Annotated in this window: 113 protein-coding genes (1 of these 113 running past the window's edge); 50 read left to right on the forward strand and 63 right to left on the reverse strand. The window is 39.6% G+C overall.

Annotated features, from left to right (window positions below):
- Positions 1-370: 370 nt before the first annotated feature.
- The 4 genes from MKI85_RS09290 to ftsY form a co-directional block, all read right to left on the reverse strand.
- A complete protein-coding gene (locus MKI85_RS09290; RefSeq protein WP_241627120.1) occupies positions 371-1,027 on the reverse strand; it encodes a YccT family protein in 657 nt (218 codons plus the stop codon).
- A 246-nt stretch (positions 1,028-1,273) separates the two neighbouring features.
- On the reverse strand, positions 1,274-1,867 hold the full coding sequence (locus MKI85_RS09295) for a nitroreductase family protein (protein WP_241627122.1): 594 nt from the start codon (positions 1,865-1,867) through the stop codon (positions 1,274-1,276).
- A 181-nt stretch (positions 1,868-2,048) separates the two neighbouring features.
- Positions 2,049-2,735: a nitroreductase family protein gene (locus tag MKI85_RS09300; protein WP_241627124.1), complete on the reverse strand. Its 687-nt coding sequence runs from the start codon at positions 2,733-2,735 to the stop codon at positions 2,049-2,051.
- 174 nt (positions 2,736-2,909) lie between these two features.
- Complete coding sequence (gene ftsY, locus MKI85_RS09305) at positions 2,910-4,013, reverse strand: signal recognition particle-docking protein FtsY (RefSeq protein WP_241627126.1); 1,104 nt, start codon at positions 4,011-4,013, stop codon at positions 2,910-2,912.
- 219 nt (positions 4,014-4,232) lie between these two features.
- Between ftsY and MKI85_RS09310 the strand changes: the two genes are divergently transcribed.
- Together MKI85_RS09310 and MKI85_RS09315 are read left to right on the forward strand one after the other, a co-directional pair.
- Positions 4,233-5,573 (forward strand): M16 family metallopeptidase, encoded by a 1,341-nt coding sequence (locus MKI85_RS09310; RefSeq protein ID WP_413351787.1) that lies wholly within the window; start codon positions 4,233-4,235, stop codon positions 5,571-5,573.
- Positions 5,574-5,586: 13 nt separating this feature from the next.
- Positions 5,587-7,179, forward strand: a complete 1,593-nt coding sequence (locus tag MKI85_RS09315) for a M16 family metallopeptidase (protein WP_241627128.1) — start codon at positions 5,587-5,589, stop codon at positions 7,177-7,179.
- A 333-nt stretch (positions 7,180-7,512) separates the two neighbouring features.
- Here MKI85_RS09315 and MKI85_RS09320 read toward each other — a convergent pair whose 3' ends face one another.
- Entirely contained in the window at positions 7,513-7,875 is a 363-nt protein-coding gene (locus MKI85_RS09320) for a hypothetical protein (protein ID WP_142768666.1), read from the reverse strand.
- Positions 7,876-8,094: 219 nt separating this feature from the next.
- On the opposite strand from MKI85_RS09320, the gene MKI85_RS09325 reads away from it, so the two are divergent.
- From MKI85_RS09325 to MKI85_RS09335, 3 genes are all read left to right on the forward strand, one after another.
- Positions 8,095-8,328: an SEL1-like repeat protein gene (locus MKI85_RS09325; RefSeq protein ID WP_241627130.1), complete on the forward strand. Its 234-nt coding sequence runs from the start codon at positions 8,095-8,097 to the stop codon at positions 8,326-8,328.
- Positions 8,329-8,464: 136 nt separating this feature from the next.
- Positions 8,465-8,839: a DUF2750 domain-containing protein gene (locus MKI85_RS09330; protein ID WP_241627132.1), complete on the forward strand. Its 375-nt coding sequence runs from the start codon at positions 8,465-8,467 to the stop codon at positions 8,837-8,839.
- A 139-nt stretch (positions 8,840-8,978) separates the two neighbouring features.
- On the forward strand, positions 8,979-9,410 hold the full coding sequence (locus MKI85_RS09335; protein ID WP_241627134.1) for a CBS domain-containing protein: 432 nt from the start codon (positions 8,979-8,981) through the stop codon (positions 9,408-9,410).
- Positions 9,411-9,466: 56 nt separating this feature from the next.
- Here MKI85_RS09335 and trpB read toward each other — a convergent pair whose 3' ends face one another.
- The 9 genes from trpB to MKI85_RS09380 all read right to left on the reverse strand — a co-directional run bounded on the left by trpB (position 9,467) and on the right by MKI85_RS09380 (position 17,256).
- Positions 9,467-10,675, reverse strand: coding sequence for a tryptophan synthase subunit beta (gene trpB / locus MKI85_RS09340; protein ID WP_241627136.1), 1,209 nt, complete (start codon positions 10,673-10,675; stop codon positions 9,467-9,469).
- A 75-nt stretch (positions 10,676-10,750) separates the two neighbouring features.
- Entirely contained in the window at positions 10,751-11,938 is a 1,188-nt protein-coding gene (locus tag MKI85_RS09345) for a vWA domain-containing protein (RefSeq protein WP_241627138.1), read from the reverse strand.
- Between the two features lie 13 nt (positions 11,939-11,951).
- A complete protein-coding gene (locus MKI85_RS09350; protein ID WP_142768664.1) occupies positions 11,952-12,803 on the reverse strand; it encodes an AAA family ATPase in 852 nt (283 codons plus the stop codon).
- Positions 12,804-12,823: 20 nt separating this feature from the next.
- Entirely contained in the window at positions 12,824-13,207 is a 384-nt protein-coding gene (locus tag MKI85_RS09355; protein ID WP_241627140.1) for a hypothetical protein, read from the reverse strand.
- A gap of 20 nt (positions 13,208-13,227) precedes the next feature.
- Positions 13,228-13,530 carry a YcgL domain-containing protein gene (locus tag MKI85_RS09360; protein WP_241627141.1) on the reverse strand — a complete coding sequence of 101 codons (303 nt, stop codon included), beginning with the start codon at positions 13,528-13,530 and terminating at the stop codon, positions 13,228-13,230.
- Positions 13,531-13,662: 132 nt separating this feature from the next.
- Positions 13,663-14,805, reverse strand: coding sequence for a ribonuclease D (locus MKI85_RS09365; protein ID WP_241627143.1), 1,143 nt, complete (start codon positions 14,803-14,805; stop codon positions 13,663-13,665).
- A gap of 241 nt (positions 14,806-15,046) precedes the next feature.
- Positions 15,047-15,643 carry a recombination mediator RecR gene (gene recR / locus MKI85_RS09370; RefSeq protein ID WP_241627146.1) on the reverse strand — a complete coding sequence of 199 codons (597 nt, stop codon included), beginning with the start codon at positions 15,641-15,643 and terminating at the stop codon, positions 15,047-15,049.
- A gap of 56 nt (positions 15,644-15,699) precedes the next feature.
- Entirely contained in the window at positions 15,700-16,029 is a 330-nt protein-coding gene (locus tag MKI85_RS09375) for a YbaB/EbfC family nucleoid-associated protein (protein WP_241627148.1), read from the reverse strand.
- Positions 16,030-16,068: 39 nt separating this feature from the next.
- Positions 16,069-17,256, reverse strand: coding sequence for an O-succinylhomoserine sulfhydrylase (locus tag MKI85_RS09380; RefSeq protein WP_241627150.1), 1,188 nt, complete (start codon positions 17,254-17,256; stop codon positions 16,069-16,071).
- Between the two features lie 145 nt (positions 17,257-17,401).
- On the opposite strand from MKI85_RS09380, the gene MKI85_RS09385 reads away from it, so the two are divergent.
- From MKI85_RS09385 to MKI85_RS09405, 5 genes are all read left to right on the forward strand, one after another.
- On the forward strand, positions 17,402-18,490 hold the full coding sequence (locus tag MKI85_RS09385) for an alpha/beta fold hydrolase (protein ID WP_413351784.1): 1,089 nt from the start codon (positions 17,402-17,404) through the stop codon (positions 18,488-18,490).
- 10 nt (positions 18,491-18,500) lie between these two features.
- Positions 18,501-19,373, forward strand: a complete 873-nt coding sequence (locus tag MKI85_RS09390) for an NAD(P)-dependent oxidoreductase (protein WP_241627154.1) — start codon at positions 18,501-18,503, stop codon at positions 19,371-19,373.
- Positions 19,374-19,459: 86 nt separating this feature from the next.
- A complete protein-coding gene (locus MKI85_RS09395) occupies positions 19,460-19,729 on the forward strand; it encodes a YARHG domain-containing protein (RefSeq protein ID WP_241627156.1) in 270 nt (89 codons plus the stop codon).
- Between the two features lie 45 nt (positions 19,730-19,774).
- Entirely contained in the window at positions 19,775-20,194 is a 420-nt protein-coding gene (locus tag MKI85_RS09400) for an HIT family protein (protein WP_100241664.1), read from the forward strand.
- A 255-nt stretch (positions 20,195-20,449) separates the two neighbouring features.
- Positions 20,450-21,532, forward strand: coding sequence for a porin (locus tag MKI85_RS09405; protein WP_241627158.1), 1,083 nt, complete (start codon positions 20,450-20,452; stop codon positions 21,530-21,532).
- A gap of 38 nt (positions 21,533-21,570) precedes the next feature.
- Here the strand turns inward: MKI85_RS09405 and MKI85_RS09410 are convergent, their stop codons facing one another.
- Together MKI85_RS09410 and MKI85_RS09415 are read right to left on the reverse strand one after the other, a co-directional pair.
- Positions 21,571-22,971: a methylenetetrahydrofolate reductase C-terminal domain-containing protein gene (locus MKI85_RS09410; RefSeq protein WP_241627159.1), complete on the reverse strand. Its 1,401-nt coding sequence runs from the start codon at positions 22,969-22,971 to the stop codon at positions 21,571-21,573.
- 143 nt (positions 22,972-23,114) lie between these two features.
- Positions 23,115-23,585 carry a DUF6231 family protein gene (locus MKI85_RS09415; protein ID WP_241627161.1) on the reverse strand — a complete coding sequence of 157 codons (471 nt, stop codon included), beginning with the start codon at positions 23,583-23,585 and terminating at the stop codon, positions 23,115-23,117.
- Positions 23,586-23,617: 32 nt separating this feature from the next.
- Here MKI85_RS09415 and MKI85_RS09420 point away from each other — a divergent pair, with 32 nt between their 5' ends.
- On the forward strand, positions 23,618-24,490 hold the full coding sequence (locus MKI85_RS09420; protein WP_241627163.1) for a DUF2797 domain-containing protein: 873 nt from the start codon (positions 23,618-23,620) through the stop codon (positions 24,488-24,490).
- Between the two features lie 58 nt (positions 24,491-24,548).
- Here MKI85_RS09420 and MKI85_RS09425 read toward each other — a convergent pair whose 3' ends face one another.
- The 3 genes from MKI85_RS09425 to MKI85_RS09435 form a co-directional block, all read right to left on the reverse strand.
- A complete protein-coding gene (locus MKI85_RS09425) occupies positions 24,549-26,417 on the reverse strand; it encodes a SurA N-terminal domain-containing protein (protein WP_241627165.1) in 1,869 nt (622 codons plus the stop codon).
- 131 nt (positions 26,418-26,548) lie between these two features.
- Positions 26,549-26,821, reverse strand: coding sequence for an HU family DNA-binding protein (locus tag MKI85_RS09430; RefSeq protein ID WP_004697018.1), 273 nt, complete (start codon positions 26,819-26,821; stop codon positions 26,549-26,551).
- Positions 26,822-26,989: 168 nt separating this feature from the next.
- A complete protein-coding gene (locus MKI85_RS09435) occupies positions 26,990-27,409 on the reverse strand; it encodes a phasin family protein (protein WP_241627370.1) in 420 nt (139 codons plus the stop codon).
- A gap of 238 nt (positions 27,410-27,647) precedes the next feature.
- Here MKI85_RS09435 and MKI85_RS09440 point away from each other — a divergent pair, with 238 nt between their 5' ends.
- The 8 genes from MKI85_RS09440 (at position 27,648) to fdx (ending at position 33,804) form a co-directional block, all read left to right on the forward strand.
- Positions 27,648-28,298 carry a hypothetical protein gene (locus MKI85_RS09440; protein ID WP_241627167.1) on the forward strand — a complete coding sequence of 217 codons (651 nt, stop codon included), beginning with the start codon at positions 27,648-27,650 and terminating at the stop codon, positions 28,296-28,298.
- A gap of 112 nt (positions 28,299-28,410) precedes the next feature.
- Positions 28,411-28,887, forward strand: a complete 477-nt coding sequence (locus MKI85_RS09445) for an Rrf2 family transcriptional regulator (RefSeq protein ID WP_241627169.1) — start codon at positions 28,411-28,413, stop codon at positions 28,885-28,887.
- 1 nt (position 28,888) lies between these two features.
- Positions 28,889-30,106, forward strand: a complete 1,218-nt coding sequence (locus MKI85_RS09450) for an IscS subfamily cysteine desulfurase (RefSeq protein WP_241627171.1) — start codon at positions 28,889-28,891, stop codon at positions 30,104-30,106.
- A 101-nt stretch (positions 30,107-30,207) separates the two neighbouring features.
- The gene (iscU, locus tag MKI85_RS09455) at positions 30,208-30,594 is read left to right on the forward strand and encodes a Fe-S cluster assembly scaffold IscU (protein ID WP_016166297.1); all 387 of its coding nucleotides are present in this window, start codon (positions 30,208-30,210) and stop codon (positions 30,592-30,594) included.
- Positions 30,595-30,630: 36 nt separating this feature from the next.
- Positions 30,631-30,951, forward strand: coding sequence for an iron-sulfur cluster assembly protein IscA (gene iscA / locus MKI85_RS09460; RefSeq protein ID WP_241627172.1), 321 nt, complete (start codon positions 30,631-30,633; stop codon positions 30,949-30,951).
- Between the two features lie 90 nt (positions 30,952-31,041).
- Entirely contained in the window at positions 31,042-31,557 is a 516-nt protein-coding gene (hscB, locus tag MKI85_RS09465; RefSeq protein WP_241627174.1) for a Fe-S protein assembly co-chaperone HscB, read from the forward strand.
- A 34-nt stretch (positions 31,558-31,591) separates the two neighbouring features.
- A complete protein-coding gene (hscA, locus tag MKI85_RS09470; RefSeq protein WP_241627177.1) occupies positions 31,592-33,451 on the forward strand; it encodes a Fe-S protein assembly chaperone HscA in 1,860 nt (619 codons plus the stop codon).
- Positions 33,452-33,465: 14 nt separating this feature from the next.
- Positions 33,466-33,804, forward strand: a complete 339-nt coding sequence (fdx, locus tag MKI85_RS09475; RefSeq protein ID WP_241627179.1) for an ISC system 2Fe-2S type ferredoxin — start codon at positions 33,466-33,468, stop codon at positions 33,802-33,804.
- A gap of 90 nt (positions 33,805-33,894) precedes the next feature.
- Here fdx and MKI85_RS09480 read toward each other — a convergent pair whose 3' ends face one another.
- The 4 genes from MKI85_RS09480 to MKI85_RS09495 all read right to left on the reverse strand — a co-directional run bounded on the left by MKI85_RS09480 (position 33,895) and on the right by MKI85_RS09495 (position 40,062).
- Positions 33,895-35,301 carry an adenylate/guanylate cyclase domain-containing protein gene (locus MKI85_RS09480; RefSeq protein WP_241627180.1) on the reverse strand — a complete coding sequence of 469 codons (1,407 nt, stop codon included), beginning with the start codon at positions 35,299-35,301 and terminating at the stop codon, positions 33,895-33,897.
- 120 nt (positions 35,302-35,421) lie between these two features.
- Complete coding sequence (locus tag MKI85_RS09485; RefSeq protein ID WP_142768650.1) at positions 35,422-35,856, reverse strand: HIT domain-containing protein; 435 nt, start codon at positions 35,854-35,856, stop codon at positions 35,422-35,424.
- Between the two features lie 223 nt (positions 35,857-36,079).
- A complete protein-coding gene (gene mfd / locus MKI85_RS09490) occupies positions 36,080-39,538 on the reverse strand; it encodes a transcription-repair coupling factor (protein ID WP_241627182.1) in 3,459 nt (1,152 codons plus the stop codon).
- A 167-nt stretch (positions 39,539-39,705) separates the two neighbouring features.
- Complete coding sequence (locus MKI85_RS09495; RefSeq protein ID WP_241627184.1) at positions 39,706-40,062, reverse strand: hypothetical protein; 357 nt, start codon at positions 40,060-40,062, stop codon at positions 39,706-39,708.
- A gap of 762 nt (positions 40,063-40,824) precedes the next feature.
- Between MKI85_RS09495 and putP the strand changes: the two genes are divergently transcribed.
- Positions 40,825-42,336 carry a sodium/proline symporter PutP gene (putP, locus tag MKI85_RS09500; RefSeq protein WP_241627186.1) on the forward strand — a complete coding sequence of 504 codons (1,512 nt, stop codon included), beginning with the start codon at positions 40,825-40,827 and terminating at the stop codon, positions 42,334-42,336.
- Between the two features lie 49 nt (positions 42,337-42,385).
- On the opposite strand, the gene MKI85_RS09505 is transcribed toward putP, so the two are convergent.
- Complete coding sequence (locus tag MKI85_RS09505; protein ID WP_241627188.1) at positions 42,386-42,877, reverse strand: Lrp/AsnC ligand binding domain-containing protein; 492 nt, start codon at positions 42,875-42,877, stop codon at positions 42,386-42,388.
- 118 nt (positions 42,878-42,995) lie between these two features.
- Between MKI85_RS09505 and putA the strand changes: the two genes are divergently transcribed.
- The 3 genes from putA (at position 42,996) to MKI85_RS09520 (ending at position 48,517) form a co-directional block, all read left to right on the forward strand.
- Complete coding sequence (gene putA / locus MKI85_RS09510) at positions 42,996-46,745, forward strand: trifunctional transcriptional regulator/proline dehydrogenase/L-glutamate gamma-semialdehyde dehydrogenase (RefSeq protein ID WP_241627191.1); 3,750 nt, start codon at positions 42,996-42,998, stop codon at positions 46,743-46,745.
- A 222-nt stretch (positions 46,746-46,967) separates the two neighbouring features.
- Entirely contained in the window at positions 46,968-48,050 is a 1,083-nt protein-coding gene (trmA, locus tag MKI85_RS09515; protein WP_241627193.1) for a tRNA (uridine(54)-C5)-methyltransferase TrmA, read from the forward strand.
- 239 nt (positions 48,051-48,289) lie between these two features.
- Positions 48,290-48,517, forward strand: a complete 228-nt coding sequence (locus MKI85_RS09520) for a hypothetical protein (protein ID WP_026441170.1) — start codon at positions 48,290-48,292, stop codon at positions 48,515-48,517.
- Positions 48,518-48,583: 66 nt separating this feature from the next.
- Here MKI85_RS09520 and MKI85_RS09525 read toward each other — a convergent pair whose 3' ends face one another.
- Positions 48,584-49,285, reverse strand: a complete 702-nt coding sequence (locus MKI85_RS09525) for a phosphodiester glycosidase family protein (RefSeq protein WP_241627195.1) — start codon at positions 49,283-49,285, stop codon at positions 48,584-48,586.
- A gap of 197 nt (positions 49,286-49,482) precedes the next feature.
- Here MKI85_RS09525 and MKI85_RS09530 point away from each other — a divergent pair, with 197 nt between their 5' ends.
- On the forward strand, positions 49,483-50,019 hold the full coding sequence (locus MKI85_RS09530; protein ID WP_241627198.1) for a lecithin retinol acyltransferase family protein: 537 nt from the start codon (positions 49,483-49,485) through the stop codon (positions 50,017-50,019).
- 148 nt (positions 50,020-50,167) lie between these two features.
- On the opposite strand, the gene MKI85_RS09535 is transcribed toward MKI85_RS09530, so the two are convergent.
- The gene (locus MKI85_RS09535; RefSeq protein ID WP_241627200.1) at positions 50,168-51,892 is read right to left on the reverse strand and encodes a glutamine--tRNA ligase/YqeY domain fusion protein; all 1,725 of its coding nucleotides are present in this window, start codon (positions 51,890-51,892) and stop codon (positions 50,168-50,170) included.
- Between the two features lie 167 nt (positions 51,893-52,059).
- Here MKI85_RS09535 and MKI85_RS09540 point away from each other — a divergent pair, with 167 nt between their 5' ends.
- Both MKI85_RS09540 and MKI85_RS09545 read left to right on the forward strand, forming a co-directional pair.
- Positions 52,060-52,569 carry a peptidylprolyl isomerase gene (locus MKI85_RS09540; RefSeq protein ID WP_241627202.1) on the forward strand — a complete coding sequence of 170 codons (510 nt, stop codon included), beginning with the start codon at positions 52,060-52,062 and terminating at the stop codon, positions 52,567-52,569.
- 85 nt (positions 52,570-52,654) lie between these two features.
- Positions 52,655-53,374 carry a UDP-2,3-diacylglucosamine diphosphatase gene (locus MKI85_RS09545; RefSeq protein ID WP_241627204.1) on the forward strand — a complete coding sequence of 240 codons (720 nt, stop codon included), beginning with the start codon at positions 52,655-52,657 and terminating at the stop codon, positions 53,372-53,374.
- A gap of 61 nt (positions 53,375-53,435) precedes the next feature.
- Here MKI85_RS09545 and hpaI read toward each other — a convergent pair whose 3' ends face one another.
- Positions 53,436-54,233, reverse strand: coding sequence for a 4-hydroxy-2-oxoheptanedioate aldolase (hpaI, locus tag MKI85_RS09550; protein WP_241627207.1), 798 nt, complete (start codon positions 54,231-54,233; stop codon positions 53,436-53,438).
- A 242-nt stretch (positions 54,234-54,475) separates the two neighbouring features.
- Here hpaI and nfsB point away from each other — a divergent pair, with 242 nt between their 5' ends.
- Positions 54,476-55,129 carry an oxygen-insensitive NAD(P)H nitroreductase gene (gene nfsB, locus MKI85_RS09555; RefSeq protein WP_241627209.1) on the forward strand — a complete coding sequence of 218 codons (654 nt, stop codon included), beginning with the start codon at positions 54,476-54,478 and terminating at the stop codon, positions 55,127-55,129.
- Positions 55,130-55,420: 291 nt separating this feature from the next.
- On the opposite strand, the gene MKI85_RS09560 is transcribed toward nfsB, so the two are convergent.
- The 4 genes from MKI85_RS09560 to MKI85_RS09575 form a co-directional block, all read right to left on the reverse strand.
- Positions 55,421-56,287 carry a DMT family transporter gene (locus MKI85_RS09560; protein ID WP_241627211.1) on the reverse strand — a complete coding sequence of 289 codons (867 nt, stop codon included), beginning with the start codon at positions 56,285-56,287 and terminating at the stop codon, positions 55,421-55,423.
- An 88-nt stretch (positions 56,288-56,375) separates the two neighbouring features.
- The gene (gene fba / locus MKI85_RS09565; RefSeq protein WP_241627213.1) at positions 56,376-57,413 is read right to left on the reverse strand and encodes a class II fructose-bisphosphate aldolase; all 1,038 of its coding nucleotides are present in this window, start codon (positions 57,411-57,413) and stop codon (positions 56,376-56,378) included.
- Positions 57,414-57,534: 121 nt separating this feature from the next.
- Complete coding sequence (locus MKI85_RS09570) at positions 57,535-57,795, reverse strand: hypothetical protein (protein WP_241627215.1); 261 nt, start codon at positions 57,793-57,795, stop codon at positions 57,535-57,537.
- Between the two features lie 146 nt (positions 57,796-57,941).
- The gene (locus tag MKI85_RS09575) at positions 57,942-59,129 is read right to left on the reverse strand and encodes a phosphoglycerate kinase (protein ID WP_241627217.1); all 1,188 of its coding nucleotides are present in this window, start codon (positions 59,127-59,129) and stop codon (positions 57,942-57,944) included.
- 137 nt (positions 59,130-59,266) lie between these two features.
- On the opposite strand from MKI85_RS09575, the gene MKI85_RS09580 reads away from it, so the two are divergent.
- Genes MKI85_RS09580 through MKI85_RS09590 form a run of 3 tightly spaced genes read left to right on the forward strand, consistent with a single transcriptional unit; the run spans position 59,267 to position 61,425 of the window.
- Positions 59,267-59,650, forward strand: coding sequence for a DUF2237 family protein (locus MKI85_RS09580; RefSeq protein ID WP_241627219.1), 384 nt, complete (start codon positions 59,267-59,269; stop codon positions 59,648-59,650).
- On the forward strand, positions 59,650-60,240 hold the full coding sequence (locus MKI85_RS09585) for a Maf family protein (protein WP_241627221.1): 591 nt from the start codon (positions 59,650-59,652) through the stop codon (positions 60,238-60,240). Before MKI85_RS09580 ends, MKI85_RS09585 begins: the two co-directional genes overlap by 1 nt.
- A gap of 15 nt (positions 60,241-60,255) precedes the next feature.
- Positions 60,256-61,425 carry a ribosomal protein uL16 3-hydroxylase gene (locus MKI85_RS09590; protein ID WP_241627223.1) on the forward strand — a complete coding sequence of 390 codons (1,170 nt, stop codon included), beginning with the start codon at positions 60,256-60,258 and terminating at the stop codon, positions 61,423-61,425.
- Positions 61,426-61,479: 54 nt separating this feature from the next.
- Here the strand turns inward: MKI85_RS09590 and MKI85_RS09595 are convergent, their stop codons facing one another.
- Positions 61,480-63,357, reverse strand: coding sequence for a sensor histidine kinase (locus tag MKI85_RS09595; RefSeq protein ID WP_241627224.1), 1,878 nt, complete (start codon positions 63,355-63,357; stop codon positions 61,480-61,482).
- Positions 63,354-64,040: a response regulator transcription factor gene (locus MKI85_RS09600; protein WP_241627226.1), complete on the reverse strand. Its 687-nt coding sequence runs from the start codon at positions 64,038-64,040 to the stop codon at positions 63,354-63,356. Before MKI85_RS09600 ends, MKI85_RS09595 begins: the two co-directional genes overlap by 4 nt.
- A gap of 316 nt (positions 64,041-64,356) precedes the next feature.
- Between MKI85_RS09600 and MKI85_RS09605 the strand changes: the two genes are divergently transcribed.
- On the forward strand, positions 64,357-66,027 hold the full coding sequence (locus MKI85_RS09605; RefSeq protein WP_241627228.1) for an FMN-binding glutamate synthase family protein: 1,671 nt from the start codon (positions 64,357-64,359) through the stop codon (positions 66,025-66,027).
- Positions 66,028-66,093: 66 nt separating this feature from the next.
- Here MKI85_RS09605 and MKI85_RS09610 read toward each other — a convergent pair whose 3' ends face one another.
- Genes MKI85_RS09610 through MKI85_RS09625 form a run of 4 tightly spaced genes read right to left on the reverse strand, consistent with a single transcriptional unit; the run spans position 66,094 to position 69,819 of the window.
- Positions 66,094-67,137, reverse strand: a complete 1,044-nt coding sequence (locus MKI85_RS09610; protein WP_241627231.1) for an alpha/beta hydrolase — start codon at positions 67,135-67,137, stop codon at positions 66,094-66,096.
- On the reverse strand, positions 67,137-68,258 hold the full coding sequence (locus MKI85_RS09615; protein WP_241627233.1) for a YdcF family protein: 1,122 nt from the start codon (positions 68,256-68,258) through the stop codon (positions 67,137-67,139). The genes MKI85_RS09610 and MKI85_RS09615 overlap by 1 nt, the downstream gene beginning before the upstream one ends.
- Positions 68,259-68,261: 3 nt before the next feature.
- Positions 68,262-69,296: a UDP-N-acetylmuramate dehydrogenase gene (gene murB / locus MKI85_RS09620; protein ID WP_241627235.1), complete on the reverse strand. Its 1,035-nt coding sequence runs from the start codon at positions 69,294-69,296 to the stop codon at positions 68,262-68,264.
- A 13-nt stretch (positions 69,297-69,309) separates the two neighbouring features.
- Positions 69,310-69,819 (reverse strand): low molecular weight protein-tyrosine-phosphatase, encoded by a 510-nt coding sequence (locus tag MKI85_RS09625; protein WP_241627237.1) that lies wholly within the window; start codon positions 69,817-69,819, stop codon positions 69,310-69,312.
- Positions 69,820-69,939: 120 nt separating this feature from the next.
- Here MKI85_RS09625 and MKI85_RS09630 point away from each other — a divergent pair, with 120 nt between their 5' ends.
- Together MKI85_RS09630 and MKI85_RS09635 are read left to right on the forward strand one after the other, a co-directional pair.
- Positions 69,940-71,100: an iron-containing alcohol dehydrogenase gene (locus tag MKI85_RS09630; protein ID WP_241627240.1), complete on the forward strand. Its 1,161-nt coding sequence runs from the start codon at positions 69,940-69,942 to the stop codon at positions 71,098-71,100.
- 30 nt (positions 71,101-71,130) lie between these two features.
- Positions 71,131-71,586 carry an acyl-CoA thioesterase gene (locus tag MKI85_RS09635; protein ID WP_241627372.1) on the forward strand — a complete coding sequence of 152 codons (456 nt, stop codon included), beginning with the start codon at positions 71,131-71,133 and terminating at the stop codon, positions 71,584-71,586.
- A gap of 3 nt (positions 71,587-71,589) precedes the next feature.
- Here the strand turns inward: MKI85_RS09635 and dnaX are convergent, their stop codons facing one another.
- From dnaX to MKI85_RS09660, 5 genes are all read right to left on the reverse strand, one after another.
- Positions 71,590-73,692, reverse strand: a complete 2,103-nt coding sequence (dnaX, locus tag MKI85_RS09640) for a DNA polymerase III subunit gamma/tau (protein ID WP_241627243.1) — start codon at positions 73,690-73,692, stop codon at positions 71,590-71,592.
- A gap of 106 nt (positions 73,693-73,798) precedes the next feature.
- Positions 73,799-74,260 carry a copper resistance protein NlpE N-terminal domain-containing protein gene (locus MKI85_RS09645; protein WP_241627245.1) on the reverse strand — a complete coding sequence of 154 codons (462 nt, stop codon included), beginning with the start codon at positions 74,258-74,260 and terminating at the stop codon, positions 73,799-73,801.
- 72 nt (positions 74,261-74,332) lie between these two features.
- Positions 74,333-75,586 carry a serine hydrolase domain-containing protein gene (locus MKI85_RS09650; protein WP_241627247.1) on the reverse strand — a complete coding sequence of 418 codons (1,254 nt, stop codon included), beginning with the start codon at positions 75,584-75,586 and terminating at the stop codon, positions 74,333-74,335.
- A gap of 82 nt (positions 75,587-75,668) precedes the next feature.
- Positions 75,669-76,523, reverse strand: coding sequence for a MaoC family dehydratase (locus MKI85_RS09655; RefSeq protein ID WP_241627249.1), 855 nt, complete (start codon positions 76,521-76,523; stop codon positions 75,669-75,671).
- 119 nt (positions 76,524-76,642) lie between these two features.
- Positions 76,643-78,034 carry a 3-oxoacyl-ACP reductase gene (locus MKI85_RS09660; protein ID WP_241627251.1) on the reverse strand — a complete coding sequence of 464 codons (1,392 nt, stop codon included), beginning with the start codon at positions 78,032-78,034 and terminating at the stop codon, positions 76,643-76,645.
- 243 nt (positions 78,035-78,277) lie between these two features.
- Between MKI85_RS09660 and MKI85_RS09665 the strand changes: the two genes are divergently transcribed.
- Entirely contained in the window at positions 78,278-79,804 is a 1,527-nt protein-coding gene (locus tag MKI85_RS09665; protein WP_241627253.1) for an acetyl-CoA C-acetyltransferase, read from the forward strand.
- Positions 79,805-79,904: 100 nt separating this feature from the next.
- Here the strand turns inward: MKI85_RS09665 and MKI85_RS09670 are convergent, their stop codons facing one another.
- Together MKI85_RS09670 and aceI are read right to left on the reverse strand one after the other, a co-directional pair.
- A complete protein-coding gene (locus tag MKI85_RS09670; RefSeq protein ID WP_241627255.1) occupies positions 79,905-80,480 on the reverse strand; it encodes a DedA family protein in 576 nt (191 codons plus the stop codon).
- Positions 80,481-80,780: 300 nt separating this feature from the next.
- Positions 80,781-81,209, reverse strand: coding sequence for a chlorhexidine efflux PACE transporter AceI (aceI, locus tag MKI85_RS09675; protein ID WP_241627257.1), 429 nt, complete (start codon positions 81,207-81,209; stop codon positions 80,781-80,783).
- 132 nt (positions 81,210-81,341) lie between these two features.
- On the opposite strand from aceI, the gene aceR reads away from it, so the two are divergent.
- The 4 genes from aceR to MKI85_RS09695 all read left to right on the forward strand — a co-directional run bounded on the left by aceR (position 81,342) and on the right by MKI85_RS09695 (position 85,352).
- The gene (gene aceR, locus MKI85_RS09680) at positions 81,342-82,232 is read left to right on the forward strand and encodes an HTH-type transcriptional regulator AceR (protein WP_241627260.1); all 891 of its coding nucleotides are present in this window, start codon (positions 81,342-81,344) and stop codon (positions 82,230-82,232) included.
- 88 nt (positions 82,233-82,320) lie between these two features.
- A complete protein-coding gene (gene tal / locus MKI85_RS09685; RefSeq protein WP_241627262.1) occupies positions 82,321-83,307 on the forward strand; it encodes a transaldolase in 987 nt (328 codons plus the stop codon).
- 79 nt (positions 83,308-83,386) lie between these two features.
- A complete protein-coding gene (leuE, locus tag MKI85_RS09690) occupies positions 83,387-84,040 on the forward strand; it encodes a leucine efflux protein LeuE (RefSeq protein WP_241627264.1) in 654 nt (217 codons plus the stop codon).
- Positions 84,041-84,179: 139 nt separating this feature from the next.
- Positions 84,180-85,352: a benzoate/H(+) symporter BenE family transporter gene (locus MKI85_RS09695; protein WP_241627266.1), complete on the forward strand. Its 1,173-nt coding sequence runs from the start codon at positions 84,180-84,182 to the stop codon at positions 85,350-85,352.
- A gap of 59 nt (positions 85,353-85,411) precedes the next feature.
- Here the strand turns inward: MKI85_RS09695 and MKI85_RS09700 are convergent, their stop codons facing one another.
- Together MKI85_RS09700 and MKI85_RS09705 are read right to left on the reverse strand one after the other, a co-directional pair.
- Positions 85,412-85,756: a DMT family transporter gene (locus MKI85_RS09700; RefSeq protein WP_241627268.1), complete on the reverse strand. Its 345-nt coding sequence runs from the start codon at positions 85,754-85,756 to the stop codon at positions 85,412-85,414.
- Positions 85,757-85,828: 72 nt separating this feature from the next.
- Positions 85,829-86,830: an alpha/beta hydrolase gene (locus tag MKI85_RS09705; RefSeq protein ID WP_413351781.1), complete on the reverse strand. Its 1,002-nt coding sequence runs from the start codon at positions 86,828-86,830 to the stop codon at positions 85,829-85,831.
- Between the two features lie 328 nt (positions 86,831-87,158).
- On the opposite strand from MKI85_RS09705, the gene MKI85_RS09710 reads away from it, so the two are divergent.
- The gene (locus tag MKI85_RS09710) at positions 87,159-87,602 is read left to right on the forward strand and encodes a universal stress protein (RefSeq protein ID WP_241627272.1); all 444 of its coding nucleotides are present in this window, start codon (positions 87,159-87,161) and stop codon (positions 87,600-87,602) included.
- Between the two features lie 112 nt (positions 87,603-87,714).
- A complete protein-coding gene (locus MKI85_RS09715) occupies positions 87,715-88,158 on the forward strand; it encodes a universal stress protein (protein ID WP_241627274.1) in 444 nt (147 codons plus the stop codon).
- 80 nt (positions 88,159-88,238) lie between these two features.
- Here the strand turns inward: MKI85_RS09715 and MKI85_RS09720 are convergent, their stop codons facing one another.
- Both MKI85_RS09720 and pepN read right to left on the reverse strand, forming a co-directional pair.
- Positions 88,239-88,742, reverse strand: a complete 504-nt coding sequence (locus MKI85_RS09720) for a hypothetical protein (RefSeq protein WP_241627276.1) — start codon at positions 88,740-88,742, stop codon at positions 88,239-88,241.
- Between the two features lie 278 nt (positions 88,743-89,020).
- On the reverse strand, positions 89,021-91,627 hold the full coding sequence (gene pepN, locus MKI85_RS09725) for an aminopeptidase N (RefSeq protein ID WP_241627277.1): 2,607 nt from the start codon (positions 91,625-91,627) through the stop codon (positions 89,021-89,023).
- A 422-nt stretch (positions 91,628-92,049) separates the two neighbouring features.
- Between pepN and MKI85_RS09730 the strand changes: the two genes are divergently transcribed.
- The 4 genes from MKI85_RS09730 to thiM all read left to right on the forward strand — a co-directional run bounded on the left by MKI85_RS09730 (position 92,050) and on the right by thiM (position 94,913).
- On the forward strand, positions 92,050-92,274 hold the full coding sequence (locus MKI85_RS09730) for a hypothetical protein (RefSeq protein WP_241627280.1): 225 nt from the start codon (positions 92,050-92,052) through the stop codon (positions 92,272-92,274).
- 163 nt (positions 92,275-92,437) lie between these two features.
- Complete coding sequence (locus MKI85_RS09735) at positions 92,438-92,701, forward strand: hypothetical protein (RefSeq protein ID WP_241627282.1); 264 nt, start codon at positions 92,438-92,440, stop codon at positions 92,699-92,701.
- A 172-nt stretch (positions 92,702-92,873) separates the two neighbouring features.
- The gene (locus MKI85_RS09740) at positions 92,874-94,031 is read left to right on the forward strand and encodes a hypothetical protein (protein WP_241627283.1); all 1,158 of its coding nucleotides are present in this window, start codon (positions 92,874-92,876) and stop codon (positions 94,029-94,031) included.
- A 12-nt stretch (positions 94,032-94,043) separates the two neighbouring features.
- Entirely contained in the window at positions 94,044-94,913 is an 870-nt protein-coding gene (gene thiM, locus MKI85_RS09745; RefSeq protein WP_241627286.1) for a hydroxyethylthiazole kinase, read from the forward strand.
- Between the two features lie 39 nt (positions 94,914-94,952).
- Here thiM and MKI85_RS09750 read toward each other — a convergent pair whose 3' ends face one another.
- The gene (locus MKI85_RS09750) at positions 94,953-95,732 is read right to left on the reverse strand and encodes a hypothetical protein (protein WP_241627287.1); all 780 of its coding nucleotides are present in this window, start codon (positions 95,730-95,732) and stop codon (positions 94,953-94,955) included.
- A gap of 476 nt (positions 95,733-96,208) precedes the next feature.
- On the opposite strand from MKI85_RS09750, the gene MKI85_RS09755 reads away from it, so the two are divergent.
- Positions 96,209-96,694: an Lrp/AsnC family transcriptional regulator gene (locus MKI85_RS09755; protein ID WP_241627289.1), complete on the forward strand. Its 486-nt coding sequence runs from the start codon at positions 96,209-96,211 to the stop codon at positions 96,692-96,694.
- 311 nt (positions 96,695-97,005) lie between these two features.
- Positions 97,006-98,463, forward strand: coding sequence for a DASS family sodium-coupled anion symporter (locus MKI85_RS09760; protein ID WP_241627291.1), 1,458 nt, complete (start codon positions 97,006-97,008; stop codon positions 98,461-98,463).
- 106 nt (positions 98,464-98,569) lie between these two features.
- Here the strand turns inward: MKI85_RS09760 and MKI85_RS09765 are convergent, their stop codons facing one another.
- From MKI85_RS09765 to MKI85_RS09790, 6 genes are all read right to left on the reverse strand, one after another.
- Positions 98,570-98,791, reverse strand: coding sequence for a hypothetical protein (locus MKI85_RS09765; protein WP_241627293.1), 222 nt, complete (start codon positions 98,789-98,791; stop codon positions 98,570-98,572).
- Positions 98,792-98,889: 98 nt separating this feature from the next.
- On the reverse strand, positions 98,890-101,004 hold the full coding sequence (locus tag MKI85_RS09770) for a hypothetical protein (RefSeq protein ID WP_241627295.1): 2,115 nt from the start codon (positions 101,002-101,004) through the stop codon (positions 98,890-98,892).
- A 64-nt stretch (positions 101,005-101,068) separates the two neighbouring features.
- Positions 101,069-103,708, reverse strand: coding sequence for a bifunctional aconitate hydratase 2/2-methylisocitrate dehydratase (locus MKI85_RS09775; protein WP_241627297.1), 2,640 nt, complete (start codon positions 103,706-103,708; stop codon positions 101,069-101,071).
- An 819-nt stretch (positions 103,709-104,527) separates the two neighbouring features.
- A complete protein-coding gene (locus MKI85_RS09780; RefSeq protein ID WP_241627299.1) occupies positions 104,528-104,887 on the reverse strand; it encodes a hypothetical protein in 360 nt (119 codons plus the stop codon).
- Positions 104,888-105,218: 331 nt separating this feature from the next.
- Positions 105,219-105,422 carry a hypothetical protein gene (locus MKI85_RS09785; protein ID WP_142768601.1) on the reverse strand — a complete coding sequence of 68 codons (204 nt, stop codon included), beginning with the start codon at positions 105,420-105,422 and terminating at the stop codon, positions 105,219-105,221.
- 667 nt (positions 105,423-106,089) lie between these two features.
- Positions 106,090-106,371 (reverse strand): hypothetical protein, encoded by a 282-nt coding sequence (locus MKI85_RS09790; protein WP_241627300.1) that lies wholly within the window; start codon positions 106,369-106,371, stop codon positions 106,090-106,092.
- Between the two features lie 224 nt (positions 106,372-106,595).
- Here MKI85_RS09790 and MKI85_RS09795 point away from each other — a divergent pair, with 224 nt between their 5' ends.
- From MKI85_RS09795 to MKI85_RS09810, 4 genes are all read left to right on the forward strand, one after another.
- Positions 106,596-107,237, forward strand: a complete 642-nt coding sequence (locus tag MKI85_RS09795; RefSeq protein WP_241627302.1) for an SOS response-associated peptidase — start codon at positions 106,596-106,598, stop codon at positions 107,235-107,237.
- 111 nt (positions 107,238-107,348) lie between these two features.
- Positions 107,349-107,975, forward strand: a complete 627-nt coding sequence (locus MKI85_RS09800) for a LexA family protein (protein WP_241627304.1) — start codon at positions 107,349-107,351, stop codon at positions 107,973-107,975.
- A 14-nt stretch (positions 107,976-107,989) separates the two neighbouring features.
- Complete coding sequence (locus MKI85_RS09805; RefSeq protein ID WP_241627306.1) at positions 107,990-109,285, forward strand: Y-family DNA polymerase; 1,296 nt, start codon at positions 107,990-107,992, stop codon at positions 109,283-109,285.
- Between the two features lie 3 nt (positions 109,286-109,288).
- Complete coding sequence (locus MKI85_RS09810; RefSeq protein WP_100243282.1) at positions 109,289-109,507, forward strand: hypothetical protein; 219 nt, start codon at positions 109,289-109,291, stop codon at positions 109,505-109,507.
- Positions 109,508-109,794: 287 nt separating this feature from the next.
- Here the strand turns inward: MKI85_RS09810 and MKI85_RS09815 are convergent, their stop codons facing one another.
- The 8 genes from MKI85_RS09815 to MKI85_RS09850 form a co-directional block, all read right to left on the reverse strand.
- Positions 109,795-110,640: a hypothetical protein gene (locus MKI85_RS09815; RefSeq protein WP_241627308.1), complete on the reverse strand. Its 846-nt coding sequence runs from the start codon at positions 110,638-110,640 to the stop codon at positions 109,795-109,797.
- A gap of 138 nt (positions 110,641-110,778) precedes the next feature.
- Positions 110,779-111,324, reverse strand: a complete 546-nt coding sequence (locus tag MKI85_RS09820; protein ID WP_241627310.1) for a glycoside hydrolase family 108 protein — start codon at positions 111,322-111,324, stop codon at positions 110,779-110,781.
- A 57-nt stretch (positions 111,325-111,381) separates the two neighbouring features.
- Complete coding sequence (locus MKI85_RS09825) at positions 111,382-111,768, reverse strand: hypothetical protein (RefSeq protein ID WP_241627374.1); 387 nt, start codon at positions 111,766-111,768, stop codon at positions 111,382-111,384.
- A gap of 61 nt (positions 111,769-111,829) precedes the next feature.
- Positions 111,830-112,060: a hypothetical protein gene (locus MKI85_RS09830; protein ID WP_241627312.1), complete on the reverse strand. Its 231-nt coding sequence runs from the start codon at positions 112,058-112,060 to the stop codon at positions 111,830-111,832.
- Positions 112,053-114,005 (reverse strand): hypothetical protein, encoded by a 1,953-nt coding sequence (locus MKI85_RS09835; RefSeq protein WP_241627314.1) that lies wholly within the window; start codon positions 114,003-114,005, stop codon positions 112,053-112,055. Before MKI85_RS09835 ends, MKI85_RS09830 begins: the two co-directional genes overlap by 8 nt.
- Before the next feature lie 12 nt (positions 114,006-114,017).
- Positions 114,018-114,413, reverse strand: coding sequence for a hypothetical protein (locus tag MKI85_RS09840; protein ID WP_241627316.1), 396 nt, complete (start codon positions 114,411-114,413; stop codon positions 114,018-114,020).
- Positions 114,410-114,706 (reverse strand): hypothetical protein, encoded by a 297-nt coding sequence (locus MKI85_RS09845; RefSeq protein ID WP_241627318.1) that lies wholly within the window; start codon positions 114,704-114,706, stop codon positions 114,410-114,412. The genes MKI85_RS09840 and MKI85_RS09845 overlap by 4 nt, the downstream gene beginning before the upstream one ends.
- On the reverse strand, positions 114,703-115,343 hold the final stretch of the coding sequence (locus MKI85_RS09850; RefSeq protein ID WP_241627320.1) for a hypothetical protein. Its footprint extends 679 nt past the window's final position; only the last 641 of its 1,320 coding nucleotides appear in the window; its start codon lies off the right edge, out of view; its stop codon occupies positions 114,703-114,705. Before MKI85_RS09850 ends, MKI85_RS09845 begins: the two co-directional genes overlap by 4 nt.

Below are 115,343 nucleotides of genomic sequence, written 5' to 3' on the forward strand. Positions count from 1 at the left end.
CAATCAATGAAATATTTTCGATCGATCAATCAGTAAAAATCCACACAAGTTGTTCTTCATAATCTCTTAATGATCTTTCTAATACTTCGTCAGTATTAGATGCTGGACTTAATAAACTCAACAACTCAGCACTTCGCGCTTCGTTCGTTTCCGTCTATCTCGTCGGTATGCTGCGTATTCTATACTGATTTATTTCGAGCGCAAGCATATTTTATAAATAATTATATAATATGTCATCAAGCGATCAATATTTGATCCAATTGAATATTTATAGCACCAAATTTCATTTTGAGGAGTATTTTTTACACATTACCACATAGAAAAAGCTCAGCAGATTCTCATTTGCTGAGCTTTTCATTATAGGAACCTTTTAATTAGCTTGCTCTGCAACCCAACTCATAAATTTTTGACGTTCAGCTTTATCTGCTTTTTTCCACAACTCAATTAATTGTTTATCAAGTGCACTTGCTTGAGTGCTAACTTCAGCAAGTTGAACAGTAGTTTGTGCCTTGGCATAGACTGCTGGTGGTTGATTTACTGGTGCTTTAACATTTTTTTGGGTTAGGTCGACTGCACCACCGAACATACTGCGACTCAACCAAGGCTTCTGCTCTGTATTTGCACCCGTCTGCTGTACAAGTACTTGCTGTTTCTGATCATAAAGAGCTACTGTTGGTTGTTCCGCGTATTTTTTAGCTTCTTCAAATGTTTTTGGAGCATTGACCAAAGCTAATTTATAAGTTTGATTGTCTTGTAGATTTGGTGTTTTCAGCGTAAGTACACCTGATTTAACAATGTCATGTTCACCAGACATATGTTCGAAATATTGAATGTAGCGAAGGCTTATACTTGAACTCCCTGCATCCAACTTATAGGCATTGTTTTCTGAACGAAATAAACCCGTATTCACCTCTTGATCATTTACAGCTAGAATTTTGATTTCTTCTGGTGCTGTAACTGTTACCGCTGAAAATACTGAACCACTTACCATCAATGCCGCTGCAGCAAAGGTTAAACGTAAAGCCATTTTGCTTTCTCATCATTCATTGTTAAATTTTAGTTGCACTATGCAAGTTATAAATGACAGTTTTATGACAATGCCATTTTTGAAAGACAACACCTTTTCAGATTTATTTTTATAAGCTTTTTATACCAACTGGAATAGTCATTTGGTCGATACACAAGGTTCAACGATATGCCATATAAACACCAATGGCTTTCTTCTTAACATTAGTCCACAGCCATCACTTGATTGACAACAGTGGACAGATTCTTAGTTAAATGTTTTAAAACGCACATTATCATCCATATAGGTTTTTTCTCCTGCCGGTGCTTCTATTGAACCTATTACTAATTGTGCACGTAGCTTCCAATGATCTGGAATTGAATAAGTAACTGCAACTTCAGCATCAATGACTGGATTATAATGCTGTAAAGATGCGCCAATACTCTTTTCTGCTAAAGCTGTCCACACTGCAAATTGCGCAATAGCTGATGAATGTTCAGACCATACAGGGAAATTATCTGCATAAAGAGCAAATTGCTCTTGCAATGATTTCACGGCATCTTGATCTTCATAGAATAGTACTGTCGCATAACCCGCTGCAAAACTGTCTAATTTCTTACTGGTATTTTCAAATGCTTCCGCTGGAACCATTTTACGTAATGTTTCACGCACGATTTCCCAGAAGTTATGGTGCGCTTCACCAAATAATGAAACTACTCTCGATGTTTGTGAATTAAAAGCTGATGGGCTTTCTCGTACAGCATCTTTAATTATCTTTTCAACTTCAGCTTGATCAAGATTAACATTTTTACCAATTGCATATATTGTACGGCGTTTTTTCATATGATCTAAGAATGCCATTTTCCTTTCCTCATCATTTTGTTCGTTTAAATAGAGAGTTATATCTCAATTATCATTGTTATATCTTAAGCAGTTTGTAAACTATAGAAAGCCCTATCATTGTGACAGTCTGTTTTAATTTTAGAACGTTCGCTATTAATCAATCTTGCAAGCAATACTCTAAGACAAGCCAGTTCCAAATTTATTTTAAGACCATGAACTCTACTTGATTTTTATTAGCTGATCGCTTTTCTATATGCTGCTCAACAGAACCAAATACAAGCTGGGTTTGAAGTTTCCATTCAGTGCTTACTTTAAGAAACTGAGCAGTCTTATAATCAATAACGGGATTATAATAATTAAAGTTCGCACCTAAGTCGACTTCGGCTAAAGCCGCCCAAACTGCATATTGAGCCATCCCCGAACTCTGTTGCGACCAAAATGGCATTTCTGCCGAGTCTAATGGTACATTCTTTTGTAAGTTTTTGATCTGTTCTTGATCTTCAAAAAATAAAACAGTTCCATACGCTCCTAGGGATTGCTTAATTTTCATTGCCGTGACTGGAAAAAACTGTTCTGGAATTTGCTTTTCAAGAATCTCATATACCAGATTCCAAAAGTCGGTATGTGCTTGTGCAAACAAAACAACAATACGAGTACTCTGTAAACTCAATGCAGATGGACAACTCAACACAGCAGCGTGAATTAACTCAGTTAAATACGATGGATCATGGCTCGTACGTTTTCCTAATTTTTGAATGGATTGGCGTTGTTTTAATTGCTCAAGATAACTTACTTCATTAAGGGCAACTTCATTTTTTCTATTAAAAATTAGATCAGGTGTAATTTCAGTTGTTAGCACTTGGCTAAGTTTATCTAATAGCGCCATTATTCCCCCAAGAAAACAAAATATACATATTTTTTTTAAGTATTTTATTCTATCGCTTTAAATAACAGAAATAACGATATATTTGAGCTCCACTGTTCTCTTTTAAATCAAATAATTAAACCAAAAAAGATAAACTCCGCAATTTGCGGAGTTTATGTGAAATATATTACTTTTTTACTTTTCAGTTTCAAACAAGGCTGCTACAAATGATTTGGCAGAGAATGGACGTAAATCGTCAATTTTCTCACCAACTCCAATGAAGCGAATTGGAACATGGGTACGACTTGCAATATTAAACAGAACGCCGCCTTTAGCAGTTCCATCTAATTTCGTAATCGTAATCCCTGTAAGACCAACAGCCTCATCAAACAATTCGACTTGGTTGATCGCATTTTGCCCTGTGCCTGCATCTACTACCAACATAATTTCATGTGGTGCTGTAGCATCAATTTTTTGCATGACACGCTTCACTTTAGTTAACTCATGCATTAAGTTACTTTTGTTATGTAAACGTCCAGCTGTGTCGGCAATCAGCACATCCACACCTTTTGCACGAGCACTTTCAAAAGCATCAAAGATTACAGAAGCACTATCCGCACCATGCCCTTGAGCAACAACAGCGATATTATTGCGTTCACCCCAAATTTGTAATTGTTCTGTTGCCGCAGCACGGAATGTATCACCTGCAGCAAGCATTACTTTTTTGCCTTCACCCTGTAAGCGCTTTGCAAGTTTACCAATGGTTGTCGTTTTACCAACACCGTTAACACCAACCACCAAAATTACAAATGGACTTTTATTGGGGTCAATATGCAATGGCTTAACACGCGGAGCCAAGATGTCCACCAACTCTTCTTGTAAAGCTTTATACAAAGAATGTGAATAAATCAAATCACCACGCGCAGTACGCTCAGTTAAATTCGCGATAATCGCTTTAGTCGCATCAACTCCAATGTCAGCCACCAAAAGTTGTTCTTCAACTTCTTCAAGTAATTCGTCATCGATTTCTTTGCCACCGATCAGGATATTCACCATCCCATCAGCAAAGTTTTTACGGGTTTTGGTTAAACCTTCCTTCATACGGCTAAAGAAGCCGCCTTTAGACTTTTCAGCAGTCTGCTCATCGGAGGTTTCTGAAACTGAAGCAACGATTTCTTCAGCCTTCGGCGTCTCGATAATCGGAACATTTACCGCAGGTAAGCTTGGTAAAGTAACGTCATCATCCCCGATATCAGCATCAATCAAAAATTTATTTTGCCCAGTAGATTGTTGTTGCATGCCGAATCCTTTGAAAAGCAGCGTGTTAAAAGACAATGATTTTAACATAAAAGATAAGGATTTTCTTTATCTTGCCTGATTACGACTATCGACTACAAAAAACAACAGCCTTACCTTGCATTTATGGGTGATTTTTTTGAAAATGATTTTTAAGACCAAGAGTTGTGAGTGGCTCAAGTGTTTGGACAAAATAAGAATAAATGCCAAGGATTATTAAATATACATCTCAGTATATTCAGCTTCACATGCCTAATATTTTGCACGTCTGCATACGCCAACCCACAACCAAAGCTCACACATACGACCTTAGAAGCAAAACTAGACAACGGACTAAAAGTCATCATTCGTGAAGATCGTCGTTCTCCGATGGTGATGACTCAAATCTGGTATACCGTGGGTAGTCGTGATGAATCAGGCAATCTATCTGGCATTTCTCACGTCCTGGAACATATGATGTTCAAGGGCACATCAAAAGTTCCTAATGATGAGTTTACACGTTTAAGTCGTCTCTATGGTGGCAGTGTAAACGCAGCCACATTCACCAACTACACCAACTATTATCAACTTTACCAAAAGGATTTTTTAGCACTTGCTTTAGAACTCGAAGCAGATCGCATGAGCAATTTAGTATTGCGGCAACAAGATTTTGATACTGAAGTAAAAGTAGTCATGGAAGAACGTCTTCAAAGAATTGATGATAATCCGCGTGCGCTTGCATTTGAACGTTTTAAATGGGTCGCTTACCCAACCAGCCATTATCGACAACCTGTCATCGGTTACATGAAAAATTTAAAAGCTCTTGATCTAGAACATTTGAAAAAATGGTATCAAGACTGGTACACCCCCAATAATGCAATTTTAGTGATTGTGGGTGATGTAGAAACAAAAACTACGCTTGAACTCGTAAAACGATATTTCGCTAAGATTCCAGCAAAACAGACACCAGAAAGAAATGATGTACTTGAATTTTCTCACGTAGGTTATCGGCAACTGGAAGTTAGATTACCCGTTCAAGTGCCTCATCTATATTTGGCATGGAATGTTCACTCTCTCGCGACTGCACCAAATCTCCAAGATGCCTATACATTGGTGATCATGAAAAATATTTTGGATAGCGGTATCACTTCTCGTCTACACAACAATTTAGTACGAAAGCAAAAAATTGCCACTTCAGTGAGTGTTTCCTATGATTCCTATAGCCGAGGAGACAATCTTTTTAGCATTTCAGCTTTACCCGTGAATGGTGTGCCACTGCAAGATATTGAAAAAGCATTACTCAGCGAAATAGAGCAATTAAAAAATACTCCTGTCACTTCAGATGAAATCAATCGAGTTATCACTCGCCATGTTGCAGATTTAATTTATAGTCAGGACGATATTGCTGGACAGGCTAGGAGTATTGGAACCTTGGAAGTGAATGGTTTAAGCCATCGTATACTTGATCAGCTCCCGCAACATTATGCAGCAGTTACACCAGAAGATATTCAACGCGTAGCGAATACATATTTTAACCGTGACAATAGTAGCAGCATGTACATACTGCCTGAACAAGAAAAATAAAATGGATAAGGTTATGAAAAAATTTCAATTATGCCTCATCACAACACTTGTATTTATTCCAACGAGCCATGCCGAACTTATAGAAAAAACAACAACTGCTTCAACTGAACATTTTAGCTCTATCATTCATTTAGAAAGCCTTCAGCATATTCAGGAACATCCCAAACTCACTGTCCCACATGTATACGAATTAAATAATAGGTTTCATGTACGATCACTCTTTGTCGAATCTCCTACACTCCCAATGGTGGATATTCAACTCACCTTTAATGCAGGTTCTGCACGTGATCAGAGCATCGGAACCAATCTTTATGGTCTGTCTAACATGGCTGCTCAACTCCTAGATGAAGGCACTGATAACTACTCAGCACAGGAGATTGTTTCAACATTTGAGAGTGTAGGTGCAAAGTTCAGTGCCTCAGCACATCGAGATATGTTTATTGTCAAATTAAGAGCTTTATCTGATCCAGCAAAACTCGAACCTGCATTAGATATGCTACTTGAAGTACTCAATCATTCTGCTTTTCAAAATTCGAGTATCGATCTTGTATTAAGTAATACCGCTGTCGGACAAAAACAATTAAAAGAAAATCCCAGCAGAATGAAAAACATCGTGTTTTATCGCACTTTATATGGAAAACATCCGTATGCAGAACCCATTACTGGAACGCAAACCAGCATAAAACGAATTAGTGCTGAAAACTTAGTTGAATTTCGTAAGACATACCTCATCCGTCAAAATTTAAATATTGCGATTACAGGTCAATTAAAAGAAAAAGAAGCACTTAAATTAGCTGAAAGAATAGCAGAACATCTACCAGAAGGTGAAAAAGTGCCCCCTTTGCCTACTCCTGTATTACGTTCAAATTTCAATGTTCGCCACATTCCTTATAAATCGAATCAAGCACATATCATTATGGGAGAAATAGCAACAACGCGCGATGATCCTGACTATTTGGCATTACAAGTTGCCAACCGTATTTTTGGCACAGGGGGATTTAATTCAATTTTAAGTCAAGAGCTCCGTGTGAAACGCGGATTAACTTATGGGGCTTATAGTAGTTTTAGTTTTATGCAGACAGCTGGTCCATTTAGCTTAGGCTATTCTACAGAGCAAAAAAATCTACTGGAAAGCATTCAAATCGCACACCAAGCTTTGGTCAATTTTATCCGTTCCCCGATTGATGAAAAGCTACTGCAACAAACCAAGCTCGGCATGTTAAGGGCTTTTCCAAATAATTACAGGAGTAATGCGGCAATCAATGCTCAACTGGGTTCTATAGGATTTTATGATTTACCTAAAGATTATTTAAATCGTTATAGTGAAGAACTTAACAAATTAACTGTGCCACAGGTACAAAATGCTATTCGCAAACATTTACATCCAGATCGACTGACCATCATTATTTTTAGTGAAGAGCTAGATAAAGCAGCGTTGAATCAGATTTTACAAGACAATCTACGCATAAATCAGAATTCAGATGGAATTAAAACTCCAATAGCTTCCAAAACTAGCGAATCATATCATCCGCCAAAGGAGGAAGCTCCTTTGCCTGATTCTTTTCAATATGATACGCCCGCATTAATTTCAGATAATGACCTCTAGTCATCTTTTGTTTCTGCATTAATTGTGCCGCCATATCCTGCGTGGAAGGATAATAGGCTTGCTGTGCGAGTTGACTAACTTGTAGGTATTGATCAGGCGTCACAGGACGGAAAAGTGCGAAAGTTGCTAAAAAAAGAATTGCAGCAATGATAAGCAAAACCAGGAAATAATAAAAATTCTCTAATTTGATATGACTATAAAATTGAATAACTTTTTGTTTTGCGCTTTGCATACACTACCTCTAATGAACCGGTAGTGTAGGTTGACTCAAGTATAATCTCAAGGTCATTTACCCATTCTCAACCTCAGATGGTCAAAAATGGGTATAACGTGTTATCCACTGGTGATATTACGAACAACTGCAAAATATAGAATAAATGCAATTAAAGCCAATGCCAAAACAATCGCGAACACCCCCACCCCGTGTTCAGCATCTGCGGGATGCAAATCTTCATCATCTGCAATACGGCGCAATTCCCCATCATACATTTTATAAAACTCAATGCGCTGTTGTGGCTCAAGTGTACGTGTAAAGTCGTAAACACGCTTACGTTGTGCCAAACAATAGTCCCCTAAATGAATTTCATTGTGAAAAACAGCTTCATCAAGTTGTTGTCTATGGTAGTGTGCCAATTCAATGATTTTCTCAGCATTGAGCGGTAATTCAAAAGTGAAGCCATCTATTGTATTTGTCATATTATTCTCCTTTTAATTACAGTATCCTGTAGATCCATATTAATAAAAAAACTTTTTGACTATTGTTTAATCATGTAACTTGAATTAATACCTATACACCCCATATCTTGTTTGACTTTTCATCCAATCTGTAATATTAGTTTAATAATACTTAGTTAAATTAGTATCAAGACTATAAAAGTCGAGCTGTGCAATCATAATTACAATAAGGAGTTATCTATGATTCAACAAATTTCTCATCATGAGTTAGAACATGTGTATGCAAATGCAGTAAACACAATTCAATCGCAAAAAAACTTTGTAGAAGCTGTTCAACAATTGGAAGAAGTGGCACGTGCAGGCCATGGTAAAGCTGCAATGTTCTTGGCTGAACTTTATTTTCAAGGATTCCGTGTAGAACGTGATTCGCTAAAAGCACAATACTGGCAGAAAATGGCCACGATGCAAGCATAATAAAACGTCACCTAGGTGGCGTTTTTTTTGGCTTAAATTTTATCAACATATTTATTTACGATTTTTCGCAAAGCTTACACTGAAATTTAACCTGATGCTTTTACAATAACTCATGACTTCACAATGTCTGCCCAATATGAAACAAATTAGTCAATTACAACCGATAGCAAAAGACTTGTTTTTTAAAATTACCATACTGAAATCCATGATGTACTGCGGTGTGTTATGGGGTCTTTACGATCAAGGCTGGGCTATTATGTCCGATCAAGATGATTTTGTTTTTCCTTTCTGGATGAACAGTATACAAGCACATAAATATGCAAAACTACATTGGCCAAGTTACACCCCTCGAAAAATCACCCCTGCCGATTTTCAAAAGTCTCTTTTGCCAACCCTGACACGATTGAAAGTTATTCCAGCACTTTGCAATTCATCTAGTCAAAAATTCAAGTTAACCACACAGCAAATGCGTCACTTTTTCTTTGCTGATGTACAGTTGCAACCTGCTTAAAGAAAATCCAATTAGGTGTTTACTCTGAACACCTAATTTTTTCAATTTTATTCAATTTATGACTGATCAGGTATTTGCATTTTTCAGATTTCAAGTTAAGTTAAAAGTCAAACAATAAACAACAATAGAGATGTACAATATGACCAAAGTAGCACAAGTCCTTCAAGATAAATCAGCGCAGACCATTTTCACAATTCGTCCAGATTCGACCGTATTTGAAGCAATTACGCTTATGGCAGATAAAGGCATTGGTGCATTAGTGGTCACAGAAGATGATCGTGTGGTGGGGATTGTTTCCGAGCGAGATTACACACGTAAAGTCGCTTTAATGGAACGCAAATCATTTACCACCAATGTCAGTGAAATTATGACGGCTACCGTACTTACCGTCACGACTAGCACCAGTGTTGAAGATTGTTTAGAGTTGATGACTGTTCGCCATCTACGCCATTTGCCTGTGGTCGAGAATGAACGTTTAATTGGCTTAATTTCTATTGGCGACTTAGTAAAAGCAGCCATGGCAGATCAAAAAACCTTAATTGATCAGTTACAGCAGTATATTTCAGGGTAAGTAGAAATTAATGCATAAAAAAGGTCAGCAATATGCTGACCTTTTTCTTTTGTAGCTTAGTTCAGACCTAACTTGTCTGCGACATAGTCTGAGTCTTTGTCACCACGACCAGACAAATTCACCACAATTTTCACATCTTTTGCAAGTTTTGGTGCTTCACGTAATGCCCATGCCACAGCATGTGAGCTTTCTAATGCAGGAACAATCCCTTCTACACGAGATAAGGTCATGAATGCATCTAAACACTCTTGATCAGTTGCCGTTGTATATTCAACACGACCTAAATCCTTCAGGAAACTGTGTTGTGGCCCAACGCCTGGATAATCCAGACCTGATGCAATCGAATGAACAGGCAATGGTTCACCTTGCTCATCTTCCAATACATAGCACGCCATACCGTGAATCTGACTTGGCTTACCCAAGGTCAAGGTTGCCGAATGCATTGTCGTATCTAGACCATGACCAGCAGGCTCGACACCCACCAATTTCACACCTGCATCATTCAAGAATGCAGTAAATGCGCCGATTGCATTAGAACCACCACCTACACAAGCGACGATATAATCAGGATTTTGACCAAAACGGTCATGAGTTTGTACTTTAATTTCATTGCCAATAATACTTTGGAAGTCTCGTACCATTTTCGGGAATGGATGTGGACCTACTACAGAACCAATGGCATAAATATAGTTCTTCGGATCTTTTAAATATTCTTCAAAAGCACTATCCACCGCGTCTTTTAATGTTGCAGTACCGCGCGTGACAGAAATCAGTTTGGCACCCAAAATTTTCATTTTGACGACATTTGGATGTTCTTTTTCGATATCCACCTGCCCCATATGAATTTCACATGGAATACCAACCAATGCACATGCAGTTGCCAACGCTACACCATGTTGACCTGCGCCAGTTTCAGCGATGACTTTGCTTTTACCCATATACTTGGCAAGTAGAGCCTCACCCAAACAGTGGTTAATTTTATGCGCACCAGTATGATTTAGGTCTTCACGCTTTAAATAGATTTGCGCACCACCCAATTGTTCAGACAGACGCTTGGCATGAAATAAAGGACTTGGGCGTCCGACATAGCTTGCAAACAAATCAGCCAGTTCATTTTGAAATTCAGGCGTATGACGAATTTCTTCATACGCCAGATTAATTTCATCCATAGCTTCTTTTAAGTGAGGAGGAATATATTGACCACCATAGGGTCCAAAAAAGCCTTCTGTGTTTGGTAAATCAATCCCGTTAATTTGGTGATTCATCTCTTACTCCCCCTTCTCTACATTTATTATGACTTACTCTTAAAAGCACAAATTCACTGAGTTAAACCCATAAACTTAACGTGCCAAATATTTTGTTAAATCTTCTACACCTTTTAAAGTCATTGGATACATATGCTGATCAAAGATCTGCTGAATTGAACCAATGGTTTGCGTGTAATGCCAGTAATTTTCTTCTTCAGGATTGAGCCAAGCCGTTTTATCAAAATGCTGACGTAGGCGATTTAGCCAAACCTGACCAGACTCATCATTCATATATTCCACTGAGCCACCGACAGAATTCAGCTCATAAGGTGCCATACTGGCATCCCCTACGACAATGACACGATAGTCACGTCCATAAGTATGAAATAAATCCCAGGTATTCATACGCGTGTTTGAGCGACGCACATTGTCCTTCCAGACATAATCATACAAACAGTTATGAAAATAGAAATATTCCAGCGTTTTAAATTCTGTTTTTGCGGCACTGAATAATTTTTCACATTGCGCAATATGAGAGTCCATTGAACCTCCCACATCAAACAACATTAATACTTTAACGCGGTTACGACGTTCAGGCACCAACTGCACATCCAAGATACCTTGTTTTGCAGTTTCTTTAATGGTGCCATCAATGTCTAGTTCTTCGGCTGCACCTTGGCGAGCAAACTTGCGTAAACGGCGTAATGCCATTTGCATTTGACGCGTGCCCAGAATCTGCTCATCATCCAGATTGCGGTATTTACGCTGTTCCCAGACTTTGACTGCGGAACGTTTTCGTCCAGGACCACCAATACGCACACCTTCAGGATGATCACCATAGGCACCGAAGGGCGAAGTCCCGCCTGTGCCAATCATACGATTGCCACCCTGATGCTTTTTATGTTGTTCGCGTAAACGCTCTTCCAACATTTTCATCAGCTCTTCAAGTGAACCTGCTTTTTTCAGTTCTTCTCGTTGTTCTGGAGTAAGATGCTTCTCTAAAAGCTCCAAATCAAACCAGTCTTTCGGTAATTGCTGAACTTGGTTTAACAGCTCATCTAAATCGAAGGTTGAAATGCCATCAAAATAGTCTTTCATGCCACGGTCAAATTTATCAAAGAAGCGTTCATCTTTGACCATAATGGTTTTGGCAAGCTGATAGAACTCTTCCTGATCAGCAAAGACCAAGCCTGACGCAATCGCCTCATTCAGATCGATCAATTCTCGCGTAGAGACAGGCACACCATATTTGCGTAAGGTATAAAACAAGCGCACGAACATGCGTGTTTCTCCTTTAGCGACGTGACATAAAAGCTAAACGTTCAAGTAACTGGACATCTTGCTCGTTTTTGATTAAGGCTCCATAAAGTGGTGGAATGGCCTTAGATTTATCATGATTACGCAACACATCATCAGGCATATCATCCGCCATCAATAAACTGAGCCAATCAATCAATTCAGAAGTAGAAGGTGGTTTTTTAAGACCCGGCACCTGACGCAATTTAAAGAACACTTGAAGTGCTTCATTGACTAGCGCGGTTGAAACTTGCGGGAAATGCACATCAATAATTTCACGCATAGTCGCTTCATCTGGGAACTCAATATAATGGAAGAAACAGCGACGCAAGAAGGCATCTGGCAGCTCTTTTTCATTATTTGAGGTAATGATCACGATTGGGCGTTGTGTTGCCGTAATCGTTTCACCCGTTTCATAAACAAAGAACGACATTTTATCGAGTTCGTGCAATAAATCGTTAGGAAACTCAATATCTGCCTTGTCAATTTCATCAATCAACAATACACAGCGCTCTTCACTGGTAAATGCTTCCCACAACTTACCTGGTTTAATATAGTTCTTAATGTCGTAGACACGGTCATCACCTAACTGGCTATCACGTAGGCGTGAAACAGCATCATACTCATACAAACCTTGCTGGGCTTTGGTGGTCGATTTGATGTGCCATGTGATCAGTTTTAAACCTAAGCTTTGCGCAACTTGCTCTGCTAATAAAGTTTTACCTGTTCCAGGTTCACCTTTAACCAAAAGCGGTTTTTGTAAAGCACGTGCAGCTTTTACTGCGAGTTTTAAACTGTCAGTTGCGATGTACTGACTTGTACCAGTAAATTGTTGAGTATCAACAGACATAAGATGACCTTATTTTTTATTTAAAGTGGTGAACTTTTCTTGTTAATTACAGAAATTTCGCGTTTATCACTGTATTTAGACCAGCAATATCCAACGATCAACCCCAAACCAAGAACACATAAAATTGCAGATAAATTAAACCAGATGAGTGAATGCTCTTTGGTCAAAATACCAAACATTAATCCAAAGAAGGCAGGTGCAATTGAAGCATTTGTTCCCTCAGAAACCGTTGGAGTCAACATGACAGCAAAAACAAACACCCAACTAATACCACCGAATGGTTTAGGTAAACGCTTCGCGATTGTATACCAGCACCATAAAATAATGATGCTGCCAAGCAAATACACACTGACTGCAATCGTATCTTCAGGAATTGTGTCTAAAATTGAAAAAAGATTATCCATAGTACAACTCCTGAAAATGATTAAGCACCACGTAAGCCTTCTGGGGCTACTGCATTCGGGTTAATCAACCCTTCTGGTGGCATTTGAATAAAGAAACCTTTGGTTTCAATCGAATCCATTACATGCAATACATTGGCACGCGCTAACTTACGCATTTCAGTTAATTCAATGTGCATTACAAAAGTCGCGCGACCAAAAGCATTACGTAATACTTCAGGAACAACCTCTAATGGATTTGATGCTTCTGCATCATTTTCAGCAAGACGAGCAACATAGAGATACATCTCATCTTTTTTGCTCGATTTATAGATAGAACAATGCATGCTTAGAACATTACTTCACTTAGAAAATACAGCGTCAAGCATACAACAAAAAATAATCTGATTCAGTAGTGATTATTAACGCAGCAGTCGTCAATTTGTCTAAGTGTCAATTCTTTAAACAAATATGTCCAACTATTGCGTAACTTGCATTTGTGTCGATAAGTATTGCTGATCTTCATGCAGAACTTGAATAAGCGGCTTAGTCAAAAGCTCGTAGCGCCAGCCAAGTAGGTAATTCGGCAAATCCTGCTCATCGCTCCCTGAGATGATATGCTGATACAGCGCATTCAGCCATTTTTTACGCAGCAAGACTTCTTTTGGCACTGTCGTTTCATTGACTACACTTTGAATAACAGCATCAACTTTATAACCAATCTCTTTGGATGAATGACGGATAGGACGAGCTAAACGCAATGGCCATTCGTCCTGAGCAGGTAAAAACTTCAACAAATCCAAAATGGTTTTACCGTGTTCACGGAGTACATTCTGACGAATATCCTTAATACTGCTCAACTGAAAATGGTTTTTTGGATTTTTCTCAACCAAATCAATCATGCTTGAGTTTTTCAGTATAAAGCTACGTGGCTGATTCTGCGCTTTCACCATTTGCTCACGCCAAACTGCCAATTGCTGAATTTGCATTAATTGACGGCGTGAATGTCGATAATTACCAATATCTTGATAAAGCATCGCTAATGGTGTTTCTTGACCAATTTCATAGGTCAAATTGCGGCAGTCTTCCTGCGCAAAATCTAATAATTGTTTTTGATTCAGCTCAGATCTAATTTTTTCCGCCAAAGCCATAATATACAACACATCATTGGCTGCATAATTCAATTGTTCAGGCGAAAGGGGGCGCGCCAACCAGTCTGAACGCGTTTGATCTTTATCAATATCCACGTTCAACATGTTTTTAAGTGCATTTTGATAACTGACCTGCAAGCCATGTCCTAAAAATGACATGCCAACTTGAGTATCAAATACATTATTCAGCGACTTATCTTGAGCATAATGATAAATCAGATCGATGTCTTCACCGCAAGCATGAAAGACATTCAGTTGAGCAGCAAAAATCTTTTTCCAGAACTGCGTTAAATCTAAGGTGGTTCCATCGAGTAAATATACTTGGTCAGCAACATTTATCTGGAATACCCCTAATTTAGGCCATAGGGTATCCACTTTAATAAACTCTGTATCAAGCCCATAAATGGAGTTTTGGTCCATGATGGACAAAAAGTTGTCTAAATCTGTCTGATGCTGAATAAACTGAAACATACTGCCGAGTCTAGGAATAGATTCTCTAAAAAGCTATCTTACCTGATATATAACAATTATCTATAAAAATTTTCAATCTAGACTTAAGAATTACTTATTTTTTAGTATATAAGCTCTATTTACCTGTTTATTTATACTTTTTTTATATCATTAATTTTTAAAAAATATACCGTTTGTTAAAATATTACTTAAAATAAAATCAACCATATCGTGCTCAAACCAACATGAAACAAGCCTAAACTTATTTCATGCGCATACGGTTGTGTACTGCTTGACTAAGGGTATGGCTATCGACATATTCCAACTCACCACCTTGTGGTACACCTTGAGCAATTCTGGTCATATGTACGGGTAAGTGCTTACAGGCTTCGACTAAATAATGTGCCGTGGCTTGCCCTTCTACAGTCGCATTGGTTGCAAGTATGACTTCAGTAATCTTTCCATCCGTTAAACGTTGCACCAAATGTGGAATCCCGATTTCATCAGGTCCAATACCATCAAGCGGTGACAAATGCCCACCGAGTACATGATATTTACCACGGAAACTTCCACTCTGTTCAATCGCCATCACATCAGCTGGTGACTCAACTACACATAAGAGCTGCTCATCTCGCTCGGTAGAAAGACAGATATCACAAACTTCATCTTCAGTTAAAGAATGACAGACACAACATTCATGAATGTGATTGGTGGCTTCAGTTAAGGCATGTGCCAAACCTACTGCCCCTTCCCGATTCTTCATAATTAGATGCAGCGCCATACGTTGTGCTGACTTAGGACCCACACTCGGTAAAATTCTTAAAGCTTGAACCAACTGTTCAAATCGATCACTAAACACTGAAATTCCTAAATAAAAATACCTCCCTAGTAAGGGAGGTAAGACACCACGTGTGATTAGAACATGCCTGCAAGACCTGGTGGTAAGCCCATACCTGAACTTGCACCCTTCAAGCGCTCTTCAGAAATGACTTCAGCTTGACGTGCAGCATCATTCATTGCAGCAGCGATTAAGTCTTCAATCATGTCCGGATCGTCTTGCAACAATTCAGGATTGATCTCGATACGCTTTACTACGTTACGGCAAGTCATGGTGACTTTAACCAAACCGCCGCCCGCTTCTGCATGAACTTCAGTGAGTGCAAGCTCTTCTTTGGCTTTTTTAAGATTGCTTTCCATGTCTTTTTGCATGCGTTGTGCTTGTTGCATCAGCATATTAATGTTCATAAAACTCTCCGAACAATATTTTAAAATTAACGCTAAAACTTAAATCAGCTCTAACCCGCGGTTTAAATCGCGAATAATATCATCAATGTCTTCTAATCCAACTGAAACGCGGATTAAGCCTTCACGAATACCCGCGGCTTCTTTTGCTTCAGGCGAAAGCTTACCATGAGTTGTAGTTGCTGGATGGGTAATTGTTGACTTCACATCACCCAAGTTACCTGTAATTGAAATAAATTGGGTATTGTCGATGACTTTCCAAGCCCCTTCACGCCCACCTTTCACCTCAAAAGAAACAATACCACCAAAACCTGTTTGCTGTTTAGCAGCAAGCTCATGTCCTACGTGTTCAGGTAAGCCTGCATAATAGACTTTTTCAACTTTATCATGCTGTTTTAGATATTCAGCTAACTTTTGTGCCCCTTCAGAATGCGCCTTCATGCGTAAACGTAAGGTTTCCAATCCTTTTAAGAATACCCACGCATTAAATGGGCTCATAGATGGACCAGTAGTACGCACATAACCAAAAACTTCTTCAAGCAATTTATGGCTACCCACTACCGCACCACCTAAGGCACGACCTTGCCCATCCAAATATTTAGTTGCCGAATAAACAATTAGATCAGCACCAAACTGAATTGGTCGCTGTAACACAGGTGTACAGAAACTGTTATCTATCGCCAATAAAGCACCATTCGCATGTGCGATATCTGCGAGAGCCTGAATATCAGCAACTTCTGCTAAAGGATTAGATGGTGACTCTACAAATAATAATTTCGTCTCAGGTTTCACTGCATTTTTCCAAGCAGCCAAATCAGTGAGATCGACAAAATCCACTGCAACGCCAAATTTAGCTACATATTTTTCAAACAATGAAACCGTTGAGCCAAATACCGCACGAGAACAAATGACATGATCGCCAGCTTTTAAAAACGACATTGCCACAGCCATGATTGCTGCCATACCAGAACTGGTCGCAACTGCACGCTCTGCTCCTTCTAGGGCTGCTAAACGCTTCTCAAACATGGATACTGTAGGATTGGTAAAACGCGAGTAAATATTCCCTGGTTCTTGTCCAGAAAATTTTGCCGCTGCTTCAGCCGCATTTTCATAAACAAATGAGGAAGTTAAAAAGATAGGTTCGCCATGCTCACCTTCAAAACTACGCGTATGACCAGTTCGAATCGCTAATGTATCGGGTTGATATTCAATGTCGTCTTGTTGGCTCATTTCTACGATTCAGTTCAAAGAACTGCCTTTGTGAATAATTGCAAACATTTTGAGCGCCTACGGTATTTCAGGTCAAGGTAAAATATAAAATTATCGTTTAGACTTCGAGCAAATCTTTAGGTAGGTCAATAAAATGTCCATAACCATAAAACTAAAACAAAAGATCAGTCGTCATAAAGTGCAGCTAAAAAACTTATCTACCCGTTTCTTTAAGCAACATTCGCTGATTCTCTCTGAAAGCACTCCCTATGAAATTGTGGCGTATAACGATTATGCCAAAGTCCGTTACTATCCAGCACCAGCGAAGCACTTTGTTGAACCTCTCGTTCTAGTCGCACCATTTGCGATTAATATGGCGATCTATGACTTGTTCCCTTATCGTTCTTTGGTCAAACATTTTCAAAATCAGGGTTTTGAGGTGTATTTAGTGGAATGGAAGCATTTTCGCTTTCGCGATCATCATATTCATTTTTTAACCATTATTGACTATGCCTTGCCTGACTGCATTCAAAAGATTCGTCAACATGCGGGTTCTGAACAAATATCACTGCATGGTTGGAGCATGGCGGGTATCTTTGTCTTACTTTATAGCGCCCTAAAACAACCCAACTTTATAAAAAACTTAATTGTTTTAGGTAGCCCGATTGACAGCTATGCTTCTGGAGTAATTGGTAAGTTGAATCAAAGCACATATCAACTCATTCAACGTAATCAAACTTTAGATCGACTCTTATTTTCAAACAAAATTCTTAAAAAATACACCCATACACCAGGACGCTTAAATTCAATCGGTTTCAAAATTCTTGACCCGAAAGGATGGTATGCAAGCGTCAAAACTTTGCTGGGTAACTTAGATGACCTAGAAACTGTCCGTGAAAATGCAACTATCAGCCACTTTCTCAATAATATGATTGATTATCCCGGTGGCATAAACCAAGACATGATTTTTAAAGTTTGGCTTAAAAATGAACTAAAACATGGCATTATTCAACTCGAAGATAAGCAAATCAAATTAAATTCAATCACGTCTTCTCTATTGATTGGCGCGGGTCTAAGCGATCAACTTGTTACAGCCGATGCAATAAAACCATTAACTAAATTGACAAACAGCCAGGATGTCACGTTTACTCTTATCCCTGGAGGACATTTGGGTTTAATGTCAAGCAAAGCCAGTGCTGAACAATTTTGGCCCGAATTAACCTCATGGCTAGAACAACGATCAACAAAGATATAAAGGAAAAACCATGATTCATTCAGTTGCATTTATTGGTTTAGGCGCGATGGGCTATCGAATGGCAGCTCATCTTCCTAAGCATTTTGAAACCGTATTTGTTTGGAACCGAAATTTCGCTAAAGCTGAACAACATGCAACTGAATACGGCACACTTGCAGTATCTTTACAGGATGCTGTTCAAGCTGATGTAATTTTCTCATGCCTACCAACCAGTCAAGACGTTGAAGCATTAATTTCAGGTCTAGAACTAAAGGCTGGCAGTATTTGGATTGACTGTACCAGTGGCGTACCTGAATCTGCAAAGAATTTGACAGCAGCCTTAAGCGTACAACAAGTGTCATTTTTAGATGCACCTGTGAGCGGGCAAACCATTGGGGCAGAGAATGCAACATTAACCGTGATGGTTGGCGGTAATACAGAAGCATTTGAAAAAGCTCTTCCAGCCTTACAGGCTGTTGGCAAGCTGATCAAGCATGTGGGCGATTCAGGAGCAGGATTTGCCGTTAAAGCGGTAAACAATATGCTGCTGGCGGTGAACTTATGTTCTGTAGCAGAGGGTTTTACCACCTTAAAAGCGCATGGGGTCCATCTTGATGAAGCACTGGATTGTATCAATGCATCAAGTGGTAAAAGTGGAGTAACAGAAACGGTTTTACCTCAACGCGTATTAAATCGTAGCTTTCCACTGACCTTTGCGTTACCTTTATTGGCGAAAGATACAGGTATTGCATTAGATTTAGTGCGGGATGCTAAACTTTCCGCACCAGTCATTGCACTTACCCAAAGTCTCATTCAAGCCGCAAGTGATCTTTCGCCATCCGATAGTGACTTTTCTAGCGCCGTTAAATTATATGAGTCTTGGAGTAAAATTACCCTAGAGTAATAAATTGCCATTGAAGATGACGAATTAAACCCAATATTGTAATAAGGTGTTTAAAACAAACTGTTACAAACCATGAGGAAACTCTTATGAGTAAGTTGCTTATTGCTTGTCTTACAGGTCTATCAACTTTTATTGGTGCCCAAACGTTCGCTGCTACACCAGAACAAGAGTGTCAAAAACTGAAAAACGACCATGATGTCATTTATGCATCAAAAGGTTTCTGTTTCAAAGACCCTGAAGCAAAAGCAAAGTTTGGTAATGACAACTGTTATACAACCAAGCCAAAGTTTTCAGACAAAGAACAACAACGACTTGATGAAATTAAAGCTCGTCAGAAAGAGTTGAACTGTAAATAATCACTCAGTCTCCTTATCTTAAGGAGACCATTTAAAGGAATAATGATGGCTTACGACGATCAAAATATTTTTGCAAGAATTTTGCGCGGAGAACTTCCAGCAATTAAGGTCTATGAAGATGATCAGGTTCTTGCATTTATGGATATCATGCCGCAAGCAGATGGTCACACCTTAGTCATTCCAAAAACACCCGCAATCAGCCTACTTGACCTTCCTGCTGAGGCAGCCGCTTATACTATTCAAGTGACACAAAAAGTGGCTCGTGCAATGGAAAAAGCCTTAGGTGTGGATGGCATTATTTTAATGCAGTTAAGTGGTGCTCCTGCTGGACAGACTGTTCCACATGTCCACTTCCATCTTATTCCAACCAATGTGCATCAGCTTGGAAAACATGCTGCGCAAATGGGTGATCAAGAAAAAATTAAAGCGCAAGCCGAAAAGATTAAAGCTGCTTTAGAAGCATAATTGATTGATCCAAATATTAAATGGAGCCGTAAGGCTCCATTTTTTCACAACATAATAAAGTAAAACATCATAAATCCAATAGTTATCTAATCATGTATCGTCATCAAACTGTCATTTATTTTTCACCTTGCTGTCACAAAGTTTACAGATACTGCATAGCAAGTTGGTGAGCTATGTAACGAATTGTACAGAAGCGAGCTAAAAATAAGAGTTTGTAGGCACTTGCCATAAAAATCGTGTTTTGGAGAAATCTCAATGAAAAAATTGCTTCTTGCTGCAGCAGTAACCACTTTAAGCTTAAACGCAGCACAAGCAGCGCCAACTTTGTACGGTAAATTAAACGTATCTATCGACAATGTTGACAACTATGATTTCAAAGGTAATGACGTTTCTGAAGTAAGCTCTCATGCTTCACGCTTAGGGGTTAAAGGCGAGGAAAAACTTACAGAAAAACTTTCTGCAATTTACCAAGCTGAATGGGCTGTTTCTACTGATGGTTCAGGTTCTGATACTGACTGGAGTGCACGTAACCGTTTTCTTGGCTTAAAAACTGAAGGTGTGGGTGCATTAAAAGTTGGTAACTATGACTCATATTTCAAAACAGCTGCTGGTAAATACCAAGATATTTTCAATGACCACACTCGTCTAGACATGGGTAAAATCATGTATGGTGAAGAACGTCTTAAGAACGTGATTGGCTTTGAAACTGATAAGAAATTAATGGGTGGCTTGCAGTTCAGTGCAATGGCTCAACAAGGTGAAAACAGCGCTTCAGATTACACAACTGAAAAACGTGATGGGTTTGGCGATTCAGTTTCTACTGCGCTTAGCTATGAAAACAAAAACATGGGCTTAGCTTTAGCTGTTGCGGGTAACTTTGGTGTGCAAGGTGACTATGCGGCTTACAGCTTGAAAGACGTAGAATCTGATGCTATTCGTGTAACTGGTTCTTATAATTTTAAAGCATTAGGACTTTCTGGTTTAACACTTGGTGGCTTATGGCAACAAGCTGAATTATCAGACTCACCTTCAGCTGCAACATTAGAAGCTGAATCTTTAGTAAAAGAAGCTGCATCTCTTGAAGAACAAGCTTGGGGTATTACAGCAACTTACAATTTCAACAACACTCCTTGGACGTTAAAAGGCGAATACCACACTGCAGTATCTACAGCAGATAGTAAAGATGACCGCACTATTGATTTATACGGTCTTGGTCTAGACTACCAAATGAATAAGCAAGCACGTATGTACACGTTCGTGGCTCAACAGAAACGCGACTGGGTTAAAGAAGATGATACAATGACTGCATTTGGTTTAGGTATGGAATACAACTTCTAATCCTAACCTTGTTCAAAAAACACGCTTCGGCGTGTTTTTTATTTAGGCTGAAACCAATTCACCCAAGAGCTAGTACCACGCGATTCTATAGGTACGGTATCAATCAAGCGATCTTTTAAAATATCAATTTGATGAGTTTGCTCCGCTAAACGCGCTTTGACTGAATGAATACATTCTCTATCACCAAACTCACACCGATCTAAAGTTGTTCCACCACAAGGACCATTGGCCAAACCTTTTGGACAAGTTTCTGGGCAAATATATAGGGTATCTGCAAGGCGACACTGACCACAGCTCTCACAACCGACTACCCCATGTTTAGAGAAGTATTCTGACTTTAGAAGCAATTTATTGGCGAAACGACCCGACCAAAGCTTGGCATTAAAAACTTTACTTCCAACATTCCGCGCAATTTTAGAATCAAACATTGAATCATGCATCAACTGCATCGTTTTAAACTTCAATACTTGTTCTGATGGCACTGCTTTTTTAAATATATTGACCGTAGGCTTAAACTCATCCCCGGACTCCAAGCGATTTAATAACGCCCATTCTTGTAAACACTGTTCAAGACTGTAATTTTTATAATGTGCTAAAGCCTCTTCTAGTTTTCTTTGCTCATCAACATTATGGCAGGCTGACAAATGCACACCAGCAAAACCCCAATGACGGCAAATTAAAATCTGTAAGGCACAGCGCGCATAAACATTTTGCTCAGCAACAAGAATATCAAACTCTTGTTCTTGCTTAAGCAGCTCAAGTAAATGTGGTGTTAAAACAATGCCAGCCACTTGATGTTTATACATAAATTCTGCACGTGCTAATGTTAAGGGCATCACACAGGCATACAGATCAACACCAGCATGATGATCACCCAAATACTGTTTGGCATGCCTTAAAGCATCTAAATCAAATCCAAGCTGAATGATCACATAATCCGCGCCTGCATGAACTTTTTTATCTAATTTATAGTATTGAGCAGTATGTTCAGCATGAGCATATTTAAACGGGTTAAGTGCTACACCCACTTTTATTTCTGGTGCCAGCTTCTTCGACTGCATTACAGCATTCACAGATTCTAAATAGCGTGTCCGTGGTGTGTTTATACCTTGACCATTTTGATGCTGCTTTAACTTATCTCCTGTCAGCAACAAAACATTCGAATATCCTTGCTTCTGAGCCGCTTGAATAAAACAATTGAAATCTGTGATATCCCGACCTTTACCCGAAAAATGTAAAATTTTAGGAATTTCAGCAACATAATTCTGAGCTATCGCTAACGGCTCCGGATCATCATCAGTACGTACACGATCAGCTATAGTCATCATGACAGGATAACCTGCTATATGAGATGGCACAGGCTGTACGTGTTTGGTCGGCAAGAATTCTAGAAAAATAGAAAATGGCTGATATGGGGCGGAATCAGTATGTAAAGGCATAATATCAGGAAGATAAGTGACAAATGTCAAAAATGAGCGCGTTATTATAAAAGATGAAAATGCTCATATGCAAAATAAATAAGTGCCTTATAAAAATTAGATCTTACAAGACACTCAAAATTAACCATCTTAGAATGAAATCATTACCAGCGAAATTTGTTCCAGTTTTCTGGGTTTGCCCAATATTTGGAGTTAAACCAATCTGGCACATGCTTATAGTTTAGAATATTGAATTGCCAGATCGCCAATCCACCACACTGCTCTGTTTTCTCAATTAGCTGTGTAAAACCCAGTGCACGCATGAGCTTTTCATCCTGCTCACCTGTCACCACCACCAGTTTTTTGGCCATTAAATCTCGCAGTTTGACCAAGAACTGTGACTTCATCACCTCTGACAACTGTTTCATTTCCGGATTATCCAATAATACAAAACCCAAATCATAACGTTGCGTAAAAGGCAGACTTAAAAACTCAGTTACGTTAAAATGAGTCCAACGAATTGATTGATTCTGGTCATATTGTTCTAAATTTTGACCAATACACAATGCAGTTTGAATAGGCTGTTCCTGAGATAAATCGTCTAGCATAGAAGTGATGACATTCTGTTCAGCCATAACTGCATCCTTATTATTTGAGTGAGCTTTTCATGGAACTACAAGGCATTTGTCATAAAATGCATGCAGGTCTCAAGGACCTTAGTGTAACTGATCAACAGACTCGCAAGGCAAATGTTGAATATAAATTTATCTTAGATCGCGCAGAAATTGAGCTCCCATTCAGTTTAGGTCAAGAAATAGAGCTTGAATGGACAGGTAACATTTCCTGTGTATCTTGCGGCAGTAAAACACCGAAGTCTTATTCACAAGGACATTGTTTTAAATGCTTTAAGACCAAAGCTTCTTGTGACATGTGCATCATGAAACCTGAGACTTGCCATTATCATCTTGGAACTTGTCGTGAGGATAGTTTCGCGCATGAGGTTTGCTTTCAACCACATATTGTTTATTTAGCCAATTCAAGCGCTTTAAAAGTCGGTATTACTCGACTAGGTCAAATGCCTACCCGCTGGTTAGACCAAGGTGCAACCCAAGCGCTGCCAATTATGAAGGTCGGCTCTAGACGACTTTCAGGACAATTAGAAATCATGTTTGGTACTCAAGTCGCCGATAAAACTGATTGGCGTAAACTACTCAAAGGCGAAGCAGAGCCTTTAGACTTACTAGAAGTACGCGAACAACTCATTCAAGAATTTGCACCAAAAATTCAAACTATTCGCGATGAATTTAGCCAAAACCTTGAATTCAATGAAACCGTTGAGTTACTGGAAGATGAACGGCCACGTGAGTTTATTTATCCTGTAGAACACTACCCTGAAAAGATAAAGTCACATAATCTAGATAAAACACCTATCATACGCGGTAAGTTACAAGGCATTAAAGGTCAATACTTACTCTTAGATACAGGCGTCATTAACATCCGCAAATACACTGGCTATGAAATTATTCTACGTGCCGAATGATTCCGTAATGTTATAAGCAATAAAAAACCAGCCTAGGCTGGTTTTTTATTGCTGTTAATTATTTAATCTTCGCTTGACTCTTCAAGTATTGAGTATAGTCATCAAGCTCTTGCTGACCACGAAGTTGTTGATAAAGTTTAGACAACTCTGCCAACTGTTCAGGAGTCAACGCATTTGCAGCAGTTTTATTTACATTAGAAATTGCAACCACAACAAATTCATTCGGTAAAGTCGCAGTTGTAACAGACCACATACCAGCTTTAGGTGCTGGAACACTGAATGCCGCACGCTCAACCTGACGTTTTAAACCTTGCGAGCGTGTAAATATACCCGCATCTTCAAAACTTAATTGATTTTTAGCCATGACTGTTGCAGCTGGTTGCGTCTTAAACTCATCCAATGTTTTTTGGATTTTGGCTTTAGCCGCCGCCGCAGCTTTTACTTCAATAATTTTTGCTTTAACACGTGTATTGGCTTCTGCTAAAGATTGCTCGCCTGCAGCATGGTAATCACGTACTTTTACCCACACCACATCACCATTTGCCAATTGGATGTTGCTTGAAGCATTACGATCACCATTTTTCACATCCTCATTAAACAGTTTAGCTTTAACATTTGCCTCACTTAAAACAGGGTGCTGCATGCCTAAAGTTAGACCTTTAATTGATTGAACCTGAACACCTTTCACTTCTTGTGCCACAGTATCCAATGCATCACTACCAACAACCATTTCATTCAAGTTGTTCACAGCATCAGAGAATGCATTCGCAGATTTTGCTTTTTGTACCTCAGCAATGAGACGCGGCTTTTCAACTTCAAAAGCAGGCAATTTAACTGCTGGCGCTTCTGCTGAAATGATGTGATAACCATATTGCGTTTTTACTGGTGCAGAAATCTGACCCGATTTTAACGCCGCTACAGCTGAGTCGAATGCATTACCAAAGAAACCTTTATCATAGGCTGCAATAACACCACCATTACCTTTAGAAGCAGTATCATCTGAATATTTCTGTGCCGCTTCAGCAAAGCTCATACCTGCTTTAATTTTTGCCGACACATCATCAGCCAATTTCTTAGCTTCAGCATCTGTACGTGAATCCACAGCAATTAAAATATGTTTAACCTGAGGTTGAACTTTTGCTTTTTCAGCTTCTACAAACTTAGCATAAGCCTGTTGTAATTCAGCATCTGAAATCTGCACATTCGCAGCAGGAAGATTCGATGGGCTAAGTACCACAAAATCAACATCTACACTGGCAACTTGTCTAAATTCATTTTTGTGCTTGTTATAGTAGTCCGTAATTTCTTGCTGGCTTACCTGAATACCTTTCTTATAATCATCAAGCTTGATACTTGCTAAATGAATTGTACGTTGTTCCGTCTGTAGGTTCGCAATTTGTTGAATATCAACCTTACTTACCAATGCATAATCCATCAATGTTGATGTCATCATTTTTAGTGCATGATCTTGACGCAAGTTTTCAATTAAAGCCTGGCTGGTTAAACCTACTGATTTTAAATAATTCGCATAAAGCGCTTCAGAAAATTTACCATTTTCTTGCAAGCTCGGTTGTTGTGCAATCATTTGCTCAATTTGAGCATCGCTCAATGAAACACCCAACTTTTCTGCTTGTTGTAATAGTAAGTTACGTGCAATCAGCGACTCTAAAGCCTTGTCCTTAATGAACGATTGATTCAATAACGTTTCATCACCATTCACATAAGATAAATATTGCTGGCTATAAGATTTGGTCGCATTATCCAGTTCTTTATTGCTGATTTCTTGCCCGTTTACTGTCTTGGCAGCATCTTTTGATTTACCACTACTAAAATATCCTTCAATACCTACAAGTGCTAAAGGGATCAAAAACAAAATGAGCAAAACTTTGCCCAACCAGCCCTTAATAACTTTACGAAAAGATTCCATAAGTATTCCAATATTTTATTTGTGCCGCATTTTACCCGAAAAGCTGATATGAATGAATGCGTATAGACATCAAATCAGCATTATTAATAAAAAACGCGCCGAAAAGGCGCGTTTGGTAAATCATTAAAAGATTAAGCTACAGAATCTTTTAAACCTTTACCTGCTTTAAAGCTAGGAACTTTGCTTGCTTTAATTTCAAGAGTCGCACCAGTTTGTGGGTTACGACCAGTACGAGCAGCACGCTCTTTCACATTGAAAGTACCGAAGCCAACAAGTGTAACCGTATCACCAGATTTAAGCGCTTCAGTGATTGAAGCAATTGTCGCGTCTAAGGCTTTACCTGCGTCAGTCTTAGACAATCCCCCTTTTTCTGCAATTGCATCAATTAATTCTGATTTATTCATGAAGATGAAGTCCTCTAATATCGTTTATTTAAGGTTCAAGGATATAGTTTAAATTACCATAACGCCTTTATAGCAATGCTTTAGGGGAGAACGCAATACTCCTCTTGAGCTTTTCTACAAATTTAATCGCAAATTAACTCGGAAAAAATAGCAAAGTTCCGAAAACTGTCATTTTTTATCAATTTTTGCTTTCAGTTGTTCATTTTCTATAATCAAAGCATCCACCTTACTATGTAATTGTAAAATCAAGCTTTCCAAATGTTGAATATCTTTTGCTGTAACCAGACCAATACGATTTAAAGAATGATGCACACTGTGGTCTATCAGCTTCTCCACCTTGTCTTTGGTATCGACTACAGACTCTTTGGCTTTTTCTGAAACTTTTTCGACCGTTTGGTCAGCAATTTCTGATGTTTTCGATTCTAACTCTTCACCGACTTTAACCAAAGAGTCAAAAAGTTTATTACCCTCTTCTTCAGCACGCGAAAAGGCACCCAAACCAGCCAGCCAAATTTGCTTGGTGTATTTCCTAAAATCTAGCCCCGATTTTGATCTATGACGGATACGCTCCCTTTGAGCCTCATCCATTACTGAAACTTCATCATCATTATTCTCTGTTTTTGCCGTTTTATTCATTTGAGCTACTCCAGCTTATTTTCTGTCCCATTCACACAACAACCGTATAAATAAACTCATAATAGCAAACTTAATACTTGATCGATTTGCAAAACTGTTCTACAAAGCAGGTTTAATACGCAATTTATTTCAGTCCTCAAACACATACAATGAGATAGGACAGTTTGTTTACCCGAAAGGATTAGGTTTTATGAGCGATTCGCAACAAAGACAAAATCAACCACATTTGTTGCTGACAACATCCATGATTGTTTTAGAAACGATTTTTACTTTCATTGTTAAACGCGATCCAGTTGTTGCATTACAAGCCAAAAAATTTATTGAACAAAAAATTGCGATTAAAATTAATAGCTATGTACCTTATTTCGACTTTTATGTGCAGTTCAATGAGCATGGTATTCTATTTGATACCAAAGCTCCTGAAAAACCCGTAGATCTTGACGTTAGAACCACACTCATGGATTTAGTCAAAATTTTCATCTTTGCAAATCGACGTAGTATTAAAACCATGCGCATAGACGGAGATATTGTACTAAAAGATGAATTCCGTGATTTGGTATTACTATTTAGCGCACCGAAAGTGCTTGCTGACTGGAAGCAATGGTTCTTACAACCTGTTGATGATGAGCAGAATGTCACCTCCTCAAATAAACGTGTAGCACCACTTTTAGAGAAAATTGACCAACAACGTTCTAAAATTAATTCTCTTCAAGTTGAAGTAAAACAATATAAAAATCGCATCCGCCGCCTAGAACAAAAGCAAAAACGCATGAATACTGCCTTTTTTGTAACCACGCTACTCCTTGTTGCTTTATTCGTGTATAATATTTGGCTTTCATAAACCCCTATTTTTATTATTAATTAAAACAAAATAAATGGTCTCAAAAAAACTTGACTATTTTAGTCAGGATTCATAGAATCAACACATCTAGTCTAAACATGTGTATCGAATCATGCGCTTAACAACTCGCGGTCGCTACGCGGTGACTGCTCTACTTGATCTAGCTTTGCAGCCTACTGAACAAACGATCACACTAGCCGAAATTGCAGCTCGCCAAACTATTTCCGTTGCGTATCTTGAGCAGCTTTTTGCCAAGCTAAAACGTCATGGTCTAGTTTCTAGTGTTCGCGGGGCGAATGGTGGTTATCACCTTGCGCGCAATGCTGAAGACATCACTGTGTTAGAAATTATTGAAGCTGTAAATGAAACTGTAGATGCAACGCGTTGTGACCATAAAGGCAACTGTCAAAATGGTGCAATGTGTCTCACACATGATTTATGGCAAGAACTCTCTCACCACATCTCCGATTATCTCGCTAAAATCACACTTGCTGACCTTGTAGCTCGAGACAACGTACAAACCGTTGCCATTCGTCAAAACACAGCATCATTTGATTCAGCCCTTTTATCGGTTACAGGTAGTATTTGAAATGAAACGTCCGATTTATCTTGATTATGCAGCAACCACTCCTGTAGACCCTCAAGTTGCAGAGCGCATGATGGAATGTTTAACTTTCGACGGTACTTTTGGTAACCCAGCTTCACGCTCACATGCATATGGTTGGCAAGCTGAAGAGAAAGTTGAATACGCACGCGAACAAGTAGCGAATTTAATTAAAGCTGACCCGCGTGAAATCGTGTGGACTTCTGGTGCAACTGAGTCTGACAACCTAGCATTAAAAGGTGTAGCTCAATTTTATGCTTCTAAAGGCAAGCATATCATCACCAGTAAAATCGAACACAAAGCAATTTTAGATACTTGCCGCGAATTAGAGTCTGAAGGTTTTGAAATTACTTACCTTGAACCATTACCTCAAACAGGTTTAATTACTCCTGAAATGGTTCAAGCTGCAATTCGTCCAGACACCATCCTTGTTTCCCTTATGATGGTAAACAATGAAATTGGCACAGTAACTGATGTTGCTGCGATTGGCGAAATTACTCGTGCAAACAAAATTTTCTTCCATGTAGATGCTGCGCAAGCTGCTGGTAAAGTTGAAATTGACCTTTCCACTTTAAAAGTAGACTTAATGAGCTTCTCTGCTCACAAAATCTATGGTCCTAAAGGGATCGGCGCATTGTTTGTACGTCGTAGCCCACGTGTTCGCTTAAAAGCACAAATGCACGGTGGTGGTCATGAGCGTGGTATGCGTTCTGGCACTTTACCAACGCATCAAATTGTGGGTATGGGCGAGGCATTCGAACTTGCAGGCAAAAACTTGACTGCTGAACAAACTCGCTTACGTGGACTACGTGACAAACTTTGGAACGGTTTACAAGATCTTGAGCAGGTATTCCTTAACGGTCACCCTACTCAAAACGTTGCAAACTACCTGAATGTTAGCTTCAACTTTGTTGAAGGTGAATCATTAATGATGTCACTTAAAGATGCAGCTGTTTCTTCAGGTTCTGCATGTACATCTGCAACTTTAGAACCATCTTATGTACTTCGTGCATTAGGTCTTTCTGACGAATTGGCACACAGTTCAATCCGTTTCAGCTTTGGTAAATACACCACTGAAGAAGATATTGATCATGTGTTAAGCGTGACCCGAGCTGCTGTTGATAAGTTACGTGAACTTTCTCCGCTTTGGGATATGTATAAAGAAGGTATCGACCTTTCTACAGTCGAATGGGCTGAACACTAATTCTTTTCTTTCAATGAGATCATGACCAGTGATCTCATTGATAAAACCGAATTTAACCCCATATTAATATTAACGCTGACCCCGAGGTTTGGAGAAGCATCATGGCATATAGTGAAAAAGTAATCGATCATTACGAAAACCCTCGTAATGTAGGTGTTTTAGATAAAAACGCTGAAAATGTTGGTACTGGTATGGTTGGCGCGCCAGCTTGTGGCGATGTAATGCGCCTGCAAATCCAAGTCAACGACGAAGGTGTAATTGAAGAAGCTCGCTTCAAGACTTATGGTTGCGGTTCTGCAATTGCATCAAGTTCTTTAGTGACTGAATGGTTAAAGGGTAAAACTCTAGATCAAGCTCAAGCCATTAAAAATATTGATATTGCAACTGAACTTGCACTTCCACCTGTAAAAGTTCACTGCTCTGTACTTGCAGAAGATGCAATTAAAGCTGCTGTTGAAGACTATCGCAACAAGCAAACTAAAGCTTAATTGTTTCAATAATAGTGAAAGAATAACGGAGTTTTCATGATCAATTTAACTGAAAATGCTGCAACTCATATCAGCAATTACTTAATGAATCGCGGTAAGGGTGAAGGTATTCGCGTTGGCGTGAAAACTTCTGGCTGTTCAGGTTTGGCATACGTTCTCGAATTCGTTGATGAAGTTGATACACATGACCAAATGTTTGAACAGTTCGGTGTTAAAGTCTTTGTTGACCCGAAAAGCTTAGTCTATCTCGATGGTATGGAAATGGACTATGTTAAAAATGGTTTAAACGAAGGCTTCGAGTTTAACAACCCGAACAAAAAAGGCGAATGTGGTTGTGGTGAATCTTTCACCGTCTAATCTCTCTATTGCCTGCATCTATTAAAACAGTGTCTTTACACTGTTTTAATTCTATATATTTACATGAAATAATTGCGGATCCCATCTTCCATGAATCATTTTGAGTTGTTTAACCTTCCAGTAGCGCTCGATATTGATTTAGCAAGTTTAAAAAGTGAATTTTTAAAATTGCAGCAACAATATCACCCTGATAAAGCCGAAGATAAAGATCAAGCTCTGATTAAATCCAGTGAAATTAATCAAGCATTTAAGGTTTTATCACATGTGGATAGTCGTGCTGGATACTTATTGGCACTCAAAAAGCAAGATCACCATTTAGACCAATCAATTAGTGATTTTGAGTTTCTACAATCTGCACTCGAAATACGCGAACAACTCGATGATGCCACTTCAACAGATGATCTAGTTTCACTCAAAAAAGAAGTGTCGCAATGGATTGATGGATTAGTTCGTGAGTTCAAGATAGATTATGCCGATGAAGATTGGTCAGAAGCCCGCGACACCGTAAGAAAGCTACGTTTCTTCCAAAAAGTCATGCTCGATATTGATAAGGCTGAAGATCGTTTCTTGGATGATGATAGCTTCGATCTTGATGATGATTTCTAATTTTTTAAATTTTGCTGCTCAAAGGATGTAACGCATGGCACTTTTGCAAATTGCAGAACCGGGGCAATCAAGTGCACCTCATGAACACCGTATTGCGATTGGGATTGACTTAGGCACAACCCACTCTTTAGTCGCAACTGTGCTTTCAGGGAAAGCCAAAGTTCTTAACGATGAACAAGGTCAAGTGTTACTTCCTTCTATCGTTCATTACACCAGCAATCAGACCCATTATGGTGATGATGCAAAACCATTTATTACAGCTGATCCTAAAAATACGATTGTTTCTGTAAAACGATTCATGGGACGCTCTAAAGCTGACATTAAATTCCAACACCCCTACACACTTGTGGGTGAAGATCATCAAATGCCTGCATTTGAAACAGCTCAAGGTCGCAAAACTCCTGTAGAAATCTCTGCAGAAATTTTAAAACAACTCAAAGATCGCGCTGAAGAAAGTCTAAAAAATCCAGTGAATGGCGCAGTCATTACGGTACCAGCATATTTTGATGAAGCTCAACGCCAGGCGACACGTGATGCTGCACAACTGGCTGGTTTAAATGTGCTTCGCTTACTGAATGAACCAACAGCAGCAGCCGTGGCTTATGGTTTAGACCAAGAGACTAATTTAGAGACAGACCGTAACTATGTGATTTACGATCTAGGTGGCGGTACTTTTGACGTTTCTATTCTTCGTTTCTCACAAGGTGTATTCGAAGTTTTAGCCACAGGTGGTCATACTGCTCTTGGTGGTGATGACCTTGATCGACTCATCGTGAAGTGGGCAAAAAAACAACTCAACATCGAACATCTAGATGATGCCGAATACGCACACTTTATTGTGGCTGCACGTAAGGCAAAAGAAGCTTTATCAGACCAGACTGAAGTAGAACTTAAGCTACTAGATCAATCAATTCAGTTGGATCGCCCTACTTTTGAATCCATCATTCAAGTAGCACTCGATAAAACCATCAGCGTTTGTAAACGTGTGATGCGAGATGCAAAATTAGAACTCGATGATATTCAAAATGTGGTGTTGGTTGGCGGTTCAACGCGCTCTTATGCTGTGAAAAATGCAGTTCAATCTGTATTTAACCAAGAGCCTTTGTGCACAATCAACCCTGATGAAGTTGTTGCAATTGGTGCATCAATTACCGCAAACCAACTGATTGGCAACTCCAAAGATGGTTCATTACTACTGGATGTGACTCCACTTTCTCTTGGTCTTGAAACCATGGGCGGGTTGGTTGAACGCCTGATTTCTCGTAATACCGCTATCCCTGTTGCACGCCGCCAAGAATTCACCACCTATCAAGATGGTCAGACAGCCATGTTGATTCATGTGGTTCAAGGTGAACGTGATTTGGTTGAACATTGTCGTAGCTTGGGTCGTTTCGTCCTACATGGCATTCCACCAATGACGGCTGGTCAGGCACGCATTGAAGTCACATTCCAAGTTGATGCTGATGGCTTATTGACTGTATCTGCCAAAGAAACGACTTCTGGTGTGCATGCTCAAATTGATATCAAACCATCTTATGGTTTATCTGAGTCAGATACCGAACGACTTTTACTTGATGGTTTTAAATTTGCCGAAGAAGATAAAAATCTTCGACATCTACAAGAAACCAAAGTAGAAGCACAACGTGAACTAGAAGCTTTGGTTCAAGCCTTGAAAGTTGATACTCGCCTTCTTAGCACTGATCAGCTGGATCAACTTAATACAGCTAAAGCTCATCTTGAAGCTCAGTTGCAAGGTGATGATCTCAAAGCCATAGAACAAGCTATAGAACAGCTTAAAATTCACAGTGATAATTTTGCTGCATTACGTATGAACCAACATATTGATGCCGCATTAAAAGGCACCAAACTCGAAGATTGGTCAAACTCAAACTAATTAAGGTAAAGATTATGCCACGTATTAAAGTACTTCCACATGCGCAATTCTGCCCAGAAGGTGCTGAGTTTGAAGTTGAGAAAAATGCAAACTTATGTGAAAGCTTGTTGAAAAACCATATCAAAATCGAACATGCATGCGATATGTCATGTGCATGTACGACTTGTCACGTGATTGTACGTAAAGGTTTTGATAGCCTTGAAGAAATGAATGATGTTGAAGCAGATTTATTAGATCGTGCTTGGGGTCTAGAACCTGACTCACGCCTTTCATGCCAAGTTGAAATTGTAGATGAAGATCTTGAAATCGAGATTCCGAAATACACCATCAACCATGCTTCAGAAAACCACTAAGCTGAAATAATAAAAAACCACGCAATGCGTGGTTTTTTTACAACTGAAATCTACTGAACTGTAAACAACAGCTTATAAGTATTTTCAACTTTAATGCGTATGTGTATTTTCAACTGGCTGAATAACTTCATCTTCTAGTTTAAGTTTTACAATACCTTGCGAGTTGGTTAATTTCTGTTGAGTTTGGATTCGCTTAATCATCTTGTCTAATACTGTAATCAGTTCTGGGTATTCAAAGTTCTGCACTTCATCCAGATTCAACAATAGATGAAAACCTTTATATTCATAGTCGAACCAGCGTTGATAATCCGTTTTCTGAGAAGTGTATTTTTCCATCACCTGCCAAGTTCTTACAGGTCCCTGAATCCCTTTAAGGTAAATTGGAGATTTTGGAGCGCATAGATAATCACTTTTAATTAAATTATACGTATCATCAGAAATTAAAATTTCATCTACCGCTGCGGCACTTTGCAAGCGTGCAGCCAAATTAGCATCACGACCTACAATGGTATATGCCATTCGATGCGCCGCACCATAATTTCCAACGTGGCAATAACCTGTACTAATTCCCATACGAATATGCAATGGCGGATAACCCATTTTAATCCAACGTTCACGTAACAATTTCATTTGTTGACGCATCACCATTGCCATTTCCACACAGGTTTTTGCATCCTGCTCGACACCCTGCGTGTTTGGATCACCAAAGAAAATCAGTATGGCATCGCCCATAAACTTATCAACCGTGCCTTCATATTGCTTGGCAATTTCGGTCATATGACTTAAATAGTCATTCAGTAAATAAGCGAGATCGTCTGGAATTAGTGTTTCAGAAAGCTCAGTAAAACCTTGAATATCGGAAAAAAAAACCGTCATTTTTTTACGTTTATATTCAATTTTGGCTTCCGACTCACCCTTCATGATTGACTGCCAAAGCTGCAAAGGCGCATAACGACTCAGTTGGTTGGCAAACTCCATATAGCGGTTCATCTGGTTATAGTAATATTCGCGCTTGGAGTGGATATAACGGATTCGACGGCTTTGATAAATAATACCTACACCAAAATAGGTAATTAAGCACAAAAATGAAAGTACCGTCAGCTCTGTTGAGGTATGTTCAAAATATTCACCAAAACCAAAAATGAAAATATTGCTGAAATAAAAAACTGCAACCCCAAACACGCAAGTTAGCATGGCTGAGAAAAAAGAGACTTTGGTATTAATAGAAGAAAAAATCACTGCAAATATTGCAGTAAAAGTTAGTACCAGACTTAAATGAACGGCAGATAGCATTACCGCAATGACAATCACATCAATTGCAAATAATGTATTCCGCTTCGCGTGATAGCCAAACTTAAACTCCAACCAACTCGAGAGCTTTGGCAAAATTAATGCCACACATCCGAATAAAATTGGGACATAAATCTGATATTTGGTTTCTGGTGATGTGTAGTGATAAACAACTAAAAGTAGAGATAGCATTGCATAACCCATCATCCGATGAAGATATTCAAAATGCTTAGGGTCCCTATCTATCCAATTGCTTAATGATAGCACTACCTACTCCAGAACCAGAATCTAATCACAATTCATCCATAAACAAATGATTTGCTAGGATTAATCCATGCGCCAGTCAAAAGGCATATCCCCTTGACCACGTAGAGCAAGCATTAATGTCTGACGCATATGCGCAAGAACTTCATTGGTATATGGAACTGCTGGTGTGCCCCAAACTGGTTTAGGCCATGCCACATCGTTTTGGTAACGCACTACGTGATGAAAATGTAACTGAGGTACCATATTACCTAGAGCAGCAACATTCATTTTATCGGCACGGAATACACGCGCCAGCTGGCTAGACAACCAACTTGATTCACGCAAAAACTGTTCCTGATCCGCCTGACTTAATTCATATAATTCAGTCACACCTGGAACACGCGGAATAAGAATGAGCCAAGGAAACTGCATATCATTCATTAAACGACATGTAGAAAGCGGAAAATCGCCTACAAAAAACGTATCTTGAGCAAGTTGTGGATGCAAACTAAACATATCTTTATAAATGATGCAAAATTAGAATGATGGTTAATACTATCACATCAAACTAGAGCTGAGTATTCTCTAAAAGGTGTTTCATTACAAATAAAATACTATTTGATTTGAACTCGATCACATTTAGCACTTTAATAATTTTTCTAAATAAATCAATTGCTTCTTTGGCTCTCATTCCAATCTAACTTTTAGAAAGTCAAGCCAAAGAAGTAACTTTACCGACCTAATTCAACTCTTTAATCAAACTTTCCAGTAAATCATTGATAAATTGTATTCTTTTTTGAAAATCATCCAGCATTACCATGACTTTCAACCGCTGCCCTCCTTCCATACGGAAAAAGGTTGGATGCTTTTGCATCATATTGATGATGCTCATGGCTTGGACAGGTGTATCTTGTGAGAATTCGATATGACCACCATTAGTATTAATATCAATTTTAGTAATACCTAACAGCTCTGCTTTAAGTCGCAACTGATGTACCGCAAATAGCTGCTTCACTGGCTGTGGAGGAATACCAAATCGATCAATCAATTCCATGCGGATATTGTCCAATTTTTCTTGGGTATCTGTATTACTAATACGTTTATAGAACATAAGACGCTGATGTACATCTCCCAAATATTCATCGGGAATTAATGCTGGCATATGCAAGTTGATTTCAGCCGTTAATGACAATGGCGCATCAAAATTAGGTGTTTTACCTTTTTGAATGGCCTTGGTCGCCTTTTCTAGCATTTCCATATATAAGCTATAACCAATCGCTTGCATGGAGCCACTTTGCTGTTCACCCAACAATTCACCAGCTCCCCGAATTTCTAAATCTTCGGTCGCCAACATGAAACCCGCACCTAAAGTTGCAGCCCGCTGAATTGCATCTAGACGTTTTTCTGCATCACCTTTCAAACCTTTCAGTGAAGGCACTAATAAATACGCATACGCTTGATGATGAGAGCGTCCGACACGCCCACGCAATTGATGAAGCTGCGCTAAACCAAGTTTATCGGCACGTTCAATTAGAATGGTATTGGCATTCGGGACATCAATCCCCGTTTCAATAATGGTCGAGCAAACTAAAACATTATATTCTTTATGATAGAACTGCTGCATGACTTGCTCTAGTTCACGCTCACGCATTTGTCCATGTGCAACAGCAACACGCGCCTCAGGAACCAGCTCACGCAAACTCTCAGCGGCGCGTTCAATAGATTCCACTTCATTATGCAGGAAGTAAACTTGCCCACCACGTAATAACTCACGCAGTATCGCCTCTTTGATCGACTCTGAAGTATGTTCTTGAACAAAGGTTTTCACAGCCAAACGACGCGCTGGTGGCGTAGCGATAATAGAAAGATCACGCATCCCACTAAACGCCATATTCAGGGTTCGCGGAATTGGTGTTGCAGTCAGTGTCAGCATATCGACATCTGCGCGCATCGCTTTAATACGTTCTTTATCTCGCACCCCAAAACGATGCTCCTCATCCACAATCATCAAACCTAGGTTTTTAAATTGCACGTTTTCTTGCAGAATCTTATGCGTCCCGACCACTATATCGACTTTACCATCAGCCAAATCTTCTAGGGTTTTAAGATGAGTTTTACTTGAACCAAAGCGAGACAATACTTCGATTCGGACTGGCCAATCAGCAAAACGGTCTTTGAATGATTCATAGTGTTGTTGAGCCAATAATGTGGTTGGAACCAAGACTGCGACTTGCTTGTTATTTTGTACTGCAACAAAGGCTGCACGCATTGCCACTTCGGTTTTACCAAAGCCCACATCACCACAAACTAGGCGATCCATTGGTTTCGCCAATTGCATATCATGCAAAGTGGCTTCAATCGCATTGGCTTGATCAAGCGTTTCTTCATAAGCAAAACCACTTACGAACTGCATATACAAGCTGTGGTCTAATTCAAAACTAATACCCGGTTTAGATTGGCGTCGTGCTTGTATGTGCAATAATTCTGCAGCGACATCATGTATTTGCTCTAAAACCTTACGTTTGGCTTTATTCCAAGCATCCGTACCAAGTTTATGTAATGGCGCGAGATCAGGATCACCACCACTGTATCTGCTAATCAAATGCAGATTTGTCACGGGTACATAAACTTTGGCGGCATCTGCATAATCCAGTTGCAAGAACTCATGCTCTTGGTCATCAATACTAAGGGTAATTAAGCCGGCATATCGCCCTACACCGTAATCAATATGTACTACTGGCGCACCAATACTCAGTTCAGTCAAACTCTTAATCAGAAATTCTTCTGAAACTTCTTGCTGACGCTTACGACGTCGCTGTACTACACGATGTTCATACAGCTGATTTTCAGAAATGACACTCAGTTGACCACGTATGACTAAGCCACGATCCAGTGGTGCATTGGTAATGGCAATTGCCTGTAAAGACTGCTGAAAATCCGCAAAGCTTTCTACATTTGGAATATCCCCTAAAAATGGGCGTAAAGCATCTTTTAAGGTTTCACGTCGACCTGCACTTTCAGCAACCAACAATACTGGATGATTGACTGCATCCAAATACTGCTTAACCGCATGAAATGGTTTTTCCTGTTTTGGGTCAACTGCCAAACGCGGTGGTATTTCGGTATCTAAATTAATTGCGCCTGCACGATCTTCGACTGTTTCTGAAGAGGCAATGATGCGCGCAAATTTATTAAGCTGTTCCAATACGAGGTTTGGCGCCAGAAATAACTCGTCTGGTGGTAAAATGGGATGATCTACATTATGTCGACGATCTTCGTAACGACGAATTACTTCCTTCCAGAAGTGTGCCAATCCTTCATCTAGACCATTATCTGTAATGACAATGCCATTCTGTGGTAAGTACGCCATTAAGGTACTTTGATTCTGCATCAGTGCTTTATCAAAAAATAACGGCAGATAGAATTCAATTCCTGGCGAAGCAATCCCTTCTAATACATCTTGATAAATTGGATTCTTTTTCGGATTTGCAGTTGGAAAGCTTTCTGCATATCGATCTCTGAATAATGAGCGTGCTTCTTTTAATGGAAACTCTTTCGCAGGCAGTACACTAAATTGCTCTAGGTTTTGGGTCGTGCGCTGAGTTTCAGGATCAAAGAATTTTAGGCTTTCAATTTCATCATCAAAAAGATCAATTCGTATTGGTGCATTTTGTCCTGAAGCAAAAATATCCATAATACTGCCGCGGACAGCAAACTCTCCATGATCATAAACCGTATCAACTAAATGATAGCCTGCTTGAATGAGTCGGAGCTTTTGCTTCTCAATATCAAATTTTTGTCCGACCTGAATATCGAAATGTTCACCCAACACCCATGAAGTTGGTGCAACACGTTGTGCCAACGTAGAAGCTGAAACCAGCAAGACACCTTGCTGCGGCATATTGGATAAAATAGCTAATCGCTCTGAGACAATATCTTGATGAGGAGATAAGCGATCATAAGGCAAAATTTCCCAATCTGGAAAAATAGTCGGCTTTACCCCATAGAACTCAAGCTCACTTTCCAATTGAGCTAAATGCTGACTATTGCGAGCAACAAGTATAAAGAGTTGTTTATGTTGTTTTGAGATTTCATTAAATAATAGTGCAGCTGCTGAACCTTGTAATTGTCCGATCCAGCGTTTGTCACCTACTTTTAATTTAGACAGATTAAGTTGAGCAATTTCTTGTTGGAACATGTAGATCGCTTTTAGAGATAAGTCACTTAGTTACAATCTTATCATGAGGCTAAAAGCCAATAAAATTTTTATACAGTTGCTCAACCATGAATATGGGAAAGTCTTTTACCCTACTACCGATCTAAGGCAGATAATCCTTCTATAAATTGCTATATATAGTTAAAAAATTATTTCTCACGAATAAAGTTGCGGTAGTAGTCATTCAGCTTTTGCACAATTCGCTTAAACTGTATAAGCTTTTCTTCTGTATTTTCTAAACGAGCAACGAATTTCTGTTGAGCGATTTCCAAATCTACTTTTTCATTGATGAGCATGGAGGCATAGTAAAGTGCTTGCAGATCATCAAACTTTGTTAAGCGTCGATTGGAATAATACTCTAAGCGCGCTGACAATTCCTGATTTAAGATTACGCCATCTACAATATAGCCCTGCTCTGGATCAAACTGAATTGCATGCTCTTGTAAATAAGTTTCTTCCTCTTTCGCTTTCGAACTTTTAAATACATTTTTAAGCTTATTTAGCATCAGCACGCTTTCCTAAAGAATTAAAGCTACATTATATAATGTAATTAGAACAAACCTATCTACTTATGCATCTGTTGAAATCTACCTTTCAGAAAGATTCTTGTAATTAGCACTATGTAACATCCGTGTCCTCAACTTTTATTCTAACTTTAGTCATTTACATAAAATGTATATAGCACTTACTTCAATTACGCGCATAATTAAGAAAGAATATTCAACACTCCGAGATATTCTTGATCCATCAATACAATAAAAAAGGAGAATTGAGACTTTGGTAGCCAGATTTAGAGTAATAATCCAGCAATACTTATAAGCACTTTAATATCCATAAAACACGGTGAATTTTGGACTGACTTTCAAAACAATATTTTGATCAGGAGACCACCCAACCATATCAAACTGAAATATATGAATTTATTTATATTTAACTAGACTTCTAATTGTTAAGTTATGTAAATATGGTTTTAGGATTTCAAAATCATCTATAAAAATGGATGTTTTTTATTCATATTTATAGAAAGTTCACATTATAAATGGAAATATTCAAACAAACTAAGCACATCACTTAAACTGACTAGATTCTTTTGTCATTTTTAGTTTTGTAAACAAAATTACATTTCGCTACACAAGATGACTACAAACACCCTAGAAATGTAACAGTAAGTAATTTTGCTTTTATGTTTGAATCAGCTCCTCGCTATTGCAGCTCAAAAAATCATCTCGGACAAATGGATAGATGGTTTTAGGACAAAGGATGGGCATATGAGTCAAGTGAACCCTACATTAATCACCTTTATTTTTTACATTATCGCAATGGTCGGTATTGGCCTATATGCCTATAAGGCAACTTCAGATTTCTCTGACTACATTTTGGGTGGACGTAGTCTTGGAAGCGTTGTAACTGCTCTTTCAGCAGGTGCATCTGATATGAGTGGCTGGTTGCTAATGGGTTTACCAGGAGCAATTTATCTCTCTGGTCTCTCTGAAGCATGGATTGCCATTGGTCTAATTATCGGCGCGTGGTTAAACTGGCTTTTAGTTGCAGGACGTTTACGCGTTCATACTGAATTCCAAAATAACGCACTTACATTACCAGATTATTTCACTGGTCGTTTTGGCGATAAAAAACGTATTTTACGAATTATTTCAGCATTCGTTATTCTGATCTTCTTTGCTATCTACTGTGCATCAGGCATGGTTGCTGGCGCTCGTTTATTCGAAAGCTTGTTCGGATGGGACTACTCTACAGCTCTTTGGATTGGTGCTCTCGCAACAATTTCTTATGTATGTATTGGTGGCTTCCTTGCAGTAAGTTGGACTGACACATTCCAAGCAGGCTTAATGATTTTTGCCTTATTGTTAATGCCAGTAATTGCTTACCTTGCAATTGATGATCATAGTCAACAATTTGGTGTTTTGCTTGAAGCCGCTCGCCCACAAGCAGCGAGTATGCTGGAAGGTTTAAGTACTGTTGCTATTTTATCGTCAATGGCATGGGGCTTAGGCTATTTTGGTCAACCACACATTTTAGTTCGCTTCATGGCGGCTGATTCGGTAAGAACTATCCCTGCTGCACGCCGCATCGGTATGGCTTGGATGATTTTATGTCTTGGCGGTGCGGTTGCTACGGGCTTTGTCGGTATTGCTTACTTCCAGCAACATCCAGAATTTGCAGCTGCTGTAACTCAAAACCCTGAAACTATTTTCATGGAATTAAATAAGATCTTATTTAACCCATGGGTAGCAGGTATCATTCTTGCTGCAATTCTTTCAGCGGTCATGAGTACTTTAAGCTGCCAGCTTTTGGTATGTTCAAGCACGCTTACTGAAGATTTGTATAAATCATTCATCCGTAAAAATGCATCTCAAAACGAGTTGGTTTGGATCGGTCGTTTGATGGTTGTGTCTATTGCTATTCTTGCAATTACGATTGCTCAAAACCCAGACAGTAAAGTATTAGGCTTAGTTGCATATGCTTGGGCTGGTTTTGGTGCTGCATTTGGCCCATTGATTATCTTATCTTTGTTCTGGAAGCGTATGACACTCAACGGTGCAATCGTAGGTATTCTTGTCGGTGCAGTAACTGTAATCGCATGGAAAAACCTCTTGGGCCACACTGGTGTGTACGAAATCATCCCTGGCTTCATCTTGTCATTCATCAGCATTATCGTGGTGAGCTTACTTGGCAAAGAACCAGAGAAAGATGTAGTAGAGCGTTTTGAAAAAGCTGATGCTTTCTACAAGAGTGAAATGGCTGAAATGAAGAACAAATAATTGATCTTCAATACAGCAAATGAATAAAGGGGCTTATGCCCCTTTATTCTTATCTGCTCTTCTTAATTTTTAGATTGAGCTTAGCGCTTTCTTTGATGACTTCCATCACCGGATAGCTTCGGGTTTCTTTAATACCTGGTAACTGCCACAGTACCTGCCCCGAAATTTTACGAAACTCTTCCATGTTGGCGCAGCGAATCTTCACAACAAAATCAAAACCACCACTGGTCATATGACATTCGACAATTTCTGGATACTGCATAACCGCTTCGCAGAACTCATCTAATACATTTGGCGTCGTTTTATCGAGTAAAATCTCTACAAAGACCACAAAATTTGAATTCAGCATCGCTGCATTCAATTTGGCTTCGTAACCAAGAATAAATCCATCTTTGCTTAGCTTCTGTACCCTTGCAAGCACAGCCGTAGGAGATAGATTCACCTCTTCAGCCAATTTAATATTCGATATTCGTCCATCGTTCTGCAGAATATCTAAAATTTTAATATCCGTTCGATCAAGCGATAAAATTTGGCTAGACATCTGAATTAATCTCTAAAAATAAGGGAAAGTATAGTGAGTTATTCGGGTTTATTTCTGTGATGATTAATTATATACGGCAATTTGCTTAACTCAATCTTTTCAGTCACAGGAAGTTGGCATGAATACGATCATCTCCTCTATTGATGAAAACAAACCTCATCAAGACTATATTACACTTTTCAAAGAAAAGACCGCTTACGAAACAGAGATCAACACCGCTTGGCGCCGTGCCGAATCAGAATGTGTTGAAAATCTACTTGAGCATAGCAAAATTTCAGATGAATTGAATACACGTATTCAAGATCTAGCATTTAACCTTGCACATACTTTACGTGAGCGTAAAAGTTCTGCAGGTAAAGCAGGTATCGTACAAGGCCTATTACAAGAATTCTCTTTATCTTCTCAAGAAGGTATTGCGCTCATGTGCCTTGCTGAAGCGTTATTACGTATTCCTGATACTGCCACACGTGATTTACTCATCCGTGACAAAATTAACCAAGGTAACTGGAAAGACCACGTTGGCCAAAGCAACCTGATGTTCGTTAATGCCGCTGCGTGGGGCTTAATGTTAACAGGTATGCTCATGGATACACCTAAGCAAGCTAGCCTGTCTAGTATGCTTACTGGCTTAATTGCTCGTAGTGGTCGTGGCATCATCCGTAAAGCCGTTGACGTTGCAATGCGTATGATGGGTGAACAGTTCGTTACTGGTGAAACCATTAAAGAAGCGTTAAGCAATGCTGAACGTCTTGAAGATAAAGGTTTCCGTTATTCATACGATATGTTAGGTGAAGCAGCGTTAACCGATCACGATGCTGAACGTTATTATGATGATTACACCAATGCGATTCATGCGATTGGTCAAGCATCTAAAGATAAAGACGTTTATAGCGGTCCTGGTATCTCTATCAAGCTTTCTGCGTTACACCCGCGTTACCAACGTTCTCAAACTGAACGTGTACACAACGAACTTTATACCAAAGTTCTTGAATTAGCGCGTTTGGCAAAAGGCTATAACATTGGTTTAAACATCGATGCTGAAGAATCTGAGCGTTTAGAACTTTCTCTAGAGCTTTTAGAGCGTCTTTGCTTTGAGCCTGAATTGGCTGATTGGAAAGGTATCGGCTTTGTTATTCAAGCGTACCAAAAACGTTGTTTCTACGTTGTAGATTATATTGTTGATCTCGCGAAACGCAGTAACAAGCGTCTGATGATCCGTTTGGTGAAAGGTGCATACTGGGATAGCGAAATCAAGAAAGCACAAATTGAAGGTATGACGGACTACCCTGTATTTACTCGTAAAGTACATACAGACTTGTCTTATATCGCATGTGCACGAAAATTATTGGCTGCACCAGAGCAAATTTACCCTCAGTTTGCGACACATAATGCTCAAACTGTAGCGACAATTTACGAATTGGCAGATCCTGCGAAATATTACGTTGGTCAATACGAATTCCAATGCTTACACGGCATGGGTGAACCTTTATACGAACAAGTGGTTGGTCCAAAATCTGAAAATAAATTGGATATCCCTTGCCGTATTTATGCACCAGTAGGTACGCATGAAACTTTATTGGCATACTTAGTCCGTCGTTTACTTGAAAATGGTGCAAACACATCATTTGTAAACCGTATTGCGGACAAGAGCTTGAAGATTCAAGACCTGATCGAAAACCCGCGTGAATCAATCTTAACTTCTGCGAAACAAGAAAAAGCGGTTGGTTTAAAACACCCTGCTATTCCATTACCACAGAATTTATATGGCGCATTACGTCAAAATTCTTCTGGCGTAGATTTAGCGAATGATAGCGAATTATTAAGTTTGGACAAAAAAGTTCAAAGCCTGATGTCGCAACAATGGGCTGCTGAATCAATGGGTCCTGGTTTAGCTGAAATTACTGCTGCAGCTGAAGTTGCTGTAATCAACCCTGCTGTACATAGCGACAAAGTTGGTTCTGTTAAAGAAGCTTCCGCTGAACACGTAAACCTAGCATTAACAAATGCTGCAAATGCACAAGCAGCTTGGGTAAATACACCGAAAAATGAACGTGCTGCATGTTTAAACCGTGCTGCCGACATTATGGAAAGCCGTATCCAAGAGTTGATGGTGTTGTTATGCCGTGAAAGTGGTAAAACGTATGCCAATGCGATTGCTGAAGTCCGTGAAGCTGTAGATTTCTTACGTTACTACGCTGCACAATGCGCAAACTTAGCGACTAATGCTCAAATTGAGTCTTTAGGTACAGTATTGTGTATTAGCCCATGGAACTTCCCATTGGCAATCTTCAGTGGTCAGATTTCTGCTGCGCTTGTTGCGGGTAACACGGTTATTGCAAAACCAGCTGAACAAACGCCACTTATTGCATCTTTAGCGATTCAAATGCTTTGGGAAGCTGGTGTACCAGAAGCTGTTGTACAGTTAATTCCTGGTCGTGGTGAAACTGTTGGCGCGCAATTAAGTGCTGACCCACGTATTCAAGGCATCATGTTCACGGGTTCTACTGAAGTTGCGAAAATTCTTCAGAAAACTGTAGCTAAACGCTTAGGCACCAATGGTCAACCGATTCCGTTAATTGCGGAAACTGGTGGTCAAAATGCCATGATCGTCGATTCATCTGCATTAACTGAACAAGTTATTCTAGATGTTGTGAACTCGGCTTATGACAGTGCTGGTCAACGTTGTTCTGCTCTTCGTATCCTTTGTGTACAAGAAGACAATGCTGAAAGCGTAATTCGCATGTTGAAAGGCGCGATGCAACAGCTCAATGTCGGTAATCCTGCATTGTTAAAAACTGACATTGGTCCTGTAATTGATTTGGAAGCACAAACCAACATCCAAAACCACATTCAAAAAATGCGCGGTAAAGGTTATGCGGTTCACCAATTCATGCACAATGACTCTGCTGATGCGAGCTTGACTCAAGGTACATTCATTCCACCAACGTTGATTGAATTGCCAAACTTAAACGACCTTGAACGTGAAGTGTTTGGTCCTGTATTACACGTAATTCGTTACCCACAAGGTAATGTGAAAGCTGTAGTGGATCAAATCAACGCTAAAGGCTACGGCTTAACTATGGGTCTACATACACGTATTGATGACACTATCAACACTGTCATTAGCACATCTGAAGTCGGTAACTTGTATATCAACCGCAACATCGTTGGTGCTGTTGTTGGCGTACAACCTTTCGGTGGTGAAGGCTTGTCTGGTACTGGTCCTAAAGCGGGTGGTCCGTTATACCTTTACCGTTTAATGCAAGAATGCAGTGCAAAACAATTAAGCACGCCATTTGCGACAGGTAAAGTATTACAAGCTGCTCCAAAAAATGAAGTGTACGAACAGTTCAGCGCTTGGGTGAAAAAACAGTTCCCACAAGTGAAATTGCCTCAAGTTCCTGCGCTTGCTTCTGGTCAAGTGTATGAATTAAATGGTCCTACAGGTGAAAGCAACCAATATACAATTGTTGCACGTCACTGCGTATTGTCTCTTGCAGAGCAAGAACAAGACCAATTGGTTCAATTGAATGCAATTTTTGCTGTAGGTAGTAAAGCAGCTGTACTTGCTGACAATGTATTTGCATTGAAACACATGTCGACTATGCCTAAAGTCGTTGCTGAGCAATTCAAAGTGATCCAAAGCATTGCGACTGGTGATTTTGATGCGATTCTGCACCACGGTACAACAACTCAAGTACTTGAATTGCAGAATACTATCGCACAGCGTCCAGGCGCGATTGTCGGTATTACTCACTTACAGCCTGCTGAACAAGAAATTCCTGTTGAGCGTCTTGTGATTGAACGTGCAATCAGTATTAACACTGCTGCTGCAGGTGGTAATGCCAGCTTAATGACCTTGAACTAAGGTTTAAAGCATCCTGTTAGGGGCATATATTTCCCTTACCAAGCCATTACTGGTCTAATGGCTTGGTTTCTTTTTATTTAAGAGAAGCATATTTTCTCTGGATTCTTCTAACTGTTAGCCAGTTCTTTAGATTTTCATACAGAGTTGCTGAATTCGTTTAGTCTTCTTCAGTAAACTTTGTTACCATCCCTGTTTTCTACGTTATATAATTTTTGACTGCATATGACTTCATCTTATCAGCAACAACTTGATGCCAAAGTTGAACGTATTTCTGCGCAATTTGCCGAATTCAATCCCCCATCTCTTGCGGTGTTCGCATCACCAGAACAACATTTTCGTATGCGTGCAGAATTTCGTATTTGGCATACTGATGACGATATGTTCTATGCCATGTTCGAACGCAATGAACAACAACAAAAACAAGTGATTCGTATTGATGAGTTCCCTATTGCTGATGCCAGCATTAATCAACTCATGCCTGTACTCTTGGCCGAACTGAAAAGTGACGAAGCTTTATCGAAACGCTTATTTGAAGTGCATTTCTTAGCAACGCTAAAAGGTGAAGTGCTGGTTTCACTGATTTATCGCTGCCCACTTGACGAACAATGGCAAACATTAGCTAAACACCTGGCTGAAAAACTCAAAATTAAAATTATTGGTCGTAGCCGTGGTCAAAAAGTTGTGCTGTCTGATGAATTTGTGGTTGAAGAACTCCAAGTTTTTGAGCGCAAATATCAATATAAACAAATTGAAAGCAGCTTTACCCAGCCAAATGCTCAAGTCTGCCAAAAGATGCTGGAATGGGCATGTGATGCAGCTGAGCAATCTTCTAAAGACTTATTAGAACTTTATTGCGGCAATGGTAACTTTACCTTGCCACTATCTACGCGTTTCAATCGCGTATTGGCGACAGAATTAGCGAAATCTTCTGTCTATGCAGCGCAATGGAATATCGAACAAAATCATATTGATAATATTCAAGTGGCTCGACTTTCAGCAGAAGAGTTTACTCAAGCCTATAATGGCGAACGAGAATTTAGACGCTTACAAGAAGCACAGATTGAAATCAGCAGTTATGATTTTGATACCGTATTTGTCGACCCACCACGTGCGGGTATTGATGATGAAACACTGAAACTATTACAACGCTTTGAACGCATCATCTATATTTCATGTAATCCAGATACCTTACATGATAATTTGAAGCTGCTTACGCAAACCCATAAAGTCACTCGTTTTGCCTTGTTCGATCAATTCCCATATACCCATCATGTTGAATCTGGTGTGTTACTGGAAAAATTGTAAGATTTATTTAATCGTTTGAAATTTATCCTCAAGCTATTTAAAACAATAACTTGAGGATTTTTATTTAAAATAAAGCATTTAATTTCACCTCAATTTCATCCTTGTCATAAATCCGTTAATTTAGCCCTTTATGATTGAAATTTTGCGTGTTTAACTGCTGCTTTTATCACTCATGATGTCTTGCATTATTCACAGAATTGGCTATATTTCGTTCTATGTTATTCATGAATGAAGGCTCTATGAGTTTTTGGCAAAAATTGTTTGCTGCACCGCAGCAGTTGAATGAGCATAAAAATCAAATCGCGTGTGTCGAGAACGATTGCTCATGCAAAACAGATGAACAACTGTTAAAGGCTCTTGCTCAAGCCACAGATGACGATGTCATTATTGGTATTAAACGTGTTTTAGCCTCTCGAGGTTACAGCCGCAAAGAGCTGAACGAAATCACCCGCTCACCATTACAGTGATGCAGATTTCGACTTTAAGAAGCATTGGGATGACCAGTGCTTTTTTATTGTCCATCATTTTTGTTCTTAATCACAACTCTGATCTTCTATATACGCCAGCATCGGTCCAAAAGGACTACTCTGAGTATTTATAGCCTGCTCCGCCAGATAAACAGCAGAAATCGAGCCATCCAAATATAAAGCCTGTTCTACGCCTAAATCCGCCTGCATAAAACTTGCCAAGGTATAAAAGTTTACCGCTTGCTCAGTAATGACAAAAAATAGCACCTGATCTTTTATTCCCACGGCGTTACGTATTTTTTGTGATCTACTTTCTGCCATGAAAATGGGATTTATTTTCCGATTGGACACTAACATTGGTCCAGACTGAGTTGCATAATCCGCTTTGAATTTGCGTTTCGCATATTGAGAAGTGCTTAAAATGACTGCCTGTTTAGCATTCCAAACCAATACCCCATTCGGTTGTAAATAGAAATTTCCCCAACCACGATGTCGATTCAATGGAAATAGCTTTTTTCTCTTTTCAATATATAAGCCTACAGGATGGTAAGTGTAGTGAAACATACCCGCATTCATTGCAAATGCCATCTGCTCACAAGCTTTTAATTGAGGCGGGATTTGGCTGAAATAATTCAGAGCTGCTTGATTCCCTTGCTTGTTTAGCAATAAACGAAGCTTGGTTAAATCATAAACCTCGACTACGGTGTACTTCAGATCATGATACTGCCGTGTATAGCTTGTGACTTGAGCCAATAAATGCACGGACATTAGGCTACCTATCAGTATAAAGATCAGTTGTAGCACTCGCCTTAATCTTCTATCCATGTGAATTACTATACGTTAATCACTTATCTCCTATTTTATTGCTTTTTGTAGCATTCGCACGCAACTACTCGTCTATCTCCATAATTTTGCGAATACTACATGCTACTATAGGCCTGTAGTTTTATTCCTTTAGCATAGCAATGCCACTTCAGAAAAAACGATTTCCGGTTGGAGCACATCTAGTTGTAAAACACTTCGCCTACTCTCATCATGGGATATATATCGGGCGTGGTCGTGTGATCCATTATTCAGGCTTTGCCCACCTCTTTAAAAAAAGACCGATAGAGATCACGACGCTAAATGAATTCTGCCATGGCAAAAAAATTGATGTGGTTGAATATCAACATCCCAAATATTCTGGACCTAAAGTCGTACGCCGTATGCGTTCACGCATGAAAGAAAACAACTATCATTTGATTATTAACAATTGTGAACATCTGTGTACTTGGGCAATTACAGGCATAGAAAGTAGCCCACAAGTAGTACGCATGATGAACCGCTTAACTACCATTGGCTATGTCAGCTCAATTATGAGTTATATGAATGGAATGTTGCTCACCATTACCACCACCTGCTTTGCACTCGCCCTGTATATCAAAAAGAAATTACGCGATAAGGCTAAAATGCAGAGACAAACCTATTTGTTCTTCAAAGATCAGGAACATAAAAATCGTTAAGTTAGTGCACTATAGATTTCTATTTTGCTGATTTCTAACCCTCCATAATATTCGATCGCATTTTTAAATATTTTTTTCAAGAAACAGTAGAGATTAAAAAAGCCCCTCAACTTAGCGTTCAGGGGCTTTTATATTTCAAATCAGGTTTTTATTTGCCTGGTTTAAAACTGTCTTTTAAATCTAAAATACGGTTAAACACAGGTTTCTCTGTCGTATGATCATAACGATCTGCCACAAAATAACCTTCACGTTCAAATTGGAAACGTTGTTCAGGTTCTGCTTGCGCCAAAGCCGGTTCAATCACGGCTTGCACAACCTGCAAAGAGTCTGGATTTAAATTCGCTAAGAAATCATCGGTTGCATCAGGTGCAGCTTCAGTAAATAAACGGTCATAGATACGCACTTCCGCAGGAATACCTTTACTTGCAGACACCCAATGAATCACGCCTTTCACTTTACGACCTTCAGGGTTTTTACCTAAAGTTTCTGGATCGATCGAACATTTCAGCTCAACCACTTCACCGTTTTCATCCTTAATGATTTCATCACACTTGATCACATAAGCATGACGTAAACGCACTTCACCTTCTGGTACTAAACGCTTGAAGCCTTTTGGCGGGATTTCTTCAAAATCTTTACGGTCAATATAGATTTCAGACGTTAACGGAATAACACGCTCACCCATATCTACGTTTGGATGACGCGCATGCACCAAGTCCAATGCTTCTGGTAAGTTAGTTAAAGTCACTTTCAGTGGATTCAAGACAGCCATACCACGACCAGCCGCATTTTCAAGCGATTGACGGATACAGAACTCAAGCATTGCGACATCAACAATACCATCAGTCTTAGACACGCCCACACGCTTACAGAAATCGCGCAAACCTTCAGGTGTAAAACCACGACGGCGCATACCTACAACCGTTGGCATACGTGGGTCATCCCATCCATTGACAAAACCACCTTCAACCAATTTACGTAATTTACGTTTTGAAGTAATGGTGTAGTCAATATTTAAACGACTAGATTCGTACTGACGCGGAACAGCTACCGAATGAACTTTCTCAATCACCCAATCATAGAATGGACGGTGATCTTGGAATTCCAAAGTACATAATGAGTGCGTAATGCCTTCAATTGCATCAGACAATGGATGAGCATAGTCATACATTGGATACATTTTCCACTTGTCACCTGTTTGATGGTGTTCAGAATGTAAAACACGGTAAAGAATTGGATCACGCATGTGTACATTTGGAGACGCCATGTCAATTTTGGCACGCAACACCGCTTCGCCTTCTTTGGTTTCACCATTACGCATTTTTTCAAAGCGTTCTAGGTTTTCAGCAACAGTGGCATCACGGTAAGGTGAGTTTTTCCCCGGTTCAACAAAGTTACCACGGTTTAATTTAATTTCTTCTGGTGACTGCAAATCGACATAAGCATCACCTTGTTCAATCAACTGTACTGCCCATGCATACAATTGGTCGAAATAGCCTGATGCATAACGTGGTTCATCTTTCCAGTTAAAGCCTAACCATTTCACATCGTTAGCAATACCATCTACATATTCTTGCTCTTCGGCATCTGGGTTGGTATCGTCAAAACGCAGATTACAATAACCATCAAATTCTTCTGCAACACCAAAATTCAAGCAAATTGCTTTGACATGGCCAATATGTAAATAACCATTCGGCTCTGGCGGGAAACGCGTTACTACCGTTTGCGTACGTCCTGATGCTAAATCATCCGTAATGACTTGTCGTACAAAATCCAAGCCAGGCTGTTGTTCTTGCTGCGCAGCATCGACAGAGGCATGATTACTTGGTGTCGGGTTATTCGGCAGAGATGCAACAACATCATTTGGCTTCATAGTAGATAGATCACTTCTAAAAATAAAAAACAGGATATTTTAAACGCAATTTCAGTATTTTTAACAAAGAAATGTACGTTTTTACTTGCCTTGTAGTTTACAGTTTGCTTATGCTTCTCTCAACCAAAAACCCATGGCTTTTATGTCCATGTTAAGGAGATTACACAATGAGTTTTCCTCAAGTCGAATTAAACACCAATAAAGGTCGTATTGTTCTTGAGCTTAACGCTGAAAAAGCACCTAAAACAGTTGCTAACTTTTTAGAATATGTTCGTGACGGTTTCTATGATGGCGTAATTTTCCACCGCGTGATTGATGGCTTCATGATCCAAGGCGGCGGCATGGATGAAAACTTCAAAGAAAAAGCAACTCGTGACTCAATTGAGAACGAAGCAGACAACGGTTTAAGCAACGATGTGGGTACCATCGCAATGGCGCGTACTCAAGCTCCACACTCTGCATCTGCACAATTCTTCATTAACGTGAAAAACAACTCTTTCCTTAACCACACTGGTAAAACAGCACAAGGTTGGGGCTATGCAGTATTTGGTAAAGTATCTGAAGGTATGGATGTTGTAGAAGCAATTAAAGGCGTTCGTACTGGTAACCGTGGTTACCACGCTGACGTTCCTTTAGAAAATGTTGTCATTGAATCTGCAAAAATCATTTCTGAGTAATAATCCCTCCTAGCCTCTCTTTACAAAGGGAGGAAAGTCCCTCTTTTAAAAGAGGGATTTAGGGAGATTAAAAAAGGATACAAGCGTGACCTATCTGTTTATATCAGATTTACATTTGTCACCCGATCACCCTCGACTTGTTCGAGGGTTTTTCGCATTGCTGAATGAATATCAACACCAGCACACTCAGCTCTATATTTTAGGTGATTGGTTTAATGCCTGGATTGGCGATGACTACACTGCACCTTGGCTCGATGAAATTGTTTCTGCATTACAACAGTTCCACAATTCTGGAAATCAGGTCTATTTTCAGGTCGGTAATCGTGATTTTGCCTTAGGTCAAAAATTTCTAGATCAATTTCATGGCATTTTACTGCCTGATGACTATGTCCTAAACATCAATCAACACAAGTTCCGCCTAGAACATGGGGATGCGCTTTGTACCGATGATGTTGGCTATCAACGCTTTAAAAAGATTATTCGTAATCCACTCATCCTTGGGTTCTTGCGTAAAACCCCCTTAAGTTTCCGCACCAAGCTCGCCAACGGTTTCCGTAAAAAAAGTCACGCTGCGCAGCAGTTTAAAAGCTATGAAGTAATGGATGTGAACCAGCATGCTGTCGAGCAAGCACTGGTAGATGTCGATATCTTGATTCATGGGCACACCCATCGCGCAGCCATTCATGAGCTACATGGAAAAAAACGTATTGTCTTGGGCGATTGGAAAGAAGACTCAGCTCAAATCTTGGTTATTGATCCGATACAACCCAATTTGAAATTGAAGTTAAGTACCTTTGACTATTAAATATCTAAACTTCCATATTTAGATTTTTTCATCATTAATGCTTTTTAACATCTGTTCCGAATTAATAACCACCCTGAATCTGCACGGTTTTACTTCCCTGCTTGTACTTAGACAATAAGCTTCTTAAGCCATTCATTAACACGCTGGTATCCACGCCCACGGCAACAAACTCGGTTCCTAACTCAACATACTTTTGTGTGACTTCATCTGTAGTCGATAGAATACCTGCTGCTTTTCCTGCTGCACGTATTTTCTTTATGGCTGTAATCACGGCTTTTTGCACTTCTGGATGATTCGGATCGCCTTGATAGCCCATGGTTGCTGATAAATCGACAGCTCCAATAAAAACCCCATCAATACCTTCAATTTGCAGTATTTCATCCAAATTTGTTAAGCCTTGAACTGACTCAATTTGAATTAATAAGCAAATCTGCTTATGCGCTTGCGCATAATAGTCGGGAATGCTGTTCCAACGCGTTGCACGCGCCAATGCAGCACCTACGCCACGGATTCCCTCTGGTGGATAACGCACCGCTTTCACCATGAGTGTTGCCTGCTCTACCGTTTCAACCATTGGAATTAATAAGGTTTGCGCACCAATATCTAACAATTGCTTGATTAATTGCACGCTACCTATAGGCGGACGCACTACTGCTTGTGAAGGATAGGCAGACATACTTTGCAGTTGAAGCAATGTGGTTCTTAAATCGCTCGGGGCATGTTCGCCATCAATCAACAACCAGTCATAACCTGCATTTGCCACGATTTCGGTGGCATAAGCATCTGCCAAACCCACCCAGAGACCAATTTGCTGCTGGGTTTTCAATTTTTGCTTAAAATGATTGGTTGTATTGCTCATTGCTAAAGGTATTTCAACTGCATCGCTTACATGCAGTAAACTCTTATTAGCAATGAAAGACCAATATTGATTTTCGATCTTATGATCGTATTCAACACTTAATCCCGCATTAGCTCCTTCTTATCTGATAATAGAACAAGCTTTGATAGAACAGATATGAACGATGCTTGAATCTGCCCCATGAAACGATTAATGTGAATATTCCGCTAAAAACAGCATTTCTTGAACTCGGAGTTATTTTCATGGATCTTTTGAATATTTCAAAAACTCGTTATACCACTAAGGCTTACGATCCTTCCAAGAAAATTCCACAAGAACAGTTTGAACGCTTACTGGAAATTTTACGTCTAACTCCTTCTTCTATTAACATCCAGCCATGGCACTTTTTTATTGCCGATAACGATGCAGCCAAAGAACGCGTTGCTAAAGCCTTGGTTGGAAAATACGCCTACAATGCACCAAAGGTGTTAGATTCATCGCATACTATTTTGTTTTGCACAAAAGTCGATATTACAGAACAGCATTTAGATAATTTATTAAATCAGGATGATTTAAGTGGACGTTTTAAAGATGCCACTGCGAAACAAGGACAAAAAGACAGTCGTACCGGTTATGTCGATTATTACCGCAATGAAAAAGGTGATATCCAGCGCTGGGCAGAAAACCAAACCTTTATTGCCTTAGGTCAGATTTTACTTGCAGCAGGCATTGAAAATATTGATGCCACACCAATTGGCGGCTTTAATGAAGACTTATTAACTGAGGAATTAGAGCTAGTGGAACAAGGGCTCGTTCCTTCCGTGCTGTTAACGCTAGGCTATCGCAGCGAAACTGATTTCAATGCCAAGCTGCCAAAGTCGCGCCTAAACAAAGAACAGATTTTCACCAAGCTGTAATGCTTTCATTTCAAAATATAAGGGACAATTTATTTGTCCCTTTTTATATTCAGGTCTAAATTTTGCTTATTTAAATCTAAACTCAGTCTAAGCAGAGGTCGGTTATGTCTATATTGCTACAGCTACCTATCAAATTTGAATGTAAGCACTGCCAACAGATTTACTTCCATAGCTATGCACAATCTGCATTACATCAGCCGCACTGCCCAGATTGCCAACATACAGGACTGTTAATGGGGATTGCTGACAAAACAGACTTACTACGCTATCCCATCTTATGGATAGGCAAAGTTATGAAACAGTCATGGCATAAGCTAAACAAAGCACACTCATAATCCCCAAACCCAAGCCTAGGCTGGTACTCGTCTTAAGCTTCTCTTTAAAGAAAAGCAGACCACTTAATACGCCCAACAACACCACCAGAATATTCATCCCTGCAAATACGATTGCAGGGGTATCTTTCAGCAGCATATGTGCTTTCACATACAATGCAATATTGGCAAAATTCAACAACCCTAGAACTAAACCAAACAATATTGTTGTTGCAGATCCAATTTGCTTTGTAGTGAGCACGATATACATAAATGAAAATACGAAGGCACAAATAAACATTAAGTTCAGTGCAACAGCAAATTGTACGCCTAAACCAGTGGTGTATTTCAGCAGAATATCAACCAAGGCATAACCCACCCACACACTTGTCAAATACAGCATGCCTGAAGAACTGAAACTGGTTTGGGTATGACTACTACGATGTGAGTAGATCATGCATAGAACTGCTGCAATGCCTAAACCAATCCCGATGAGTTTGAGCGCACCAAAATGCTCATTAAAAATGAAATAGGCAGCACCCAGCGACAATACGACCGAGAGACGCTGTGCAACTTCAGTTTTAACAATGCCCGCACTTTGTAATGATTTAGACAAACAAAGGAATACACTCGGTAACAGCACCCCCAAACTGAGTATAAGCCACCATGGTGTATTGCTGGGGGAAATATGACTTAAATCAGGTTTGAACCAATAGAAACATAACAGACTGGCAATGGCGTAATTCCAGCAAATCATCTGCATCGGATTTAAACCTTTGGCTTTGCAGATTTTCAGTAAAATCGACACCAATACGCTGCAAACGGCTGCCGCAAGGATCAGTTCCATTCAACACCTTCCCCATTCTATGATCAGTCACATAAAAAAGCCCACATAAACTATGCAGGCTTTAATTTATAAATAATTTGTGGAGCGATTATTTATAACGTTCTACCATTTTCTCTAAAGAAATTGGACGAATCTTATCGGCATGACCCGCAGTACCAAATGCTTCGTAACGATCCACACAGATTTGTTTCATTGCATCAACAGTTTTTGCAAAGAATTTACGTGGATCGAATTCGCTTGGTTGTTCTGCCATCATACGACGCATTGCACCAGTAGAGGCTAAACGCAAGTCAGTATCGATGTTGATTTTACGCACACCATGTTTGATTGCTTCAACCAATTGCTCAACAGGAACACCATAAGTTTCTTTGATGTCGCCGCCGTATTGGTTAATTACAGCTAACCATTCTTGTGGTACAGAGCTTGAACCGTGCATTACAAGATGCGTATTTGGTAGTGCCGCATGAATTTCTTTAATGCGGTCGATTGCCAAAATGTCACCTGTAGGTGGACGTGTGAACTTGTAAGCACCGTGTGAAGTACCTACCGCAATTGCTAAAGCATCTACATTAGTATCTGCAACAAAGCTACGCGCTTCTTCAACAGAAGTTAGGAGTTGCGAGTGGTCAAGAACGCCTTCAGCGCCTACACCATCTTCTTCACCCGCCATACCAGTTTCAAGGCTACCTAAGCAACCAATCTCACCTTCAACAGATACGCCACACGCGTGTGCCATCGCAACTGTGCGACGAGTCACGTCTACGTTGTATTCGTAAGACGTTGGTGTTTTACCATCTTCACCCAAAGAACCATCCATCATGACTGATGAGAAGCCTAACTGGATTGAACGTTGGCATACGTCTGGGCTTGTACCATGGTCTTGGTGCATCACCACTGGAATATGCGGCCATTCTTCAATTGCAGCCAAAATAAGATGGCGTAAGAATGGAGCGCCTGCATATTTGCGTGCGCCTGCTGAAGCCTGAACGATTACAGGTGAGTTAGTTGCATCTGCAGCTAACATAATTGCGCGCATTTGTTCTAAGTTGTTTACGTTAAATGCTGGTACGCCGTAGCCATGCTCTGCAGCGTGGTCCAACAGCTGGCGCATAGAAATAAGTGCCATAGTGTCCTCCCAGGTAATGCGCCATATTCTACATGGTCATTACTTTCAATTCAGCAACTAAACACACTATTTAAAAAAAAATCCCTGCTTTTGCAGGGACTTTTAAACAAACTACGACAAATTATTGTGCAGCAGCCTGTGAAGCTTCAGCTTCTGTCGCTGGAGTCGCAGCATCTGCATCCACATTGGCAATTTCAGCAGGTATGTCAGTGTTCTTTTCATCCATAACTGGCTTGTCTAATGAATCAATTGCAGCTTGCTGTTCTGGAGTTACTTTTTCTTCAACTGCTGCATCTGTTTTAGGTGCTTCATCTTTTTTTGCACATGCAGTTAAAGCCAACGGTACGATTAATAAAGCAGCAAGTGTTAATTTAAGGTTCATCACATTATTCCTACAACAGGTGATTTAATGCCCATGATTTTATTGCAGATATGTGACAATTTGATGACCTAAAGATGAATGCAATAAAAAAGGTTGACCGTAGCCAACCTTTTCTTTTATTTCATCCCATGAGATGAATCATATTGTTAAGCACGCTCTAAAAGAACGGCTACAGCTGGAAGTGTTTTACCTTCAACAAATTCAAGGAACGCACCACCACCCGTTGAGATATAACCAATTTTATCAGCAACTTCGTATTTGTCGATCGCAGCTAAAGTATCTCCACCACCAGCAATAGAGAAACCTTCAGATTCTGCAATTGCCAAAGAAAGCGTTTTTGTACCTTCACCAAATTGATCGACTTCAAATACGCCTACAGGACCATTCCAAAGGATTGTTTTTGAAGTTTTTAAGATTTCTGCAAACGCTTGCGCTGTTTCTGGACCTACATCCAAAATCATGTCGTTGTCAGCAACATCTTCAACTTTTTTCACTACAGCTTTTGCAGCAGCCAATGAACCTAAGAAGTCGTCAAAGTTGATTTCGCTGGCATCAGCAACCACAACATCAGTTGGCAGTGGAACAGATACTTTTGCAGCAATGGCTTTCGCAGTGTCGATTAAATCATTTTCGCATAATGATTTACCCACGTTATAACCCGCAGCAGCCAAGAACGTATTCGCAATACCACCACCCACGATCAATTGATCACAGATATCTGACAATGAAGTTAAAACATCTAGTTTAGTCGATACCTTAGAACCCGCAACAATTGCTACCATTGGCTTTTCAGGAGTTTGCAACGCACGACCTAAAGCATCAAGTTCTGCTGCAAGAAGTGGACCTGCTGCTGCTACAGGTGCTAAACGCGCAACACCTTCTGTTGACGCTTCTGCACGGTGCGCTGTACCAAAAGCATCCATCACGAATACATCGCAAAGAGCTGCATATTTTTGTGCCAATTCAGGATTGTTTTTCTTTTCACCGTGGTTAAAACGGCAGTTTTCTAAAAGAACCACTTGACCTGCTTGGACTTCAACACCATTAAGGTAGTCAGTCACTAACTGTACATCTTGACCTAATGCTTCTGTTAAATAAGCAGCAACTGGAGCTAAAGATTGTTCAGCTTTTGGCTCACCTTCAACAGGACGACCAAGGTGTGAATACACCATGACTGCTGCACCTTTTTCTAAAGCAGCTTTGATTGTCGGTAATGCCGCACGTAAACGTGCATCACTGGTAATCACACCGTTTTTAACAGGTACGTTTAAGTCTTCACGAATTAGTACTCGCTTACCTGCTAAATCAAGGTCAGTCATACGCTGAAAATTCATGTATAGCTCTCTGAATATTTAAAATCGGCACGATTTTAAATGATTATGCAGAAAAAGGTTAGCTTCTTTTGTATAAAAGCTGCCGAAAGCGTCAGTTTTGATTATGATATTGAAAAGCCACAAATTGATTCACTGTTATGTCATTTCATCCTGATCCTCAAATTAACCGCTTAAACGTATTTGGCGAACCCCTAGCCAGTTGTTGCTTTGACCCGATTACTGGCTATTTCCGCAATGGGTTTTGTCATACTGCGACAACTGATTTAGGGCAGCACACCGTATGTGCACAAATGACTTCTGAGTTTCTTAATTTTTCACAGAAAGTGGGCAATGACTTAATCACACCTTTACCAGAAGCGGGTTTTCCTGGTCTACAACCTGGAGATTTCTGGTGTATTTGTGTGACCCGTTGGGTTGAAGCATATCAGGCTGGACAAGCGCCGCCGATTAAAATCCACGCCTGCCATCAAGCCGTTCTTTCTTATGTTCCACTGAATGTATTAATGGATTACGCCATCTGATGAATACCCAAATCATTCTGGCTTCAAGTAGTCAGACTCGCAAAGACTTAATGGATCGCCTCAAAATCCAATATGAATGTGTTGTGCCTGATATTGATGAATCTCCTCGCGGTGAATTACATGCCGATGATTTGGCTCGACGTTTAGCCTTTGAAAAAGCCAATACCATTGCACAAAAGCACCCTGACGCGATTGTGATTGGTTCCGATCAGGTAGCATGGCGTGAAGGTGCGCCTGATATTTTTATTGGAAAACCTCTTTCAACTGAAAAAGCCATTCGCCAGTTGCAAGCCAACTCGGACAAGATTGTTTATTTCAGTACAGCCTTAAGTGTCCAACAACACGCAACCGGCTTTGAACAAACACTGGTCGAACACTACAAAGTCAAGTTCCGTAAACTGAGTATGGCTGAAATCGAACGCTATGTTGCCGTTGAGCAACCGCTACATTGCGCAGGCAGCTTCAAATGTGAAAGCTTGGGTATCAGCTTATTCGAACAGATGATTGGTCAAGATCAAACCACTTTAATGGGCATGCCGATGATTCAGCTTTGCCAAATTCTCCGTCAATTAAATATTTTAGTTCCTTAATTTAGGCTGTATTTTATGTCTCAACCTCTAGATGTATTAGGCGGCATTACCGCTGAACAATTTCTTGCTGAATACTGGCAAAAGAAACCGTTACTTGTACGTAACGCGCTACCTGAGATTGCAAATATCTTAGAACCGAATGATGTCATGGAGCTCGCTTTAGAAGAACATGTCACGGCACGTTTGATTAAGCAAAAAGATAAAGATCCAAATCAGTGGTCTGTGAAATCTTCCCCTTTAATTAAAGGGGATTTCCAAAAAATGCCAAAACTTTGGACGCTATTGGTCCAAGCAGTCGATCACTACTCTTTTGATTTGGCTGAATTATGGAAAAAGTTCCCCTTTATTCCACAATGGCGCCGCGATGACATTATGGTTTCTTATGCACCAAAAGGTGGATCAGTCGGTAAACATTTTGATTTCTACGATGTATTCCTTGTACAAGGCTATGGTCATCGTCGTTGGCAGCTCGGTCAAATGTGTGATGGCAATACCGAATTTGTTTCTGGACAACCATTAAAACTTCTGCCTGAAATGCAGGTTGATTTTGATGAAGTCCTTGCACCAGGTGATTTACTTTATGTGCCACCAGGTCTTTCACACTATGGTGTTGCAGAAGATGACTGCCTGACTTTCTCTTTTGGTTTCCGTATGCCAAATATGGCGGACATGATGGATCGCGTCAGTGATAAATTTGCTGGTAACAGCTTCTTAAAAAATCCAATGCTTGATATTCAAAGACAAAAAGCTGGTCAGATTGGTGAAATTACCAAGTCTGAATTAGATTATTTGAAAACTGAACTGCTCCAGAGATTACAAAACTCAACGGAACTTGACGATGCCATCATGAGTTTAATGTCGGAGCCAAAATATCCAGAAAACATTCCTGAACCTGATGAAATTGAAGCGGATGATTTGCGTGAAATTTTAGATACAGGCTATGAAATTTTACTCGAACCTGCTTCCCGCCTACTCTACACCGAGCAAGATTCTGAATTACTATTCTGGGCAAATGGTGAGCAAGTCTGTATTTCAGAAGATTTTACAGCGCAATTAAAGCAGATTGCCGATGGCCAAGCTCTTCCTTTTGATCAAAGTTTTGATCACGAAGAAATTCTAGAGGATTTGGCGCAGCTGATGAATGATTCGATTCTGATGCTCCTTCCGCCAGCCGAAGAAGAATAACGTTTAACATCAAGGGTATTAAAGCTAGCTTTAATACCCTTAGTTTTTAGTCATTCATTTAATTTCTAACAATGCTTGAACAACCGTTTTTCCTTTTTCAGAGGTTACTTGCAATTCTGCACCGACCCGCTCCAAACGCATCTTCATGCTTCGAATACCGATACTCATCCCATTTTGAAAATTACTCTTCACATCAAAACCTACACCATCATCTTCAATGGATAAAATCAGTTGCCGTTCATAGGGAAACATCATGGACACATACACGTGTTTTGCCTGACTATGTTTAATGACATTGGTGAGACTTTCCTCAAGCACACGAATCAATGTTAAACATTGCAGGGCTGTTGGTACATAACCCCAATTTTGAGGAAAGCACCATTTGGATTCGATATCCATCTCATCCATCAGTTGACTAAAACGATGCCGTACGGGCGCTACCCACAAAATTGGATTTTCTGGAACGCGTGACTCTAAACTCGAACCGCTATCGATAATCTGCCTTAAATCATCCCTCAACAACTTCAAAATAGACAAAAATTGTTGATTCGACATATTTTGCTCTGCTTGATCCACAATAATCATAGAGCGAACCAAGGACGAACCTAAACCATCATGCAAATCATGTGATAGATGAATCCGCTCCTGAAGTCTCACATTTTCAAGTTCCAGTTTATGTTTCTCATTCATGCTGGAATATAAATCATGGCTCACCTGTTGTACTTTTTCTTCTAAGCGCTGATTAAATTTTTCTATACGCCGCGTATTACGTGCCAATTTTACCCCCAAAATTAACACTACGAATATCGTAATAATCGGTGAGGTATATGGTGACAGCGGCTTAATATCCTTATGTAATTCAGAACCTAACAGCACCGTATCAAAAAGCGCACAGAATAAAATCCCTGTCAGACACATCAGTAAAAATATATATTCTCTTTTTCTGGTTCGATAGGTGACATAGCCCAAATAAATGTAGGTCAACAAAAAGAGTGCCACATACATCATAAAAATATTAAGAAATACAGCCGTCAACCATTTTACTGGAGTAAAAAAGATCACAATTAATACAATAGCCGTGATTGCCCATATAACTCGTTCAATTCGAGGCAGTTCAACCCGAATGAATCGGAGTAAATAGGTACAAAAGCACACCATATACAGAATAAAAAAACTAATATTGGCTTGAGCAGCAAGAATATTATTGGTAAATGGCTTAGTTTCTGTTACTAGAATATTGGAGATAAATAAAACCCAAAGGAGACAACTTAGGGCGAACCAAGCAAAAGTCGTTTCAGAACGTCTAAAAATCCAAATTGAGAAACACAATAAACCGAGGACTAAAGAAATAATGATATTAATTTCAAATAAAGTCCGTCGATTCCAAATCTGTTGCTGTTGTAGGTCATACGCCGCTTGTACATTTTGAAAAGAAATTGAACCCAAGCCTGCATTCTGAAAAGCATAACCACTGACATAGATTAAAAATTCATTTTCACCCGCTTTTAAACTCGTAGGTGTAAGCACCCAGTATCGAGGTATATTCCAGCTTTTAGACAAAGGTTCAACTAAATTCTTATCTCGCCACAGCACATTACGATTGAAATAAACTGCTCCCGCAGAATTTATATAGTCGATAGAGAAGGCAAAGGACTCGTTTAAAGTTCCAGATGAACAATCTGGTTTCCACAAAATTCTATACCAAACCCCGCCATTATAATGAGGCTCATGTTGTGACCAGTTATCAGGCAAATCCACCGTCTTCCATCCTGTTCTAGGAACATGGTTAATTGAGTCGGTTTTGACAAACTGGATGGGTTGAACTTGTATTGTACATTGCGGACTAACTGAAAAATATGATACTGCGTAGACCTGCATATGAATGCAAGCCAAGGCAAGCATACAAAAACAACGCAGAATCAATTTGGTCATATAATCCCTAAAGTTCTGGCAGCACTCACTGCCTTGGTCCGTTTAGAAACAGACAACTTTCTATAAATATGTTTAATATGACTTTCTACGGTATAACGTGAAACAAACAATTGTTCCGAAATTTCTCGATTACTCAAACCCTGCGCAACCAAGTCTAGAATTTCCTTTTCACGATTAGTCAAAGCCTCCATATCGGATGGCAAATTGTCATGTTCATTTTTATCTTGAGTATCTTCCTGCACCGCAATTTGTGCCAAAATCTCTCTAGCAATAAAAGGATCAATCGGCGCACCACCACGCAAAATGCTGCGTATGGCCAATAGGACTTCCGAATCATCACGTTCTTTTAGCACATAACCTGTTGCGCCCGCCTTGATGGCGGAAAACAGGCTTGCTTGCGTACTCCAGGCGGAAATCACCAAAATTAAAGCACTTGTATCGCGCTCTCTTAATTTTTCTATGAACTCAACCCCATTTCCATCTGGCAATCCCAAATCAACTAAAGCCAGTGAAATTGGGATTTCCTCCATTTTTTCGAATGCTTGTTTTAAATTAGAGACAAAATGTAAAGTCTCATTTTCATATCCCAGTTCAGTTAAAACTCGTTGAAGGCGTTTTTGTATAATTAGTTCATCTTCAAGAATAATTACAGGTACTGGTAAAACCGTTTCAATATCATTCATGTCACACCCCATCTCTTGTTTTGAAATATACGCAGGTTTTCAAGATGACTCATATCCCTATATTTGGGTAATTTGAAGCGCTCTCCCTGATTTATGCTTCTTATATCCTTAAGATACACTTATAGCCGAATATTTACACAATAAAACTGCACTGTCGCATAAATTAAATGAAAGTAAACATTATCCCTATGTAAACCTATCGACTTATCTCATGATTTATTAATGGACTTCTCACACAAATTATAACTTGTACTCTTATCTCAATATTGGCATTGTGGAAACAGATATCCATCAGGTACAAGGATGAATTACAACAATGCCGAATCCTGCACAATCCATTCGCCATAAATTATTAAATACTTTTTTTTCGCGACATTCTGTTTGGTTCACCTGCATATTTATTGCCCTGAGCATTACTTGGTTCAGGCTAAATTATGCACCGCACTATATCTATTATTTTATTTCAGATACGGTACTGAATTCCTTATGGCTCATCACTACCCTTTTGAGCCTACTCGGTCTATATGATTTATTACAAAATCAACATGCCATCTTAAAAAACTATCCTATTATGGGACATTTTCGTTTTTTATTTGAAGAGGTTAGACCTGAAATTCGTCAGTATTTTATTGAATCAGACGATGATGCCCTGCCATTTTCTCGTATGCAGCGCAGCTTGGTATACCAACGTTCGAAGAATGAAAACTCGGACAAACCTTTTGGTTCGATCATCGACGTCTATCAACAAGACTATCGGTTTATGACCCATTCTATCCAGCCTTGCCCACCTGCGGATCCTTCGACCTTTCGGATTCAGATTGGCAGTTCACAATGCACTCAACCCTATAATGCATCGATTATGAATATTTCTGCCATGAGTTTTGGCAGTCTCAGTGCCAATGCCATCCGCGCATTGAACAAAGGCGCTCAATTAGGCAACTTTTATCATGATACTGGTGAGGGCAGTCTTAGCCCTTATCATCTGGAATATGGCGGTGATATTGTTTGGGAAATTGGCAGTGGATATTTTGGCTGCCGTACTGAAGATGGAACTTTTGATCCGATCAAATTCGCGCAGCAAGCCGTGCTCCCGCAAATTAAAATGATTGAGATTAAACTTTCGCAAGGTGCCAAACCTGGACATGGCGGGATTTTACCGAAAGATAAGATTTCAGCAGAAATTGCACAAATCCGTGGTATTCCTCGTGATCGAGATTGCATTTCTCCCTCCAAACATTCCGCGTTTAATACCCCGATTGAAATGCTGCAATTCATTCAAACATTGCGCGAACTTTCAGGAGGAAAACCTGTCGGATTTAAACTCTGTATTGGTCAGCCATGGCAATTTATGGGCATTGTAAAAGCGATGCTGCATACCCAAATCTTACCTGATTTTATTGTCGTTGATGGCTCTGAAGGTGGAACTGGCGCTGCACCGATTGAATTAATTAACAATATGGGCACACCGCTACGTGAAGGTGTACTCTTTGTACACAATACCTTAGTGGGTGCAGGACTGCGAAAACAAATCAAGATTGGTGCCAGTGGTAAAATTATCAGTGCTTTTGATATTGCCAGCACCATGGCCATTGGTGCGGATTGGGTCAATTCTGCACGTGGTTTTATGTTTGCGATAGGCTGTATTCAAGCACAAAGCTGCCATACCAATCAGTGCCCTGTGGGTGTAGCAACCCAAGATCAAGACCGCCAAAAAGCCCTACATGTATCTTCCAAAGCAGAACGGGTATTTCACTTCCACAAAAATACCATGCATGCCTTATCTGAAATGATTGCTGCGGCAGGCTTACGCCATCCGTCAGATATCAAAGCTCACCATTTAGCGCAGCGCTTGAATGATCGTGAAATTAAAAACTATGCACAACTGCATTTTTGGTTAAAAGACGGCGAACTACTTAATTGCGAAAATAAAGATGAAGAAAATTTTTATTTCCGTATGTGGAATATGGCGAAAATGGAATATTTCTAAACATAATAAGACTGGGCTGAAATCTCAGCCCAGTTTTTTTCGAATCAATTATAAAACTAAAGAAGCTTAGTAATACTCACCTGAACTATGCGCATGAAGAAACGCTGGAATTAACCCCGTCAATGCCGCACGAATATCTGCACGCTCATTAATGAGTTGATGAGAACCCTCTTCCAACATCAGCAACGTCTGTAAGCGGAACTTTTGCCGAATAAATTCAATGTTATAACGCCAGTCTACAGTCTGATCCAAAGCGCCTTGAGCCAACCACACTGGAATACGACAAGGTGGTCGCTCTTCCATTTGCTGCATCCATTTTGACATCGCCAAAATCCAATCCATGCCCATCATGCGCGGTTGCAAAGGGTCTTTTAAACGCACAAAGCGCAAAAATTCGGGATTATGGTTATTGCGACGGAAATGGCGAGGCACTTGACGTTTAATCCGACGGATGATGCCTAAGCCTACAGAATTATGCCACCAAGCGGTTTTCGCAGGACGAATCAATGGAGACAGCAACAACACCCGCTCGACATAAGGATTTTCACGTCGCTCTGCAAATTCTAGTAAATGATGCATCCAGATTGCACCACCTGTACTCTGTCCGATGCCTAGCCAAGGTTTCGGAAGCTGTGAGGCGTTTTTCACATACTGATACACCGCATGCAGTACGCTCTGATAGTGATCAAAATCTTGAATACTGGCAGGTGAGCCATCACTCAAACCATGACCTGGCAAATCATAAGTGAGCACACTGAAACCTTGCTCCAGCAATTCACGAATAATTGGTTGATAGATCCCACTGTGTTCTAAATAGCCATGTAAGAGAAACACCGTCCCTTTTATTTTTAATTCACCCTCTGCATTGGCTTTCGGCTGGAAAACTTGGACATGCAGTTTAAACAACGGCATTTGCACAAAGCCTTGCCAGTGCTCGCAGTTCAGTAAATGCAAGCCATACAACTTACGGTAAGCTTGCAATTCAACTGAAGGAGCGAATGCATGATTCAAATTTAATGGATTTAAAACTTGCGGAGTCGTCTCTCGACTTGGTACCGGCAAATCCAATTGTTTTAAGATATTAGGATTTAAAAAAGGAATTTCAGGCATTAGGGTACCTCGCGGCAATCGCTTGAGCCAAATAACATGTCGCGAATGGTCGCCAACATTTCATAATTTGCACGACGGCTATGATCATAGTTTTGTTGGCTCGGCTGCCAAGCCGTTAATTGTGTTGGCATGGGTGCCTCAATCGGTACGGTCTCTATGCCATTTAAGGCAAATAAGCGACGTGTTCTTGGCATATGGTACTGGTCAGTAATCAGAATTACTGTCGGTGCTCCCCCTTTCTTTTGTAATAATAGCGAGCTAAACCGTGAATTTTCACAGGTATTCATACTCCTATTTTCCAATAGTTTGGCATCTACACCACGTTCTTTTAACCAACTCTGCATATAAGGTGCTTCTACACCACTGAGTACAATGGGTAATTTATATTGCTTCTCTACTTCTAAAGTTTTCTCCAGTCTTAATTTTGTATAGTTATTCACTACAATATCTTTTCTATTCTTGTCTAAGGTTAAGCCACCACCTAAAACCACTATCGCATAAGGTTGTGATATCACTTCTTTTGGCGTTTCATTTTGCTCTTTAATTTGAGCAATGTCTTTTTCTATTTGCTTCGGATCAGCATTTTCAACAACAGGCTCGACCTCATGTGTTTGCAAAAATTCTAGATACTTTTCCATTAAGGCTTTATTTTCTTTACTGTCCAACTCCAAAAGTTCTTTCACATTCTGAGTAGGATCTTCAGGTTCAGAAGAGGCCTGCTCTGGATCTGCCAAAAGTGGGACTTGAGGACGTTCTTCTTCCTGAGCTTGCTCTTGCTGCTCTTTATTAATTAACTCTTGCAAGGCTGTATAGCGTGCCTGAATTTGCGGCAAATTTTCAGAATTGTTTTGCTGAATTTCCTGCTCCATCAACTTGAGATAAGCTTGACGTGCAATCCACAAATTAGAACCCGGTTCTAAATTCTCCGCCACACTCAGCGCTGCCTTTTTTTGGCTTTGTGCAGCCACTTCATTCACTTCCACAGGAACGAAGGTGTTTAAAGTCTTGACCACCAATTTTGAATAAAATGGCGAGTAAATAAAAATCACTAGGCAGCCCAAAAGCACAAAAAGCAAAGCTGCAATTTGTACTAAACGAACCATCCAATGTTTTTTAGCCATCAATTATTCCGTATGTGATTGAATTAAACCGACTGTATTAAATAAAACAGGCTCAGGTTCTAAGGCAATATTAAATTTAGCCAATACGTCCTGCTGAACCGCGCGGTAAGTTGCTTGTACATCAGTCAACGTTGCCTGTTCGTAGTTCACCAGCACCAAAGCCTGTTTGGCAAACATACCCACCATGCCTAAACGTTTGCCTTTCCAACCCGCCTGATCAATGAGCCAACCTGCAGCAATTTTAATCTGTCCATTGGCTTGAGGATAATGGGGTAATTGAGGGAATTTCGTAGTTATTTGGTCAAAGCTTTGTTGAGAAATCACAGGATTTTTAAAAAAACTCCCTACGTTTGGAAACTCTTTAGGATCAGGCAGCTTACTTTGGCGTATTTGAATCACTTGATTTTGCAAGTTTTTAGCGGTGAGATTTTCACCAACCGCTTGCTTTAAATCACCATAATTTAATTTTAAATCCGCATGTTTTAAAAGCTGAAAGATCACTTGACTAATGACATAACGCTCAGGTTCATCTTTAAAAATACTGTGTCGATAGGCAAAATGACAATCTTGAGCAGTAATCTCAGTGAACTGTTTTAATTTTCGATCATACACGCGTACTGATCGAATAAATTCGCCAACTTCTACTCCATAAGCCCCAATATTCTGGACTGGAGATGCCCCCACCAAACCTGGAATCAAGGCTAAATTTTGCAACCCATATAAATGCTGTTCTGTGGTCCAGAGTACAAAATCATGCCAACCTTGCCCAGCACCAACAGAAATTGTTTTGCTCGCGTCATCTTCATTCAAGGTTTCTATACCCTGAATATCCATATGAATTACGAGCGCATGAATCTGTTCAGGTAAAAGCATGTTGCTCCCCCCCGACAGAATTAAAATATTGAGTTGCTGTTGTTCGGCATAAGATAAAGCATCCAACAACATGCTTTCATTTTCGACTTTCACATAATGAGATGCGACTGAACCCAAATTAAGCGTATTAAATGGCTGAAGTTGAACGTTATTCTGAATATGCATGCTTAAACCCGAACTAGCCTTTCAGCTGTTGTTGAAGTACCTGAACCCAAGCCAAACTACTTGATTCACATTGATCAAGTACCCGCTCAAATCCATCATCGCCACCATAATAAGGGTCTGGCACAGCTTGTTGAAGAAATTTTTGATCATGCTGACTCATCAGGGCAATCTTTGCTCGAAGCATGTGTTGTCCCAAAACTGATTGAGCTTGATCCATTAGAGATTGAATATCTTCTAAATTTTCATAATCCATCGCCAGAATTAGGTCAAATTCAGCAAAGTCTTGCAAATTAAGCTGACGCGCACGTAAAGCGGACAAATCGTAGCCACGCTTTTTGGCATGTTTCTGGCTTCTTAAATCGGGTGCTTTATTCGGATGATAATTACTGGTCCCTGCTGAATCGACCATGATATTGAGTTGATGCGCATCACAATAATGTCTAAGCACAACTTCTGCAGTTGGTGAGCGGCAGATATTTCCAAGACAGACACATAACACCTTATAGGGCGTTTGCGATGACATAAGCACCTCAATAGATCGTTTATTTTGCAGGAGCTTATGTTAAGTTATTTGCAGGATGAATCCCACTAAAACTGTATAACAAAAACGTGTAAATAATGATAAAGCGAGAAGGAATTGCCCATGTATGACTTTCAGTTTCAAACAGTTGCCCGAATTATTTCAGGGCTAGGCTCAATTCAGGAACTCTGTACAATTTTGACTGAACAGCGATGTAAAAAAGTACTATTGGTTACTGATAACGGTATGCTACAACAGCAATTACATCTACCTATATTAGAAATTTTAGAACATCTTCATTTGCCCTATGTGACTTATGCCGATGTGATTGCAGATCCACCTGAACAAATTGTGAATGCTGCCGTTAAATTCGCCAAACAAGAAAAGATTGATACGGTGATTGGTTTTGGCGGTGGCAGTTCTTTGGATGTTGCCAAACTAATTGCCGTTCTGGCACATCCTGAGCAGCAACAAAGTTTATCTGAGCTTTACGGTATCAATAATGCTAAGTCTCCTCGACTGCCTTTAATCTTGATTCCAACTACAGCAGGTACTGGCTCCGAAGTTACGCCAATTTCAATTGTCACTACAGGTAAAACTACAAAAATGGGCATTGTTTCGCCCGTGCTTTATGCGGACGTTGCCATTTTGGATGCCACCTTTACTCAAAATCTGCCCGCACATATCACTGCGGCAACTGGAATTGACGCGATGGTACATGCCATAGAAGCGTATACATCAAAGTTAAAGAAGAATTTATATGCCGATATGTTAGCTAAACAGGCATTACGACTTTTAAATCAAAACATCAAACTGGTGCTGGAAGATGGTTCTAATCTAGAAGCGCGCCAAAATATGCTGAATGGTTCCATGTTTGCGGGACAAGCTTTTGCCAATGCACCTGTCGGTGCGGTTCACGCACTGGCTTATCCTTTGGGGGGGCATTTCCATATTTCACATGGACATAGCAATGCCTTGGTCTTAACCGAAGTCTTGAAATTCAATGCGCCAAATGCCAAACATTTATATGCAGAATTGATGACATGGATGGACCCTTACAGCACGGGATGTACCGATGGTTTATGTGATTTGTTTATCGACCATATGCAAAATCATTTAGATCGAAGTGGGCTACCCCTAAAACTCAATGCCCTAGATGTTCCAGAAAATGCCATTTCACAACTGGCACAGGATGCCATGCTACAAACTCGACTGTTACAAAACAATCCACGTGATCTTACGCTACGAGATGCTGAACACATTTATCAAGCGATTTATAACTAACTAGACTTTCGGCAAAGGAACTGCATGCAAATGAAACTTCAAGCAAAACTTCGAGAAAATTACCCTTTTATTTTCCCGATCCAAACACGTTGGTCGGATAATGATATTTATGGGCACGTGAATAATGTCAATTACTACAGTTTTTTTGATACTGCAGCCAATGCTCTACTGATTCAAAAAACCCATTTTGATATCCATCATTCGCCTATTATTGGCTTGGTCGTGAGTTCATCTTGCCAGTTTTTACAAGAACTAAGTTATCCCGAAATAATTGAAGTCGGCGTTGCAATTAAACGCATCGGAAATAGTTCATTGGAATACGACTTGGCAATTTTTAAAGTCAATCAAGATACGGCTGCTGCACAAGGACAATTTATTCACGTATTTGTTGATCGGGAACAGCGTAAAAGTACCCCGATCCCGACTCACATGCGTCAGGCACTACAAGCTTATATGCAAGTTGAGCCTGAACCTAAATTTGTCTGAAGCTTATTTCAATTGAATATTCTGTAATTCAGCATCGAAACCTTGCATTAAGTCGCGTACAACAGGTTCTGCTTGTAATAGTTCAACTGCTCGACCATGCGCTTGTTCTTTACGTTGATGCTGTAAAATATACGGTGTAGTCTCAGTAACTACACCATATTCAATTTTAAACTGAGTATTCGGCCACTGTTTTTTCAGGGCTTGTTCCAAAGAATGTTGGGATTGACCTAAGAGCTGCTGATATTGCTCTGGAATATGGAAAACAGATTCTGCATCAATATGACCTGTCATTACCCCATGTTGTGCCAATTCTTGTACAGCTGGCGATAATTCACTTTGTCTAAACCAGAATTCCCACTTGCCTAAAGTCCATTCCCCTTCCAAAACTTGTTCTTGCACTCGTAAAATATCTTGCGGCATCAAGTTTGATATTGGAGCGTCTGACGACACTTGTACTGGTTGGGACTCAATTTCAACTTGTGGCTGTTCAATTGGAGTTTGAACGGTTTGCTGAGGTTCAACATCTTCAGCAGATAAACTAAAAAGAGAATCTTGCTCGACTTCTAAATTGGTCGGGCTTGGCTCATTAGAAAGTACTTCAGTCGAGATAGAGTCTTCACCAGATATTTCTACTTTTGCATGATCTTCAATAGGAGCAATTTCTTCAAACAAGAAATCATCACTGCTGGATTCTGATGAATCCACTGGTGTTGAATCTTCTTCCTCATCCAAATCAAACAACGCATCTTCACTTGCAGGATCAAACACGATTTGATCTGTGTTACTGTTGAGATTGGCAGTATCTTCAACCTGTGCAAGAGATTCAGCTAATCCCGATTCTTCCTGTCGATTTTCCTGAATAACAAGGTTTTCAACAGATGGTTTAACTTCCATGATTGATTGGATTTGATCTTGCGGAGCTTCAACCACAGCATTGATATGGGGTATGGCTTGTTCAGTCGCCAACACAGGCGCTGTTTGAATTTCTGTAGCAGGAGTTGAAACCAAGACTTCATTCGGCTGTAAGGGTCTGAATGCCAACAAACGCAGCACACACATTTCAAAACCTTGCTCTTGAGTCACAGCAAGTTGTAAATCTGCACGACCTTTGCAGGCAATCTGGTAATACAACTGTAAATCTTGATCGGCAATTAGCTTTGACAGATGGGAAATCTTTTGATTAATTTCCGCACTATATTTCAGGCTTAAATCTGGTAAATATTGCAGCAATGCCAATTCATGCAAAGTCGAAATCAACTGATCTAAAACCAGTGAGACATCTAAAGCCTGCTGTCTAAATTGCAGTAATAATTGGCTGACGCGCGCCTTTTGATTTTGATGAATCGCCATCAGCAAATCATAAATGATGGTGCGATCAATCAAGCCCAACATCTCTTTGACATCTTGATGTTGAATGGCACCTTGACCATAGGCAATTGCTTGATCCGTTAAAGACAATGCATCACGTAGTGAGCCTTGCGCAGATTCTGCAATTTGCCATATTGCATCTTGCTGCGCAGGAATCTGTTCTTTTTCTAAAATTTTGGTGAGATGCTCAGTAATTTCATCGACTGCCAAAGGACGCAAAGTAAATTGCAAACAGCGCGAAATCACGGTAATTGGTAATTTTTGCGGATCTGTAGTCGCAAATAAAAACTTCACATGCTCAGGCGGTTCTTCTAATGTTTTGAGCAAGGCATTAAAGGAGTGAGTTGACAGCATGTGTACTTCATCGATCAGGTACACTTTGTAACGTCCCTGAGTCGGCGCATAAGGTACGTTATCTAACAGTTCACGCGTATCTTCAACTTTGGTGCGTGAAGCAGCATCAATTTCAATTAAATCGATAAAGCGACCTTCATTCACCGCCTTACACGTTGCACATACTTCACACGGCGTAGCCGTTACGCCAGTTTCACAGTTCAAGCATTTGGCCAGAATGCGCGCAATGGTGGTCTTACCTACACCACGTGTACCCGTAAATAAATAAGCATGGTGTAAACGCCCGCGTTCTAAGGCACTACTCAGTGCACGTGACACATGGTTTTGACCCACTAATTCATTAAAATTACGAGGACGGTATTTACGCGCAAGTACTTGATACATGTATGCTCCTTTTTACAGGTCTAAGCATACTGTTTTTTTGCTCAAGAGTGAATGAACAATCTTGTAGGGAATGGATGATTGGGGAAATTAAACACGTTGTAGATGCTCAAGCCTTCGGATCAGTCCAATCCAAAGTAAAATCTGGGTATGCTTGATAATGTTCTGCTGTTCGATCTTCTAGAATTTCCAACACCAAATGATTTACATCCAGTTGAATTAAATTGCGTTGTTTTACATTCATCAATTCAATTTTGGTTTGTGCATAATCAATAAAACGTAGTTGTCCTGTAAAAGTTTCTATTCCACTCTCTGTACTTAAACTCTCGCGTTTTAATTCATAAGTCATATTGGGATGAAGCACCAAATCGACTGCCATACCAGGACAATCTTCACATCGAGACATACAAGGTGTTGTGCCTTGATAATGTCCAACCCATTGCATCGCTTGTGCTTGGGTAGCTATGTCGGTCAATTCAACTTGATTTTGTTGAGTTTGTGAATGCTGTTCCTTTTGGCAACCCATCAAAAGACTGGTTGCAATTAAAGGAATCAAAATCGGTTTATTCATCGACCCGTTCTATGACTTTTAAAACGAGCACAATTTACCACAATTTCACTTAAATAATGAGATATATATCACTTAAAACCAACCCTTACGTCCTTTCAACACAGCATCAGCACAACGTAATGTTTCCTGCGTTAAGCCCCATAAGCGGTAGTCCCCAGTGATCGATGCGGTCGAAAAGTTATGCGTATAGGCAAAACTCAATTGACGCTCGGGATCACACCAAGCACCAGAGCCATTAAATCCGATATGTCCAAATCCTGTTGGAGCCTGTTTTCCTAATGTGAGAATACGGTGGTAGCCCAAGCGCCAATGCATCGGGAGTGGCATAATCCGATCACGATGATGATATTGAATCTGGCTCATTCGCTGAAAGACGTCTGGACGAATCAGCTGTTGCTGTTGCCATTCTCCCTTTTGTGCCAGCATGGCATAAATCTTGGCCAAACTCTCTGCAGAAAAGACCCCATTGGCAGCAGGAATCACCGCTTGTAAGCCTTTGTCACTAAAGAAACTAAAGTTTTTCATCCCTTTCGGAATCATGGCATCCTGAAAGTCTTGCTGATTTTGACCTGACCATTGCATAGCTCTATCCAACAAAGACATTTTCTTGTTTTGTTTTTTAGGTTTTACCTGATTAGATTTGTCCTGAATTACTTTTGGAATTGGCCGCGCAACACTTTCCAAATGCTGTGCTGGCACACCAAAATAAGCTTTTTCTATTTCAAGTGGTTGAAGCAAATACTGTTGCATCAGACTCGACAAAGTTCGTCCCGTGGCTTTCTCTAAAACCCCACCAACTAACCAGCCAAAGGTTAAAGGTTGATAGGCTGCATCCTCACTGATACCAAACCGTGGTTTCGCTTGTGCAATTCGATCCAACATGCCATACCAGTCTGACATTTCAGAGGCATCCTGAATAACATTGCGAATATCGAATAAGCCACTTTGATGACTCAAGATATGTGCCAAAGTGATTTCAGACTTACCATTTTGCGCAAATTCAGGCCAGTATTCCGCCACAGGCTTGTCATACTCGAGCAGCCCTTGACTCACTAAAATATGGGCTAAGGTTGCCAGTACACCTTTACCTGTCGAATAACAGACCGATAAGGTATTATTATTCCAATACTGAGTTTCCGACTTCTTTCCTATGCAAATATCAACGACTTTTTGCCCTTGAAAGTAGACACACAAAGCCGCACCACCTTGATCCATTCGGGCATGTTGCATACGGCTAAACTGTTTCGCAAGGTCAATAAAGTTCGGATCTACATGACCTTGGTATTGATCTGTGCTTGCCAATAAATAAGCTTTAAGTTCTTTCATCTCACATCCATGTCTTTTTTAATTTTAATCATCATAAATACAGAAAAGCCCAAATCATCATTTGGGCATCGTTTTGATCTGATTAGCGTGCAGTAATATGCCCCGTCACATGCGGTTTTTTATTTTTGTTATTTTGAATTAAGAAATCAATGTCATTTCCCGTTTGAGCCGTAAGAAATTCTACTGTTGAAGGTAAATACATCGGCAATTTAAACCAAACATCCGCTTCATAATTGTCTGGCAAACTTAGATTGGCTAATGCTTTGGCTTTGCTCCACATACCATGCGCTATCGCTTGTTTAAAACCAAATGCTTTAGCGGTAATGGCATGAAGATGGATTAAATTAAAATCACCTGACGTTAATGCATATCGGCGACCGATATTTTCAGACACGATCCATTCCTGTTGCACGGCATAATTCGGTGTGCTTTCTTCTTTTGCTTTCGTGCTGGATTTTGCATCTATTTTTTGACGTGCCAAGTAGGTAGTTACCCCTTGCATCACCACTTCATTTCCTACTTTAGCAGTGGTAATAAAATCAAACTGAACACCTTTGTCATGTGGTTTCATTTCACCAAACTGACAAGACAGACTCAGGCTTTCATTAACACCAATCTTACGAGTTTGAGAAACCTGATTACGAATATGCACCAAACCTAAAATTGCAAATGGAAACGCCTCTTGCGTCATCATATGCATTTGCAAACTTTGCGATAACACCGCCAAATAAATGGATGGAATATAGCCATTATTTTTAAAACCACAAACCTCGTTATAGGCTTTTAAATGTTTTGGATCAACTTTAAATGAATCCACCATATATTCAACTTGCGGCAGGACTTTTTCGCTTTTGGGCTTTTTGAAAATGAGTCCCTGCACTATTTTTGGATATGCCAAATAAGGTTTAGGAAGTTGAGAAAAATGGCGCGTATTCATGCTGAACCTTTTAATTATAAATCTAACTTTTAAATTTTTGCTCTATTTAGCAGTGTATCCATAAGGGTGAATAGCTCACCCTTATGATTACTTCACTCATCTTATACAAAGCAGTGTGTTTAAGCACCCAATAAACTTTGTCCACACACGCGAACAACATTACCATTCAAGCCCGTCGATGCAGTTGAAGCAAATAAAGCGATTGTTTCTGCAACATCTACAGGTAAACCACCTTGGCTCATCGAGTTCATACGGCGACCCGCTTCACGAATGGCGAATGGAATTGCGGCTGTCATTTGCGTTTCAATGAATCCAGGCGCTACTGCATTAATAGTTATACCATTTTTCAAAATTGGTGCAGTAAATTTCACCACCCCAATCACGCCTGCTTTAGACGCAGCATAATTGGTTTGTCCCAAGTTACCTGCAATACCCGAAATTGAAGAGACACAAATGATACGACCATTGGCATTTAGACCGTCATGTTCAAGTAAATAATCATTTACTCGTTCAATCGCAGACAAGTTAATGTTAATCACCAAGTCCCAAAGTTCTGGCTTCATGTTCGCCAAAGTTTTGTCACGGGTAATCCCTGCATTGTGCACAATAATATCGACACCACCTTGTGCTGCGGCAGCGGCTTTAATTTTTTGACCTGCATCTTCAGCCGTAATATCAATGGCTAAAGTAGAACCACCTACTTCCCCTGCAACACGATCTAAATCGGCTTGTTGCTGCGGAACGTCTAAACAAATCACATGCGCGCCATCACGTGAAAGTACATGCGCAATCGCTTCTCCAATCCCGCGACTCGCACCCGTCACCACGGCAGTTTTACCAGCTAAAGGTTTGACCCAATCCACATCGACCACATCTGCTTTGGAAACGCGAATGACTTGACCTGAAACATAGGCTGAACGCGGTGATAAAGCAAAACGTAAAGTCGACTCTAAATTGGCTTCTGCGCCTTCATCCACATAGACCAATTGCGCAGCAATGCCTTTTTTAAATTCTTTACCCACAGATTTAACAAAGCCTTCTAAAGCACGTTGTGCAATGGCTTGCTTTACTGTTTTAGTTGTTTCTGGCGTCGTTCCAATCACAATCACACGCCCTGAAGCCAAAATTTGACGCGCAATCGGGTTAAAGAAGTTATACAGTTCTTTTAGCTGTTCAGAGTTTTGGATTCCCGAAGCATCAAAAACCACCGCTTTAAATTTTGACTCACGATCACCAGCATTAAATGCATTGAGTTTTAAACCTTTAGTCGCAGCAACCTGTTGTAATTCTGCATTGTTGCCTGCGTAACTATTGGCATGAATATTGGCTAAAATTTGAGAGATCGCCCCAGACAAGGTGCTTGCTGGTGCAGCTCCAAGCAATACCGCCCCCTTAATGACTGGCGTTGCAGACTCAAAACGATCTAAAAAAGTCGGGGCTGGTAAACCTAAATTTTTAATGACAAATTTACCAATTGGAGATTTTGCGAATGCTTGGTATTGGTCAGTCATGTTTATTATCTCTCAAAACGAATTAAATTTATTTGATGGCTTTTAAACTACTGTTTAACTTCAATATCATGCCAAAGACATAGATTTCAATAGACCCATCAGTTTCCGTTGAATCATACTTGAGTTAAACCAGTGATGACTTGACCTGAATGTATTCTGCAATGTCATTGTAGTCAATTCGAGCTATGCTGTATTGTGTTAATGTACACCTCAAGAATACTGTAACATGCTTGGAAAAGCCTGATGAGCAAAACAACTCAAGAAAATCCAGCAGTCGAACATTCTGTGACTGAATCTGTGTCAAATACATCAAAAGCGCGTACTCGTACACGCAAAACAACTGACACAGCTTCTACGTCTGCTACTCCAACGACTAAAACAACTCGTACACGTGTAACTTCTTCGCCTCGCAAAAAAGCAGCACCCAGTACCACTAAAACTGAATCTACAACTCTAACTTCTGTTCAACAGGAAAAAATTATGAGTCAAAACACTACTCGCCGCGTTGCAATTATTGGTGGTAACCGTATTCCATTCGCTCGTTCTAATGGTGCTTATTTCACTGCATCAAACACGGATATGTTTACCGCAGCATTAAATGGTCTTGTTGAACGTTACAACCTTCAAGGTCAACGTTTAGGTGAAGTTGTTGCGGGTGCAGTGTTAAAACATAGCCGTGACTTCAATATGACTCGTGAATGTGTGTTAGAGACAGCTTTAGCACCTGAAACTCCAGCTTATGATTTGCAACAAGCCTGTGGTACTGGTTTACAAGCAGCCTTCCAAGTGGCAAACAAAATTGCCTTAGGACAAATTGAAGTTGGTATTGCAGGTGGTGTAGACACCACTTCAGATGCTCCAATTGCTTTGGGTGATGGTTTACGTAAAGTACTGCTTGAACTCAATATTGCCAAAACAGCCAAAGATCGTCTTAAAGCCTTAACCAAAATTAACCTTAAAGATTTGATGGATGCCCCGAAAAACGGTGAACCACGCACCGGTCTTTCTATGGGTGATCATCAAGCGATTACAGCATTAGAATGGGGTATTTCTCGTGAAGCACAAGATGAACTTGCTGCGTCTTCACATCAAAAAATGGCGCAAGCTTATGAAGAAGGTTTCTTTGATGACTTGATCACGCCATTCTTGGGTTTAAATCGTGATAACAACCTACGTGCGGACTCTTCTGTAGAGAAACTGGCAAAACTAAAACCTGTATTTGGTAAAGGTGACGCACGTACCATGACTGCGGGTAACTCGACTCCGCTAACCGATGGTGCTTCTTGTGTGTTACTTGCATCTGAAGAATGGGCAAAAGCCAATGGTCATGAAGTGTTGGCATATTTAAGCTTCACAGAAACAGCTGCTGTAGACTTCATTGGCAAAAATGGACCAAAAGAAGGCTTGTTGATGGCACCTGCTTATGCAGTTCCACGTATGCTGGAACGTGCGGGCATTACCCTGCAAGATTTCGACTATTACGAAATTCATGAGGCCTTTGCCTCACAAGTCCTTTCAACCTTAAAAGCTTGGGAAGATCCACAATTCTGTAAAGAACGTTTAGGTTTAACTGCTCCACTGGGTACTATCGATCGCAGCAAACTGAATGTTAAAGGTTCATCTTTAGCTGCAGGTCATCCATTTGCTGCAACTGGCGGTCGTATTTTAGCAACAGCTGCAAAATTGATTCACCAAAAAGGTTCAGGTCGTGTACTGATCTCGATTTGTGCTGCAGGTGGACAAGGCGTAACGGCAATTGTTGAAAAATAATTGACTTAAACTCGCTATAAAAGCACTTCTACGGAGGTGCTTTTTTATTTTAAGACTCATGAACTATTTTGAAAATTAAAGTCTTTAAGAAAATAGAGCCTTATTTTTTACTTCTAGGCTTGGAAATGATAGGCAATAAAAACCGCCCAGACAAAATACAAATTACCACTGCACCGACAATCAATTCAGAGGATTCATTATCATGGATGAACCCCTGCCAGAACTGATGCAACCAATGCGAAACTTGCAAACCCACACTCACTACAACGAATGCCCAAATAAAACACGCCAATAGATTGATGACCATATAACGCAAGGTAGGATATTGCTTAATGCCAATAATCATAGGAATCACGGTTCGCAATCCCCAAGCAAAACGCATCAACAAAATACTTAAGGTCGGATAGTTTTCAATTAATACACTGGCTTTTTGAAATCTAAGTTTTAATTTTGGGCGCTGGTCAATAAAATCATAACCATATCGTTTACCGATTTGGTAATAAAACTGATCACCCATAAAACCACCAATCATAGCTGAAACAATTAACAGCCAAAAATTAAGCACATGTTGATGCACTGCATAAGCACCAAGCATGAGGATGGTTTCCCCTTCAAAGAATGAACCGATTAGGACAGCAATATAACCATAATGTTGTACTTGGTATGTCCAATCCATCTGCGTACTCTGCTTGTTATTATTAGGACAGTGTTATTTCAAAAATTGAAGTGAGATACCACTTGAGCTTCAATCTTTCTTTTAAGGATTATATGGCAGATCATCGTAAAAACTACTAATACCTTAGACATGATATTGCATAACGGTTAAAGCCAACTTACGCCCGATTCGCGATTCTTCAATCCTTTTGCAGTTTTTAGACCATTTACATCATTCTTTATTTTTATTTTGTGATGAGTCCGACTCAAAACGAGTCACATCTACACATAAAAAAAGCCACACAATGTGGCTTTTTAAATTTTAAGACTGATGCATTGGAGAATACCCTAAGCGAAGTTCAATATGGTCATAGCACCATTGGAAAATAAAGGTATACACCAAAATACACATGGTCAAACTGAAGTCTAATAAAATTGCCTGCCAGATGGTCATTTGCATGGCATAAGCAACCATAGGAATGGTAACTAACATCAAACCACCTTCAAAGCCAATGGCATGCATAATACGCACTGGAACAGTACGCTTGAGTTTACGACGGCGTTCAAACTTTTCAAAAAAGTGATTAAACACCATATTCCAAATCACGGAGGTGACTGCCATGGCAATTCCAAGGCTCCCCGTGACTTCCATAGGCATATTAAAAATAAAACTTAATGCGATCGCAATGATGACCAACAGGATGATCTCATAACTCAACGCATGAACAATCCTTCTCTTGGAAATCAACATTTGAAACTACTCTTTGTCTTAGATAGCTGCTATTTTATTTTTATAATACTGATTAATCGAGTTAGATTCTTTCAGTTATATTGAAAGATCATACTAGAAACTTTTTTATTAGCATAAGCAAAAAACAGACCAATGAATATTAACCAAGATCAACTGATTATTTTTCAAACCGTGATGGAAACGGGATCATTTTCTGCAGCCGCGCGTAAATTGAGTAAAGTCCCCTCTGCGATCAGCATGTCAATTGCCAATCTTGAAATTGATCTGGACTTAACCCTATTTACTCGCCAAGGTCGAGAACCTGTTCCTACTGCGCAAGCCCTGACTTTGTACGAGAAAACCCAACAACTTCTGATTGAAATGAATCAATGGAAACAGCATGCCTATGCCCTAGCACAAGGTCTAGAATCCAGTTTGAATATTGTGGTGGTTTCTGAGTTACTGCATACCGATTGGACGGATTATATTCTGCTGCTCGAACAACGCTTCCCAGAGTTACAAATCAACATCTTTTCTGCCCCACAGGAAGATGCTCAGCAAATGCTACTTAATCAGTCAGCACAGTTAGCGCTGATGTTCGAACGCGAACACTTGCAAAGTGGTGAGCAATTTGTCGAATTGAAACGCGAAGTGCTGATTGCGGTGGCATCAAAACAATATGCGCTCGCCCAGTACGATAAAATCAGTTATGAACAAGTCTTGCAGAGTCGCCAAATTGTAGTGGCAAGTCGAGATCGCAGTATCAAACCTGAATTACTCTTTTCCAAAAGTTATTGGCGTACCGATAATCACCACTCGGCATGTGCCATGATTTTGCAAAACTTAGGTTGGGGCGTGCTGCCTTATGAAATGCTGAATGAAAACCCATCACTACAGCAGCAATTAAAAATCCTCAACTTCCAAGATTTCTCACCGAAATTTGAATATTATGTCGATTTGGTCTGGAGTCGTGAAAGTCAGCTGGGTGCTGCTGCTCATTTTTTGATTGATCATATTCGAAACAGTAAAAAAATGACGAATTAAATCACCCTGAACCCTTGATTGCGCTTGGGCTGTACAAAGATTGTGGTATAACTAAATCACGGGTACAACTTTTAAGAAATAGATTTCAATGACACAAAGTGCGTTAAACCAATTAAAAAACATGACAACCATCGTTGCGGATAGCAGTGATTTAGCTGCAATTGAAAAATTTCGTCCGCTGGATGCAACAACCAATCCTTCTTTAATCACAGCTGCTGCTAACCAACCTGAAAATAAAGAGTTGATTGAAGCGGCATATGAACAAGCCAAACAAGAAGGCTATACTTGTGACGCATTGATTGAACGTACAATTGATATATTAACCGTCAAATTCGGTGTAGAAATCTTAAAACTGATTGAAGGGCGCGTCTCAACTGAAGTTGATGCATCTTTGTCTTATGACACCGAAGCCACGATTGCAAAAGCCAAAGAGCTGTTAGCACTTTATAAAGCTTATGGTATCGATCAAAACCGAATCCTAATTAAGATTGCTTCGACTTGGGAAGGCATTCAAGCCGCCCAAGCATTAGAAGCAGAAGGCATTCATTGCAACCTCACCCTCTTGTTTGGTTTACATCAAGCACAGGCATGTGCCGATGCCAAAGTTACCTTAATTTCACCCTTTGTAGGTCGCATTCTAGACTGGTACAAAAAAGCAGAGAATGTCGAAAGCTATCCAATTGATAAAGATCCAGGCGTTGTTTCTGTAAAACAAATTTATCAATACTATAAGCAGCACCAGATTAAAACTGAGATTATGGGTGCAAGCTTCCGCAGTATTGATCAAGTGCTTGGTTTAGCAGGTTGTGATTTATTAACAGTATCTCCAAGTTTATTGGCTGAATTAGAGCTAGATACACGAGAAGTTCAGCTTCAACTTGATCCAAGCCAAGTCACTATCAGTTCAGAACCTGCAATGGTAATTGATAAAAACACATTTAAAGATCGTTTAGAACATGACTTAATGGCATTCCAGTTGTTACAAGGCGGTATTGACGGCTTTATTAAAGCACGTGAACAACTCAACACTTTATTACGTCAATCTTTCGGCTTAGATGCTGAAATTCAAGCTTAAATTTACGCACCATTACTGCGCAAATCTCAAGCCCATTTTGTTAGAATAACAAAATGGGCTTTTTTATAACGAGTAGATTGTGTTTGGCATTACGGATCTCAGTACCTATATTATTGGAACGATTTTAATCGTCATTCTTCCTGGTCCAAATTCATTATATGTTATGTCTATTGCCTCACGCTTTGGTACACGTGTAGGTTATCTTGCAGCTTTAGGTGTTTTCACTGGTGATCTAATTTTGATCCTGTGCACTATTTTTGGTGCAGCCTCCCTATTACACAGCTTTCCGTGGTTGTTCACCATTTTAAAAGTGGTCGGTGCAGTCTATTTATCCTATTTGGGTAGCCGACTGATTCTAGCCAGTATCCGTACTTGGCGAGGAGCAACAGCACAACAGCTTGAAAATTCGGGTGTTACTGTCACTTATAAGGATGCACAGCCTTATCGTACGGCTTTGACCATTAGTATTCTGAATCCCAAAGCTATTTTATTTTATCTTTCCTTCTTTGTGCAGTTTGTAGACCCTGCTTATGCCTATCCAGCCATCAGTTTTACCTTGATGTCTGTTATTCTACAAATCATTAGCATGCTGTATTTAAGTGTTCTGATTTTCTCTGGGGTTCGTTTTGCTGCCTATTTTAATCAGCGATATCGACTGACGGCTGTAGCTGTCGCAGTCGTAGGTTTTGCATTTTTAGCATTTGGCATGAAACTGGCATTTTCCACGCTATAGCTGAATAAAATTCAACGAAAACTGTAAAAACGTGAAATATCATTTATATTTCAGATCTTCACTTCTCCACGATTGGGGTTAAGCGTATGATGCTAAACCTAAGCTTAACCCTTTGGTCAAATAGAATAAGTACGGATACATGCAAAAACTCATTCAAGATTTTTCTATTCCCGCAGTCTTCGCAGGTTTCATCACCTTCTTAATTGGCATCAGTGTTTCCGCAGTACTGGTGATTCAAGCTGCCCAAATACTAGGTGCAAATACTGAGCAAATTACCTCATGGTTTTGGGCATTAGGACTCGGTATTGGTCTAGCGGGCATGTTGTTGTCTTGGAAGTTGAAATACCCCGTTTCTACCTCGTGGTCAACTGCAGGTCTCGCTTTGATTATCGCGACGGGTAGTGGCTATAGCTTAAACGAAGCCATTGGTGCATTTTTAATCTGTGGTTTGATTACCGCAGTTTTAGGTTATCTTGGAATTTTTGAAAGAGTCCTCACTCTCATTCCGCAAAGCCTAACCAGTGCCATGCTCGCAGGCGTGCTATTAAAGTTTGGGATTGAACTATTCGCTAGCCTTAAAACGGATTGGGGATTTATTCTGTCTTTATTAGCAGTGTATATTATTGCCAAAAAGCTTACACCACGTTATAGCATTGTATTAACCGTAATTGCGGCTGTGGCACTCTGCCCCGTATTTTTAGACTTCCAAACACCTACGGTGACTTGGAGTATGGCTCAACCTGTGTGGATGACACCTGATTTTACGTGGTCTGCCATTTTGGGCTTAGCCTTGCCTTTATTTGTCATCAACATGGCTTCACAGTATTTACCGGGCATTGCCATGATTAAAAGTTATGGCTATCAACCGCATGTGAATCAATTGATTGGTGGTACAGGACTCATTCAAACGCTTCTCGCACCTTTTGGCTGTTATAGCGTGAATATTGCTGCGATTAGTGCTGCTGTTAGTTTAGATGATCAAGTTCATCCTGATCCAAGTAAACGCTACATTGCAGGGATCAGTTGTGGTTTCTTCTATGTGTTGATGGGCTTATTTGCCGCTACTCTGACCAGCCTTTTAATGTCATTCCCGCACATATTCATTGTGGCTTTAGCTGGCATTGCCTTATTCGGTACGATTAGCCATAACATTGCACTGGCTTTTCATGACATTTCAGATCGTGAAGCTGCATTAATGACCTTCTTATTCAGTGCCTCTGGAGTGCAATTTTTTGGTATCGGTTCAGCTTTCTGGGGACTGCTCTTTGGTTTTGCTGTTTCATTTATTATGAAATTACGCATTAAAAAATAAATATAATTCAATACAAAAGCATGCGCTCTGCATGCTTTTTTTATTTGGGATATCTCACCTTAATGTCCAATCGAATTAGAGAAAACATTCATCACAATAACACCGCCGACAATCATGGCAATACCGATTAAAGCAGGTAAATCCAAAACTTGTTTAAAGACAAAGAAACCGACCAATGCAGTTAAAATAATGCCAACCCCACCCCAAATCGCATAAGCGATTCCTAAAGGAATGGTTTTAATCACTTGAGACAATAAATAGAACGAAATCACATAAAAAAGCACAACCAATAAGCTTGGCCCTAATTTCGTAAAACCGTCCGATTTCACTAAAAATGCTGAACCTGTTACTTCAGAAATAATCGCCAAAGCCAGCATTGCATAAGCCAAGAGTAGTGGATTCATGTTTGATTTCATCCTGCAAAAATTCTATGCGAAGCTTAACAGTACCAATCCAGTAAATATATGAATTTTCATTTATTCACCTGTCAATGCACTGTAATGCCGAATAAACTCAATCGTTTGGTCAAAAGTTTGCTGACTGGCTTTTAATTTCATTAAAAACTGATATTCATGAATTAACGGCTCCTTACTATCGGGATAGAAAACCTCAGTCACAGGAATCTGCTTATTCTTTAAAGCTACAACGAATGGCACAGATTGAGTTTCTGTTAAAAAGTCTTTGTTTCCACCGCTAATAAAAACTGCTGGATATTGAGCTGTCAGATGCTGTATGGGTGAAATCTCATTTAAGAATGACATATCACTTTTGCGTTCACCTGTATATGCTTGCACTAAGCTATAAATCCCCCATTCAATAATTTTTCGCTCTTCAGGTGCAGTAGCTACAAAAGATGCCATATCGTAAATACCACAATGTAAAATCAGTCCCTTCAACTGTTGCGGCTGTATCCTCGGTACAAAATCAAACTCTTGTGCAAATTGAGGATTTGTAAGTAAAGCGGCGTAATGACTGGCTAAATTAGCGCCTGCCGAATCCCCCGCCATATAAAGTTGATTCGCATCAATTTGATAATCCTCAGCATGTTTATTAATAAACTTAAGCGCTTGATTAATTTGCAGTAACTGATTGGGATAAATCAACTCTGGTGCAAATTGATACTCCACTGAGACCACGTTAAACCCTTGTGCTGCTAGTAACTTAAAATAGCCACGTGCATGTTCCTTTGAGCCTGAAACCCATCCACCCCCATGAATCCAGATAATGGCAGGACGCAAACCTAGTTCTGCAATGTTTTCAGGTTGATACAGATCAAACCCCAGTTTGGGATGATTCATATAGCGGATATTGGAATGAATGAGGACGTTGGCAGGCGCATGACGATCTAATAATTTTTGCTGAGCTTGCGTTGCCGTATTAAAGCTTTTCGCGATCACTTTAGTACTCTTCTGCGCATTTTGGCATGCCGCTAAAAACAGCATGACACAACACAAAGCCATACATACAATCTTCTTCATCATTCCAATTTCCATCAATTCTTTGTTTTATCGGAAAGAATATAAACTCCAAGATCATCCTCAATCATGTCAAGTTTAAGATACTTTTTCTCAGAGGAATGCGATCATTTATAAAAAAATTCTTTTAATCATCTGAGAAAAAAATACAGTATGAAAATCCAAGAATTTCTCTCGGGTTTTCATTCGATGTTCAATTGAACAAAACTATAAAATAGCAATTAATTTTATGAATTTACGTTGTTTTTTGCATTATATAAATTGATCATAAGCAGACAATGTGCTATCAATTAATAAGAAGCAATAATGATAAACAACAGGAGTAAATCCGATGTCTTACCAACATATTTTAGTTCCAGTAGACGGCTCAGAAATTTCATTTTCAGCAGTGAAACAAGCCGCCATTATTGCGAAAGCTTTTGGTAGCGAATTAACACTAATCAGCCTTGTTGCAGAAGATCCGTTTACAGAAGTCGACTTCTATTACTCTTCTGCAATTATGAAAGAATATTTTGTACAAGCTTATGCCAATGCTGAAAAAGCATTAAAAGAAGCGCTTGTGATTGCTCAAGCTGAAGGTGTAGAACCAACTACTCAAATTATTAAAGGTCAAGTTTCTGCCGAAGGTGTAGTTACAACCGCAGAAGAGAAAAAATCAGACCTGATTGTGATGGGCTCACATGGTCGTAAAGGCTTCCAAAAATTCTTACTGGGCAGTTTTGCACAAGATGTACTCCGTGGTACACAATTACCTGTATTGATTGTTAAAGAGTAAAAAGTGATCTAAGCACCTGCAATGTTGTAGGTGCTTCTTCAGGTCTATGACCTAATAATTTATTCATTCGTTTCAAGCCAAACTTTATATTTATAATCGAAGGTGTTTATTCATGACTTATCAACATATTTTAGTACCTGTCGATGAATCACCAATTTCATACACTGCTGTTGAACAAGCGCTTTCTTTAGCAAAATTATTAAATTGCCGTGTGACTGTAATGTGTGTGGTTGCTGTTGACCCTTTTGTCGGTGTGGACTTTTATAAGGTCGCTCCTGCCATCACCGATTATTTTATGCAGGCAGAAGCAAATGCACAAAAACGCTTAGCGGACATTAAGCAATCTTTTATTCGTGATGAAATTGATGTTGATACCAAGGTGATTCGTGGTGTATCAGCAGCAGATGGCATTATTCAAATTGCAGATGAGGTAAGTGCTGACCTGATTATTATGGGTTCACATGGTCGTACAGGCTTCAAAAAGATGATGTTAGGCAGTGTCGCACAAGCTGTGCTGACTCAATCGCCAATACCTGTCCTAATTGTAAAGGTCTAAAGTATAAAATCCCTCATGCATGAGGGATTTTTTTTAGTGAATACGTTTCTACGTTAAACGCGCTCAAAAGCACAAATAAATTATTTATTGATTTGAATTGCACGCGCCATCACATCTTGTGGAACTTGATCTGTAAACACCACCGCTAACGTTTTATCAGTGGTTGGCATTTTTTCTGCAGTTGCTTCTAGCACTGCATTGATATCTTCAGGTTTAAAGCTATACATCGCGCCTGTTGCAGGATCGACAGCCAACAAGCCAATTAGACCACCAAAAATAATATTACCAAAATACCAACCACTGATTGTACCTTTAACAACAACTGTTTTAGCTGCGAATCCATCCTTACTAAAAGTGATTTGGTACTCTGCTGGTTTAAAATAACCTGCCCCTTTTTTAAGGGTTACAGTCGTTGGCGTTTGCCCGACATGAATACTTTGCCCTGCACTGTTTTTAATTTCAATTTTCGCAGATTCTGGAACACTCGTAAAAGTGAGTGTTTGAGTTGAACCCTTAATAATACTTGCACAGCCTGTCATTAGCATCGTTGTAGAAATCATAGAAGCAACCAATAACTTATTCATTTTTATCACTCTTTAAAAAATCTGGCGAAATGTAACAGAAAGTTTATAAATTATGAAGAAAATGTGGAGTCGCTCTATTCAATTGATCATATTTGTGACAAATTCATCAAATCAATACATTTTTCAATAAATATTCCCAATTTAAATATCACTTTAGGATTTCATACGCTCTATTTTTAACCCTAATTACTTACTCCCCCCCTATATTCAAAAATAAAAAGGCTATTCCTCATTTCTGAGAAATAGCCTGATTTAGATTAAAATCTACAATATTTTAATCAAATACTCAGCATACTATTTAAAGTTTCTACCACATTCTTAGATTTCACTTGTGGTTTTAACGCTTCTAAAGATGCCAATACACTTGAGCGCTGTGGTTCAGCCAAGGTATACCAACGCGACAATACTTGTAATAAACGTGAACCCAGAATTGGATTTTTCTCGTCTAAATACTTTGCCAACTCGACAAAATGCTGAACCCCAAAACCCCATGTATTCACAGGATTGTTACTTAATCCACCACTGACTGCACGAATACGATTAGGAGTCCCTAAATCATAATCAGGATGATTGAGCAAGATTTGAATACTCTCTGCAGTCGCCTCTGGATGAGAAGCTTGTACGGTAAACCATTGGTCTAGAGAAAGGGCTTCATCTTTAAAACGATCATAAAAATCATCTAAAATATCTTGTGCCTGCGGCGCATCATTCCACACCAATACACGCAGCGCACCTAAACGCTCAGACATATTCCCCGTTGTCATATATTGTGTATGAGCCAGACTAAAGGCATCAGCATCGCCTTGACGAGCCAACATCATCAGCATGATATTTTTCAGGGCACGCACACCCATCGCCTGAGAAAATTCTTTCTGTAAATCAGGATCTAACGCTAAGTAAGTTTCTTTACAGAAGTCACCTAAAGCGTGTGCCAGCGTATTCAGTAATGTATTACGCTTTTCTTGGATGAGCGCAGGATTATAGTTTTCATCAATACGGCTGCCCAGATAACCTTCACTTGGTACATCAAATAGACGTGAAGCTAGTAATGGATCTTTTTCCACTAGAGCTGGTAAAGTATTTTTGATCGCTTGTACATAAGTCGCGGCATCATGATCATTCAGTAACACACGTTCCAATAAAGTCTGTGTTGCCTGCCATTGGTTAAAGCCGTTGGTTTCATACTGAATTAAGAATGCCAATTCCTCATCAGAATAATTAAAGTCCAAGTTCACAGGCGCAGAGAAATTACGCAGCAATGACACCACAGGTTTCGTAGTCACACCTGTAAATACAATGCTGGCTTGATCTTGGTCAAACAGATACACGCCATCTTTGACACCATTTTCAAACAGGACTTCCGATTGCAAGCTATATTGCTCACCTGTCTCGGCATTGAACAAAGCCAATGCCACAGGAATAGGTACAGCCTTTAAGTTTGGATATTTGGCGTGTGCTTTCAAGCTTTGCTTAAAACTCAACCGATAGGTTTGTGCGGTAGCATCATATTCACCCTCCGCTTCGAGCTTTGGCGTTCCAGGTTGGTTGTACCACGTCAGGAAGTTAGATAAATCTACGCCTGAACCAGCGGTCAAAGCTGCAACCCAATCTTCCACTGTAACGGCTTGCCCATCATGACGACGGAAGTATTCATCAGTCCCTTTACGGAATTTTTCTTTACCCAATAGCGTCGACATCATGCGGTTAATTTCCGCACCTTTCTCATACACCGTAGCTGTGTAAAAGTTATTAATCTCCACAAAATGGTCAGGACGTGGTGGATGTGACAACGGACCTGAATCTTCTGGGAATTGATGGGCTTTTAATACCGCTACATCATCAATACGCTGTACAGCGGCAGATTGTAAATCTTCAGAGAAGGATTGATCACGAAATACGGTCAACCCTTCCTTCAAACATAATTGGAACCAGTCACGACAGGTAATACGGTTACCTGTCCAGTTATGGAAATATTCATGCGCAATCACCGACTGTACGCGCATAATTGCCGCATCCGTGGTGTATTCTTCATCTGCAAGCACACAAGACGTATTAAAGATATTTAAACCTTTATTCTCCATAGCACCCATATTGAACTGGCTGACCGCCACAATCATATAGTTATCTAGATCATAAGGGCGACCATAATGCTCTTCATCCCAACGCATAGAATGCTTTAAGGCTTCCATTGCGATATGGCATTTTGGAATGTCTTTCTCAATTGCATAAATTTCTAAAGCAACATCACGACCTTCAGAAGTCGTGTAACGATCCTTCAGAACTGCTAAATCACCGATCACACAAGCGAATAGATAGCTTGGCTTTTTGGTCGGATCTTGCCAAATTGCAAAGTGACGGTTATCGCCAACTTCACCTGTTTCTAACAAGTTACCATTGGCTAAAAGCACAGGATATTTTTTATCGGCTTCAACACGTGTGGTAAACACAGCCAAAACATCGGGACGGTCTGGGTAGAAGGTAATTTTACGGAAACCTTCTGGTTCATTTTGCGTAACAAACAAATCCCCTGCTTGATACAAACCTTCCAACATGGTGTTCGATTCAGGATGGATCACCACTGAAGTTTCTAAAATAACTTCATTTGGTGCATTGTGGATCACTAATTGCTCAGTATCTAATGTATAGTCACTTTCACCCAGTAATTGACCGTTCACCCGAACAGACTTAAGTTCGAGATCACGCCCCAATAATACCAAATCACCTTCAGTCTGACGTTTCATGACCAGTTTGGCATCTACATTGGTGTGATCTGTATACACCTGAATATCCAAATTGATTGAATCTACAAGAAAGACGGGCTTTTGATAGTCTTTTAAATACACTGTCTGGTCTGCTTCAACCACTGGATTTGCCGCAATGTTCATATCATTTCCTATTTGTCTTTTCAGCATGAATACCTCAACTGCCACATAGTGTTTACATCGGCAGCACTCAGCTTCTTTGCTTTTATTTATATTTCAATATGGGTGTTTATTTTCTGCATTTCAATCATATTTGCGCATAATTTTTAGGAGATGTATTTTATTTATACGCTTTTGTTCCTCCTCTATGAGTATGTCGGCTAAAGATGAAAATACAACATATGTTTTACAGTATCGCACTCTCAGTTTTGTCATCGACTGCAATTGCCGCGCCAACTATTCAGTCTTAGGAATGTCTAAAATCTGGCACACAGCATAATTTTGTTTTAGTCGCACCGTCTCACAATTCTCAAACCCTTCAATTGATGTACTACCCCTATTTCAAACCAGTCCGCATAAGTCTTATTAGAACTGTAAATTCAGAAATGGCAGAAGGTCGTCCATTTGAGCAGCATTTATTTTTTAATGAATTTAATGGCAAACAAAAGACAGGACAATACGAAGTCATATTGCAAGGTGCTCGTATCTATGGTGTAACTTATACCGCCAAAGCATCAGGCCGAATCACCTCTTATCAAGATTATCTTTCCGATGTTGAAAAACAAAAGCTAAACCAGATTCTTATGCTAAAGAACATAGAATGCATTTGATGAATACCACTTAAATAGACTTACATTTCATTTTTCATCTGTAAGAAATTCTAATTTTTACGACTAAAATAGACAAACCGATTAGAATTTGTGCACGTTTTTTGCTTGTAGTTATATGTGCAAAGCGCACTATACAATCAGCAAAATAAAAACGAGGTGTAAGATGAACATCAAAGAACAACTGGTTCGTGCTGCGAATATTAAAATCATGCAAACCCTAGATCAGGCAGGTATTGACCATAAGGTGATCGCTGCCTTTATGAGTTGTGAAGGCATTCCAGCTCAAGCACATGAGATAAGTACAATTTTAAATCAATACGATGCATTAGGAAGCAAAAAACTGCCGTCAAAAAAAGTCAGAGCCTTGTTAACTGCTAAACAACTTGGTGAAGAGGATGAAAGCCTGCCTTGCCCAGCAGCATACTAAGTTAAACTTAAAATTAATTTCCTTAGAGCTACATCTCGTAGCTCTTTTTTATTTTATCCAATTTAAAACCGTACAAAGCTTTGCAGAATTGCACAACAGTTGGGCACGGCACTGAAACTAAAGGGTGTATAATCACAAAGATAACTCTGTATTCTAATTGACGACCACCACTATGCTGCTTCAAATTCTGCAAAAACAACTAGATGAAAGCACAACCTGTCCTCTTTGTCAGGCAGCAATGTATTGGGTTGAAGCAGAACAATATGACCAAGATGTTCAATTTCATGAATGCAGTCATTGTGCGCACCGTGTCTTTCAAGATGATAAATACACCTGTCATTGCGAGCGTTGTGCTGCCAAGCGCAAAAAACTATTACAAGAAACGCGTCTACAAGAGCAGCGTAAATCTAAAAGTAAGGACGTGGTAGAACGAGAGTTGAGTCAACTCAGCTTCTTAAACAAACTGTTTTTATTGAGCATACTGGACAATCAGGTTCAGGAATATTCAGCGCACAAAGAATTTATTCATTGGGAAGCCATTAAATATCACCCTATTACTCCCAATTATTACTTTCAAAGTACCTTGCTTAAACAATTGCTACGAGACCAAGTTTTAATAGCCAAAGACTTTGCTGAGGAAGCACATGAATATTATATCAACGTTCGTTTAGAGGGATATACTGAACCGAGCTTGTTTAGTATTACCCAGCAACTAAGAAATTGGTTTTTTGAGAATCTACGACTCGGGATTCCATTTAAAGATGCTGAGGAAGTGAAAAACACGTTGTACTTGGTGCTCTATCAAGAAATCGTGCAGTTCATGCAGTTTTATTGCAAATCATGGGGCATTCAAATTGCAGGCAATCAAAGCTTTCAAACCTTTTGCTATCGTTTAATGGATACCTTAGCAGTAGGGCAAATTTATTACCTCATTCAGACTGCCTTAGAATATCTGTATAAACAAAAAGCGCTTAAGCCGCGCAATGACAACTTTATCAATACCAATCTGCTTAAGAAAACTCTGCAACAATATCGTGAACGCGCACTGGCAGAAAAATGGGAAACATCCACCCTTCCTCGTTTGCCTGGAATGCCACTGAGCAAAATGAGTGAAATCTTGTTTTTTAAGTTTCTTGGTTATGATGAGCGAATCTTCTTCCAGCCTGTTTGGCGTTCATGGAAAAAAATTGAACCGCGTTTAAATTTCTATTCAGTCAAACGCTGTATGTATTGTGGTTCTAACGACTTAGCTGTCGACTATGATGCTGAAGAATATGTTTCTTTATTCTGTCGACACTGTAAGCATCAGGACCACTATTTCACACGGTGAATGGTGAACAATATGTCTACACAATCAAACTCTTCCACATTTGACCTTCAGGATGACTCAGTGGATCAAACCGACCCTTTACTTCAGAAAATCATTGAAGCCCATACGCAACTGCGAGCGACTCAGCCACTGGTTCAATGTATCACCAATAGCGTTGCTGCAAATTATGTTGCCAATGTCTTACTCGCGTCAGGTGCTTCACCGGCTATGATCGATAACCCATTTGAGGCAGAAAGTTTTACTCGCATTAGTAGCGCACTCAGCATTAACTTAGGCACTCCAACCACTGAACAGATGCAGGCGATGCAAATTTCTGCCCTGACTGCGCAGCAGGCTTCAGTACCTTGGGTACTTGATCCAGTCGGCTATGGGGCTATTTTGGCATGGCGTAGTGAAATGACTGATGAACTCCTACAGTACCGTCCAACAGTCATTCGTGGCAATGCATCGGAAATGAGTGCTTTAGCGGGTAATCAAGTCGAAAGTAAAGGTGTAGACAGCACCCTAGATAGTGCTGAAGTGTATGTCCAAGCGTGGTCACTGCTAGAACATGCAGAATGTATTGCAATTTCAGGTGAGTCAGATTTTATTTTGTCTAAAGAACTTGATTGCGTCATTCAAGTGAATGGTGGTTCGTATTTACAACCACGTGTTACTGCAACAGGCTGTGCTTTAGGGGCATTAATTGCCGCATATTGCGCAGTTACCTCTACTACGCTTGCGACACTGGCTGCACATGTGAACTTTGCAATTGCAGGTCAATTGGCATATCAAACCGCAAAAACTGTGGGTAGTTTTAATGTGGCATTTTTAGATGCACTAGATAGCCTCACGGCAGAACAAATCAGTGAATATGCAAATTTTAGTATTGTTCACAGGTAAAAAATACATGTGAGCATAATTAGAATATGCTCACATCTATTAACTCGCTGCGCGTTCTATCGCATTTAATATCACGGCTTCGGTGAGCATTTTCGTATTGAGTTTACTTACACACATCATTCCCATACCGTCAAAGTAATCTGGCGTATGCTGCATAAAAAAATCGATATGCTGATTCGCCTGATCATGAATATGAATCGACTCATCTAATGTTGTTTCAGGAATCACTCTTGGATGAACATAAATATCTTCACGACGTTTTTGTACATCAGGTTTGCGTACTGCAATTAATTTAAGTACATCCAGATAGTCTTGTGGGGTTTCCACATCTGTTCTTGGATAAAAGTTTTGTGCACAAGAAGCAAGTAAGGCATAAGCTTTAGGTTGCATCATGGTCACTACAAACCATAATGGGATCAATGGATGTTTAATGCTGTGTTGTACAGCAACTTTAATTACTGAATTCACAGTTTTATTGCCACGTTGATAATTCGGTAAGAATGACCCACGAGAATTCACTACAAAAATATTCTTATCTCGAATATTCAATTTCAAAATAGAAATACTGTTATAGCCAATTAAACGCACACCATCAAAATATTCTACAACTTGTACTGATATCGCATCAGGATCATGCATAAAATCAAAAAGTTCTTGCTTACAAGTTTCAGGAAAAATGATGCGGTCAAAATCTAAAAGTTGTTCTAAATATTGGTTTTGATGTTCTGGTGCTAACTTTTTATAATCCGTTATTGTTTCTAAGATATTCATAACTCCGCCCGAGTCGAATAGACCACATGATTGTAATACGACTTTCATGTAGCTGACATCCCCTAAATTAGGTAATTAAAGCTATAACTTCACTAAAAAAGATGACTATTCATCTTTTAAATCAATAAATTACAGAATTATGTATTGAATGAAATCAATAAGATATAAGTAAAATGCAACTTTAAATTAATGAATAGAAATCCCAAAAATTTACATAAAATAACCCATAAAATTTTTAAGTCTTTTTATCAATCATTTATCAGTTTTAGATCAATTTCACTGATTATTATACAAAGTCATACACACCAAGTCATAGAACGAACCAATAGCATCGTTAAGTCACCCTTCCCTAAAGATGCTATTGGCTCAATCATCACCTTTAACCCATTCGGTGATAACTTATATATTTAGTGTAATCATAACCTTGCACAATTGTTTCCTTTATTTCAGCTTAATTTTCATAAAATCAGCATAAGAATGAAGTATATTTTCATTTTAAAGAAGATTCTTCTATGGAATGAATTTTGAACAGTACAGAATATATACTCGATAAAATTGATCGGAAGATTTTATCTGCTCTGCGCCATAATGGCAGATTGACCGTTGCGCAATTGGCAGATGAAGTCGGACTTTCTTCATCACCTTGCTGGACGCGACTCAAACGTTTAGAAACTTTAAAAATTATTGATGGCTACACAGCCAACATCAATCCTAAAGCGATTGGCATTAATGAGCTATTCTTTATTGAAATTACCCTTGAACGACATGATGATGAAATTCTGGAGCAGTTTAGCCAAACCCTAGCGGACATCCCTGAGGTGATAGAAGCACATTTGGTGACTGGAGACTATGATTATCTGGTCAAAGTGGCAGTGAAAAACTCTGAACACTATGAACGCTTTTTAAGAAAGAAGTTGTATTCAATTAAAGGAATTCGGCATACACGTTCTACATTTGCCCTACGCCCGCTCAAATCTGCGACTACGTCTGATTTAATGCTGATTGAATAATCAAAAAACTCTTTTACTGCATTTTATGCAAATGTATGTTTTAATACGCTCAGTATGAGATGAGCCTCTACAGTATGTGCCTTAGATGCATATACGACTAGCCCCTAACCATGGGGCTTTTTATTGTCTGATTGAAACCATAATTTCATAATCACTGTATATAACTACTCATAAGAATGAATAAGTCGACCATTTACTCAGTTAGATTAAAATCTATGTTTTATTAAGAATATGTTAAGCACACTAGACTTCGATATAATCACTGTTCATTATTAAATCACATAATAACTATACTTTTGGAGCACGCTTCAATGGGGTTCAAACTCATACCAACTATAATTTCAGTATCGCTTACCCTTATTATTTGGTTCTTTATCCCAGTCCCACAAGATGTTTCTGCAAATGCTTGGCTTCTGTTTGCCATGTTTATCGGGGTGATCTCTGCGATTATTGGTAAAGCCATGCCAATTGGAGCTATTTCGATTATTGCGATTGCTTTAGTTGCAATTACTCGTGTTACTGCCGATAACCCAAGTGATGCGATTAAAGATGCGTTAAGTGGTTTTGCCAATCCCCTGATCTGGTTGATAGGTATATCTATCATGATTTCCAAAGGCTTACAGAAGACTGGATTAGGTGCACGCTTAGGCTATTTATTTATCGCGGTTTGGGGTAAAAGAACCATTGGTATTGGATACAGTCTCGCTTTATCTGAACTGATTCTTGCACCCGTTACCCCAAGTAACACGGCACGTGGTGGTGGAATTATCCATCCGATTGTGCGCTCTATTGCAACGAGTTTTGACTCTGACCCTGAAAAAGGTACAGAAGGAAAAATTGGTAAATATTTGGCTTTGGTGAATTACCACTCCAACCCCATCACTTCGGCGATGTTTATTACCGCTACCGCACCAAATCCTTTAGTTGTTGAGCTTGTTGCAAAAGCCACCAATAGCCAGATTCATCTGAGTTGGACGACATGGGCATTGGCTATGGTTTTACCCGGTATTGTGGCATTGGCTTTAATGCCGATTGCACTTTACTTGATGTACCCGCCTGAAATTAAAAAAACACCCAATGCAGCGCAGTTCGCCAAAGAGCGTTTAAAGGAAATGGGACCCATTACCTTACACGAAATGATTATGCTGGCTGTGTTTGGAATTTTACTGTTACTTTGGGCGGGCATTCCTGCAATGCTGTTGGGGGATATGTGGACTTTAGATCCTACCACAACTGCATTTATTGGTTTATCTCTTTTATTACTGACTGGCGTTTTAACTTGGGATGATGTCTTAACTCAAAAAAGTGCATGGGATACTGTAACTTGGTTTGCAGCACTGGTGATGATGGCAACCTTTTTAAATAAGCTCGGCTTAATCGCTTGGTTTTCAGGTGTTTTACAAACGAGCATTGGACAGCTTGGCTTAACGTGGGTTCCAGCATCCATGCTTTTATTATTCGCTTATATGTACGCTCACTATATTTTTGCCAGTACTACTGCACATATTACCGCGATGTTTTCAGCTTTCTACATTGCAGGTATTGCACTAGGTGCACCACCAATGTTCTTTGCACTGATTATGGCAGCAGCCTCTAGCATTATGATGACACTAACCCATTATGCGACTGGTACTTCCCCTATTGTTTACGGCTCAGGTTATACAACGCTTGGTGAATGGTGGAAAGCAGGCTTCGCCATGAGCATTATTAATATGATTATTTTTATAGTCTTAGGTGGAATTTGGTGGAAGATCTTGGGCTATTGGTAAGATCCTTTAGTTTTAAAAAAGCCCTTGCTAAGGGGCTTTTTTAATGTCCGTGTTTTCAAGAGACTAAGCTCAACTCTATTTATTGGATATACACCAATCAGATTCATTAATCAGGTTTAATGTCATAAACCCAATTACGAGCTTGTTTGTCTGTGATTGTTTCACAAACATAGTAATCATGATCCCAAGAGTCTTGATGAAAAATTTCCATTTTTCGATAAGTGACTTGTTTGCCATTTTCGACACAAACAAAACTGTCACCTTGGTCTTTGACTTGAGTTCCATTAAGGAAACCACCAATACATAAAAAGCGGGATTGTTTGGTCATCGTTTAACATCAACTTTTAAAACATTCAATCAGGTAAATGATTAAACAATTTATAGAAAGTGCTGTAAAGCTTAACCAAGAACAATCCTAATCCTCAATCAAGAAGCAAGTCTACTCAGCATTTTTTCCATATAATGATCATAGTTATCTAATTGCTTTGACCAAAATGTATTTTTTTCAATTGATTCTAAAAATTGTATAGGATCAATTTTCACTTCATCTTTTTCAATATCAAATTGCTCATCAACAAGTTTTTGCATAAATTCAGATTCACAATTTGATGTAATGATGACTTCATCTAAAGATACTTTTAAATGATCACCAAAATATTCATGATCAAACTCTAATGTTGTATCTATAATCCAAGAGTGAATAATTACATCATTAATGTTTCCAAAATGCTTACTTAGAAAGTGTCTTTTTATATATTCAACTTTATTATCTAATTGATAACTTGCTTTATTCAAAACGAAATTTTTATATTCATAAATTTCTTGAATACTACTTCTTATATATGTAGATTTCACTTCTGCTACAATCACATGATTCTCATACATAGCGATGAGATCTATTTCACCCGAATTACCCTCTGAAGGGACATACTGACAAAACACTTGAAAACCAATTTTTTCAAGTTTTTCAGCTAAATTAAGCTCAATTTGATCAGTTTCACTTTTTAACTCAAGACGGTTCTTATGTAGTTTACGTACATAATTAATCATAGCTGTATTTAAATTCTGGAATGCCGTAAGCCATGGAAATTGAAAAATAAAATCATCTATTTTGTAAAATGGCTTTTGCATATATGTTGCCTGATCATTTAGATCATATAAATCACAAGTCCAAAATTTTAAGATGTGATTCATTTTTTTAATTTTTTCATTAGTACTACCTTCTACAATCCACGAAGACATTCTTTTAGATTTTTCTTGTTCTGTAGCAAATGTGAATGGCATACGATTTTCTCCAATCATAAAACCATACATCATTAATTTAGAAAGTGCTTCGAGATGTGAAGTTGATCGAGGTAAAAACTCCTCAATTTTTTGAATATGATCTTTTAAGTAATGGGCTTGTGATAAAGAAATTGTTTTCATTACATCAAATAAATCTAATTCCACCTTATTTATCTTGAGTTCACAAATTCCATAAATTTGTTTTAGTTGTTCTTTCACACCAAAAGCTTTCGATAAAGCAATTGCATTAGCTTCTAAATTATCACCCGTCGGTAAAATTCTATAAATATAATCTGAATCAAATAATCTTTGACTGCCCACTATCAACCAGTAATTTAATAAAAGTGAGTGCTTTTCAAGCCAAGTATCTTTTACATTCCGTTGATTTAAATATGATAATGATTCATTTTTTAAAATATATTTTACAGTAGAGTCGAAACTAAAAGACTCTAATACATTCCTTTTGTAATTTATAAGTTCAACTTTAATTGCTACTAACTTTTTAAATAAATCATATTGGGGTTTCAGCTCACTCGTCATTCCTTCACCGAGTAAGAAAGGAAGCATCTTAAATTTTAAAGCTAACGCTAAAGATTTTTCTGTTAATTTCTTTGTATTTTTCCTTGAAGTCTTAATAATCTCATCAAATGCCCTCCACACTACTTCAGCTGAATTTTTTTCTTCCGGGTCAAATTGATATGGCAATTGAAAAAAGTCTTTATTGGGCACTAAGTATTCATAAGCATATAAACTACTGAAGCTCATAGCAGTAATTTGACCAATATTCAGCTTATTTTGTATATCTTCATAAACAGCTAATCTATGTTTATATTGTAGTTGTAAATGTGTGGCAGTCTGAATAAAGCCGCATAATTCTTCAGAATCAATTTCTTGTGAAATTTCCTTTAATATACCCCATGAATCATGCTCAGAATTGAGAATAATGCCAGAATATCGTACCGCTAAAATAAAACTCTGAATATCAAGTTTTAGATAATTTATACAAATATTTTTATCTGTAATTGTATATCGAATATACTGACTTAGAGCCAAAATATAATTCTCTTTCCTAACCTCATCAACTGTAAGTAGCTTAATAAAATTTGACTGCCAAAACATATCAAATTTATTTTTATAAGACTCAGTCTTAGGCTGTGAACTTTTATACAAAAGGTCTTGAACAATTTTTTCTTTTGCAATTTCAGAGCCATATTTTAAAAATAAACTTTCAAATTTTTCTTCGTAATAATTTTTCATAAAAAAATAAGGGCTGATTACTCAGCCCTTATTTTTAACTCATTAAAACTTAATTATCAAACAATTAAGTCAATTGAGCAGCAGCAATTTTCTTAGTATCTACTTTGTCAGCAGCATCTGTATATTCACCAATACGGTCGAAGTTCAAATACTTGTAGATATCTGAAGACATGCTGTCAATTTGCGCAGCATATTGTTGGTATTCTTCAGGAGTTGGTAACTTACCAAGAACCGCAGCTACAGACGCAAGCTCAGCAGAAGCTAAGTAAACGTTAGAACCTTGACCTAAACGGTTAGGGAAGTTACGAGTAGAAGTAGACACTACAGTCGTGTTTGGTGCTACACGTGCTTGGTTACCCATACACAATGAACAACCAGGCATTTCAGTACGTGCACCAGCTTTACCATAAATGTTATAGAAGCCTTCTTCCATCAATTGGTGCTCGTCCATACGTGTTGGTGGAGCCAACCATAAACGAGTAGACAATGAACCGCTTGGTACTTTATCAAGTAACTGACCGGCTGCGCGGAAGTGACCAATGTTCGTCATACAAGAACCGATGAACACTTCATCAATTTTGTCGCCTTGAACGTCAGAAAGAAGTTTTGCATCATCTGGATCATTCGGGCAGCAAAGGATAGGTTCTTTGATGTCAGCAAGGTCGATTTCATACACTTTCGTGTATTCAGCATCAGCATCAGCTTTAAGAAGTGATGGGTTAGCCAACCAGTTTTCCATGTTTTCAACACGGCGAGCCATAGTACGTGCATCACCATAGCCTTGTGAAATCATCCACTTAAGCATTGTGATGTTTGAACGTAGGTACTCAGCAACTTTCTCTTCAGAAAGCGTGATTGCACAACCAGCAGCAGAACGTTCAGCAGAAGCATCAGAAAGTTCGAATGCTTGTTCAACTGTCAAATCAGTTTCCATTTCTGACAAGTCGATTTCTAAGATACGACCAGAGAAGATGTTTTTCTTACCTTTTTTCTCAACAGTAAGATCGCCTTCCTTGATTGCATAGTAAGGAATCGCATGTACAAGATCACGTAAAGTGATACCAGGCTGCATTTTACCTTTGAACTTCACAAGAACTGACTCTGGCATGTCAAGTGGCATAACACCAGTTGCTGCAGCGAACGCTACAAGACCAGAACCCGCTGGGAATGAAATACCAATTGGGAAACGAGTATGCGAGTCACCACCAGTACCTACTGTATCTGGAAGAAGCATACGGTTTAACCAAGAGTGGATAATACCGTCGCCTGGACGTAAAGAAACACCGCCACGGTTCATGATGAAGTCAGGAAGCGTGTGTTGCATTTGTACGTCAACTGGCTTTGGATAAGCAGCAGTGTGACAGAAAGACTGCATAACTAGGTCAGCAGAGAAGCCCAAGCAAGCTAAGTCTTTTAACTCGTCACGAGTCATAGGACCAGTTGTATCTTGAGAACCCACAGTCGTCATCTTAGGTTCACAGTAAGTACCAGGAATTACGCCTTGACCTTCTGGAAGACCACATGCACGACCAACCATTTTCTGAGCTAAAGTGAAGCCTTTGCCAGTTGCAGCAGGTTGTACTGGAGTACGGAATAAAGTAGATGGTGCAAGACCTAAAGCTTCACGCGCTTTAGTTGTCAAACCACGACCAACGATTAAGTTGATACGACCACCAGCACGTACTTCGTCTAGAAGAACTGGAGTTTTAAGTTCAGATTCAGCAATTTGTTCGCCGTTTTTGAACGCAGTTACTTTAGCAGCAGCGTGATCAATCTTAAGAACGATTTCATCGCCCATGTTCATGTTCGCAACGTCAATCTCTACAGGTAACGCACCAGCGTCTTCCATAGTGTTGAAGAAAATCGGAGCGATTTTAGAACCTAAGCAGAAACCACCGTCTTTTTTGTTTGGAATGTGCGCGATTTCGTCACCGAAGAACCAAAGCACAGAGTTAGTCGCAGACTTACGAGAAGAACCAGTACCAACAACGTCACCCACGTAAGCAACTTGGTTGCCTTTCGCAATGAGTTCTTTAATTTGGTTAAGTGGACCAACTTCACCAGGAACTTCTGGGTTGATGCCATCACGTACGTTTTTCAACATCGCATTCGCGTGTAATGGGATATCTGGACGGCTCCAAGCGTCTTGAGCTGGAGACAAGTCATCAGTATTGGTTTCGCCAGTTACTTTGAATACAGTAAGTTTGATTTCTTCAGGAACATCTTTACGGCTAGTGAACCATTCAGCATCAGCCCAAGATTGAAGAACTGCTTTCGCATTTTCGTTACCCGCTTTCGCTTTGTCAGCAACGTCATGGAATGCATCAAATACAAGAAGAGTTTTCTTTAACGCTTCAGCAGCTAAGCCAGCCAATTCAGCATTGTCTAAAAGCTCAACTAGAGGTGCTACGTTATAACCACCAAGCATAGTGCCTAGTAAGTAAACCGCACGTTCTTTAGAAACTAATGGAGAAGTCGCTTCACCTTTTGCCAAAGCAGCTAAGAAAGCAGCTTTAACATACGCAGCTTGGTCAACACCCGCTGGAACACGGTTTTCTAGTAAATCAACTAAGAAAGCTTCTTCACCAGCTGGTGGGTTTTTTAATAGTTCAACTAATGCAGCTGTTTGAGCATCATCAAGTGGCTTCGGTGGGACCCCGAGTGCGGCACGTTCTTCAACGTGTTGGCGGTAAGCTTCTAGCACGGTTTATTCCTCTTTTTTAAAAAATTATCTATGAATTCCAGCTTTAGCAAAGCTTCACAGATAATATGGACAGCAAAATTCTACTAAAAATCCAGTCAAAAGTTAATGCAAGTAAAGTGTTTCTTCGTGATGCTCATTATTTTATAGCGAAATGATGCCGTTCAAATGAACGTAAAAATAATTCGACATGCTTTGCAATTACTTGAATAACATTTTAAGTGAATCAGGTATTAAAAAGGCAGCTTTGATATTGCCTGATTATCTTCAAAAAAGACATACCACCTTAGTGGACTGTCATTTGTCTCAAATACGCTTGAACAGCGGCTTTGAAGCCTTTGGATTTGATTTGAATTTCATCTTGATGCAGCTAGATATGTTCTGCATTAGCAAAAAATGATTTTAACAGCATAAAACTTTGCGTCTGTATCAATTGGGGGTTGAATTTCAATCCGCCTCCCCTAGACTCAAAACCTAATGACTACCTTTAATCACATTACACCTTGCGCCATGTTCTACGAATAAATCGAGTTGTTCATATATACACCAATATGCATAGCCCCTCTTTTGATTGTTATTATTTGACCTCAATTATTGTTTAAAAGTTATGGTTATTCGATACAGGACTGAGCACCCATTAAATTTTAATATTGCTTAGGCTATTTATTATTTTAATTAATTTCTAATAATACCCTTGTCTTAGTTCATAGACTCTTTAAGACCAATTTTGCATATTAAAAAAAGCCTTGTGTAATTTATCCACAAGGCTTTAGATTTACTCTTACACTAAAATAAGACTGCACTAAAAGAAAAGTAAAACAATTAGAATTGTTTATACTCTGGCAACTTATCATGTGGTGTGGCTAAACACTTGTCTGTAATTTGCGCTTTAATTTGATCACGAGCAGCATCTTTATCTTTTTTGATTTGCTCTTCTGGCAGCGCATAAACTTGATCAATAATGTCTAAAATGAACTTTTTGGTAAATTCATCTTCAATCTTGTTGGCATGCTCAACAGCTTGCACTTTTTCAATTGCACTTTGACGATCTAGCATAATAGAACGTGCAGCATTACCCATACTGGTACAGTATCCATGCCATTGTTCTTCAGGCGTCAATGGTTTCTTTTCAGAACATCCTACCAATGCTGCCATGACAGCCAACAAATAAACTTTTTTCATGCTTACTCTCCAATTTGCGCTCTATGATAGTCAAAGTTTCCAAAATGAAGAACCTTTCCCGACTTTAAATTTGAAAAAAGTCCGAATTTACTCCCTTTACTTTGAAAATTAGCTGCAACTTGCTTGGAACACTTATTGGCACAGTATATTCGTTCAACTACGATCAATTCGTAGCATGGCAGTTTAAATAAATGTAAAATCTCTGCCTTAAAATGATTTGAGCGAAAGAATGAAACCGACCTTGGACCTTTCATGGCTAGCTAAGTATCAATAAAAAAGCCCATCAAATGATGAGCCTCTCTATATTTAGAGTTTATTTAATATGCCAACTTTAATTGACCGAATGTATGTCTAATTCTTCATTTTTTGCCAATATCACAGAAGAAATAATTGGTATGCCCAAAATAAAAGGTACAGCGAAGATCCAAAAGATCACGGTGTAGTGCGGATTGAAGAAGAATTGAATTACTATTGCCGCCAAGATTAATACTGAAAATAAAATCGCTGCAAAACGCATTACAAATTTAATTGGCATAATGATTGTCGCTCAAAATTAGCTAGTCCATTTACTATACACCTACTTTTCTTAAGGTTTAATTGATTTTAGGTATCTAGTGCCTGTTATCTATAGATTTTCTTGATCTATGTAGCAGTAAAAAAATAGAACATCGAAATATTTGAATGAAAACAGTTAAAAATATAGCCTCTAGGTAGAGGCTATATTTTTCAATATGGATAAATTAGAAGCGCCAGTTCTGAGAATGTTACTTTGCAATGAGTGTATTTCGCTGTAAATTGCTATAAGTAGCTGTATTTGAATGCTTTGCATCTTGGCAACACTTCGCACTAACTATATATAGTAGTCTACATTTATAGTTCAACAGTCTACAAATCAGTCTACATTTTTTCTACTATGTATAAGTACCTTAAAGGATGGGTGAGATGATGAAGTATAGGCTCTACTTCTATATTGAACGCACATTTGAAATTGGTGCTATAAAAAGCCGCCCTTAGGGCGGTCATAACTACTTAATTAGTCTTTTTGCAGCAACTACAAACCCAAAACTGTTTTGAGATTTGATTGTTATTTTTCTATATACAACCACGTTAATTTAACCAAAACATATTATTCGGTTAATTGAAAAGTGATGAATAACACTCTCTCTTACCATCAGCATCATCACTCCTTTTCGTCAGTCATCTTATTTATTTCTATTTTTATAATCTCGGATCATCTCTTTTGTTACATCTTCAGGATAACAGATGGTTTCATAACCACCCGCTCTTGAATAAGCACTGCGCTTACCACAACGACTGCCATTACGCGCAGTGTTGTATGGGCATGGGCAATTTCCTGAATAATTCTCAATAGATTCTTTAATAATCCGTTCTTTAATTGCTACATCACTCGTTGCATTGCCTTTAGCGGAAACATTACCTGAAACCAAAAGAACCGCAGATACAGCTAAAAGCAATCGCGTCATAACTTCTCTCTATTTTTCAATAAACTAAGTGATATATTAATAGAAAAACATAACAAAAAGATACTACGATAGACTTTATAGCGTGAATAAGCATTTAACTATTAACGGTCATTTGATTGCATAAATAAGAGTAGATTTCAAATTCGTTTTAAAGTATTTCACTCAACTTGAGCATGTAAGCAGGTATATAATTCAAAGTAATGTTTTGAGTTAAAGACTTACGTATGTGCTCAAATTACCTATTCCCAAGTAAAAGAAATTTGACACTTTTAGGTGTCGATACCAGTCAGTTTGATCTTGAGCTTAAGGATCATGTGTTCCCTTCTTACCATGCCCCGATCATCTTGAATGGTTCAGATCACTTGGAACTTGATATCGCAAAGTTCGGCTTGCTACCAAGCTGGGCGAAAGAATTGAAGTTCAGCAGTCATACTTATAATGCTCGTACAGAGTCTGTAGCAGATAAGCCAAGCTTTCGACATGCATGGAAGTACAGCAAGTTTTGTCTTGTGCCTGTGCAAGAGTTCTACGAACCGAAATACATCAATGGTAAACCACACTGGTACACCATTAAGCGTGCAGATGATCAACCTTTCACTGTTGCAGGGATCTATGATGATGCGGTGATTAATGGCAATAATGTACGTTCCTTTTCAATGTTAACTATCAACTCTGACCATCACCCTTTTATGAAGCAATTCCATGCACCGAAGGATGAGAAGCGATCCATCATCGTTATTCCAGAGCTGTACAGAAAAGACTGGCTAACCGCAGACCATGAACACGCGCATGAATATTTCTTTCAAATGCCCGATGAATTCGTCACATTTCCACGCGATGAGCAGAAACAAAACGTCTTATTCTGACGCATCCTTGTTTATCCACAACTTTTTATATTTGAATTTTAAACGCTGTTAGTAATATCCTATTTAGACAAATTCTACTTCCAAACACGCCTCGTAGCGTAGGAGTATCTCATGTCTAAGAAGTTGCCTATCTACTTCTCTGACGACGCATGGTCATCTTTACAAGAGCTCATGGGTCCAGAGGGGAAACCAAGCCCTACCATCAATACTGTGCTTGAACAAATCGCTGCTCAAAATGAACTTGTTGAGAAATTAGGGCTTACTGCAGTCCTACCTAAATCAAAAGTATCAATACCTGTTTCGCTGGAACGAATCCCTGCAGGTCCAGCCTTCAGCACCAAGGATGAGCAAGACAAATCGCTCGATCTGAATGAGTTCCTGATTCACAACCCTATTTCTACTTTTATTGCTTATGTAGACAGTGAATCCATGCTTGATGCTGGTTTTGAGATCAACGATCCAATCATTGTCGATCGCAGTATTGAAGCTAAACATTACGACATCGTGGTTGCCCTGATTGATAATAGCGCCTCGACCATTAAGCGGCTGATGATCACTAATAAGATGTCCAAGTCTGAAATCAAAGAGATCTTTGGCGATGAAGATTATCCACTTCCAGAACTCTGGTTAAAAGCTGAAAATCCTAATTACAATCACATCATCCCCGATGACAATCAGACGATTTCGGTTTGGGGTGTTGTGACTTTCAATTTAAAGCGCATTTATCACCGCTCATAATAAGAAGAATAACAATGCAAAGTGAAAATGAAATATTCGCGTTAGTCGACGTGAATAATTGCTACGTCTCGTGTGAGCGTGTGTTTAATCCAGCATTAAATGATCGCCCGACCATTGTACTCAGCAACAATGACGGCTGTGCCGTGGCAAGAAGCCAGGAAGCAAAAGACTTAGGCATCAAGATGGGTGTTCCTGTATTCCAAATTCAGGATCTGATCAAACAGCATAACATTCAGGTGCTATCCAGTAATTTCTCCTTATATGGCGAAATGTCTAGGCGCTTTATGGAGCTGCTTGGGGACTATGTTGCACCAGGAGACCAAGAGGTCTATTCCATTGATGAATGCTTTCTGAAGCTCACAGCTTATGAGCATCTATTTGACCTAACTGAATATGCTCAAGACATGAGAGCTAAAGCTTGGCGTTGGTTAGGATTACCCTGCTGCATTGGGATCGGTCGTTCTAAAACTGAAGCCAAGATTGCCAATCATCTCGCCAAAAAGAACAAGTTCTTCAATGGGGTGTGTAATCTGGCCCATATGGACCCATGCTCTACAGAAACGCTACTCTCACAAGTGGATGTATCGGAAGTTTGGGGCGTAGGCAGACAGAACTGTAAAAAGCTCAATGCCATGGGTGTGCAATCTGTTCTAGATCTGATTAATGCCAATCCTAAAGAAATTAAAAAGCAGTTCAGTATCGTGATGGAAAAGACGGTGCTTGAGCTACAGGGCCTTTCTTGTATTGACCTGAGTGATGATGCTGTAGCGAAGAAGCAAATCATCAGCAGTCGTTCATATGGCAACCCAGTGTATGAAATGGATGACATCAAAGCTTCGGTTCGGCTTTATGTGGCCAGAGCAGTGAAGCGTATGCGGGAAGATGGCTCAATCTGCAAGATGATCGGTGTTTATATCCAAACCAGTCGCTTTGATAAGACTGAGCGCTACGCCCCATACATCGTGGTTCAGATGCATGAGCATACTGATGATCTACTGCTCATCACCAAAGCTGCGATGAAAGGTATCGATCAGATATTTAAGAAGGGTTTTAAGTATAAAAAGGCGGGAATTGTGCTGCTCGAAATCACGGGTAAATCCAAGTTTGTGCCCGATCTATTCACGGACTATTCGCACAAGCAAGAGCGCGAAAGGCTTTCAGATGCCATCGAAGCCATCAGTGAACGGTTTGGGAAGAATCTCGTCACGCTAGGCATTGCTAACAATCAAGAAGCCTCATGGCACATGAATCAAAACCTTAGATCACCATCGTATTTAACCAAATGGTCTGACTTACCAAGAGTAGGATAAAACATGCACTTATTTAAATTAACTGACGAACAAATTACTCAACTCCTTATCCCGAAACGCTTTGTACCACCTACTCCACCTGAACATGAAGGCAAGAATATGGTATATGTTTTTGATAGTGAGGATAAATTTGAACTAACTTATGATGAATTGGTGGAAATTATCAGTAAAGCCCGAATGGCTGGTCCGAAGTTGATACCAGTTTTAGGAACAGTGAACTGAATTTTGAAGTATTTTTGATGTGTATTTTACTTTTGGTCTAGACGATATAATTCAGATCAACTTAACTATTTCAAGCTTGAACCATTGTAATTTATACGTGGAACGTGAAAAATCACTAAAAATCCGTTCTAGCGCGCTAAGCACTAGAACGGCTTCGACTAACATATTGAAGCTAAAAAGAATACTTTCAGTATTTCGCATAACGTGCATTATGTTAATTTTAGGAAAATTTAACTCCATCAGCAAAACAATGGGGCACTGCATATTGGCTTGTACTCCGCACAGATTCATTCGGCAATACGTTTTAAGGTTTTTGGATCGACAGCGTAGCTCTCGATGAGTTTTTCAGAATTTTTTCGAATTAATTGCCAATCTTTTAAATGGACTCTGGCAAAGTTTGCAGTCAATCGCACCTTCATAAAGGGTTCCAAATTCCAACGCATCTGACATTGCGCAGCCAGCAAGCGGTGGATCACAAAATTATTACAATGAATCAATGTAACAACTTTCCCTTGATTGTCTTTCTGTATGTACATATCGTCCGTTTTATCCAGACCATAATGACTAATCCATTCTGGATGTGGGCCATATTTATCCAAACCAAATTCATTTTGATGGGCAGGGATATAAACATTAATGTAATGGACATTCTCCATATGTGTTTTACTTTTAATTTTATTATCCAATGTGTAATTGATAAACGCAGCTGTTAAATTTGGGTGATAGCGAATCCCAGCATCGACTCCGATATGAACCCATTGATGATAGGGGGATTTTATATCCACTTTATATTGCCGATATGCCTCCTGGGGTGCATCTCGATATTTCACTAATGGCATACCCGTTGGATATTTCATATCCACACCAAATCCAGTAATCACCGAATTAAAATCCCGAGGAGGGTCTTTATAGCCTTTATACCGATGCTCCGGCTTTAAGACTGGAGAGTCCTCATATTCCAGAAAAATTGCATCCTCTCCCAAAAGTACGGCTTTACCGCCCAAATTGCCAACTCTATAAGGTAATCGATTGGGTCCCATTGGGCGTTTAAATTCAGCTTCGGTATTTTTTTGCTGCTCGCAGGCGGTTAAAAAGAGTGAACTTAGGAACACGGTTATGATTATTTTTTTCATAGAGTCGTCATTCTTCTTTTAATCTCACTTTATCTTTTTATCATGCCATAAAAGCGATCACCTTGAATTTTCTATCCGACAATCATCCATTTAACATAATGGCGATTATACGAAATTGCCCTCACTTGAGGGCTTTCTTCACACAACTACCCGATTCAAAACCCAACCAAAGAAGTACTTCTCTTGCGAGGGGTTACGCTCAGCAATTTCAATGTAGCGATTACCCTGCAATATATTTAGAACTCGTAATAAGGCGGTTTCACCATCTTTCTCCCGCTTGGTCAAGTAAGTTTTTAAGGCTGATAAAGTTGCAGGTCCGTAGATGCCATCCACAGCCAAATCAGACCAACCTTCCTTGCCTTGGTTATTGAGAAGATTAAGTGCTCGCTGCAGCAATGGCTTTGCAAAGACAACACCGCAATTCACACCAGTATCAAGCAGCTCTTCAGCAACTTTAGAGTTGATGGTGTTCACTTGATCAAAGCGTGGTGATGTCCAGTATTGTTTTTTATAAATAGCTTTGGCTGTATCGAGAGGTAAATCTCGCATGTGACCTTTGTAACCATTTGCTCGGGCAACTGCTTCAGTAATGCCGTATTTGGTCGCACCTCCGCGATCGGTTGGATCATTAACGTAGCCACCTTCTCGCTGGATCAATTCATTTAAAAACTGTTCAATATTCATTTCACTTTCCTATAGGCAATAAAAAACCGCCCGAAGGCGGCATTGATTTGATTATCTTTAATTGCTTAAATCGTCTTTTGTTTGCTTAAGCTCTTTCACCACTTCAATAATGGTCTTCCCTTCCTGCCTGTTTATGAAGTTGAAAGTCCACCGCACAATAGCCCATCCAGGTAATCCACACACAAAGAAGAATCCACCCAAGGCAATCATTCCCCAAATATCTGTCACCCATTCATGCAACCCCCATTTCACGATAATGAAAGCACCACCCGTAAGGCTTGAGATAACCGTACAAATCAAGCCAACCGCCCACTCTTGAGGCGAACGTGGCAAGCGCATCATAATGACCACTGTTGCAACTAGTGTAATGGCAAGCGTGATGATTACTGCAGCGCCATAGAATTTTAAAAAAGCAGCAATACCACTTGTAGAGACTGGCTCCATATATTTCCCCAAATTTTTGACATAAAAAAAACCGCTTAACGCGGCACTCACTTCTTCTCACTTAAACTTCAATATTCATGACTTCACCTGCAGGTGCACTCCTTACAATCAATTGTCCCCGAACAAATACCCTGCTACCCATTTGAAATACCGTGGCAGCAGTACAGGCCACTAAACCAGAGCCATCGATGACCAATACCTTATAGTTTGGATGCTCAGCATTCTGAACCGTGCCTACAAACTCAGACTCTTTTGGAATAAGGTCCAGCAGACGTTTATATGCATTACTCATAATTGACACGCTCCACAGTTACGGTTTGTGTGACTTTGGTATAGGTGAATGAGTAGCTCACTGAATCTACAATTCCCCACCACTCTGCATTAAATGCCAGGACATCTGCAGGTTTGCATTGACCAATTTCTTGGGTTAAAGGCATGGTAAATGTATGCATCTCTACCATTCCCGCTTTAGCCAACGCGGTCTTGCTATAAGCCCCCATCACCGATGCGGAGGTGAACAGCTTATTGTTGACCGTCTCGACCAACACATCCCCACTAGTGCCTGTACGTTTCACCAGCCCTGTAGCGCCTGTCTTGTCATTGGTTAGGCTGATACCGTTATAGTTTGGATAGATTTCATAATCTGTAGATTGGTCGGTGATGATCGACTCAGGCAACAAAATGTCATAGTCATTAGTACTCATCGAATCCCAGAAGGTTTTCTTATACAGCGGCTTGATCGTAATCGCCTGACTATCTGCCTCGCTATATACCAAACCTCCACCTGCAGATGCGATTTCTTGAATGGCTTTGATTGGCGTCAATCCTGAGTAACTGAAGCTCTCCGTTGGAACAATCCAGCCTAATGCATCGATCAATTGCCAATTCAAACCAAGATCAGGATAAGCTGATCGATCAATCTCAGCTTGAACCAGTTGTACAGACGTACGCTCATTCTCCTGAAGGAACGCCCGAGGCGGTGAAGATGGTGAATCCAACAAAGCTGATGGACTACGGCCCGTCAATGTATAAGTTTCTTGAGCAAACTGCCGTGATCGTGTGCGGTTCTCCAGCAGCATCAAATGCTCAAAGCCATTCACTACAATTTTCAAGATTACAGGTTGCCCTGCAATTGGATCAAGCTTTGACAATTCTGAGGCAGGAATCACCAAGCTATAGGACCAACACCAACTCTGCCGATCGGTACGGTAGTTCCCGCTTAGCACATTCATGTTCAGCCCATTATCAAAGCGCGTTACGCTAATTTCATTCACGATATACCACCATGGTTTTGGAGCTATTGCGGGTATACAGTCATCTGCACCGAAATTTAAAATGACGTTGTGTGGATCAACATCAATACACAAGCAGTTAAAATCTAGATCACCACTCCCCACATATTGTGGAACTTGAGGTTCTGGCCACGGTTGAATGGAATGTTTTCGATAGTGGATAGGTTTAGCGTTATCCCACTCGATTGAGTCGAATGTCATCAGCTCAAGACCTTTGTCCCATTCAAAGTGATAGCGTTTCTCAAACTGCCTTGCCACCTCATGACTGAACGTGATCTGCTTACGCCTACGAATCATTTCTTCATAAAGAAGTGTGGACTGAATCCGTAGTTTCGCACTCTCACCCCAATCCAGATGTGTCGAAATTCTGATTCTCTGATTTTCTTGCCACACCATGGACCAGTTACGCGGCAAGGATTTGCCTTGTTGGAAGACTTGCTGAATACTTTGACTGAGTACCAGACTGGCATCATATCCAACAGATACTGCATTAGAGTGTGTCAAACCTTGCTCAAAAATAAAGGCGCTGTGATGCGCCTTAGAGATTGATTTTGACCACAATGGTTCAGTAGCTGTTAGTCTTGTTGCTGCCTGCTGCTGACCAAACCCATGATATCCATTCACCCCAAGGATAAAATTGATATCAAACAAAGCTGGGATTAGGCTTGTAAAACTGGTATCGATCACGGCATGAACAACTGCAATATTGTCCGCATAAACCGCCTGAATATTCGCTGTGAATGCAGTATTAACCACAGCATCAATACGGTTAGTGCCTGTGTATGTCGCCTGGATATCTGCAACAAAATCGGTACGGATAGCTGCATTGATTGTTGCAAAAATCTCACCCGACTCAGCACCAAAGTTTAATTCAGTGCTGCCAGTAGCCAGATCCTTAAAATTTAAAACAACATTGTCACCAGATGGTGGGATGTAATCTGACACATGGCCACCTCATTATGTCGTTGGAGTGAATGTTATCGCACTGATGCTAACCGTTCCGCCAAGCACCATGTCAGCTGAATTCAACGTGATATCTGCGCCCACTGAGAAATCTGCGACCGTATCACCATTGCCATTGATTAAACGTGCCCATATAGCGGTGCCTGTTTTAATGACGGTACCAGCCTCAGTAGGCTCAAGTGAGATACTGTTTACATTGACAGCACGTAAGCATGGTTTCGGCAATGACAGCGAAACCAACCTTGCTGATTCATATGAATCAATTAAGGTGCTTGAGGGCTTTGAATCATCATAAAAAACTAAGGTAGCATTATTGCTACCTTGATCTATGTAATTGGCTAGGGCTTGCAACTGCGCAAGTCCAGCAAATAAAGATGGAATTACACTCATTTTGGTACCACCATATCTTGAATGACTGCATTAAATTGCTGCTTTTGATCAAATGCCACAATAAAAGTTTTTAAATTGGTATTTAACCCTAAAAACTGATAATTGCCATTTTGGTCGGGCTTGCATATAGCAATTGGCTGTAGATTGGCTTTGTTGTACAGTACTAAAGTTGCATCTTTATATTGCTGACCCAGCTTTTTAACTGACCCTGCAACTTTCGCAATCACAGGGCCAGTATTAATATTTTGAAGTAAATTTGATGATGGTCCAGCTTTTCGAGCACAAGGCTTCATTCAATCTCTCCAAGATAAAATATAGGACTACCAATAGTTCCGGAGTCATTGATGTATATCCCATCCGCTACGTACATTGAAGTGTCTGACAGGATTGGAGTTGCCTGTGCGAGTGCACCATAGTTCTTACCATTGTAATAGACGTGTTTCAAAGTGCCACGCAAATAGTTCTGCTGATCTACCAAAGGTATTTGCAGTGCAGCTAGATTATTGGGTGAGTATAAATTACTGTTGCCACTACGAAAGTCTGGCATCTGTGGAGTGGCATAAACGTGGTCAGATATACGAGTAGCTTCATCAAACCGAGGTAAAAAGCATCTACTCATAGCTGCACCAAGAGCAAAAGGTAACCCACCATGAGGTACGGTTGAGCTTAAAGCCACAGTCGCACTTGCAGCCGCCCTGTACAACGTAGTCATTAAGAACCAGTTTGGAACCACATCGTTCTTATGAGCAGCATCAAACAACCCGCAACCAGAAAGCATTTTTAGGGTTGTTGAAGTGTCAGACGGTCTTATGAAATAAAAAGCGTCTCTGTCACCGATAAGGGTGAAGGCTCTATTTCCAGCCGCTTGCGCTGCGGTTTCTAGTGCAGCATTATTTACTGAGTTAGACCTAGTCCAGTACCATTTAGACC

The sequence above is a fragment of the Acinetobacter zhairuonensis genome (genome assembly GCF_022601715.1).
Classification (GTDB): domain Bacteria; phylum Pseudomonadota; class Gammaproteobacteria; order Pseudomonadales; family Moraxellaceae; genus Acinetobacter.

Excerpts from the sequence above, each read along its gene's own strand:
- MKI85_RS09290 (WP_241627120.1), bottom strand. The coding sequence starts at position 1,027 with ATGGCTTTACGTTTAACCTTTGCTGCAGCGGCATTGATGGTAAGTGGT.
- MKI85_RS09295 (WP_241627122.1), bottom strand. The coding sequence starts at position 1,867 with ATGGCATTCTTAGATCATATGAAAAAACGCCGTACAATATATGCAATT.
- MKI85_RS09300 (WP_241627124.1), bottom strand. The coding sequence starts at position 2,735 with ATGGCGCTATTAGATAAACTTAGCCAAGTGCTAACAACTGAAATTACA.
- ftsY (WP_241627126.1), bottom strand. The coding sequence starts at position 4,013 with ATGCAACAACAATCTACTGGGCAAAATAAATTTTTGATTGATGCTGAT.
- MKI85_RS09315 (WP_241627128.1), top strand. The coding sequence starts at position 5,587 with ATGAAAAAATTTCAATTATGCCTCATCACAACACTTGTATTTATTCCA.
- MKI85_RS09320 (WP_142768666.1), bottom strand. The coding sequence starts at position 7,875 with ATGACAAATACAATAGATGGCTTCACTTTTGAATTACCGCTCAATGCT.
- MKI85_RS09325 (WP_241627130.1), top strand. The coding sequence starts at position 8,095 with ATGATTCAACAAATTTCTCATCATGAGTTAGAACATGTGTATGCAAAT.
- MKI85_RS09330 (WP_241627132.1), top strand. The coding sequence starts at position 8,465 with ATGAAACAAATTAGTCAATTACAACCGATAGCAAAAGACTTGTTTTTT.
- MKI85_RS09335 (WP_241627134.1), top strand. The coding sequence starts at position 8,979 with ATGACCAAAGTAGCACAAGTCCTTCAAGATAAATCAGCGCAGACCATT.
- trpB (WP_241627136.1), bottom strand. The coding sequence starts at position 10,675 with ATGAATCACCAAATTAACGGGATTGATTTACCAAACACAGAAGGCTTT.
- MKI85_RS09345 (WP_241627138.1), bottom strand. The coding sequence starts at position 11,938 with ATGTTCGTGCGCTTGTTTTATACCTTACGCAAATATGGTGTGCCTGTC.
- MKI85_RS09350 (WP_142768664.1), bottom strand. The coding sequence starts at position 12,803 with ATGTCTGTTGATACTCAACAATTTACTGGTACAAGTCAGTACATCGCA.
- MKI85_RS09355 (WP_241627140.1), bottom strand. The coding sequence starts at position 13,207 with ATGGATAATCTTTTTTCAATTTTAGACACAATTCCTGAAGATACGATT.
- MKI85_RS09360 (WP_241627141.1), bottom strand. The coding sequence starts at position 13,530 with ATGCATTGTTCTATCTATAAATCGAGCAAAAAAGATGAGATGTATCTC.
- MKI85_RS09365 (WP_241627143.1), bottom strand. The coding sequence starts at position 14,805 with ATGTTTCAGTTTATTCAGCATCAGACAGATTTAGACAACTTTTTGTCC.
- MKI85_RS09375 (WP_241627148.1), bottom strand. The coding sequence starts at position 16,029 with ATGAACATTAATATGCTGATGCAACAAGCACAACGCATGCAAAAAGAC.
- MKI85_RS09380 (WP_241627150.1), bottom strand. The coding sequence starts at position 17,256 with ATGAGCCAACAAGACGACATTGAATATCAACCCGATACATTAGCGATT.
- MKI85_RS09390 (WP_241627154.1), top strand. The coding sequence starts at position 18,501 with ATGATTCATTCAGTTGCATTTATTGGTTTAGGCGCGATGGGCTATCGA.
- MKI85_RS09395 (WP_241627156.1), top strand. The coding sequence starts at position 19,460 with ATGAGTAAGTTGCTTATTGCTTGTCTTACAGGTCTATCAACTTTTATT.
- MKI85_RS09400 (WP_100241664.1), top strand. The coding sequence starts at position 19,775 with ATGGCTTACGACGATCAAAATATTTTTGCAAGAATTTTGCGCGGAGAA.
- MKI85_RS09405 (WP_241627158.1), top strand. The coding sequence starts at position 20,450 with ATGAAAAAATTGCTTCTTGCTGCAGCAGTAACCACTTTAAGCTTAAAC.
- MKI85_RS09410 (WP_241627159.1), bottom strand. The coding sequence starts at position 22,971 with ATGCCTTTACATACTGATTCCGCCCCATATCAGCCATTTTCTATTTTT.
- MKI85_RS09415 (WP_241627161.1), bottom strand. The coding sequence starts at position 23,585 with ATGGCTGAACAGAATGTCATCACTTCTATGCTAGACGATTTATCTCAG.
- MKI85_RS09420 (WP_241627163.1), top strand. The coding sequence starts at position 23,618 with ATGGAACTACAAGGCATTTGTCATAAAATGCATGCAGGTCTCAAGGAC.
- MKI85_RS09425 (WP_241627165.1), bottom strand. The coding sequence starts at position 26,417 with ATGGAATCTTTTCGTAAAGTTATTAAGGGCTGGTTGGGCAAAGTTTTG.
- MKI85_RS09430 (WP_004697018.1), bottom strand. The coding sequence starts at position 26,821 with ATGAATAAATCAGAATTAATTGATGCAATTGCAGAAAAAGGGGGATTG.
- MKI85_RS09435 (WP_241627370.1), bottom strand. The coding sequence starts at position 27,409 with ATGGATGAGGCTCAAAGGGAGCGTATCCGTCATAGATCAAAATCGGGG.
- MKI85_RS09440 (WP_241627167.1), top strand. The coding sequence starts at position 27,648 with ATGAGCGATTCGCAACAAAGACAAAATCAACCACATTTGTTGCTGACA.
- MKI85_RS09445 (WP_241627169.1), top strand. The coding sequence starts at position 28,411 with ATGCGCTTAACAACTCGCGGTCGCTACGCGGTGACTGCTCTACTTGAT.
- MKI85_RS09450 (WP_241627171.1), top strand. The coding sequence starts at position 28,889 with ATGAAACGTCCGATTTATCTTGATTATGCAGCAACCACTCCTGTAGAC.
- iscU (WP_016166297.1), top strand. The coding sequence starts at position 30,208 with ATGGCATATAGTGAAAAAGTAATCGATCATTACGAAAACCCTCGTAAT.
- iscA (WP_241627172.1), top strand. The coding sequence starts at position 30,631 with ATGATCAATTTAACTGAAAATGCTGCAACTCATATCAGCAATTACTTA.
- hscB (WP_241627174.1), top strand. The coding sequence starts at position 31,042 with ATGAATCATTTTGAGTTGTTTAACCTTCCAGTAGCGCTCGATATTGAT.
- hscA (WP_241627177.1), top strand. The coding sequence starts at position 31,592 with ATGGCACTTTTGCAAATTGCAGAACCGGGGCAATCAAGTGCACCTCAT.
- fdx (WP_241627179.1), top strand. The coding sequence starts at position 33,466 with ATGCCACGTATTAAAGTACTTCCACATGCGCAATTCTGCCCAGAAGGT.
- MKI85_RS09480 (WP_241627180.1), bottom strand. The coding sequence starts at position 35,301 with ATGATGGGTTATGCAATGCTATCTCTACTTTTAGTTGTTTATCACTAC.
- MKI85_RS09485 (WP_142768650.1), bottom strand. The coding sequence starts at position 35,856 with ATGTTTAGTTTGCATCCACAACTTGCTCAAGATACGTTTTTTGTAGGC.
- mfd (WP_241627182.1), bottom strand. The coding sequence starts at position 39,538 with ATGTTCCAACAAGAAATTGCTCAACTTAATCTGTCTAAATTAAAAGTA.
- MKI85_RS09495 (WP_241627184.1), bottom strand. The coding sequence starts at position 40,062 with ATGCTAAATAAGCTTAAAAATGTATTTAAAAGTTCGAAAGCGAAAGAG.
- putP (WP_241627186.1), top strand. The coding sequence starts at position 40,825 with ATGAGTCAAGTGAACCCTACATTAATCACCTTTATTTTTTACATTATC.
- MKI85_RS09505 (WP_241627188.1), bottom strand. The coding sequence starts at position 42,877 with ATGTCTAGCCAAATTTTATCGCTTGATCGAACGGATATTAAAATTTTA.
- putA (WP_241627191.1), top strand. The coding sequence starts at position 42,996 with ATGAATACGATCATCTCCTCTATTGATGAAAACAAACCTCATCAAGAC.
- trmA (WP_241627193.1), top strand. The coding sequence starts at position 46,968 with ATGACTTCATCTTATCAGCAACAACTTGATGCCAAAGTTGAACGTATT.
- MKI85_RS09520 (WP_026441170.1), top strand. The coding sequence starts at position 48,290 with ATGAGTTTTTGGCAAAAATTGTTTGCTGCACCGCAGCAGTTGAATGAG.
- MKI85_RS09525 (WP_241627195.1), bottom strand. The coding sequence starts at position 49,285 with ATGTCCGTGCATTTATTGGCTCAAGTCACAAGCTATACACGGCAGTAT.
- MKI85_RS09530 (WP_241627198.1), top strand. The coding sequence starts at position 49,483 with ATGCCACTTCAGAAAAAACGATTTCCGGTTGGAGCACATCTAGTTGTA.
- MKI85_RS09535 (WP_241627200.1), bottom strand. The coding sequence starts at position 51,892 with ATGAAGCCAAATGATGTTGTTGCATCTCTGCCGAATAACCCGACACCA.
- MKI85_RS09540 (WP_241627202.1), top strand. The coding sequence starts at position 52,060 with ATGAGTTTTCCTCAAGTCGAATTAAACACCAATAAAGGTCGTATTGTT.
- hpaI (WP_241627207.1), bottom strand. The coding sequence starts at position 54,233 with ATGAGCAATACAACCAATCATTTTAAGCAAAAATTGAAAACCCAGCAG.
- nfsB (WP_241627209.1), top strand. The coding sequence starts at position 54,476 with ATGGATCTTTTGAATATTTCAAAAACTCGTTATACCACTAAGGCTTAC.
- MKI85_RS09560 (WP_241627211.1), bottom strand. The coding sequence starts at position 56,287 with ATGGAACTGATCCTTGCGGCAGCCGTTTGCAGCGTATTGGTGTCGATT.
- fba (WP_241627213.1), bottom strand. The coding sequence starts at position 57,413 with ATGGCACTTATTTCTATGCGCCAGCTGTTGGACCACGCTGCAGAGCAT.
- MKI85_RS09570 (WP_241627215.1), bottom strand. The coding sequence starts at position 57,795 with ATGAACCTTAAATTAACACTTGCTGCTTTATTAATCGTACCGTTGGCT.
- MKI85_RS09575 (WP_241627217.1), bottom strand. The coding sequence starts at position 59,129 with ATGAATTTTCAGCGTATGACTGACCTTGATTTAGCAGGTAAGCGAGTA.
- MKI85_RS09580 (WP_241627219.1), top strand. The coding sequence starts at position 59,267 with ATGTCATTTCATCCTGATCCTCAAATTAACCGCTTAAACGTATTTGGC.
- MKI85_RS09585 (WP_241627221.1), top strand. The coding sequence starts at position 59,650 with ATGAATACCCAAATCATTCTGGCTTCAAGTAGTCAGACTCGCAAAGAC.
- MKI85_RS09590 (WP_241627223.1), top strand. The coding sequence starts at position 60,256 with ATGTCTCAACCTCTAGATGTATTAGGCGGCATTACCGCTGAACAATTT.
- MKI85_RS09595 (WP_241627224.1), bottom strand. The coding sequence starts at position 63,357 with ATGACCAAATTGATTCTGCGTTGTTTTTGTATGCTTGCCTTGGCTTGC.
- MKI85_RS09600 (WP_241627226.1), bottom strand. The coding sequence starts at position 64,040 with ATGAATGATATTGAAACGGTTTTACCAGTACCTGTAATTATTCTTGAA.
- MKI85_RS09605 (WP_241627228.1), top strand. The coding sequence starts at position 64,357 with ATGCCGAATCCTGCACAATCCATTCGCCATAAATTATTAAATACTTTT.
- MKI85_RS09610 (WP_241627231.1), bottom strand. The coding sequence starts at position 67,137 with ATGCCTGAAATTCCTTTTTTAAATCCTAATATCTTAAAACAATTGGAT.
- MKI85_RS09615 (WP_241627233.1), bottom strand. The coding sequence starts at position 68,258 with ATGGCTAAAAAACATTGGATGGTTCGTTTAGTACAAATTGCAGCTTTG.
- murB (WP_241627235.1), bottom strand. The coding sequence starts at position 69,296 with ATGCATATTCAGAATAACGTTCAACTTCAGCCATTTAATACGCTTAAT.
- MKI85_RS09625 (WP_241627237.1), bottom strand. The coding sequence starts at position 69,819 with ATGTCATCGCAAACGCCCTATAAGGTGTTATGTGTCTGTCTTGGAAAT.
- MKI85_RS09630 (WP_241627240.1), top strand. The coding sequence starts at position 69,940 with ATGTATGACTTTCAGTTTCAAACAGTTGCCCGAATTATTTCAGGGCTA.
- MKI85_RS09635 (WP_241627372.1), top strand. The coding sequence starts at position 71,131 with ATGAAACTTCAAGCAAAACTTCGAGAAAATTACCCTTTTATTTTCCCG.
- dnaX (WP_241627243.1), bottom strand. The coding sequence starts at position 73,692 with ATGTATCAAGTACTTGCGCGTAAATACCGTCCTCGTAATTTTAATGAA.
- MKI85_RS09645 (WP_241627245.1), bottom strand. The coding sequence starts at position 74,260 with ATGAATAAACCGATTTTGATTCCTTTAATTGCAACCAGTCTTTTGATG.
- MKI85_RS09650 (WP_241627247.1), bottom strand. The coding sequence starts at position 75,586 with ATGAAAGAACTTAAAGCTTATTTATTGGCAAGCACAGATCAATACCAA.
- MKI85_RS09655 (WP_241627249.1), bottom strand. The coding sequence starts at position 76,523 with ATGAATACGCGCCATTTTTCTCAACTTCCTAAACCTTATTTGGCATAT.
- MKI85_RS09660 (WP_241627251.1), bottom strand. The coding sequence starts at position 78,034 with ATGACTGACCAATACCAAGCATTCGCAAAATCTCCAATTGGTAAATTT.
- MKI85_RS09665 (WP_241627253.1), top strand. The coding sequence starts at position 78,278 with ATGAGCAAAACAACTCAAGAAAATCCAGCAGTCGAACATTCTGTGACT.
- MKI85_RS09670 (WP_241627255.1), bottom strand. The coding sequence starts at position 80,480 with ATGGATTGGACATACCAAGTACAACATTATGGTTATATTGCTGTCCTA.
- aceI (WP_241627257.1), bottom strand. The coding sequence starts at position 81,209 with ATGTTGATTTCCAAGAGAAGGATTGTTCATGCGTTGAGTTATGAGATC.
- aceR (WP_241627260.1), top strand. The coding sequence starts at position 81,342 with ATGAATATTAACCAAGATCAACTGATTATTTTTCAAACCGTGATGGAA.
- tal (WP_241627262.1), top strand. The coding sequence starts at position 82,321 with ATGACACAAAGTGCGTTAAACCAATTAAAAAACATGACAACCATCGTT.
- MKI85_RS09695 (WP_241627266.1), top strand. The coding sequence starts at position 84,180 with ATGCAAAAACTCATTCAAGATTTTTCTATTCCCGCAGTCTTCGCAGGT.
- MKI85_RS09700 (WP_241627268.1), bottom strand. The coding sequence starts at position 85,756 with ATGAATCCACTACTCTTGGCTTATGCAATGCTGGCTTTGGCGATTATT.
- MKI85_RS09705 (WP_413351781.1), bottom strand. The coding sequence starts at position 86,830 with ATGAAGAAGATTGTATGTATGGCTTTGTGTTGTGTCATGCTGTTTTTA.
- MKI85_RS09710 (WP_241627272.1), top strand. The coding sequence starts at position 87,159 with ATGTCTTACCAACATATTTTAGTTCCAGTAGACGGCTCAGAAATTTCA.
- MKI85_RS09715 (WP_241627274.1), top strand. The coding sequence starts at position 87,715 with ATGACTTATCAACATATTTTAGTACCTGTCGATGAATCACCAATTTCA.
- MKI85_RS09720 (WP_241627276.1), bottom strand. The coding sequence starts at position 88,742 with ATGAATAAGTTATTGGTTGCTTCTATGATTTCTACAACGATGCTAATG.
- pepN (WP_241627277.1), bottom strand. The coding sequence starts at position 91,627 with ATGAACATTGCGGCAAATCCAGTGGTTGAAGCAGACCAGACAGTGTAT.
- MKI85_RS09730 (WP_241627280.1), top strand. The coding sequence starts at position 92,050 with ATGGCAGAAGGTCGTCCATTTGAGCAGCATTTATTTTTTAATGAATTT.
- MKI85_RS09735 (WP_241627282.1), top strand. The coding sequence starts at position 92,438 with ATGAACATCAAAGAACAACTGGTTCGTGCTGCGAATATTAAAATCATG.
- MKI85_RS09740 (WP_241627283.1), top strand. The coding sequence starts at position 92,874 with ATGCTGCTTCAAATTCTGCAAAAACAACTAGATGAAAGCACAACCTGT.
- thiM (WP_241627286.1), top strand. The coding sequence starts at position 94,044 with ATGTCTACACAATCAAACTCTTCCACATTTGACCTTCAGGATGACTCA.
- MKI85_RS09750 (WP_241627287.1), bottom strand. The coding sequence starts at position 95,732 with ATGAAAGTCGTATTACAATCATGTGGTCTATTCGACTCGGGCGGAGTT.
- MKI85_RS09760 (WP_241627291.1), top strand. The coding sequence starts at position 97,006 with ATGGGGTTCAAACTCATACCAACTATAATTTCAGTATCGCTTACCCTT.
- MKI85_RS09765 (WP_241627293.1), bottom strand. The coding sequence starts at position 98,791 with ATGACCAAACAATCCCGCTTTTTATGTATTGGTGGTTTCCTTAATGGA.
- MKI85_RS09770 (WP_241627295.1), bottom strand. The coding sequence starts at position 101,004 with ATGAAAAATTATTACGAAGAAAAATTTGAAAGTTTATTTTTAAAATAT.
- MKI85_RS09780 (WP_241627299.1), bottom strand. The coding sequence starts at position 104,887 with ATGAAAAAAGTTTATTTGTTGGCTGTCATGGCAGCATTGGTAGGATGT.
- MKI85_RS09785 (WP_142768601.1), bottom strand. The coding sequence starts at position 105,422 with ATGCCAATTAAATTTGTAATGCGTTTTGCAGCGATTTTATTTTCAGTA.
- MKI85_RS09790 (WP_241627300.1), bottom strand. The coding sequence starts at position 106,371 with ATGACGCGATTGCTTTTAGCTGTATCTGCGGTTCTTTTGGTTTCAGGT.
- MKI85_RS09795 (WP_241627302.1), top strand. The coding sequence starts at position 106,596 with ATGTGCTCAAATTACCTATTCCCAAGTAAAAGAAATTTGACACTTTTA.
- MKI85_RS09800 (WP_241627304.1), top strand. The coding sequence starts at position 107,349 with ATGTCTAAGAAGTTGCCTATCTACTTCTCTGACGACGCATGGTCATCT.
- MKI85_RS09805 (WP_241627306.1), top strand. The coding sequence starts at position 107,990 with ATGCAAAGTGAAAATGAAATATTCGCGTTAGTCGACGTGAATAATTGC.
- MKI85_RS09810 (WP_100243282.1), top strand. The coding sequence starts at position 109,289 with ATGCACTTATTTAAATTAACTGACGAACAAATTACTCAACTCCTTATC.
- MKI85_RS09815 (WP_241627308.1), bottom strand. The coding sequence starts at position 110,640 with ATGAAAAAAATAATCATAACCGTGTTCCTAAGTTCACTCTTTTTAACC.
- MKI85_RS09820 (WP_241627310.1), bottom strand. The coding sequence starts at position 111,324 with ATGAATATTGAACAGTTTTTAAATGAATTGATCCAGCGAGAAGGTGGC.
- MKI85_RS09825 (WP_241627374.1), bottom strand. The coding sequence starts at position 111,768 with ATGGAGCCAGTCTCTACAAGTGGTATTGCTGCTTTTTTAAAATTCTAT.
- MKI85_RS09830 (WP_241627312.1), bottom strand. The coding sequence starts at position 112,060 with ATGAGTAATGCATATAAACGTCTGCTGGACCTTATTCCAAAAGAGTCT.
- MKI85_RS09840 (WP_241627316.1), bottom strand. The coding sequence starts at position 114,413 with ATGAGTGTAATTCCATCTTTATTTGCTGGACTTGCGCAGTTGCAAGCC.
- MKI85_RS09845 (WP_241627318.1), bottom strand. The coding sequence starts at position 114,706 with ATGAAGCCTTGTGCTCGAAAAGCTGGACCATCATCAAATTTACTTCAA.